Annotated in this window: 91 protein-coding genes and 1 riboswitch; of the genes, 42 read left to right on the top strand and 49 right to left on the bottom strand. The window is 55.1% G+C overall.

The genetic code is table 11. The annotated features are described in order from the left end of the window. Positions 1–99 precede the first annotated feature (99 nt). Both murI and btuB read right to left on the bottom strand, forming a co-directional pair. A complete protein-coding gene (gene murI / locus ROR01S_RS22490) occupies positions 100–951 on the bottom strand; it encodes a glutamate racemase (RefSeq protein ID WP_004869471.1) in 852 nt (283 codons plus the stop codon). Beyond that, positions 896–2,764 carry a TonB-dependent vitamin B12 receptor BtuB gene (gene btuB, locus ROR01S_RS22485; RefSeq protein ID WP_004869468.1) on the bottom strand — a complete coding sequence of 623 codons (1,869 nt, stop codon included), beginning with the start codon at positions 2,762–2,764 and terminating at the stop codon, positions 896–898. The genes murI and btuB overlap by 56 nt, the downstream gene beginning before the upstream one ends. Before the next feature lie 67 nt (positions 2,765–2,831). Then, positions 2,832–3,011: riboswitch (cobalamin riboswitch) on the bottom strand. Between the two features lie 115 nt (positions 3,012–3,126). On the opposite strand from btuB, the gene trmA reads away from it, so the two are divergent. Then, positions 3,127–4,227: a tRNA (uridine(54)-C5)-methyltransferase TrmA gene (gene trmA, locus ROR01S_RS22480; protein WP_015585422.1), complete on the top strand. Its 1,101-nt coding sequence runs from the start codon at positions 3,127–3,129 to the stop codon at positions 4,225–4,227. Positions 4,228–4,282: 55 nt separating this feature from the next. Here trmA and ROR01S_RS22475 read toward each other — a convergent pair whose 3' ends face one another. Both ROR01S_RS22475 and fabR read right to left on the bottom strand, forming a co-directional pair. Continuing rightward, positions 4,283–4,642, bottom strand: a complete 360-nt coding sequence (locus ROR01S_RS22475; protein ID WP_004869462.1) for a YijD family membrane protein — start codon at positions 4,640–4,642, stop codon at positions 4,283–4,285. 15 nt (positions 4,643–4,657) lie between these two features. Then, positions 4,658–5,293, bottom strand: coding sequence for an HTH-type transcriptional repressor FabR (fabR, locus tag ROR01S_RS22470; protein WP_004869459.1), 636 nt, complete (start codon positions 5,291–5,293; stop codon positions 4,658–4,660). A 196-nt stretch (positions 5,294–5,489) separates the two neighbouring features. Between fabR and sthA the strand changes: the two genes are divergently transcribed. Beyond that, positions 5,490–6,890, top strand: a complete 1,401-nt coding sequence (sthA, locus tag ROR01S_RS22465; RefSeq protein WP_004869456.1) for a Si-specific NAD(P)(+) transhydrogenase — start codon at positions 5,490–5,492, stop codon at positions 6,888–6,890. Here the strand turns inward: sthA and oxyR are convergent. From oxyR to argC, 4 genes are all read right to left on the bottom strand, one after another. Next, positions 6,873–7,790 (bottom strand): DNA-binding transcriptional regulator OxyR, encoded by a 918-nt coding sequence (gene oxyR / locus ROR01S_RS22460; RefSeq protein ID WP_004869452.1) that lies wholly within the window; start codon positions 7,788–7,790, stop codon positions 6,873–6,875. The two genes, sthA and oxyR, sit on opposite strands and share 18 nt — an antisense overlap. A 276-nt stretch (positions 7,791–8,066) precedes the next feature. Further along, on the bottom strand, positions 8,067–9,440 hold the full coding sequence (gene argH, locus ROR01S_RS22455) for an argininosuccinate lyase (protein WP_015585423.1): 1,374 nt from the start codon (positions 9,438–9,440) through the stop codon (positions 8,067–8,069). A gap of 103 nt (positions 9,441–9,543) precedes the next feature. Then, positions 9,544–10,320, bottom strand: a complete 777-nt coding sequence (gene argB, locus ROR01S_RS22450) for an acetylglutamate kinase (protein WP_088402725.1) — start codon at positions 10,318–10,320, stop codon at positions 9,544–9,546. 6 nt (positions 10,321–10,326) lie between these two features. Continuing rightward, on the bottom strand, positions 10,327–11,331 hold the full coding sequence (argC, locus tag ROR01S_RS22445) for an N-acetyl-gamma-glutamyl-phosphate reductase (RefSeq protein ID WP_004869444.1): 1,005 nt from the start codon (positions 11,329–11,331) through the stop codon (positions 10,327–10,329). A 178-nt stretch (positions 11,332–11,509) separates the two neighbouring features. Between argC and argE the strand changes: the two genes are divergently transcribed. Continuing rightward, a complete protein-coding gene (argE, locus tag ROR01S_RS22440) occupies positions 11,510–12,661 on the top strand; it encodes an acetylornithine deacetylase (protein ID WP_004869442.1) in 1,152 nt (383 codons plus the stop codon). Between the two features lie 255 nt (positions 12,662–12,916). Beyond that, positions 12,917–15,568: a phosphoenolpyruvate carboxylase gene (gene ppc, locus ROR01S_RS22435; RefSeq protein ID WP_004869440.1), complete on the top strand. Its 2,652-nt coding sequence runs from the start codon at positions 12,917–12,919 to the stop codon at positions 15,566–15,568. A gap of 105 nt (positions 15,569–15,673) precedes the next feature. Here the strand turns inward: ppc and zinT are convergent, their stop codons facing one another. After that, a complete protein-coding gene (zinT, locus tag ROR01S_RS22430) occupies positions 15,674–16,324 on the bottom strand; it encodes a metal-binding protein ZinT (RefSeq protein ID WP_064359892.1) in 651 nt (216 codons plus the stop codon). Positions 16,325–16,475: 151 nt separating this feature from the next. Here zinT and ROR01S_RS22425 point away from each other — a divergent pair, with 151 nt between their 5' ends. The 3 genes from ROR01S_RS22425 to gldA all read left to right on the top strand — a co-directional run bounded on the left by ROR01S_RS22425 (position 16,476) and on the right by gldA (position 19,359). Beyond that, entirely contained in the window at positions 16,476–17,327 is an 852-nt protein-coding gene (locus tag ROR01S_RS22425; RefSeq protein ID WP_064359891.1) for a helix-turn-helix transcriptional regulator, read from the top strand. 211 nt (positions 17,328–17,538) lie between these two features. Next, positions 17,539–18,201, top strand: a complete 663-nt coding sequence (gene fsa / locus ROR01S_RS22420; protein ID WP_004869426.1) for a fructose-6-phosphate aldolase — start codon at positions 17,539–17,541, stop codon at positions 18,199–18,201. A 54-nt stretch (positions 18,202–18,255) separates the two neighbouring features. Beyond that, entirely contained in the window at positions 18,256–19,359 is a 1,104-nt protein-coding gene (gldA, locus tag ROR01S_RS22415; protein WP_032724973.1) for a bifunctional L-1,2-propanediol dehydrogenase/glycerol dehydrogenase, read from the top strand. Positions 19,360–19,389: 30 nt separating this feature from the next. Here the strand turns inward: gldA and metF are convergent, their stop codons facing one another. Further along, a complete protein-coding gene (metF, locus tag ROR01S_RS22410) occupies positions 19,390–20,280 on the bottom strand; it encodes a methylenetetrahydrofolate reductase (protein ID WP_004869418.1) in 891 nt (296 codons plus the stop codon). Between the two features lie 167 nt (positions 20,281–20,447). After that, a complete protein-coding gene (locus tag ROR01S_RS22405) occupies positions 20,448–21,347 on the bottom strand; it encodes a LysR family transcriptional regulator (protein WP_004869414.1) in 900 nt (299 codons plus the stop codon). 90 nt (positions 21,348–21,437) lie between these two features. Between ROR01S_RS22405 and ROR01S_RS22400 the strand changes: the two genes are divergently transcribed. Then, positions 21,438–21,809 carry a carboxymuconolactone decarboxylase family protein gene (locus ROR01S_RS22400; RefSeq protein WP_004869411.1) on the top strand — a complete coding sequence of 124 codons (372 nt, stop codon included), beginning with the start codon at positions 21,438–21,440 and terminating at the stop codon, positions 21,807–21,809. A gap of 44 nt (positions 21,810–21,853) precedes the next feature. On the opposite strand, the gene ROR01S_RS22395 is transcribed toward ROR01S_RS22400, so the two are convergent. Both ROR01S_RS22395 and metB read right to left on the bottom strand, forming a co-directional pair. After that, a complete protein-coding gene (locus ROR01S_RS22395; protein ID WP_004869409.1) occupies positions 21,854–24,286 on the bottom strand; it encodes a bifunctional aspartate kinase/homoserine dehydrogenase II in 2,433 nt (810 codons plus the stop codon). Between the two features lie 2 nt (positions 24,287–24,288). Next, complete coding sequence (gene metB / locus ROR01S_RS22390; RefSeq protein WP_004869407.1) at positions 24,289–25,449, bottom strand: cystathionine gamma-synthase; 1,161 nt, start codon at positions 25,447–25,449, stop codon at positions 24,289–24,291. 266 nt (positions 25,450–25,715) lie between these two features. Here metB and metJ point away from each other — a divergent pair, with 266 nt between their 5' ends. Then, positions 25,716–26,033, top strand: a complete 318-nt coding sequence (metJ, locus tag ROR01S_RS22385) for a met regulon transcriptional regulator MetJ (protein WP_004869405.1) — start codon at positions 25,716–25,718, stop codon at positions 26,031–26,033. Between the two features lie 127 nt (positions 26,034–26,160). On the opposite strand, the gene rpmE is transcribed toward metJ, so the two are convergent. Further along, positions 26,161–26,376 carry a 50S ribosomal protein L31 gene (gene rpmE / locus ROR01S_RS22380; RefSeq protein WP_004869403.1) on the bottom strand — a complete coding sequence of 72 codons (216 nt, stop codon included), beginning with the start codon at positions 26,374–26,376 and terminating at the stop codon, positions 26,161–26,163. Positions 26,377–26,617: 241 nt separating this feature from the next. Between rpmE and priA the strand changes: the two genes are divergently transcribed. The 7 genes from priA (at position 26,618) to rraA (ending at position 34,622) form a co-directional block, all read left to right on the top strand. After that, positions 26,618–28,813 (top strand): primosomal protein N', encoded by a 2,196-nt coding sequence (priA, locus tag ROR01S_RS22375; RefSeq protein WP_004869402.1) that lies wholly within the window; start codon positions 26,618–26,620, stop codon positions 28,811–28,813. A gap of 151 nt (positions 28,814–28,964) precedes the next feature. Next, the gene (gene cytR, locus ROR01S_RS22370) at positions 28,965–29,993 is read left to right on the top strand and encodes a DNA-binding transcriptional regulator CytR (protein ID WP_004869399.1); all 1,029 of its coding nucleotides are present in this window, start codon (positions 28,965–28,967) and stop codon (positions 29,991–29,993) included. Positions 29,994–30,084: 91 nt separating this feature from the next. After that, complete coding sequence (gene ftsN / locus ROR01S_RS22365) at positions 30,085–31,083, top strand: cell division protein FtsN (RefSeq protein WP_015585428.1); 999 nt, start codon at positions 30,085–30,087, stop codon at positions 31,081–31,083. A 91-nt stretch (positions 31,084–31,174) separates the two neighbouring features. Continuing rightward, a complete protein-coding gene (gene hslV / locus ROR01S_RS22360) occupies positions 31,175–31,705 on the top strand; it encodes an ATP-dependent protease subunit HslV (protein ID WP_004869393.1) in 531 nt (176 codons plus the stop codon). Positions 31,706–31,714: 9 nt separating this feature from the next. Further along, a complete protein-coding gene (gene hslU, locus ROR01S_RS22355; RefSeq protein ID WP_004869389.1) occupies positions 31,715–33,049 on the top strand; it encodes an ATP-dependent protease ATPase subunit HslU in 1,335 nt (444 codons plus the stop codon). Positions 33,050–33,117: 68 nt separating this feature from the next. Continuing rightward, positions 33,118–34,044: a 1,4-dihydroxy-2-naphthoate polyprenyltransferase gene (gene menA, locus ROR01S_RS22350; protein ID WP_064359890.1), complete on the top strand. Its 927-nt coding sequence runs from the start codon at positions 33,118–33,120 to the stop codon at positions 34,042–34,044. A 92-nt stretch (positions 34,045–34,136) separates the two neighbouring features. Continuing rightward, positions 34,137–34,622 (top strand): ribonuclease E activity regulator RraA, encoded by a 486-nt coding sequence (gene rraA / locus ROR01S_RS22345; RefSeq protein WP_004869382.1) that lies wholly within the window; start codon positions 34,137–34,139, stop codon positions 34,620–34,622. Between the two features lie 63 nt (positions 34,623–34,685). On the opposite strand, the gene pfkA is transcribed toward rraA, so the two are convergent. The 3 genes from pfkA to cpxP form a co-directional block, all read right to left on the bottom strand. Then, on the bottom strand, positions 34,686–35,648 hold the full coding sequence (gene pfkA, locus ROR01S_RS22340; protein WP_004869378.1) for a 6-phosphofructokinase: 963 nt from the start codon (positions 35,646–35,648) through the stop codon (positions 34,686–34,688). 203 nt (positions 35,649–35,851) lie between these two features. Continuing rightward, a complete protein-coding gene (gene fieF / locus ROR01S_RS22335) occupies positions 35,852–36,748 on the bottom strand; it encodes a CDF family cation-efflux transporter FieF (RefSeq protein WP_004869375.1) in 897 nt (298 codons plus the stop codon). Positions 36,749–36,906: 158 nt separating this feature from the next. Continuing rightward, positions 36,907–37,410, bottom strand: coding sequence for a cell-envelope stress modulator CpxP (gene cpxP, locus ROR01S_RS22330; RefSeq protein ID WP_004869373.1), 504 nt, complete (start codon positions 37,408–37,410; stop codon positions 36,907–36,909). A 155-nt stretch (positions 37,411–37,565) separates the two neighbouring features. Here cpxP and cpxR point away from each other — a divergent pair, with 155 nt between their 5' ends. Together cpxR and cpxA are read left to right on the top strand one after the other, a co-directional pair. Beyond that, positions 37,566–38,264 carry an envelope stress response regulator transcription factor CpxR gene (cpxR, locus tag ROR01S_RS22325; RefSeq protein WP_004869370.1) on the top strand — a complete coding sequence of 233 codons (699 nt, stop codon included), beginning with the start codon at positions 37,566–37,568 and terminating at the stop codon, positions 38,262–38,264. Beyond that, on the top strand, positions 38,261–39,634 hold the full coding sequence (cpxA, locus tag ROR01S_RS22320; protein WP_004869367.1) for an envelope stress sensor histidine kinase CpxA: 1,374 nt from the start codon (positions 38,261–38,263) through the stop codon (positions 39,632–39,634). Before cpxR ends, cpxA begins: the two co-directional genes overlap by 4 nt. Before the next feature lie 129 nt (positions 39,635–39,763). Here the strand turns inward: cpxA and yiiM are convergent, their stop codons facing one another. Continuing rightward, entirely contained in the window at positions 39,764–40,438 is a 675-nt protein-coding gene (gene yiiM / locus ROR01S_RS22315) for a 6-hydroxyaminopurine reductase (protein ID WP_064359889.1), read from the bottom strand. Between the two features lie 71 nt (positions 40,439–40,509). Beyond that, on the bottom strand, positions 40,510–41,130 hold the full coding sequence (gene sodA, locus ROR01S_RS22310) for a superoxide dismutase [Mn] (protein ID WP_004869361.1): 621 nt from the start codon (positions 41,128–41,130) through the stop codon (positions 40,510–40,512). A gap of 292 nt (positions 41,131–41,422) precedes the next feature. Between sodA and rhaT the strand changes: the two genes are divergently transcribed. Next, entirely contained in the window at positions 41,423–42,457 is a 1,035-nt protein-coding gene (rhaT, locus tag ROR01S_RS22305; RefSeq protein ID WP_004869358.1) for an L-rhamnose/proton symporter RhaT, read from the top strand. A 4-nt stretch (positions 42,458–42,461) separates the two neighbouring features. Here the strand turns inward: rhaT and rhaR are convergent, their stop codons facing one another. Beyond that, positions 42,462–43,310, bottom strand: coding sequence for an HTH-type transcriptional activator RhaR (rhaR, locus tag ROR01S_RS22300; RefSeq protein ID WP_004869355.1), 849 nt, complete (start codon positions 43,308–43,310; stop codon positions 42,462–42,464). 72 nt (positions 43,311–43,382) lie between these two features. Then, positions 43,383–44,219, bottom strand: a complete 837-nt coding sequence (rhaS, locus tag ROR01S_RS22295) for an HTH-type transcriptional activator RhaS (protein WP_004869353.1) — start codon at positions 44,217–44,219, stop codon at positions 43,383–43,385. A 312-nt stretch (positions 44,220–44,531) separates the two neighbouring features. Here rhaS (ROR01S_RS22295) and rhaB point away from each other — a divergent pair, with 312 nt between their 5' ends. The 9 genes from rhaB (at position 44,532) to rhaM (ending at position 54,450) form a co-directional block, all read left to right on the top strand. Further along, entirely contained in the window at positions 44,532–45,998 is a 1,467-nt protein-coding gene (gene rhaB / locus ROR01S_RS22290; protein ID WP_064359888.1) for a rhamnulokinase, read from the top strand. Beyond that, complete coding sequence (gene rhaA, locus ROR01S_RS22285; protein WP_004869351.1) at positions 45,995–47,254, top strand: L-rhamnose isomerase; 1,260 nt, start codon at positions 45,995–45,997, stop codon at positions 47,252–47,254. The genes rhaB and rhaA overlap by 4 nt, the downstream gene beginning before the upstream one ends. A gap of 105 nt (positions 47,255–47,359) precedes the next feature. Next, positions 47,360–48,190 (top strand): rhamnulose-1-phosphate aldolase, encoded by an 831-nt coding sequence (gene rhaD / locus ROR01S_RS22280; RefSeq protein ID WP_064359887.1) that lies wholly within the window; start codon positions 47,360–47,362, stop codon positions 48,188–48,190. 176 nt (positions 48,191–48,366) lie between these two features. Beyond that, positions 48,367–49,353 carry a rhamnose ABC transporter substrate-binding protein gene (rhaS, locus tag ROR01S_RS22275; RefSeq protein ID WP_004869349.1) on the top strand — a complete coding sequence of 329 codons (987 nt, stop codon included), beginning with the start codon at positions 48,367–48,369 and terminating at the stop codon, positions 49,351–49,353. A 48-nt stretch (positions 49,354–49,401) separates the two neighbouring features. After that, the gene (locus ROR01S_RS22270) at positions 49,402–50,913 is read left to right on the top strand and encodes a sugar ABC transporter ATP-binding protein (protein ID WP_004869347.1); all 1,512 of its coding nucleotides are present in this window, start codon (positions 49,402–49,404) and stop codon (positions 50,911–50,913) included. Beyond that, positions 50,910–51,917 (top strand): ABC transporter permease, encoded by a 1,008-nt coding sequence (locus ROR01S_RS22265; protein WP_160873597.1) that lies wholly within the window; start codon positions 50,910–50,912, stop codon positions 51,915–51,917. Before ROR01S_RS22270 ends, ROR01S_RS22265 begins: the two co-directional genes overlap by 4 nt. After that, positions 51,914–52,918 (top strand): ABC transporter permease, encoded by a 1,005-nt coding sequence (locus ROR01S_RS22260; protein ID WP_032718499.1) that lies wholly within the window; start codon positions 51,914–51,916, stop codon positions 52,916–52,918. The genes ROR01S_RS22265 and ROR01S_RS22260 overlap by 4 nt, the downstream gene beginning before the upstream one ends. A gap of 72 nt (positions 52,919–52,990) precedes the next feature. Beyond that, positions 52,991–54,139 (top strand): lactaldehyde reductase, encoded by a 1,149-nt coding sequence (gene fucO, locus ROR01S_RS22255; RefSeq protein WP_004869342.1) that lies wholly within the window; start codon positions 52,991–52,993, stop codon positions 54,137–54,139. Continuing rightward, positions 54,136–54,450, top strand: a complete 315-nt coding sequence (gene rhaM / locus ROR01S_RS22250) for an L-rhamnose mutarotase (protein ID WP_004869340.1) — start codon at positions 54,136–54,138, stop codon at positions 54,448–54,450. Before fucO ends, rhaM begins: the two co-directional genes overlap by 4 nt. 93 nt (positions 54,451–54,543) lie before the next feature. On the opposite strand, the gene ROR01S_RS22245 is transcribed toward rhaM, so the two are convergent. The 4 genes from ROR01S_RS22245 to ROR01S_RS22230 all read right to left on the bottom strand — a co-directional run bounded on the left by ROR01S_RS22245 (position 54,544) and on the right by ROR01S_RS22230 (position 59,727). Next, positions 54,544–55,809 carry an MFS transporter gene (locus tag ROR01S_RS22245; protein ID WP_032718515.1) on the bottom strand — a complete coding sequence of 422 codons (1,266 nt, stop codon included), beginning with the start codon at positions 55,807–55,809 and terminating at the stop codon, positions 54,544–54,546. Between the two features lie 41 nt (positions 55,810–55,850). Next, positions 55,851–57,974: an alpha-galactosidase gene (locus tag ROR01S_RS22240; protein WP_004869338.1), complete on the bottom strand. Its 2,124-nt coding sequence runs from the start codon at positions 57,972–57,974 to the stop codon at positions 55,851–55,853. Between the two features lie 113 nt (positions 57,975–58,087). Further along, entirely contained in the window at positions 58,088–59,083 is a 996-nt protein-coding gene (locus ROR01S_RS22235; RefSeq protein WP_064359886.1) for a substrate-binding domain-containing protein, read from the bottom strand. 95 nt (positions 59,084–59,178) lie between these two features. Next, a complete protein-coding gene (locus tag ROR01S_RS22230; protein WP_004869333.1) occupies positions 59,179–59,727 on the bottom strand; it encodes a helix-turn-helix domain-containing protein in 549 nt (182 codons plus the stop codon). A 100-nt stretch (positions 59,728–59,827) separates the two neighbouring features. Here ROR01S_RS22230 and ROR01S_RS22225 point away from each other — a divergent pair, with 100 nt between their 5' ends. Together ROR01S_RS22225 and ROR01S_RS22220 are read left to right on the top strand one after the other, a co-directional pair. After that, entirely contained in the window at positions 59,828–60,487 is a 660-nt protein-coding gene (locus tag ROR01S_RS22225) for an AzlC family ABC transporter permease (protein WP_015585440.1), read from the top strand. Then, positions 60,487–60,810, top strand: a complete 324-nt coding sequence (locus ROR01S_RS22220; protein ID WP_015585441.1) for an AzlD domain-containing protein — start codon at positions 60,487–60,489, stop codon at positions 60,808–60,810. Before ROR01S_RS22225 ends, ROR01S_RS22220 begins: the two co-directional genes overlap by 1 nt. 41 nt (positions 60,811–60,851) lie before the next feature. Here ROR01S_RS22220 and ROR01S_RS22215 read toward each other — a convergent pair whose 3' ends face one another. The 9 genes from ROR01S_RS22215 to fdhD all read right to left on the bottom strand — a co-directional run bounded on the left by ROR01S_RS22215 (position 60,852) and on the right by fdhD (position 67,259). Further along, positions 60,852–61,406, bottom strand: a complete 555-nt coding sequence (locus ROR01S_RS22215; protein ID WP_004869327.1) for a P-loop nucleotide/nucleoside kinase family protein — start codon at positions 61,404–61,406, stop codon at positions 60,852–60,854. Continuing rightward, positions 61,403–61,840: a PTS sugar transporter subunit IIA gene (locus ROR01S_RS22210; protein WP_015585442.1), complete on the bottom strand. Its 438-nt coding sequence runs from the start codon at positions 61,838–61,840 to the stop codon at positions 61,403–61,405. The genes ROR01S_RS22215 and ROR01S_RS22210 overlap by 4 nt, the downstream gene beginning before the upstream one ends. A gap of 9 nt (positions 61,841–61,849) precedes the next feature. Continuing rightward, a complete protein-coding gene (locus ROR01S_RS22205; protein ID WP_004869323.1) occupies positions 61,850–62,119 on the bottom strand; it encodes a hypothetical protein in 270 nt (89 codons plus the stop codon). A 66-nt stretch (positions 62,120–62,185) separates the two neighbouring features. After that, positions 62,186–63,028, bottom strand: a complete 843-nt coding sequence (locus ROR01S_RS22200) for a class II fructose-bisphosphate aldolase (RefSeq protein ID WP_015585444.1) — start codon at positions 63,026–63,028, stop codon at positions 62,186–62,188. Beyond that, positions 63,015–64,382 (bottom strand): PTS sugar transporter subunit IIC, encoded by a 1,368-nt coding sequence (locus ROR01S_RS22195; RefSeq protein WP_004869317.1) that lies wholly within the window; start codon positions 64,380–64,382, stop codon positions 63,015–63,017. The genes ROR01S_RS22200 and ROR01S_RS22195 overlap by 14 nt, the downstream gene beginning before the upstream one ends. After that, a complete protein-coding gene (locus ROR01S_RS22190) occupies positions 64,375–64,689 on the bottom strand; it encodes a PTS sugar transporter subunit IIB (protein WP_004869315.1) in 315 nt (104 codons plus the stop codon). Before ROR01S_RS22190 ends, ROR01S_RS22195 begins: the two co-directional genes overlap by 8 nt. Positions 64,690–64,700: 11 nt before the next feature. Next, entirely contained in the window at positions 64,701–65,681 is a 981-nt protein-coding gene (locus ROR01S_RS22185; RefSeq protein ID WP_015585445.1) for a 6-phosphofructokinase, read from the bottom strand. Positions 65,682–66,082: 401 nt separating this feature from the next. Then, positions 66,083–66,295, bottom strand: a complete 213-nt coding sequence (locus tag ROR01S_RS22180; protein WP_004869311.1) for a YdgH/BhsA/McbA-like domain containing protein — start codon at positions 66,293–66,295, stop codon at positions 66,083–66,085. A gap of 127 nt (positions 66,296–66,422) precedes the next feature. Then, a complete protein-coding gene (gene fdhD / locus ROR01S_RS22175; RefSeq protein WP_004869309.1) occupies positions 66,423–67,259 on the bottom strand; it encodes a formate dehydrogenase accessory sulfurtransferase FdhD in 837 nt (278 codons plus the stop codon). A 156-nt stretch (positions 67,260–67,415) separates the two neighbouring features. On the opposite strand from fdhD, the gene fdnG reads away from it, so the two are divergent. The 5 genes from fdnG to ROR01S_RS22145 all read left to right on the top strand — a co-directional run bounded on the left by fdnG (position 67,416) and on the right by ROR01S_RS22145 (position 74,067). Continuing rightward, positions 67,416–70,466 carry a formate dehydrogenase-N subunit alpha gene (gene fdnG / locus ROR01S_RS22165; protein WP_088402721.1) on the top strand — a complete coding sequence of 1,017 codons (3,051 nt, stop codon included), beginning with the start codon at positions 67,416–67,418 and terminating at the stop codon, positions 70,464–70,466. Between the two features lie 12 nt (positions 70,467–70,478). After that, complete coding sequence (gene fdxH, locus ROR01S_RS22160; RefSeq protein WP_004869304.1) at positions 70,479–71,381, top strand: formate dehydrogenase subunit beta; 903 nt, start codon at positions 70,479–70,481, stop codon at positions 71,379–71,381. Then, complete coding sequence (gene fdoI / locus ROR01S_RS22155) at positions 71,378–72,013, top strand: formate dehydrogenase cytochrome b556 subunit (RefSeq protein ID WP_004869301.1); 636 nt, start codon at positions 71,378–71,380, stop codon at positions 72,011–72,013. Before fdxH ends, fdoI begins: the two co-directional genes overlap by 4 nt. Next, positions 72,010–72,939 carry a formate dehydrogenase accessory protein FdhE gene (gene fdhE / locus ROR01S_RS22150; protein ID WP_004869299.1) on the top strand — a complete coding sequence of 310 codons (930 nt, stop codon included), beginning with the start codon at positions 72,010–72,012 and terminating at the stop codon, positions 72,937–72,939. The genes fdoI and fdhE overlap by 4 nt, the downstream gene beginning before the upstream one ends. A 198-nt stretch (positions 72,940–73,137) precedes the next feature. Next, positions 73,138–74,067, top strand: a complete 930-nt coding sequence (locus ROR01S_RS22145; protein ID WP_064359885.1) for an alpha/beta hydrolase — start codon at positions 73,138–73,140, stop codon at positions 74,065–74,067. 15 nt (positions 74,068–74,082) lie between these two features. On the opposite strand, the gene fabY is transcribed toward ROR01S_RS22145, so the two are convergent. The 8 genes from fabY to typA all read right to left on the bottom strand — a co-directional run bounded on the left by fabY (position 74,083) and on the right by typA (position 82,227). After that, positions 74,083–75,024: a fatty acid biosynthesis protein FabY gene (gene fabY, locus ROR01S_RS22140; protein ID WP_004869293.1), complete on the bottom strand. Its 942-nt coding sequence runs from the start codon at positions 75,022–75,024 to the stop codon at positions 74,083–74,085. Positions 75,025–75,068: 44 nt separating this feature from the next. Beyond that, a complete protein-coding gene (gene dtd / locus ROR01S_RS22135; RefSeq protein ID WP_004869291.1) occupies positions 75,069–75,506 on the bottom strand; it encodes a D-aminoacyl-tRNA deacylase in 438 nt (145 codons plus the stop codon). Between the two features lie 2 nt (positions 75,507–75,508). Beyond that, positions 75,509–76,363 carry a virulence factor BrkB family protein gene (locus ROR01S_RS22130; RefSeq protein ID WP_004869289.1) on the bottom strand — a complete coding sequence of 285 codons (855 nt, stop codon included), beginning with the start codon at positions 76,361–76,363 and terminating at the stop codon, positions 75,509–75,511. 2 nt (positions 76,364–76,365) lie between these two features. After that, positions 76,366–76,956 carry a glucose-1-phosphatase gene (yihX, locus tag ROR01S_RS22125; protein ID WP_004869287.1) on the bottom strand — a complete coding sequence of 197 codons (591 nt, stop codon included), beginning with the start codon at positions 76,954–76,956 and terminating at the stop codon, positions 76,366–76,368. A gap of 166 nt (positions 76,957–77,122) precedes the next feature. Then, complete coding sequence (locus ROR01S_RS22120) at positions 77,123–78,391, bottom strand: MFS transporter (RefSeq protein WP_004869285.1); 1,269 nt, start codon at positions 78,389–78,391, stop codon at positions 77,123–77,125. Positions 78,392–78,494: 103 nt separating this feature from the next. Then, on the bottom strand, positions 78,495–79,475 hold the full coding sequence (locus tag ROR01S_RS22115; protein ID WP_064359884.1) for a sugar phosphate isomerase/epimerase family protein: 981 nt from the start codon (positions 79,473–79,475) through the stop codon (positions 78,495–78,497). A 7-nt stretch (positions 79,476–79,482) separates the two neighbouring features. Then, positions 79,483–80,193 carry a GntR family transcriptional regulator gene (locus ROR01S_RS22110; RefSeq protein ID WP_004869280.1) on the bottom strand — a complete coding sequence of 237 codons (711 nt, stop codon included), beginning with the start codon at positions 80,191–80,193 and terminating at the stop codon, positions 79,483–79,485. Between the two features lie 210 nt (positions 80,194–80,403). Then, positions 80,404–82,227 (bottom strand): ribosome-dependent GTPase TypA, encoded by a 1,824-nt coding sequence (gene typA, locus ROR01S_RS22105; RefSeq protein ID WP_004869279.1) that lies wholly within the window; start codon positions 82,225–82,227, stop codon positions 80,404–80,406. Between the two features lie 378 nt (positions 82,228–82,605). Between typA and glnA the strand changes: the two genes are divergently transcribed. From glnA to glnG, 3 genes are all read left to right on the top strand, one after another. Beyond that, the gene (glnA, locus tag ROR01S_RS22100) at positions 82,606–84,015 is read left to right on the top strand and encodes a glutamate--ammonia ligase (protein ID WP_004127100.1); all 1,410 of its coding nucleotides are present in this window, start codon (positions 82,606–82,608) and stop codon (positions 84,013–84,015) included. Between the two features lie 187 nt (positions 84,016–84,202). After that, the gene (gene glnL / locus ROR01S_RS22095; protein WP_004869278.1) at positions 84,203–85,252 is read left to right on the top strand and encodes a nitrogen regulation protein NR(II); all 1,050 of its coding nucleotides are present in this window, start codon (positions 84,203–84,205) and stop codon (positions 85,250–85,252) included. Positions 85,253–85,260: 8 nt separating this feature from the next. Continuing rightward, a complete protein-coding gene (gene glnG / locus ROR01S_RS22090; RefSeq protein WP_004869277.1) occupies positions 85,261–86,670 on the top strand; it encodes a nitrogen regulation protein NR(I) in 1,410 nt (469 codons plus the stop codon). A gap of 83 nt (positions 86,671–86,753) precedes the next feature. On the opposite strand, the gene hemN is transcribed toward glnG, so the two are convergent. Together hemN and yihI are read right to left on the bottom strand one after the other, a co-directional pair. After that, positions 86,754–88,127, bottom strand: coding sequence for an oxygen-independent coproporphyrinogen III oxidase (hemN, locus tag ROR01S_RS22085; protein WP_064359883.1), 1,374 nt, complete (start codon positions 88,125–88,127; stop codon positions 86,754–86,756). A 188-nt stretch (positions 88,128–88,315) separates the two neighbouring features. Then, positions 88,316–88,822 (bottom strand): Der GTPase-activating protein YihI, encoded by a 507-nt coding sequence (gene yihI, locus ROR01S_RS22080; protein ID WP_004869274.1) that lies wholly within the window; start codon positions 88,820–88,822, stop codon positions 88,316–88,318. Between the two features lie 587 nt (positions 88,823–89,409). Here yihI and yihA point away from each other — a divergent pair. Continuing rightward, positions 89,410–90,042, top strand: coding sequence for a ribosome biogenesis GTP-binding protein YihA/YsxC (gene yihA / locus ROR01S_RS22075; protein WP_004869272.1), 633 nt, complete (start codon positions 89,410–89,412; stop codon positions 90,040–90,042). Between the two features lie 135 nt (positions 90,043–90,177). On the opposite strand, the gene spfP is transcribed toward yihA, so the two are convergent. Together spfP and polA are read right to left on the bottom strand one after the other, a co-directional pair. Beyond that, a complete protein-coding gene (spfP, locus tag ROR01S_RS27785; protein WP_071892919.1) occupies positions 90,178–90,225 on the bottom strand; it encodes a small protein SpfP in 48 nt (15 codons plus the stop codon). 165 nt (positions 90,226–90,390) lie between these two features. Continuing rightward, positions 90,391–93,177: a DNA polymerase I gene (gene polA / locus ROR01S_RS22070; protein ID WP_004869269.1), complete on the bottom strand. Its 2,787-nt coding sequence runs from the start codon at positions 93,175–93,177 to the stop codon at positions 90,391–90,393. Between the two features lie 396 nt (positions 93,178–93,573). On the opposite strand from polA, the gene yihG reads away from it, so the two are divergent. After that, positions 93,574–94,482, top strand: a complete 909-nt coding sequence (yihG, locus tag ROR01S_RS22065) for a 1-acylglycerol-3-phosphate O-acyltransferase, YihG family (RefSeq protein WP_044351428.1) — start codon at positions 93,574–93,576, stop codon at positions 94,480–94,482. A 75-nt stretch (positions 94,483–94,557) separates the two neighbouring features. On the opposite strand, the gene dsbA is transcribed toward yihG, so the two are convergent. From dsbA to ROR01S_RS22050, 3 genes are all read right to left on the bottom strand, one after another. Continuing rightward, positions 94,558–95,181 carry a thiol:disulfide interchange protein DsbA gene (gene dsbA, locus ROR01S_RS22060; RefSeq protein ID WP_004869264.1) on the bottom strand — a complete coding sequence of 208 codons (624 nt, stop codon included), beginning with the start codon at positions 95,179–95,181 and terminating at the stop codon, positions 94,558–94,560. A 27-nt stretch (positions 95,182–95,208) separates the two neighbouring features. After that, a complete protein-coding gene (locus tag ROR01S_RS22055; protein ID WP_064359882.1) occupies positions 95,209–96,195 on the bottom strand; it encodes a serine/threonine protein kinase in 987 nt (328 codons plus the stop codon). Positions 96,196–96,270: 75 nt separating this feature from the next. Further along, positions 96,271–96,540: a YihD family protein gene (locus ROR01S_RS22050; protein WP_004869260.1), complete on the bottom strand. Its 270-nt coding sequence runs from the start codon at positions 96,538–96,540 to the stop codon at positions 96,271–96,273. Between the two features lie 71 nt (positions 96,541–96,611). On the opposite strand from ROR01S_RS22050, the gene mobA reads away from it, so the two are divergent. Both mobA and mobB read left to right on the top strand, forming a co-directional pair. Continuing rightward, a complete protein-coding gene (mobA, locus tag ROR01S_RS22045; RefSeq protein WP_015585454.1) occupies positions 96,612–97,193 on the top strand; it encodes a molybdenum cofactor guanylyltransferase MobA in 582 nt (193 codons plus the stop codon). Continuing rightward, complete coding sequence (gene mobB / locus ROR01S_RS22040; RefSeq protein ID WP_015585455.1) at positions 97,190–97,705, top strand: molybdopterin-guanine dinucleotide biosynthesis protein MobB; 516 nt, start codon at positions 97,190–97,192, stop codon at positions 97,703–97,705. Before mobA ends, mobB begins: the two co-directional genes overlap by 4 nt. The last annotated feature ends 121 nt before the right edge of the window (positions 97,706–97,826 follow it).

Raw genomic sequence — 97,826 nt, 5'->3', positions numbered from 1 at the left:
TTCCGTGTCAGTGGAGGCGCATTATAGGGAGTTCTGAGACGTTGACAAGCCCTGTTTTAAAAAAACTTTTCAACCGTCTCTTTTTTGTGCAAAACGCCATTAAAGTGGCAGTTTTTCGAGCTTCTCAAAGCCGTAACGCTGTAAAACGGGTAAAAGTTGTTCAGTTTCTGCCGTCAGCGCCATGCAATAAGCCATATTCGGGTCACTGGATTTCGCATCTGGCGCCTCATGTTCCAGCAGCCAGACGGTACGACGAGCAATCGCAGCACCGGAATCAATCATCCGGGTACCTTCCGGCAGCACCTGCTGCAGCTCTTCCTGTAAAAGAGGAAAATGCGTGCAGCCCAGCACCACCGTATCAGGCGGCTCCGCCATTCGCAGCCACGGGCGCAGAATACGCCGCAACTCCTCCAGCGGGACCGGTTCGCCGTGCAGCTTCGCTTCCGCCAGCTCGACCAGCTCCGCGGAGCCCAGCATCTCTATTTTGCATTCATTCGCAAAGCGGCTGATCAGCTCACGCGTATAGGGGCGTTTGACCGTACCGCGCGTCGCCAGCAGGCCGACGACGCCGTTCGCCGTCAAGCGGGCCGCAGGCTTAATCGCCGGGACGACGCCCACAACAGGAAAGGCGAATTTTTCACGAAGGGCGGGAAGAGAGACCGTGCTGGCGGTGTTACAGGCAATGACGGCCAGCGCCAGCGGATAACGTTGTTGAACGGCAGTGACGATTTCGAGCACGCGTTCAACGATGAATTCTTCACTCTTCTCCCCGTAAGGAAAAGCCACGTTATCGAAAGCGTAGATGTAATGCAGATTCGGCAGCAGTTGCCGAATCTCATGATAAACCGACAACCCACCGACGCCGGAGTCAAACACCAGCACGGTGGGACGTGGATCAGAAGGTGTAGCTGCCAGACAAGTAGTATTCTCGTCCTGCAGTTTGGTAGCCATAAGCTGTCTCGTAATCTTTATCGAACAGGTTAGCTATTTTACCACGAACTGTCAGGCGATCGGTGATCGGATACGCGGCAGATACATCAAGCGTGCTGTAGCTTGGCAAAATGCGCTGCGTATTATTGTACTGAGACGTGTTGTTATCGTAGCGTTTACCGTAATACTGCCACGATACATCCATATCGACGTTGAACATCGTCCAGTCCACCTGGTACTTCGCCTGTCGCTTAGAGCGTCTGGCCAGGACTTCACCATTGTCATCATTACGCGGGTCGACGTACTGCAACGTGACGCGGTGGCTGAAAATGCCGGTGTCGATATTACCGGTCCACTCAACACCTTTAATGGTTGCGGCATTGATATTGTCATACTCGCCTTCATAGGTGACAGGATCCGAGTAATAGGTAATCAGATTGGTGATCTTGTAGTGATACGCAGACAGGCGCCAGTCCAGCGGGCCGGTGAGACCGTCAAGTCCGGCTTCCCATTGTTGGGACTCTTCAGGTTTCAGGTTCGGATTTGAACTGATACCAAAACGGGTCGAACCAAACTGCTGTCCCAGTGAAGGCGCGAGGAAGCCGGTACCATAGCCGAGGGTCACGCGATAGTTTTCCACAAACTCCCAACCGGCGGTGGTCTGCCAGGTCCCGTGCCAGCCAAACTGCTCGTCATGGTCTTCGCGACCGGACGCTTCAAGCGTCACATCGCCAAACTGCTGCTGACCGGTCAGATACAGGCCGGTGTTATCACGCTTGTAGGTATCCGATATGACCGTATCCGACGAGGTCAGCCGCTGCTGTTGCCAGTCGACGCCGGCGCTCACCGAACCGTGGCCAACAATAACGTTATTGCCCCACTGCAGGTTACGCTGAGTCATCCGATCGAGCGTCGTACCATCATTGTACCGGCCGTATATGCTGCTGTAGTTGTAGTCTTTGACCTTCTGGTAGCTGGCAATCAGTTGTGAAGAGTAGATCCCGGAGCTGAATGCCAGGCCCGCGTCCCAGCTCTGGTTATAGAGCTGCTCTTCATCTGCACTGTAGGCAGGGCTGTATGGCGGGCTCCCCAGATCGTAATCGCTATTATTGGTATAGCTACGCCCGCGGAAGAAGCCATTCAGATTATCGTTAAATTTATGTTCAAGACCGCCCCAGAACGCTTTGCTGCGGAAACCATCGCGATCCTGATCGTGAGACCAGCTCGAGTCAGGCTGAACGTTAAAGCCCTTGTTGCCCTCATAGGAACCGGCGACCGTCGCCACCGTATCACCGAAACGATGGCGAAGCGTGCCGTCGTATTGCTGATAGCCTTCAGAACCGACGCCTGCGGTGACCTTAGATTCTTCTTTATCAGAATGGGTGATGACGTTAATTACGCCACCCATCGCGCCGGAACCATAAATAGCCGAACGCGGGCCGCGGATGTATTCCACGCGTTGTACCAGAGAAAGCGGTATTTGATTGAGGTCAGGGTTGTTTGTAATACCGGGGCGCGGCATGGGAACGCCATCGATCAGCACCAGAACCTGTTTGGCCTCGGTCCCGCGGACAAATAAAGAAGAACTCTGTCCCATCCCCCCATTCTGGGCAATATCCACCCCAGGCAGTCGACGCATAACGTCATTCAAATCCTTCGCCTGCCAGCGATCGATATCTTCCCGGGTAACTACGTCGGTCGGTGCAAGAACCGTGTTGACCGGCTGTTGAAAACGATTTGCTGTCACCACTAACGTATCTGAATTGCTGTCTTGCGCCCAGCCGGAAAATGCCGTGACGGAGAGAGCCGTCATCAGCGAAGCTTTTTTAATCATTGTAAAAGCATCCGTAACATATAAAGGATGCCGCTGGTTTCATCAGTAGCACGCGATGATAGAAACCAAATGCGACGTATTCCGGCAGGTCTTCGGGCTTGGGGCGTGTTATGGATGAGGACTTCCCACCTGACATCGGCAGTGTCTGCATAATGCGTTCATCCCACCTTCCTTACCGCTGCGCGTCAGCCCCAGATTTGCACTGGGTTCCCTTTTAACTCACAGGACCGGTTACACAATGCTATAATTAGAAACATATAGATGTCCAGACTTCTATAATTATATTTGATCCCTTCTCCGGGCTGGACATCCCCTACGCTTTCCCTACAATCCCCGCGTACTTATTTTATTCAGGATGCATCATGACCCCAGAACACCTTCCGACCGAACAATATGAAGCGCAGCTGGCAGAAAAAGTCGTCCGTCTGCAAAAAATGATGGTGCCTTTTGCCGCGCCGGTTCCGGAGGTGTTTCGTTCGCCGGTAAGTCATTATCGTATGCGTGCTGAATTCCGCCTGTGGCATGACGGTGACGACCTGTACCACATCATGTTCGATCAGCAGACGAAATCCCGGATTCGCGTCGATAGCTTCCCGGCGGCAAGTGAGCTCATCAATCAACTGATGGTCGAGATTCTTGACGGCGTGCGCGATAACCCGGTTCTGCGCCATAAACTGTTCCAGGTCGATTATCTGACGACCCTGAGCAACCAGGCCGTGGTATCGCTGCTGTACCACAAAAAACTCGACGATGAGTGGCGCCAGCAGGCCGAGATCCTGCGCGATGCGCTGCGCGCGAAAAACCTCAACGTGCATCTGATTGGCCGGGCCACCAAAACCAAAATCGAGCTCGATCAAGATTACATCGATGAGCGTCTGCCGGTTGCCGGTCGCGAAATGATCTACCGCCAGGTAGAAAACAGCTTCACTCAGCCGAATGCCGCCATGAATATCCAGATGCTGGAGTGGGCGCTGGACGCCACCAAAGAGGCGACGGGAGATTTACTGGAACTGTACTGCGGCAATGGTAACTTCTCGCTGGCCCTGGCGCGCAACTTCGATCGCGTACTGGCAACGGAAATCGCCAAACCGTCGGTCGCGGCAGCGCAGTACAACATTGCGGCTAACCATATTGATAACGTGCAGATTATCCGTATGTCGGCGGAAGAGTTTACGCAGGCCATGAACGGTGTCCGGGAGTTTAATCGTCTGCAGGGTATTGACCTGAAAAGCTATCAGTGTGAGACGATTTTTGTCGATCCGCCGCGCAGCGGGCTGGATAGTGAAACCGAGAAGATGGTGCAGGCGTACCCGCGTATTCTGTACATCTCCTGTAATCCGGAGACCCTGTGCCAGAATCTGGAAACCTTAAGCCAGACCCATGACGTCACGCGTCTGGCGCTGTTCGATCAGTTCCCGTACACCCATCATATGGAGTGCGGCGTCTTATTAACCCGCAAGTAGGCGATTTTTACAGAACCCGGCACCACGATACTTGCCGGGTTCTGGCGTTAAGCGGTTACTCTGCCGCCGCATCCTTCCGGTTACGAATCCGGTAGCCGATCCAGAACACGGTAATCACCGACAGTACGGCCGGGAAGAAATTGGAGCCGATGTCCGGATATTCCGCGCGTACCACGGTGCTATACAGCAGAACGCCGAGAATAAAGCAGGCCGCCGCCAGGCCAGGCAGCCCCACGGGCATACTGCGGTTCTGGTAGCGCTGATGCAGACAGTAAACTGTCAGCAGCAAAGACAGAACCGGGAAGATGGAAAAGGGAACAATCGAGCTGAACAGCGCGGCGAAGGTTCCATTAATGGATAAACCAGCGATCAGCGCCAGCAACAGCGTACCTTTATCTTGAACTGAGTGTTTCATTGCTCGTCCTTCACGTTATTCGGAATGATTTGACATTTTTTCTTGTTCGCGGCGATACCAGTAATACGCGCCTTTCGAGATCATTCTGAGCTGCAGTACCAGTCGCTCTTCCAGCTGCCGACGCTGTTCAGGACTGACGTCCAGCGCCTCAGCGCCCGCGCTGAAAACGATAGTGACCATAGCTTCAGCCTGCGCTTCGGTAAAGGCGCGCGGCATATGGTTTTCGATTTCTAAATAATCGGCAAGTTCCGCGATGAAATGTTGAATTTCACGCGCCACGGCGGCACGAAACGCCGCGGATGTGCCAGAACGTTCCCGCAACAACAGACGGAAAGCGTTTGGGTTATTACCTATAAATTCCATGAATGTGGAGACAGAGGTGCGAATCACGCTGCCGCCTTTGGCGATACGCTGCCGCGCCTGACGCATCAGCTGACGTAGCATGAGCCCGCTCTCGTCGACCATCGTCAGACCGAGTTCGTCAACATCGCGAAAATGGCGATAAAAGGACGTTGGTGCAATCCCCGCCTCGCGCGCAACTTCGCGCAAACTCAAGCTGGCGAAACTCCGCTCAGCGCTCAGCTGGCTGAATGCGGCCTCGACCAGCGAACGTCGGGTTTTCTCTTTTTGTAGCGCTCTTACGCCCATCACGATGTCTGAATCCTTCCAATAGACCTGTTGGCACTATACCAGAGATTAAAACTAATCGGTTTAGCCAGGTTTGTGAATGATTGTTTACGAGCCGAATCTGCTTTTATGCCGCAAAAAAGCACAACGATAATTGGGTTAAAGCCCGGCGAATGTTATCATCGTGTTTATTTTATGTATAAAACAGGTGAGTAATGCCATGTCACACTCTTGGGATTATGATGCAATAGTGATTGGTTCCGGCCCTGGCGGTGAAGGTGCTGCGATGGGACTGGTTAAACAGGGAGCGCGCGTCGCCGTTATTGAGCGCTATCATAACGTCGGCGGCGGCTGTACCCACTGGGGTACCATCCCGTCGAAAGCCCTCCGCCATGCCGTCAGTCGTATTATCGAGTTTAACCAAAACCCTCTCTACAGCGACCATTCCCGTCTTCTTCGTTCTTCCTTCGCCGACATTCTTAACCATGCCGACAGCGTCATTAACCAGCAGACCCATATGCGTCAGGGTTTCTATGAGCGCAACCACTGCGAAATATTGCAGGGCAACGCGCACTTTGTTGATGAACACACGCTCGCCCTGGAATGTCACGACGGCACCGTCGAAACGATCACCGCGGAGAAATTCGTCATCGCCTGCGGCTCCCGTCCGTATCATCCGGCTGATGTCGACTTTTCCCACCCGCGCCTTTATGACAGCGATTCTATTCTCAGCCTGCAGCACGAGCCCCGCCACGTCATTATCTATGGTGCCGGGGTGATTGGCTGTGAGTATGCGTCCATTTTCCGCGGTATGGAAGTCAAAGTGGACCTGATAAATACCCGCGATCGTCTGCTGGCATTCCTCGATCAGGAGATGTCCGACTCCCTCTCCTACCACTTCTGGAACAGCGGTGTGGTTATTCGCCACAACGAAGAGTACGAGAAGATTGAAGGCGTTGATGACGGCGTGATCATGCATTTGAAATCGGGTAAAAAACTAAAAGCAGATTGCCTGCTGTACGCCAACGGGCGTACCGGTAACACCGATTCCCTGGCACTGGAAAATATTGGTCTGAAAACCGATAGCCGCGGTCAGCTCAAGGTCAACAGCATGTATCAGACCGCGCTGCCGCATATCTATGCCGTAGGCGACGTCATCGGTTATCCAAGTCTGGCATCAGCCGCTTACGATCAGGGTCGCATCGCCGCGCAGGCGCTGATTAAAGGTGAGGCTTCTGCCCATCTGATCGAGGATATCCCCACCGGTATCTATACCATCCCGGAAATCAGCTCCGTCGGTAAAACCGAGCAGCAGCTGACCGCCATGAAGGTACCGTACGAAGTGGGCCGCGCGCAGTTTAAACATCTGGCACGGGCGCAAATCGTCGGCATGAGCGTGGGCACGCTGAAGATCCTGTTCCATCGGGAAACGAAAGAGATCCTTGGGATTCATTGCTTTGGCGAGCGCGCGGCCGAGATTATTCATATCGGCCAGGCGATTATGGAGCAAAAAGGTGGTGGCAACACCATTGAGTACTTCGTCAACACCACCTTTAACTACCCGACCATGGCGGAAGCCTATCGGGTTGCCGCGCTAAACGGCTTAAACCGCCTGTTTTAACGCTTTGTCGAAATGGCCATCCATGGTGCTGCGGATGGCCTCCGCCAGATGTTCGTAGCGGCTGCGCAGCGGGGAACCGGGGCGGTAAACCAACCCGATCGTTCGTCTCGGTTCCGGCTTAATGCACGGAATATAGACCACGCCATCGCGTTTTCTCTCCTGCGGCACCGCTAACGCCGGCAGCAGCGTGATCCCGCTGCCTGCGGCCACCATGTTACGCAGCGTTTCGAGACTGGTCGCGCGGAAATGCGTATCTTCATCCGCACCGGCCTCAAAACAGAATCCCATCGCCTGATCGCGCAGGCAGTGGCCATCTTCCAGCATCAGCAGCTTCTCCCCGGCCAAATCGGACATCGGCACGCGATCGCGATTTGCCCACGGGTGATCTTCGTAGATTGCCAGCATCATCGGCTCGTCAAACAGCGGCACCTCGATAAAGGCCTCGCTCTCTTTCACCAGCGCGAGGATCGCGCAGTCCAGCTTGCCGCTGTCCAGCTGGGCCAGCAGCTGATGCGTTTGGGCTTCATGCAGGTACATTTCCAGCTTGGGAAACGTCTGGTGCAGCATCGGTATGATTTGTGGCAACAGGTAAGGGCCAATGGTCGGAATCAGGCCAATATGCAGCGGCCCGGACATGGTTTCACCCTGTTGACTTGCCATTTCCTTGAGCACTTTGACTTCGCGTAACACGGTACGCGCCTGATCCACCAGCAACAGTCCGGCCTGGGTAAACAGAACCTTACGGCTGGTGCGCTCCAGCAACATGACCCCAAGTTCATCCTCCAGCTTGCGAATTTGTCCGCTAAGCGTGGGTTGGCTGACGTGGCAGGAGTCCGCCGCGCGCCGGAAGTGGCGGTGCTCGGCTAGCGCAACCAGGTATTCAAGATCGCGAATATTCATTATTCATCCTCCGTCGCCATGATAGTTCATGGCGATAGATAGCATAGCAACGAACGATTATCCCTATCAAGTTTTCTGTTCAATAATAAACCCAGAAACGAGGCAAAAGTCAGAAAATCACGACATTGCCTCAGCATATTCCCTGACCAGATAACTAAAGCCAACGTGAACTTTTGCGGACCTTGTGTCCGCTTTTTTTTGCATAAAAAAGCCCGGACATAGCCCGAGCCTCTTTTCTCACTCATCCCACTAGAATCATTCAGGAGCGGCGAGGATTTACACCAGACGCTGTTTCGCGTCAGCAATCGCCTGGGCAACCTGCTTCGGCGAGACGCCGCCTTTTGCCGAGCGCTTATCCAGACAAGACTGCAGCGACAGAATCGGATAGACATCGTCGGCAATCACGCTGCTAAACTTCTGCAGGTCGGCCAGCGCCAGATCTTCCAGCGGTTTGCCCTGGGCGATCGCTTCAACAACCGCTTCCCCGACAATATGGTGCGCTTCACGGAACGGTACGCCTTTTGCAACCAGATAATCCGCCAGTTCGGTCGCATTTGCGTAGCCCTGCTGCGCCGCCTCTTCACAACGCGGACGCTTGACCTGAATACCATCCAGCACCAGCGTCGCCATATGCAGGCAGTCAAGCCAGGTATCGAGCGCGTCGAACAGCCCTTCTTTGTCTTCCTGCATATCTTTATTGTAGGCCAGCGGCAGACCTTTCAGAGTCATCATCATTCCGGTCAGGGCACCCTGAACACGGCCACATTTTCCGCGGATAAGTTCGAGCGCATCCGGATTCTTTTTCTGTGGCATCAGCGAGGAACCGGAGGTAACGCGATCGGATAATTCAATAAAACCGGCTTCGCCCGTATTAAAGAAAATCAGATCTTCGGCGAAACGTGACAGGTGAACCATGCCAATCGACGCATCGGAGAGCAGCTCCAGTACGTGGTCACGGTCAGAAACGCTGTCCAGGCTATTGCGGGTCGCCGAAGCAAAACCCAGCCAGTCAGCCAGCTGCTCGCGATCGATATCATAGGCGGTACCCGCCAGCGCACCGCAGCCCAGAGGGCTGACGTCCAGACGCTTAAGGGTATCCTGCAGGCGGCTTTCATCCCGCGCCAGCATCTCAACGTAGGCCAGGCACCAGTGGGCGAACGTCACCGGCTGCGCACGCTGCAGGTGGGTATAACCCGGCATAACGGCATCCTGGTTGTTCTGCGCCGTATCCACCAGCGCGCTTTGCAGCTGGCGGTTCGCAGAGAGTAGCTCCGCAACGGTATCTTTACACCACAGCTTCAGGTCGGTTGCGACCTGATCGTTACGGCTCCGCCCGGTATGCAATTTTTTACCCAGCTGGCCCACTTTGTCGATCAGTTTACCTTCCACCCAGCTGTGGATATCTTCCGCATCGCTTGCAAGAATTTGCTGCGGATTCGCCCGCACCTCTTCCAGCAGCACGCTGAGCGCCTCTTCCAGCTGCTGCTGCTCAGCGGCACTCAGAACGCCCACCGTCACCAGCGCTTTAGACCAGGCAACAGAGCCAACGATATCCTGCTCCGCCAGGCGATAGTCGAAGCGCAAAGAGTCGTTGAACTGCTTGAACCGCTGATCTGCTGCCTGAGTAAAACGCCCGCCCCAAAGTGCCATAACCATTTTCCTTAAATTCGTTTAGTTCTGCCGGGTGACGCTTCGCTAACCCGACCTACAGTCTTGTAGGCCCGGCCAGCAATACGCCGCCGGGCATGAAATATTAAGCCAGAATACGCGTGCCGATAGGCGTGCCATTAAATAATGCCGGCAGCTGTTCCGCGTGACGCCAGGAGGCGATATCCACCGGGCGTCCCAGCGCGCGCGCCGCATCCAGCGCGGCATTCACCTTGACGATCATGCCGTCAGTGATAATGCCTTGTTCGATCAGCTGCTCCGCCTTCGCCGCGGTCATCTCCGCGATGCGCTGGCCTTTACCATCGAGAATACCGCTGACATCGGAAAGCAGAATCAGATCCGCGCCGAGGGTCGCCGCCAGCGCAGTGGCCGCCTGGTCAGCATTCACGTTCATCAGCTCTCCTTCATCGGTCACGCCGATCGAACTGACTACCGGCAGGTAGCCGCCGGCCAACAGGGTGTTAATCAGCGCCGGCGATCCCGGCTGCGCCAGGCCAACGTGGCCCAGATCTTCATCAAGCTGAGTGACCTTCACGCTGTCACCATCGCCAAGGAACAGGCCAACGGACATAATATGGTGTTTCTTCGCCCATGCCAGCAGCGTCTTATTCGCGGTTCCCGCCAGCGCACCGGTAATAATGTCGATCTGATCCGCAGGCGTCACCCGCAGACCGTTTTTCTTGTTCACCGGCAGGTTGAGCTGCTTCATCAGCTCATCCACCACACAGCCGCCGCCGTGAACAATAACCAGCGGGCGATGATGCGTTTCACGATAATTGACCAGTGCGGTAAACAGACGCTCCAGCGCTTCTTCGCTGTCGAGTAAAACGCCGCCGAGTTTGATAATTAATGGGTTCATCATCACACCTTAAATAAGAGACTGCGTTTCAGCGAAGCCGAAACGAATATTCGCGCACTGTACTGCCTGTGCTGCCGCGCCTTTCAGCAGGTTATCTTCCGCCGCCACCACGATGATATGCTGGTCCTGAACCGCAAAACCGATATCACAGAATGGCAGACCTACGACGTTTTTCAATGCGGGCACGCCTTTATCGTATAAACGTACCAATGGCTTATCGGCATACGCCTGCTGGAACACACCGGCAACCTGCTCTTTGCTGACGCCCGGCTTCAGGCGGCAGGTAATGGTTTCCAGAATCCCACGTTTAAAGTTGCCGAGATGAGGCGTAAAAATCACCTCTGCGCCAAGATGGGTCGAGATTTCCGGGTGGTGACGATGGTTGAACACGCCATACGGCTGCAGACTGACTTCACAGAAGCTATTGCCGATGGCCGCTTTACGTCCCGCACCGCTGACGCCGCTGGTGGCGTTGATCACCGGCCACTGGGTAAGATCCAGCAGGTCCGCATCGATCAACGGCTTCAGCGACAGCTGAGCCGCCGTTGGATAGCAGCCCGGTACGGCGACCAGATTCGCCTCTTTCAGTTTGTCGACGCTCCACTCTGCCAGGCCATATACCGCCTGCTCAAGCAGGGCCGGATGCTGATGAGTAAAGCCGTAATATTTTTCGTAGAACGCACCGTCATTTACGCGGAAGGCGCCGGATAAGTCGAACACCACGCAGCCTGCGGCAAGGAACTGCGGCGCCAGGTCGTGGCTCACTTCATGGGCGGTAGCGAGGAAGACGACATCCACCCCGGCGCTAAATTCGCTGATATCTGACATCGGCTGCAGCGGTAAATCCACAATGCCTTTCAGCTGCGGATGCAAATCGGAAATTGATTTCCCTGCATCATTGCTTTGCGCGGAGACCGTCAAAGCGGTTATGGTCATATGAGGATGGCGATTTACATAGGTCACTAGCTCTGCGCCGGCATAACCGCTGGCACCCACAATCAGCGTCTTCAACATCGGGGCTCTTCACCTTCTTACGTCATATTTGTCCAGGAAGCATTTCTCTTCCTCACCCTGTTAAGCCGTAAGCACTTTCCCTACATTTTATGGGTTTTCTTACGCTCAACGATAATGTATTTTTATTCACTAATACTGCATGAATATTGATACTATCATGACCCGAGGTGTGTCAACAATGAAAAACAATTTACCACCCTTTATCGAGATTTACCGCGCATTGATCGCCACACCTTCCATCAGCGCAACCGAAGAGGCGCTGGATCAAAGTAATGAGACTTTAATCAATTTACTCGCCGGCTGGTTCCGCGAAATCGGCTTCAATGTCGAAGTGCAGCCGGTGCCAGATACGCGCAACAAATTCAATATGCTGGCCAGTACCGGCCACGGCGCTGGCGGCCTGCTTCTCGCCGGCCATACGGATACCGTTCCCTTTGATGACGGCCGCTGGACCCGCGATCCTTTCACCCTCACCGAGCACGAAAACAAGCTGTACGGCCTCGGCACCGCCGACATGAAAGGCTTTTTCGCCTTTATTCTTGATGCCCTGCGCGATGTCGATGTCAGTAAGCTGAAAAAACCGCTCTACATCCTGGCTACCGCCGATGAAGAGACCAGCATGGCCGGCGCCCGTTACTTTGCCGAAACGACCCTGCTACGCCCGGATTGCGCCATCATCGGCGAACCAACCTCTCTGCAGCCGGTACGCGCGCACAAAGGCCATATGTCCAACGCCATCCGTATCCAGGGGCAGTCCGGCCACTCCAGCGATCCGGCGCGCGGCGTCAACGCCATTGAGCTGATGCACGATGCCATTGGTCGCATCATGCAGCTGCGCGACTCGCTGAAAGAGCGCTATCACTACGATGCCTTCACCGTACCCTATCCGACGCTCAACCTCGGGGCTATCCATGGCGGCGACGCGTCAAACCGAATCTGCGCCTGCTGCGAGCTGCATATGGATATTCGCCCGCTTCCGGGCATGACGCTCAACGATCTCAACGGACTGCTGGATGAAGCGCTGGCACCGGTTAGCGAACGCTGGCCGGGTCGCCTGACCGTCTCCGAGCTGCATCCGCCGATTCCGGGTTACGAATGCCCGCCGGACCACCGGCTGGTCCAGGTCGTTGAAAAGCTACTCGGCGCACAAACTGAAGTCGTGAACTACTGCACCGAAGCGCCGTTTATTCAGACGCTCTGCCCGACGCTGGTTTTAGGTCCAGGCTCTATTAATCAGGCCCACCAGCCGGATGAATATCTGGAAACCCGCTTTATCAAGCCGACCCGTGAGCTGATTACGCAGGTTGTCCACCATTTCTGCTGGCACTAAAAGCCAGCGGATCCCGCCCCTTTTCCTGGGGCGGGACGGTGATTCTGGTCACATTTCCATAAGCAACGCTTATCAAGCGACGTCTGAGTTAAATTTCGCAAATTGCCGCCATTTATTCGTTTGCTGAAGCGATTTCGCAACAATTGACGTGGGGGTTTTTACGTGGCTTTATAAAAGACGGCTGCTTATCCGCCGCTCAACGTTGCAGAGTGCCGGGTATAACAAAATAAAATGAGATGGGGTGTCTGGGGTAACATGAACGAACAATATTCCGCTTTGCGTAGTAATGTCAGTATGCTCGGTAAGGTGCTAGGCGATACCATCAAGGATGCACTGGGAGAGAACATTCTTGATCGTGTCGAAACTATCCGTAAATTGTCCAAGTCTTCTCGCGCCGGCAATGAAGCCAATCGCCAGGAATTGCTCACCACGCTGCAAAACTTGTCCAACGACGAGCTGCTGCCGGTCGCTCGCGCCTTCAGCCAGTTCCTGAACCTGGCGAATACGGCGGAGCAGTACCACAGTATTTCGCCAAACGGCGAAGCGGCCAGCAATCCGGAAGTGATTGCCCGCACCCTGAGAAAACTCAAAGACCAACCTCATCTCAACGAAGACACCATTAAAAAAGCGGTGGAGTCCCTGTCTCTGGAGCTGGTGTTAACCGCTCACCCCACCGAGATCACCCGCCGTACGCTGATCCACAAAATGGTGGAAGTGAACAACTGCCTGAAGCAGCTTGATAATAAAGATATCGCGGATTACGAACACCATCAGCTGATGCGCCGTCTGCGCCAGCTGATCGCCCAGTCATGGCATACGGATGAAATCCGTAAGTACCGCCCGACCCCGGTTGATGAAGCGAAATGGGGTTTTGCCGTTGTTGAAAACAGCCTGTGGGAAGGGGTACCAAACTACCTGCGCGAGCTGAATGAACAGCTGGAAGAGAACCTCAACTATCAGCTGCCGGTTGACTTTGTACCGGTGCGCTTCACCTCCTGGATGGGTGGTGACCGCGACGGTAACCCTAATGTGACCGCCGATATCACCCGTCAGGTGCTGCTGCTGAGCCGCTGGAAAGCCACCGACCTGTTCCTGAAAGATATTCAGCTGCTGATTTCCGAACTGTCGATGGTCGAATGTACCGACGAACTGCGGGAGCTGGCCGGTGCGGAAGGCGCGCAGGAACCGTATCGTTATCTGATGAAAAAACTGCGTACCCAGCTGATGGAAACCCAGGCCTGGCTGGAAGCTCGCCTGAAAGGACAGAAGCTGCCGAAACCTGTCGGCCTGATTACCCAGAACGAACAGCTGTGGGAACCGCTTTATGCCTGCTATAAGTCGCTACAGTCCTGCGGCATGGGCATTATCGCCAACGGCGAACTGCTCGATACCCTGCGCCGCGTGAAATCGTTCGGCGTACCGCTCGTGCGTATCGATATTCGTCAGGAAAGCACCCGCCATACCGAAGCGCTGGGGGAGATGACCCGCTATCTCGGCATCGGTGATTACGAAAGCTGGTCAGAAGCCGACAAACAGGCCTTCCTGATCCGCGAACTGAACTCCAAACGCCCGCTGCTGCCACGTCAGTGGGAGCCAAGCAATGAAACCCGCGAAGTGCTCGATACCTGCCGGGTGATCGCCGAAGCGCCGCACGGATCCATCGCCGCTTACGTGATCTCCATGGCGAAGACGCCATCCGATGTGCTGGCGGTTCACCTGCTGCTGAAAGAGTCCGGTATCGGCTTTGCTCTGCCGGTTGCACCGCTGTTTGAAACCCTGGACGATCTGAACAACGCCAATGACGTCATGACCCAGCTGCTGAACATCGACTGGTATCGCGGCTTTATTCAGGGCAAACAGATGGTCATGATCGGCTACTCCGATTCGGCGAAAGATGCCGGCGTGATGGCCGCGTCCTGGGCGCAATACCAGGCGCAGGATGCGTTGATCAAAACCTGCGAAAAAGCCGGTATTGAACTGACGCTGTTCCACGGACGCGGCGGCTCTATCGGTCGCGGCGGCGCCCCGGCGCACGCGGCGCTGCTTTCTCAGCCTCCGGGAAGCCTGAAAGGCGGCCTGCGCGTGACGGAACAGGGCGAGATGATCCGCTTTAAATACGGTCTGCCGGAAGTCACCATCAGCAGTCTGTCGCTGTACACCAGCGCAGTCCTGGAGGCCAACCTGCTGCCGCCGCCGGAACCCAAACCGGAATGGCGTCACATCATGGCCGAGCTGTCGGACATCTCTTGTGACATGTATCGTGGCTACGTGCGTGAAAATAAAGACTTTGTCCCTTATTTCCGCTCCGCAACGCCGGAGCAGGAACTGGGCAAACTGCCGCTCGGCTCGCGTCCGGCAAAACGTCGCGCCACCGGTGGCGTCGAGTCCCTGCGCGCTATTCCATGGATTTTCGCCTGGACCCAGAACCGCCTGATGTTGCCGGCCTGGCTGGGCGCAGGTACCGCGCTGCAAAAAGTGGTAGAAGATGGCAAGCAGAGCGAGCTGGAAACCATGTGTCGCGACTGGCCGTTCTTCTCTACCCGTCTGGGCATGCTGGAAATGGTGTTCTCGAAGGCTGACCTGTGGCTGGCGGAATACTACGATCAGCGTCTGGTGAAACCGGAGCTATGGAAACTGGGCGCGGAGCTGCGTGAGCTGCTGTCCAACGGGATCAAAGTGGTGCTCGATATTGCAAACGACTCCCACCTGATGGCCGACCTGCCGTGGATCGCCGAATCTATCCAGCTGCGTAACATCTATACCGACCCGCTGAACGTCCTGCAGGCAGAACTGCTGCACCGTTCGCGTCTGGCGGAAGAAGAAGGTAAAGAGCCGGATCCGCGCGTCGAACAAGCGCTGATGGTCACCATCGCGGGCGTTGCCGCAGGTATGCGCAACACGGGCTAATTTATCAGCCGTTCCCGGTAAGACGATATTTACCGGGAAAAAACCGGATCGCGCCCGATCCGGTTACGCTTTCCCCGGTCCGCATCACGCGGCCGGGGATTTTTATTAATGGTGCAGCATTTCGTCGACAATCTGCTCTTTATGCAGAGCATAAGGATAATACGTCGGCCAGTTATCCATCTCTTTCAGTAGGGCCTCCTGCGAGTCATTGCCCATGAAGATATGGAAATGCTGTGATTTACGCGGTGCGATAATATGATCGCTGAACTGAACAAATTTCGGCGCTTTTGATTCCGCCTGCTGACATTCGAACAGGTAACGCACGCCTTTCTTGCCGGAAGCATAGGTCAGGATCTTATAGCCGGAATAGGTGTATTTACAGGCATTAACGGTTTTGCCAACGTGGAACTCCATCACGTTATCTTCGATCCCAATCTGGTCCACATCGGTGGCATACCCTTTCTTATAATATTCCCGATATTCCGCCACGCTCTTGCCGCCCGCTTTTTTGGCTTTTTGCTCCAGCACCGGATCCAAATCCCCCTTCAGCAGATACGGATTCACCGACTGCCAGATCCCATCCCAGTCGCTCAGCGCCCGATCTTTAACGTCGGCATCGGCAAAAATACCCTCGCTGGCCTTCACCTCCGCCTCCGTTAACGCGGGGCCATGGCTATGCTGGCCGTGAGCAAAGGTCTGAGCACTGGCTAACAGCATGCCAACCCCCAGCGCAAGGGCAGAAATCTTTTTGGTCATCACTCTCTCCTGAGTTAACATTTGCAATGATATGTTACGATATAACATATCATATATAATCTGCAATACGATTCCCCTTCATTACCCTCTGCTTTTACCCTTTCCACGCTGTCCGGTATGATAAAAATGTGGCGCCTTCTACGGAGCAAGAATGGATACCGATCTCAATCAACACATCGACGCGTTAATCAAAAACCCGGCGACGATCCGGCAGATCCGATTTGCCACCGACAGCCGTCCGGCTTCCGGTAACGTGCAGAAGGCGGATTTTCCACGCCTCGACATCATGCTTGATGGGCAGCTTCACGATGCCGGTATCAAAGCCGATCCGCCCGTGCTGTCCCGGCACGACGTGCTGTTTATTCACGCCGGCGGATGGCATTCTCCCCGTTGGCAGTCGCCCTGTACCGTTCTGAGCATTGTGTTTGGCAAGCAGCAGTTAGAGCTCACCCTGACGCGCTGGAACGGCAGTATGTTGAATGTTGAGGAGAGGCTTCAGGTGCCGCGCCGCGGCCCCCGGACCGGCTCCTTCCTGCTCCAGGCGCTCAATGAGATGCAGATGCAACCGCAGGAACAACACACCGCGAGATACATCGTTATCAGCCTGCTGAGCCACTGCGCCGACCTGCTTGGTAGCCAGGTGCAAACCGCCTCCCGAAGTCAGGCGCTCTTTGAAGCGATCCGCAAATATATCGACGCTCGCTTTGCCGAACCGTTAACCCGCGAATCGGTAGCACAGGAATTTTATCTCTCGCCAAACTATCTCTCCCATCTGTTCCAGAAATGCGGGCCCATGGGGTTTAACGAGTATCTGAATCACATCCGACTTGAGCAGGCCCGAATGCTGTTAAAAGGCCACGACATGAAAATCAAAGATGTCGCTCACGCCTGCGGTTTTGTCGACAGCAACTATTTCTGCCGTCTGTTTCGCAAGAATACCGAGCGTTCTCCCTCCGAGTATCGCCGCCAGTATCACAGCCAGCTGACGGAGAAGCCGCGCTAAGCAGAAACTAGATTTTTGTAAGTAAGCCATCGCGTTATTACGCTCGCCCTGCCCAGGTTCGCCAGATATAGCTGGAAAATGTGATCTAAATCATCCTTACCCGCAATGCGTACATTTATCCAGTTTTTGGCAAATTTGTCATCTGGCGACCCGCCGAGGAGAAGCCGTATCCTTACCTCAACATCACTGAATTGAGAATTGAGGAAAGGCTATGGAACTCTATCTGGACACCGCGAACGTAGCAGAAGTTGAACGTCTGGCACGAATCTATCCGCTGGCCGGAGTGACCACCAACCCGAGCATTATCGCCGCAGGCAAAACGCCGATCTGGGATGTTCTCCCGCGTCTGCAAAAGGCCATTGGAGCCGATGGAACGCTGTTTGCCCAGACGATGAGTCGCGATGCTGAGGGCATGGTGGCGGAAGCCAAACGGTTGAGTAATGCCGTTCCGGGCATCGTGGTTAAAATCCCGGTCACCGCTGAAGGCCTCGCCGCTATCAAATTACTGAAGAAAGAAGGCATCCCGACGCTGGGTACCGCGGTCTATAGCGCCGCGCAGGGGCTGCTGGCAGCGCTGGCGGGGGCAAAATATGTTGCCCCTTATGTCAACCGCGTCGATGCCCAGGGGGGGGACGGGATTCGCATGGTGCAGGAGCTGCAATCCCTGCTGGAACAGCACGCGCCGGGGAGCAAAGTGCTGGCCGCCAGCTTTAAAACTCCGCGTCAGGCGCTGGATTGCCTGCTGACCGGCTGTGAAGCTATCACCCTTCCCTTAGACGTAGCGCAACAAATGCTCGGCACCCCTGCGGTAGAGTCAGCCATAGAGAAGTTTGAGCAAGACTGGAATAACGCTTTTGGCAATCTGAACCTGTAACCCGATTGTCGCGTCGCCAGAGGGCGGCGCCACGATCAACCAGGAGGAATCGAAATGGATCGCATTATTCAATCCCCAGGCAAATATATTCAGGGTGCGAATGCTATCACCCGCCTTGGCAACTATCTCAAACCGCTGGCCGAACGCTGGCTCATTGTCGGCGACAAGTTTGTGCTGGGTTTTGCCGAAGAAAAGCTGCGTAAAAGCCTGACCGATGCGGGTCTGGCTGCTGAAATCGTGCCGTTTGGCGGTGAATGCTCGCATAATGAAATCAATCGCTTGCGTGAAATCGCCGGCGCTGCTCGCTGCAATGCCGTGCTGGGAATCGGCGGCGGAAAAACGCTGGATACCGCTAAAGCATTAGCCCACTTTATGAATCTTCCGGTAGTGATTGCCCCGACAATTGCCTCAACGGATGCCCCCTGCAGCGCCCTCTCCGTTATCTATACCGACGAAGGCGAGTTTGACAGCTATCTGATGCTGCCGCGCAACCCGAACATGGTGATTGTCGATACGCAAATTGTCGCCGGCGCTCCGCCGCGCCTGCTGGCAGCGGGCATCGGTGATGCGTTGGCCACCTGGTTTGAAGCCAGGGCCTGTTCACGCAGCGGCGCCACGACAATGGCCGGGGGCAAATGTACTCAGGCGGCGCTGGCGCTGGCTGAGCTGTGCTACAACACGCTGATTGAAGAAGGTGAAAAAGCGATGCTGGCGGCGGAGCAACATGTCGTCACGCCGGCGCTGGAGAAAGTTATCGAAGCCAACACCTATCTCAGCGGCGTTGGTTTCGAAAGCGGCGGGCTGGCGGCAGCGCATGCGATCCATAACGGCCTTACCGCCATTCCGGACGCGCATCACTACTATCACGGTGAAAAGGTCGCCTTCGGGACACTGACGCAGCTGGTTCTGGAAAATGCCCCGGTGGAAGAGATTGAAACCGTCGCCGCGCTGTGTCACAGCGTCGGGCTGCCTCTCACCCTGGCTCAGCTGGATATTAAGGGCGATATTCCCGGCAAAATGCGTACCGTCGCGGAAGCGGCCTGCGCAGAGGGAGAAACTATCCACAATATGCCCGGCGGCGCGACCGCTGATGAAGTCTACGCCGCGCTACTGGTCGCCGATCAGTACGGCCAGCGTTTTCTGGACGAGTGGGAATAAAACAACATGGCCCTCGATGAGGGCCATTTTTTATACCGCCGGACGCACGCCCAGCGTATGGCAGATGGCGTAGCTCATCTCAGCACGGTTCAGCGTGTAGAAGTGGAAATCCTTCACCCCTTCACGGCTTAAAATCTTCACCATGTCCATGGCGATATTCGCCCCCACCAGCTGACGAGTTTCCGCATCGTTATCCAGCCCTTCAAACATTTTAGACATCCATACGGGAATACGGACGTTAGTCATGTCGGCAAACTTTTTCGCCTGTTTGAAGTTAGAAACCGGCAGGATGCCTGGAATAATTTCGACATCGATACCGGCGGACACGCAGCGATCGCGAAAGCGCAGATAGCTTTCAACATCAAAGAAGAACTGGGTAATCGCGCGGTTAGCACCCGCATCGACTTTACGCTTCAGGTTCAGCAGATCTGCCTGCGCGCTTTTGGCTTCCGGGTGAACTTCAGGATAGGCCGCAACGGAGATATCAAAATCCCCGACCTCTTTCAGCAGCGTCACCAGATCTGCGGCATACATATCAGGCTTACCGCTACCCGGCGGCAGATCGCCGCGCAGGGCAACGATGTGGCGAATACCGTTGTTCCAGTAGTCTTCGGCGATCGTGCGCAGTTCATCGCGGCTGGCGTCAATACAGGTCAGATGCGGTGCCGCTTCCAGACCGGTACGCTCCTTAATCCCCTTTATGATGCTATGAGTACGGTCGCGCTCGCCGGAGTTGGCGCCATAGGTCACCGAGACAAACTTTGGCTTCAGGCTGCTTAAGCGATCGATGGATTTCCACAAGGTTTGCTCCATTTCACTGGTGCGCGGCGGAAAGAATTCAAAGGACACATTAATCTGGCCCTGCACTTCTGCCAGGCTCTGATTCAGGGCTTCCCGCTGATTGGCGTGAAAAAAGCTCATACCTTACCTCATCAATCGCATTTTATTGTTTGTTGTGTTGCGAACTTCTATACGTTTAGACGTCCAGATGTAAAAATGACGGAAAAGAGAGCAGGCGTCAATAGAAAAATCAGCGTAAAGAGTGAGGAATATTCAGTGAAGATGAGATTAATTCATGCAACTCAACGCTAAGATAATGATTCCTCAATAAACGGCAGCAACCACGCGCGCAAAGCTTCATCTTCCGGTCGCGTCACTAATCCCAGCGACAAACGCAAGCGAGTCCCCTCCAGCGGATGAAATACCACCCCCTGACGCTGTATCGCGGCAAATGATGCCGGCAGCAAAATCATCCCTTCTCCGCGTGCGATACGTGCCAGCAGTACGTCATGCTCAGCGGGCTCCTCCACATACGCCGGCACGTAGCCAATACGCTCAAAAATGCGCCGGGTTGCGTCAAAAAAGGCCGGATTACGTTCGCGCCTGAACCAAAACAGCGGCCGATGATTCAGCTGTTCTAAGACCAGCCGGGAGATTGCGGATTCCGGCCATGACGCGGGTAGCGCCGCAATCAGCGGTTCATGATAGGGCAAAGGAGAAAGCGTTAACCCAGCGGCATCCAGCGGCAGCGCAATCAGCGCGGCGTCCAGCTTGCCTTTGCGCACCTGCTGAGCCAGGGCAGGCGAGGAGTGGCGAAGGAGGGAGAGCGCCCTGACCTGGCGACCCAACGCCGATTCCAGAGACGCAAAAATACCCTGTTCGAAGGCAGTCGTCAGCCCCAGACGTAAGGGCTGCTGCCGGTCATCGGACAGCTGCCCCAGCGCACTCAGCGTCGCCTCCTGCAGCGCCAGAAGCGGACGAATAAGCTCCAGCACCCGCTCACCCTCTGCGGTAAGAATCAGCCCTTTGGTATGGCGGACAAAAAGCGTCACGCCCAGCAACGTTTCCAGATGACGGATATGACGGCTCAGCGGCGGCTGCGAGATGAACAACCGCTGCGCCGCCCGGCTGATATTATTCTCTTCCGCCACCACGGCAAAATAGCGCAGCAGGCGAATATCAAGAGTCTGTAAGCGTAAACTTGTCATACCTGAAAGGTATCACGAAAAGGGTATTACTCAAGTCCGATCAACGCCTCTAACCTTCTTCCCAACCCATCATCATTATGAGGAAAGATCATGACATCCGAGCGTTATACCACCGGCCTGGACATGTTGCAGCGCGTTGACGGTAAAGGCGGCGATGCCGTCGTCAAAAGCCTGCAGGCCATCGCCCCGGACTTTGCCCGCTACCTGATTGAATTCCCGTTTGGCGATATTTACGCCCGCCCGGGGCTCGATTTACGCAGCCGTGAAATCGCCACCATTGCCGCCTTAACCGCGCTGGGCAATGCCGCACCGCAGCTAAAAGTGCATATTGCCGCCGGGTTACACGTCGGTTTGTCGCAGGAGGAGATTATCGAAGTCATCATGCAGATGGCGGTGTATGCCGGATTCCCGGCGGCCTTAAATGGCCTGTTCGCCGCCAAAGAGGTCTTTGCGGCGCATTGATACTCCGAGACCAGACGCCGGTCTGGTCTCGGGCAGAGGCAGGATTAGAGCAGCTGTGCCAGACGGTTAATATCCGACTGAATAGCGCCAGCGGTCACGTCGCGGCCGGCACCCGGGCCGCGGATAACCAGCGGGTTATCGCGGTACCAGCGGCTCTCGATGGCAAAGACGTTATCGCACGGCAGCAGCGCCGCCAGCGGATGCTCCTCGCGGACGGCTTCAACGCCAACCCGCGCTTTTCCGTTGGCATCAAAACGCGCCACGTAGCGCAGAACCAGCCCCAGTTCACGGGCGGCCTCCAGACGTTGCAGCATCTGTTCGTTCAGCTCTTCGCCATTCTCAAAGAAGTGATCCACAGAGCCCTCTTCACAGTGCGCAGGCACCAGCGATTCGACGCGCACCTGATCGGGCTCGATGTCATAACCGGCTTCGCGCGCAAGGATAACCAGCTTACGCATCACGTCTTTCCCCGCCAGGTCAACGCGCGGGTCCGGCTCCGTCAGCCCCTGCTGCCAGGCCTGATCGACCAGATCGGTAAACGGCACGGTGCCGTCAAACTGCAGGAACAGCCAGGAGAGCGTGCCGGAGAAAATACCGCTCAGCGCCAGAATAGTATCGCCGCTGTCAATCAGGTCGCGCACGGTATGGTTCACCGGCAGACCCGCGCCGACCGTAGCGTTGTACAGCCAGTGGCGGCCCGTTTTCTCGAACGCATCGTGAATCTGACGATATTTGTCGCTGCTGCTGGCCCCGGCCAGCTTATTGGCGCTGATGACGTGGAAGCCGTGGCTGGCAAAATCAAGGTACTGATCGGCCAGCTGCTCGCTGGCGGTCACGTCCAGCACCACTAAATCATCATAGGGATGAGCGCGCATCCACAGGAACAGCGACTCTTCATCCTGCTCAACGGCTTCATCGTTAAAGAACGCTAACGCGCGGCTGGCATCCAGACCGTCGTAGTTAAGCAGGCTGCGGCGGCTGTCCACCACGCCGGCGAGGACAAACTCGAAGCCGGTGCGGGCTGAGAGCGTACTCTGTTCACGGGCAAACAGCTCCAGCCAGCGCGAACCGATGTTGCCTTTACCAAACAGGACCAGGCCAATGCGTTTTTCTGCCCGGAACAGGGACTGATGCAGGCCCTGAATCAGGCTTTCCGTCGGGCCTGCGCGCAGCACCGCCACCAGGCTAATCCCCTCTTCAGACTGCCAGGTAAACTCGACCGGCTGTCCTTTCAACTGCTGCCAGAAACGGTGGCAATGCAGCGGGTTACGGCTGACGCCCGCCCCGACCATCGCCACCAGCGCCAGCTTCTGACGCAGACGCAGCTCGCCCGGCAGACCCGCTTCATCGAGCAGACGCAGCGCGCTGTCGGCCACTTCCGAGGTATAGCAGAACTGCAGCAGCTTACGATCGGCATGCACCCCCACCGCCAGCGGGCGCAGCTGGGCGCGTTTAAAGATAAGATCCAGCTCCTTGTGCGCCAGCTTGAAATCCTGACCGGCGGGCACCTGGAACTCAATCAGGCAGACATCATCATGGCTGGTGACAATTCGCGCGCCGGTGCCGGACGCCAGCACGCGCTCAATGCGCGTGGAGCCTTGCTCAGGCGTGTAGCTACAGCGCAGCTGCAGATCGATATCGCTACCGGAGACCGGTTGAAGGGTACGGGCGTGCAGGACCGGAGCCGCCAGGCGCGCCAGCTCGCTGGCTTCATCCAGGCGCAGCAGCGGCAGCAGGCACGCATCCTTCACTTTACGCGGATCCGCGCTGTAGACCCCGGCCACATCGCTCCAGATAGTGACGCGAGACGCCCCGGCCAGGGCACCAATTTGGGTCGCGGAATAGTCAGAACCATTACGCCCCAGCAGGACGGTTTCCCCGGCGCTGTTGCGCGAGATGAAGCCGGTCACCACCAGACGTTTGTTGGGATGTTGTGCCATCAGCTGTTGCAGCAGCGGATAAGACAGACCTTCATCCACCTGCGGCTGCGCAGCGCGTTCGGCGCGCAGGAAGCTACGTGCGTCAAGCCATGCCGCTTCCAGTCCCAGCTGGTTGAGCACCGCGGCCATCAGACGTGCAGACCACACTTCGCCATGGCCGACCACTTCAGCATAGACCGCATCGGTCACGCCGCTATCCAGCAAGCCGGCGAGACGCTCGAGGTCGTGAATAAACGACGCGATCAGCGTATCTGCCGCTTCTGCCGACAGCAGGCTGGCGATCAGCTCCATATGGTAACGGCGCAGCGACTGCTGTACCTGATGCGCAGAAAGGCGATCGGTCTGGCTGAGCTTCAGCCAGCTAATCAGCTGGTTGGTGGTGCTGCCAGCGGCGGAGACAACCATCATGTCACCGGCCTGCGAGTATTCCGTCATGATCCCCGCGACGCGCAGGTAACATTTCGCATCCGCTAAACTACTCCCACCAAATTTGTGCAGCTGACGACCCTTCGCCCCTGCCTGCGCATTCACACTCATGTTTATTCCTCGTTTGCTGCCCGGAAGCCATTTTCCAGGTCGGCAATTAAATCTTCACCATCTTCAATACCGGTCGAAATACGCAGAAGCGTTTCTGAAATCCCCGCCGCCGCGCGCGCCTCAGGCGCCATACCTGCATGGGTCATCGTCGCAGCGTGCGAAATCAGACTTTCTACGCCCCCCAGCGATTCGGCCAGCGTAAACAGCGATAATCCGCTCAGAAAACGACGCAGCGTCTGCTCATCGCCCTTCAGCTCAAAGCTTAACATCGCGCCAAAACCTTTTTGCTGACGGGCAGCAATCTCATGCCCCTGATTTTCCGGCAGAGACGGATGATACAGTTTTTTCACCAGCGGCTGGGTTTTCAGATAGTCGACAATCGCCAGCGCATTGCGCTGTGCGACTTCCATACGCGGAGAGAGCGTACGTAAACCACGCAGCAGCAGGTAGCTGTCAAATGCGCCGCCGGTTACGCCGATATTATTCGCCCACCATGCCAGTTCGGTGACAACAGCCGGATCTTTCGCAATCACCACCCCGGCGACCACGTCAGAATGCCCGTTCAGGTATTTTGTGCACGAATGCAGCACCAGATCGGCTCCCAGCGCCAGCGGATTTTGCAGCGCCGGGCTCAGGAAGGTGTTATCCACCACGCTCACCGCACCCGCTTCACGAGCCAGCGTGCAGATTTTCGCAATATCCACCACGCGCAGCAATGGATTACTTGGGCTTTCGACCAACACCAGCTTCGGTTTTTCAGACAATGCCGCACTCAGCGCCTGTTCATCGTTCTGATCGACAAACAGAACCCGATAGCAGCCGCGCTTCGCCAGGCTATCAAACAGACGATAGCTGCCGCCGTAGCAGTCGTGAGGGGCCACCAGCAGATCGCCGGGCTTCAGGAACACGGTCGTCACCAGCAGAATCGCCGACATACCGGTATTGGTCAGAACGGCGCCCGCTCCCCCTTCCAGCTCCGCCAGCGCGCGCTGCACCACATCGCGGGTAGGGTTACCGCGGCGGGAGTAGTCGTGGGCACGGGGTTCATTAAAGCCGGTAAAGTTGTAGGTACTGGAAAGGTGAATCGGCGGGACAACGCAACCGTATTGTTCGTCGTCATTTAAACCGCTACGCACTGCGATGGTGGCCTGTTTACGCGTCATGTTGGGCAGTTCCTGGGCTGAATCGGTGAAAAGTCAGGCACCAGAGTAATCATTGTCACAATAGACGTCAATACATCTGGACATCTAAACTTCTTTGCGTATAGATTGAGCAAATAGAGAATAGCCGTTAAAATTATATGCATTAGCGCATCTCTGCAGGGGCTTATCGGGTGTCAGAACGCCCCCTCTACGGTAAACTACGCGCAATTATGGCCCGGACCGTGGTTCTGGCCCTTAACTAATGACTAGAGGATTAAAGGTATCTCATGGCTGAATGGAGCGGCGAATATATCAGCCCATACGCTGAGCACGGTAAGAAGAGTGAGCAAGTAAAAAAAATTACGGTATCCATTCCTCTGAAGGTGTTGAAGATCCTCACCGATGAACGCACGCGTCGTCAGGTCAACAACCTGCGCCACGCCACCAATAGCGAACTGCTGTGTGAAGCGTTCCTGCATGCATTTACCGGTCAACCGTTACCCAACGATGAAGACCTGCGTAAAGAGCGCAGCGATGAGATCCCGGAAGCGGCGAAACAGATTATGCGCGAGATGGGTATCGATCCGGATACGTGGGAATACTGAGTCAATAAAAAAGGGCGGAAGTGACCTTCCGCCCTTTTTTACGTCTCTGCCCACCCTGAATCTGCATGCCGGGCATAACGACAGAAACAAAAAAAGCCGCCCGTGGGCGGCTTTTTCTTCCGGCAACTTACTTGCTGGTGCCTGGAACGCTGAAGCGCTTGTTGAAGCGGTCAACGCGGCCACCGGTCGCAACATCACGCTGCTTGCCAGTGTAGAACGGGTGGCATTTACCGCACACGTCGAGGTTCAGGTCGTGACCTACGGTAGAACGGATTTTCATGACATTACCGCAAGAGCAAGAAGCAGTAATTTCTTCGTATTTCGGATGAATATCTTTTTTCATGGGAGAACCTCAGTTAAGGCCGCGTCGCTCTTCCAGCCCTAACGCCAGACACCACGCGATGTTAATAATTTCCCGGCGCAATTCCGCTAAGCGTAATCCCCGGGTAATAGATTCTGATGCTACACGAAGCGCACCAAAGGCGGCGAATCATACAGAATTTGACCAGCATATGCAAACTGATCCGCGAGCCCTTATCACAATGTGTATACTAACCGGCCAGATTTCAAGTCAGGAAGATGACATGCCCGTCGCCCACGTTGCCCTGCCCGTCCCGCTGCCCCGTACCTTTGACTACCTGCTACCTGAGGGAATGCCGGTCAAAGCAGGCTGCCGCGTGCGCGTGCCGTTCGGTAAGCAAGAGCGTATTGGGATTGTGACCGCCGTCAGCGAACGCAGCGAGCTGCCGCTGGATGAGCTCAAACCGGTCATCGCCACGCTGGATGCCGAACCGGTATTTTCTTCTGCCGTCTGGCGACTGCTGCTGTGGGCGGCCGACTACTATCATCATCCCATCGGCGATGTGCTGTTCCACGCCCTGCCGATCATGCTTCGCCAGGGGAAACCAGCCAGCGCAGCGCCGCAGTGGTACTGGTTCGCGACCGAGCAGGGCCAGGCTGTCGATATCAACAGCCTCAAACGCTCGCCGAAACAGCAGCAGGCTCTGGCCGCACTGCGTCAGGGAAGGATCTGGCGTCACCAGGTTGCGGAGCTGGAGTTCAACGATGCGGCGTTGCAGGCCCTGCGCGGGAAAGGGCTTTGCGAGCTGGCAAGCGAAGCGCCCGCCCTCACCGACTGGCGAACCCACTTTGCTGTACCCGGCGAGCGGCTGCGCCTCAACACCGAGCAGGCCACGGCCGTCGGGGCGATTCACAGCGCATCGGATCGGTTTTCAACCTGGCTGCTGGCGGGGATTACCGGCTCCGGGAAAACGGAAGTTTACCTCAGCGTGCTGGAAAACGTGCTGGCGCAAGGCCGACAGGCGCTGGTGATGGTGCCGGAAATTGGCCTGACGCCGCAAACCATCGCCCGTTTCCGTCAGCGATTTAACGCCCCGGTTGAAGTCCTGCACTCCGGCCTTAACGACAGCGAACGTCTTTCCGCGTGGCTGAAGGCCAAAAATGGCGAAGCAGCTATCGTCATCGGCACGCGTTCCTCGCTGTTCACGCCATTTAAAAACCTGGGCGTGATCGTTATCGATGAAGAGCACGACAGCTCCTATAAGCAGCAGGAAGGCTGGCGCTATCACGCGCGCGATCTGGCGGTGTGGCGCGCTCATAGCGAGCAAATCCCGATTATTCTTGGCTCGGCAACCCCGGCGCTGGAGACGCTATACAATGTCCGCCAGGGGAAATATCGCCAGCTGAAGCTGACAAAGCGTGCGGGTAACGCTCGTCCGGCGCAGCAGCACGTGCTGGATCTGAAAGGACAGCAATTGCAGGCGGGACTCTCCCCGGCGCTGATTGCCCGCATGCGTCAGCATTTGCAGGCCGATAATCAGGTGATTCTGTTTTTGAACCGCCGCGGTTTCGCCCCGGCGCTGCTGTGCCATGACTGCGGCTGGATCGCAGAGTGTCCGCGCTGCGACAGCTACTACACCTTGCATCAGGCACAGCATCATTTACGCTGCCACCACTGCGACAGCCAGCGTCCGATCCCGCGCCAGTGCCCCTCCTGCGGCTCTACGCATCTGGTGCCGGTCGGACTGGGCACCGAACAGCTGGAGCAGGCGCTGGCGCCGCTGTTTCCCGGCGTGCCGGTCTCTCGCGTCGACCGGGATACCACCAGCCGTAAAGGCGCGCTCGAACAGCACCTCTCCGATATTCATCGCGGCGGCGCACGCATCCTGATCGGCACTCAAATGCTGGCCAAAGGTCATCATTTCCCGGATGTTACCCTGGTGTCGCTGCTGGATGTCGATGGTGCGCTGTTTTCCGCCGATTTCCGCTCGGCAGAACGCTTCGCTCAGCTCTATACCCAGGTCTCTGGCCGCGCAGGACGCGCGGGTAAACAGGGAGAGGTGATTTTGCAAACCCACCATCCGGAACATCCGCTGCTGCAAACGCTGTTATATAAAGGCTACGACGCCTTTGCCGAACAGGCGCTGGCCGAAAGGCAGACCATGCAGCTGCCGCCGTGGACCAGCCATGTCCTGATTCGTGCCGAAGACCATAACAATCAGCAGGCGCCGTTGTTCCTGCAGCAGTTGCGTAATTTACTGCAGGCCAGTCCGCTGGCCGATGACAAACTGTGGGTGCTGGGTCCGGTTCCGGCGCTGGCGCCCAAACGCGGGGGCCGCTGGCGCTGGCAAATTCTGCTCCAGCACCCTTCACGCGTTCGCTTGCAGCATATCGTCAGCGGTACGCTGGCCTTGATCAATACGCTGCCGGAAGCGCGCAAGGTAAAATGGGTCCTGGACGTCGATCCTATTGAAGGTTAAGCCTTCTCTTGCGAGACGGATCGAAAAAATTCAACAACCATCACGTTTTTCATGAAAATTCTGTAACTCTCTGCGTCGACTATCTGCTAAAAATGTTGCTGATGTCAGAACACAAGGGAAGTGTCTGCGCCAGTCAGCGAGGAGAAAACAGGTGAAGCCCAAAAAACAGGTGGTTGCCGCCACAATGAAAGACGTCGCCCTGAAGGCAAACGTTTCAACGGCAACCGTGTCCCGAGCGTTAATGAATCCGGATAAGGTTTCTCAGACTACCCGTAACCGGGTGGAGCAGGCGGCGCTGGAAGTCGGCTATTTGCCGCAGTCGCTCGGACGCAATATGAAACGTAACGAGTCGCGTACGATTCTGGTCATCGTACCGGATATTTGCGATCCCTTTTTCAGCGAGATTATTCGCGGCATTGAGATTACCGCGGCAGAACAGGGCTATCTGGTGCTGATCGGCGACTGCGCCCACCAGAACCGGCAGGAAAAGACTTTTATCGACCTGATCATTACCAAGCAGATCGACGGTATGTTGTTGCTAGGCTCCCGTCTGCCGTTTGACGCAGGCGTTGAAGAACAGCGCAATCTACCGCCGATGGTGATGGCGAATGAATTTGCGCCGGAGCTGGAGCTGCCCACGGTGCACATCGATAACCTCACCGCCGCATTTAATGCCGTGAATTATCTGCACGAACTGGGTCACCAGCGTATTGGCTGTATCGCCGGCCCGGAAGAGATGCCGCTCTGCCACTATCGCCTCCAGGGCTATGTGCAGGCGTTGCGTCGTAGCGGGATCACCATCGATCCGCACTATATCGCTCGCGGAAACTTTACCTATGAAGCCGGGGCCAGCGCGCTGGAACAGCTTCTGGCGCTGCCGGTGCCGCCGACCGCGGTCTTCTGCCATAGCGATATCATGGCGCTGGGGGCGCTGTCGCTGGCAAAACGCCGGGGACTGAAGGTACCTGACGATCTGTCTATTGTCGGTTTCGATAATATCTCTTTATCCGAATTTTGCGATCCGCCATTGACGACCGTTGCGCAACCGCGCTTTGATATTGGCCGCGAAGCAATGCTCCTGTTACTGGATCAGCTACATGGTCACAATGTGAACAGCGGTTCACGATTGCTGGACTGCGAACTGATCGTTCGCGGCAGTACACGCAAAATCAGAGCATAACCATCAGGTTTTCGGGCCTGCTCTTCTGGTCAAAGGCCCGCCGCTTAAGTAACATGGCGGACTGACGAACGAATAAAACAGCGAAACGATAGTGGCACAACGAGATTATGTACGCCGCAGCCAACCGGCTCCTTCGCGGCGCAAAAAGGGTAATACCCGAAGCTCAAGGAATAAACAGAGCAGCCTTCCGGCGGTTTCACCGACTATGGTTGCGATCGCGGCGGCAGTGCTGGTGGCCTTTATCGGTGGGCTGTACTTCATCACGCACCATAAAAAAGAAGAAGCGGAAGCGCTGCAAAACCGTCAGGTGGCAGGTAATGGCCTCCCGCCGAAACCGGAAGAGCGCTGGCGCTATATCAAAGAGCTGGAAAGTCGCCAGCCTGGCGTACGTGCGCCTACTGAACCGACGGCCGGCGGGGAAGTCATGAAACCCGAGCAGTTGACCAATGAACAGCGCCAGCTGCTGGCACAAATGCAGGCGGATATGCGCCAGCAGCCGACCCAGCTGACCGAGGTGCCGTGGAACGAACAAACCCCGGCTCAGCGCCAGCAAACGCTGCAGCGTCAGCGTCTGGCGCAGCAGCAGGTACAACAACAGCAGCAGCAGGCTCAGCAACAATGGGCGCAAACCCAGCAGCAGGCTCCGGTGCAACAACAGCCGCGCGCGCAGCAGCGCGTTGCAGAGCAGCCGTACCAGCAGCCAAAGCCGGTACAACAGCCGAAACAAACCGCCTCGACGCAACAGCCGTATCAGGATCTGCTGCAGACGCCTGCGCATACCGCCGCACAGCCTAAAGCCCAGGCAGCTGCGCCGGTTGCTCGCGTTGAAGAGGCGCCGAAAGCAGCGGCGGAGAAGAAAGACGATCGTAGCTGGATGATTCAGTGCGGCTCCTTTAAAGGCGCAGAACAGGCGGAAACCGTTCGGGCGCAGCTGGCGTTTGAAGGGTTCTCCTCGCGCATTACCACCAACAATGGCTGGAATCGCGTGGTCATTGGGCCACTGAAGGGCAAGGAGAGCGCCAACGATATGATCACTCGCCTGAAGATGGCCGGACACGCAAACTGCATTCGTCTCGCCGCCAGGGGTTGAAACCCTAAAAATCCCCCCCATCTATAATTGCATTCTGCCCCGCGTGAAGCGCGGGGCCCCTATTCCGCTTTTGTAACCAAGGGGTCTGCTCGTGACAACAATAGTTAGTGTTCGCCGTAACGGCCATGTGGTTATTGCCGGTGATGGCCAGGCCACGCTTGGCAATACCGTCATGAAAGGTAACGTGAAAAAAGTGCGTCGTCTCTACAACGACAAAGTGATCGCGGGCTTCGCCGGCGGCACCGCCGACGCCTTCACGCTATTTGAACTGTTTGAACGTAAACTGGAAATGCATCAGGGGCACCTGGTCAAAGCCGCCGTGGAACTGGCGAAAGACTGGCGTACCGATCGTATGCTGCGCAAACTGGAAGCTCTGCTGGCCGTGGCGGATGAAAACGCTTCGCTGATCATCACCGGTAACGGTGACGTGGTGCAGCCAGAAAACGACCTGATTGCTATCGGCTCCGGTGGTCCCTACGCTCAGGCCGCTGCCCGCGCTCTGCTGGAAAATACCGATATGAGCGCACGCGATATCGCAGAGAAGGCGTTGAATATTGCAGGTGATATCTGCATTTATACCAACCATTTCCACACCATCGAAGAATTAGCCTCTAAAGCGTAAGGATCTCCCATGTCTGAAATGACCCCACGCGAAATTGTCAGCGAACTCGACAAACATATTATCGGCCAGGACGCGGCGAAGCGTTCTGTCGCTATCGCGCTGCGTAACCGCTGGCGCCGTATGCAGCTGAACGAAGAGCTGCGTCACGAAGTCACGCCGAAAAACATTCTGATGATCGGTCCGACCGGTGTGGGTAAAACGGAAATTGCCCGTCGTCTGGCGAAACTGGCCAACGCGCCGTTCATCAAAGTTGAAGCCACAAAATTCACCGAAGTGGGCTATGTCGGGAAAGAAGTGGATTCGATTATCCGCGACCTGACCGATGCGGCGATCAAAATGGTCCGCATGCAGTCGATCGATAAAAACCGCTATCGCGCGGAAGAGCTGGCGGAAGAGCGCATTCTTGATGTGCTGATCCCGCCGGCAAAAAACAACTGGGGCCAGGCGGAACAGCCTCAGGAACCGTCTGCCGCCCGTCAGGCATTCCGCAAAAAACTGCGCGAAGGTCAGCTCGACGATAAAGAAATCGAGATCGATCTTGCCGCTGCACCGATGGGTGTGGAAATCATGTCCCCTCCGGGCATGGAAGAGATGACCAGCCAGCTGCAGTCGATGTTCCAGAACCTGGGCGGCCAGAAGCAAAAACCGCGCAAGCTGAAAATCAAAGACGCAATGAAGCTGCTGATTGAAGAAGAAGCGGCGAAGCTGGTCAACCCGGAAGAGCTCAAACAGGATGCCATCGACGCCGTAGAACAACACGGTATCGTATTTATCGATGAGATCGACAAAATCTGTAAGCGCGGCGGCAACAGCTCCGGCCCGGATGTCTCTCGCGAAGGCGTGCAGCGCGACCTGCTGCCGTTGGTCGAAGGCTGCACGGTGTCGACCAAACACGGCATGGTGAAAACTGACCACATTCTGTTTATCGCCTCTGGCGCATTCCAGGTGGCCAGTCCGTCTGACCTGATCCCTGAACTACAGGGTCGTCTGCCGATTCGCGTCGAGCTGAAAGCGCTGACGACGGAAGATTTCGAGCGCATCCTGACCGAGCCGAACGCCTCCATCACCGTTCAGTATAAAGCGTTGATGGCGACCGAAGGCGTCAACATCGAGTTTACGGAAGACGGCATCAAGCGCATTGCGCAGGCGGCATGGCAGGTTAACGAAACCACCGAAAACATCGGCGCTCGTCGTCTGCACACCGTGCTGGAGCGTTTGATTGAAGACATCTCCTTTGACGCCAGCGAAATGGGTGGTCAGAGCATCATTATTGATGCCGAGTATGTTGGTAAGCATCTGGATGTGCTGGTGGCGGATGAAGATCTGAGCCGTTTTATCCTATAATCCGGTTCAATGTATTTTCATCACAATCGATGGGGCTATATATAGCCCCATTTTTTTGGCCAGGAATTATGACTGAACAACCGATAAACCGAACCCAGGCCTGGCTGGAAAGCCTGCGGCCAAAAACGCTACCGCTGGCCTTTTCCGCCATTGTTGTCGGTACGACGCTCGCGTGGCATCAGGGGTACTTCGATCCCTGGGTGGCGCTGCTGGCGCTGATCACCGCCGGCCTGCTGCAAATCTTATCCAACCTGGCGAACGATTATGGCGATGCCGTTAAGGGCAGCGATAAACCCGACCGTATCGGTCCGCTACGCGGCATGCAAAAAGGGGCCATTACCCAGCCGCAGATGAAACGCGCGCTGATCGTTACCGTGGTGCTGATTTGCCTCTCCGGGCTGGCGCTGTTGTTCTGCGCCTGGCAGACGATGGCCGATTTTATTGGTTTCATGGTGCTGGGGAGTTTAGCGATTATCGCCGCGATCACCTACACCGTCGGCACCCGGCCCTATGGCTACATCGGCCTTGGCGATATCTCGGTGCTGGTCTTCTTTGGCTGGCTTAGCGTCGCAGGAAGCTGGTATCTCCAGGCCCACACGATTGAAGCAACCATTTTCCTCCCCGCTACCGCCTGTGGTCTGTTAGCCGCCGCGGTGCTGAATATCAATAATCTGCGCGATATCGACAGCGACAGAGAGAACGGCAAAAACACGCTGGCAGTACGTCTGGGGCCGCTCAACGCTCGCCGCTATCACGCTTGCCTGCTCATCGGTGCGCCGCTGTGCCTGGCGCTGTTTACCCTGGTTTCTCTGCATAGCCCATGGGGTTGGCTGTTCCTGCTCGCCACGCCACTGCTGGTGAAGCAGGCGCGATTTGTGATGCGCGAGCGCGAGCCGGTGGCGATGCGCCCGATGCTGGAACGCACGGTGAAAGCAGCGCTGCTGACCAACCTGCTGTTTGTCATTGGGATTATTTGCAGCAAGCTGGTGGGTTAACTGACAAATATCAATTAACAATTGATGATTTTGCCAACAATACGATTCGCGAGATATACTAAAATCTCTCGCAGCAACTGAACGTTAAGCCTATGAAATACGATACTTCCGAGCTTTGTGACATCTACCAGGAGGATGTCAACGTAGTGGAACCTCTGTTCTCCAACTTTGGGGGGCGGTCGTCGTTTGGTGGACAAATCATCACGGTGAAATGTTTCGAGGATAACGGGTTGCTATACGATATGCTCGAACAGAACGGCCGTGGTCACATCTTGCTGATCGATGGCGGGGGTTCCGTCCGACGTGCGTTGATTGACGCTGACCTGGCGCGTCTTGCCGTACAAAATGAGTGGGAAGGGATTGTCGTCTATGGCGCGGTGCGTCAGGTTGACGACCTTGAAGATCTGGATATTGGCATCCAGGCGCTGGCCGCCATTCCCGTGGGGGCTGCTGGCGAAGGTATCGGCGAAAGCGACGTACGCGTCAATTTCGGCGGCGTGACCTTCTTCTCCGGTGACCATCTGTATGCCGATAATACCGGGATCATCCTGTCCGAGGATGCACTGGATATCGAATAGCCTGCCCACTAATTAAAAAGGCCTTCTCTCTGAGAAGGCCTTTTCGTTTGTTTCACGCCAGAATTAGTACAGTTTCTTCGCGCAATCCAGCCAGTCATTTTTGAACGGACGCTTCATGTTCTCGATAGCGTCGATGATGTCGTGGTGCACCAGCTTCTCGTTCTGAATACCGACGCAGCGGCCACCGAATCCCTGCTGCAGCAGTTCAATCGCGTAGGCGCCCATGCGGGATGCCAGAATACGGTCATAAGGAACCGGGGAACCGCCGCGCTGAATGTGGCCCAGAACGGTCGCCCGGGTTTCACGGCCGGTTTCTTTCTCAATGTAGTGCGCCAGCTCGTCCACGTCGCACATATGTTCGGTAATGGCCACGATGGCGTGTTTCTTACCTTTGGCGATGCCGGCTTTGATTTCAGCGACCAGATCGTCACGCGTGTATTCCACTTCCGGCACCATGATGAACTCACACCCGCCGGCAATCGCCGCAGCCAGAGTCAGATCGCCGCAGTAACGCCCCATCACTTCAACAACCGAAATACGCTGGTGGGAAGAAGAGGTATCGCGCAGGCGGTCAATGGCTTCCACTACGGTGCTCAGCGCGGTAAAGAAACCGATAGTGTAGTCAGTGCCTTTGATATCGTTATCGATGGTGCCTGGCAGGCCGATGCACGGGAAGCCCATTTCAGTCAGACGCATCGCCCCCATGTAAGAACCATCACCGCCGATAACGACCAGCGCATCCAGGCCACGCTTTTTCATATTCTCGAGCGCAACGGCACGAATATGTTCTTCGCGGAACTCGGGGAAGCGTGCTGACCCGAGGAAAGTGCCACCACGGTTGATCATGTCGGAAACACTGTAGCGGTCGAGCTGAACCATGCGATCTTCATACAGGCCGAGGTAACCGTCATAGATTCCAAAAACTTCCAGACCTTCCGTTAATGCTGCGCGCACAACGCCGCGAATTGCTGCGTTCATGCCCGGAGCATCACCGCCACTTGTCAATACACCGATTTTCTTAATCATGACTACCTCTGAACTTAGGAAGCAAAAAATAATCCTGTTGCCTGAAGCGCTCCTTCACCAGGAGTGCACGACGATAATTGCAATAGTATATCAAACGCTTCTGGCTGAATTGATTCAGGTCAGACCAAATGGCGGTAATTTATACAAAAAATGCCGATCTGCCCCACACTTTTACATCGAGTTTACAGACTATAACCCAAAGCTCAAAAAACGCCCTGCCGCGCCAGCGGCACCACAGAACAGGGATCCTGATGGATAATGACATCAGAACCCGGGAAACGGTGCAGAATTGCCTGCTCCACCTGATCGGCAATCACGTGTGCCTGAACCAGCGGGAGGTTATCTTCCATTTCCAAATGTATTTGAATAAAGCGAGTCGGCCCTGACTGCCGCGTCCGTAGATCGTGTGCCCCGCTGACGCCTGGCCATTCGGTCACGATATTGATAATTTCCTGACGTTCCTCGTCAGGAAGCGCGCGGTCTAACAACGACTGAATGGCGTCATAACCCATACGCAGAGCGCTATATAAAATATAGATGCCAATCCCGAGAGCAAACAGCGCGTCGGCACGATGCCAACCATACCAGGAGAGGCCCAGCGCCACCAGAATTGCGCCGTTCATCATAACATCAGACTGATAATGAAGCATATCTGCTCGCACCGCCTGACTTTGCGTTTTTCTGACCACCCAACGCTGGAACGTTACCAGCACCAGCGTGCTGACCAGCGCGATCAGCGTCACGGCAATACCGACACCCGCCGCCTGCATCGGTTCCGGACGCGCCAGGTGCTGAATACCGGTCAAAAACAGAAACAGAGCCGACCCGGAGATAAACATACTTTGTGCCAGCGCGGCCAGCGATTCTGCCTTACCGTGACCAAAAGTATGTTCCTCATCTGCCGGCTGGAGCGAATAGCGCACGACCAGCAGATTCGTTAACGAGGCGGCAATATCCACCAGCGAGTCCACAAGCGCAGCCAGAATACTCACAGACCCGGTGTACCACCACGCAAAAATCTTGATCAAAAGTAACGCGGACGCCATCACCGTCGCCGCAATAGCCGCACGGCTCACCAGCCGCCCATAAGATTGATTCATACATGCTCCTCTTCGGCGATGCGCTTAGTATAACCTGAACTGTTGTCGCAACGAGGAGCAAGGCGGGAGTCGTTTCGCCGAATGACAGGCAAAAAAAAACCCCCACATCATGTGGGGGAAGACAGGGATGGTGTCTATGGCAAGGAAAACAGGGTCTACTACTGGGGTTGCACGGTATTGCTACTACTCGACAGCATGGTTGCTGAACCTTTTTGCATCCTTGCTACCTCGCGCAACTGATCCATTCGTTGCTGGTGTTTCGCATTAAGAACCGCTTGCTGCTCCGGCGTTAACAGGTGGTACATCTGGTTGCGAACCTTCGCCATTTCAATCTGGCGAGTAACCTGTTCCTGCGCCATTTTATTAGCCTGAGCGCGCACAGCGTTTTCATCAAAATTTTCTGCGGTGACAAGACGATGCATTGTCTCCATTTCGCTAACATTAATGGGTTGCCTGTCATGGCGTGCCCGTTGCATAAGATCTCGTAACTGCTGGCGTTGCTGTTCGGTTAAACTTATGCCGTCAAACATATGACTCTGGCTGGTGCGCTGCGCCCCGTCATCTCCGGGGAGCCAGTTAACGCTGGTAACGACTTCAGCGGCTTGGCTATATGCACTTAGCGCCAGCGTTGAGGCCATGACGGCAGCAATAACATTGCGCATCACATACTCCCAATACGTTTGTGTCTGTGTAGCGATTCAACGAGATACAGTCTACGATTCGGGCTGCAAACATGCGTCAGGGGGTGTAAAACAACGTAAAGTCATGGATTAGCGAGCCTTGATGACGTAATTTCTGCCTCGGAGGTATTTAAACAATGAATAAAATCCTGTTAGTTGATGATGACCGGGAGCTCACCTCCCTGTTAAAAGAGCTGCTCGATATGGAAGGATTTAACGTGCTCGTGGCCCATGACGGGGAACAGGCGCTGGCCCTTCTGGACGACAGCATCGATTTACTTTTGCTTGATGTGATGATGCCGAAGAAAAACGGTATCGATACGCTTAAAGAGTTACGTCAGACACACCAGACCCCGGTTATCATGCTAACTGCCCGCGGCAGCGAGCTGGATCGCGTTCTCGGCCTCGAGCTGGGCGCGGATGATTACTTGCCTAAGCCCTTCAACGATCGTGAGCTGGTGGCGCGTATACGCGCGATTCTGCGCCGTTCTCACTGGAGTGAGCAGCAGCAAACTACCGAAGTCGGTTCCCCGACGCTGGAAGTTGACGCCTTGAGCCTCAACCCCGGCCGCCAGGAAGCCAATTTCGATGGTCAGACCCTGGAACTGACCGGCACGGAGTTCACCCTGCTCTACCTGCTGGCACAGCATCTTGGCCAGGTTGTTTCTCGTGAACATCTGAGCCAGGAAGTATTGGGAAAACGCCTGACGCCGTTCGATCGCGCCATCGACATGCATATTTCCAATCTGCGTCGTAAGCTGCCGGAACGCAAAGACGGCCATCCGTGGTTTAAAACCCTGCGCGGACGCGGCTACCTGATGGTTTCGGCTTCATGATAGGAAGTTTAACCGCACGCATCTTCGCTATTTTCTGGCTCACGCTGGCGCTGGTGTTGATGCTGGTTCTGATGTTGCCCAAGCTGGACTCGCGCCAGATGACCGAACTGCTGGAGAGCGAACAGCGTCAGGGCACCATGATTGAACAGCACGTCGAGGCCGAACTGGCGACCGATCCCCCCAATGACCTGATGTGGTGGCGTCGGCTGTTTCGCGCTATCGATAAGTGGGCTCCGCCGGGACAGCGTTTATTGCTGGTCACCAGCGAAGGCCGCGTGATCGGTGCAGAACGCAACGAAATGCAGATCATTCGTAACTTTATCGGCCAGGCCGATAATGCCGATCATCCGCAGAAAAAACGCTACGGCCGTCTGGAAATGGTCGGGCCGTTTTCCGTCAGGGATGGGGAAGATAATTACCAGCTCTATCTGATCCGCCCTGCCAGCACATCCCAGTCAGACTTTATCAACCTGCTGTTCGACCGCCCGCTGCTCCTGCTTATCGTCACGATGCTGGTCAGTTCGCCGCTGCTGCTGTGGCTGGCCTGGAGTCTGGCCAAACCGGCCCGCAAGTTGAAAAACGCCGCCGATGAGGTCGCCCAGGGCAACCTGCGTCAACATCCGGAACTGGAAGCCGGCCCGCAGGAGTTTTTAGCCGCCGGGGCCAGTTTTAACCAGATGGTCACGGCGCTGGAACGCATGATGACCGGTCAGCAGCGCCTGCTGTCCGATATTTCCCACGAGCTGCGTACGCCGCTCACGCGCCTGCAGCTGGGTACGGCCTTACTGCGCCGTCGCAGCGGCGAGAGCAAAGAGCTTGAACGTATTGAGACCGAAGCCCACCGGCTGGACAGCATGATTAACGACCTGCTGGTGATGTCGCGCAATCAGGCGAATAACGCGCTGGTCAGTGAAACGGTGAAGGCTAATCAGCTGTGGGGCGAAGTGCTGGATAACGCGGCGTTTGAAGCCGAGCAGGTTGGAAAATCCTTCACCGTCGAGTATCCGCCGGGTCCCTGGCCGCTGTACGGCAATCCTAATGCGCTGGAAAGCGCGCTGGAAAATATCGTCCGTAACGCGCTGCGCTACTCGCACACCAAAATTTCGGTCAGTTTTTCGGTGGATAAAGACGGCATCACGGTCAACGTCGATGATGATGGTCCGGGCGTCAGTCCGGAGGATCGCGAGCAGATTTTCCGTCCGTTCTACCGTACCGACGAGGCACGCGATCGCGAGTCCGGCGGCACCGGTCTGGGGCTGGCGATTGTCGAGGCGGCGATTCAGCAGCATCGCGGCTGGGTCAAAGCCGATGACAGCCCGTTAGGCGGTTTGCGGCTGACCATCTGGCTGCCGCTGTATAAGCGCACCTGATCGCTCTTCTCCGGCTTACGCTGCGCTTAGCCGGGCTACCACAACCGTCCGCAGACGGGTAGCCCGGACAGGCGCAGCGCGCCGCCTCAGGGATCGTTCGCAGCCAGCGCCTGCGGCGTTATCGGCGAATTATTTTCCCCACAATCTCCGCGAATTGTCTTCTATCTGCCCGCTCAGGCGCCGTTTCTGCATGGTACGGCTCCAGCTCACCGACAGCCCCGCCGCCGAGAGCAGACGACGGTATTGTTCGTCATCGAACGGCATATGCCAGGCAATGGCCCCCGCCTCATGGACGCTCACATCGCTTAGTCGGGAAACCAGCTCCAGCGGCGCATCGCCGGATACCTGCCCGCCCGCCACGACCCGATACAGCCAGCCGGTTTTACCGCTGTTCTGCATAAGCTGCGCCATATCGCTGACAGCAAAATGATAGTTAAGCTTGAAGCACGGTGAACGCGGCTGCGTCACCTGAATCAGCGCCTCTCCCCAGCGAAAGATGTCGCCGATACAGACCTCTTTTTCGGTCAGCCCTTCGGTCGAGAGATTCTCGCCAAACGCCGGGGCGCAGAAAAGATCCGCCTGCTGCGGAAGTTCAAGAGCCCAATGGGCGTAGTGTTCACGGGGATAGTGGCACAGCGCGCGGTCCGGCCCGCCATGTATTTTCGTCTCCGCCTGTTCATCGCCCTCCAGCCCCAGTTCGCCGAGGGTCAGTTCACCGTCGACCTGAATTTTACCGATGGCGCTTGGACGGCTGCCGTCGTAATCCCTTACCTTGCCCACAAAGACATTCACCGGATAGTGCATCGCTGCTCCTTTGCTGCGGATATAAAAAAAGCGAGTCATCAGACTCGCTTCTCGTTCAGCACAATGCAACCTTATTTTTTGGCGGCAAAACGCGCTGCTGCTTCGTCCCAGTTAACCACGTTCCAGAACTCTTTGATGTAGTCCGGACGACGGTTCTGGAATTTCAGGTAGTAAGCGTGTTCCCAAACGTCCAGGCCCAGAATCGGGAAGCCGGAAGCGCCGGAGATAGCTTCGCCCATCAGCGGGGAGTCCTGGTTAGCGGTAGAAACCACGGCCAGTTTGTCGCCCTTCAGCACCAGCCATGCCCAGCCAGAACCGAAACGAGTCGCAGCCGCTTTTTCAAACTCCGCTTTGAAGTTATCAACGGAACCGAAATCACGTTCGATAGCGGCTTTCAGGTCGCCCTGCAGGGTGGTACCGGTTTTCAGGCCTTTCCAGAACAGGCTGTGGTTAGCGTGGCCGCCCGCGTTGTTACGCAGTACGGTTTTTTTGTCAGCCGGCAGCTGATCCAGTTTGGCGATCAGTTCTTCAGCAGACAGGTCAGCAAATTCCGGCAGGCTCTCCAGCGCAGCGTTGGCGTTGTTAACGTAGGCCTGGTGATGTTTAGTGTGATGGATTTCCATCGTCTGCTTATCAAAGTGCGGTTCCAGGGCGTCATAAGCGTACGGCAGGGCTGGCAGTGTATAACTCATAATCATCTCCATTATTGTCAAGCGGCAGGAAGTGTTAATGCCGAGTAAGCAGTTGGTTCATTATAGTTAATTAAATGATATTGAAAACGCTTATCAATGCCGTATTTTTAATAAGGTTATAACCACAGGGTATACCTGCAATTTTGTGAGCTGGAACAAGTAATTAAGTTGTTGGTTGCCAGAGTTCAGCGTCACATGGCAACAGCCTGAAGGCGAGAAAACTGACCGATTTTTACACTCATCGTGTCGGAAGAAGATTTATCCGATAAAAAAATAGATGAGGATAAAATCAATGAATCACGCGATTACGATGGGTATTTTTTGGCATTTGATAGGTGCGGCCAGTGCAGCCTGTTTCTATGCCCCGTTCAAACAAGTTAAACAGTGGTCATGGGAAACCATGTGGTCAATCGGCGGGATTGTCTCCTGGCTGATTCTTCCCTGGGCTATCAGCGCGATGCTGCTGCCTGATTTCTGGGCCTATTACCGTTCCTTCAACGCCTCCACGCTCCTGCCGGTGTTTCTGTTTGGCGCCATGTGGGGGATCGGCAATATTAACTACGGCCTGACCATGCGCTACCTCGGTATGTCGATGGGGATCGGTATCGCCATCGGGATTACCCTGATTGTCGGCACGCTGATGACTCCAATTATCAACGGGCAGATCGATGTGCTCCTTCATACCCAGGGTGGCCAGATGACGCTGCTCGGCGTGCTGGTTGCGGTGATCGGCGTGGCGATAGTCACCCGGGCCGGCCAGTTGAAAGAGCGCAAGATGGGCATTAAAGCCGAAGACTTCAATCTGAAAAAAGGGCTCATGCTGGCGGTGATGTGCGGCATTTTCTCTGCCGGGATGTCCTTTGCGATGAACGCCGCCAGGCCAATGCATGATGCCGCGGCAGCGCTGGGAGTTGACCCGCTGTATACCGCGCTGCCCAGCTATGTGGTGATTATGGGCGGCGGCGCGCTGGTCAACCTTGGCTTCTGCTTTATTCGTCTGGCTAAAGTCAAAAACCTGTCGATCAAAGCCGACTTCTCGCTGGCAAAACCGCTGATTATCGCCAACGTGCTGCTGTCGGCGCTGGGCGGTCTGATGTGGTATCTCCAGTTTTTCTTCTATGCCTGGGGCCACGCCAGCATTCCCGCGCAGTATGACTACATGAGCTGGATGCTGCATATGAGCTTCTATGTGCTGTGCGGCGGGCTGGTCGGGCTGGTGCTGAAAGAGTGGAACAATGCCGGGCGTCGTCCGGTCAGCGTGTTAAGTCTGGGCTGCGTGGTGATTATCATCGCCGCCAATATCGTTGGCCTCGGCATGGCCAGCTAATACCCTATGCGGCAACGCGACTGCGTTGCCGCCACTGCCCTGGGGTCATGCCAATTTCGCGATTAAAGACGACGGAAAAGTAGTTACTGTCTTCAAATCCGCACTGCATCGCAATGTCACCAATCAACCGCTCGGTGTGCTGCAATAAATACTGCGCGTGGCAGATACGCAGCTGACGCAGGTAATGGTTGATCGTCATCCCGGTCTGCTGGCGAAACTGCTGACGCAGCGCACGCTCGCCGCACCCCTCCCGCTCACAAAACAGCTCAAGAATAAAAGGTCGGTTCAGGCTGCCGGCCAGTTCGGTCAGCAGCTTATCGAGGAGCGTTTCGCTTTGGGTCGCCGCCCGGTTATCGGTCGCATAGCGGTGGCGATGAAGAATCAACGCCAGCTGCGCAAACAGCAGCTCGGCCATGTTATTAGACTGCGCATCGCCGCGGGCGCTCTCCTGCTCCAGCTGAGTAATCACCTGGCGAACCTGAGCCATACCAGAACTGCCGATCCGCCAGTGCGGCATCCACGACGTCCCAAACAGACCGGGAATATGGGCCGCCCAGTCAAAGTTAAGCCGCAGACGATCCGGGCAATAGATGACGTTTTGCAGGACTAAATCATTCACCGAGGCGTAGGAGTGTTTGTCTTCGGCGCGAATATAAAACAGGTCGCCACGGGTAATGCGCCATGGGCGATCGTTAAGGACATGCAGGCCATTTCCCCGCCATACCAGTACCAGTTCGCAGAACTCGTGGGTATGCTCGGCGAAGACATTTTGCGGATAACGGTCGGCAACCGCTACCGCCTGAGAAGGAGAGGCAAAAAACTCATCTTTGCGCAGAATCAGCTGACCAGCCACTACCAGAACTCCACCGCCAATAACGGTTTATTATTCGCGTTTTTGCTCGCTAAAACGTTGACTGCTCTCGCGTTACTGAAGAATGGCGTCCCGTCCCTGACGGATATCGCGCGGCGACCAGGAAAACTCGCGGCGAAAAAGCGTCGAAAAGTGGTTACTGTCGCCGAAACCGCAACGATAGGCGATATCCGTGATGCTCTCATCGCTATGGCGTAGCAGGTGACGCGCCTTCATCAGTCGCACCCGATTGAGGTAGCGCTGCGGCGTCAGGCCGGTCTGTTGCTTCAGCTGGCGATGCAATGTCCTCAGCGACAGGGAAAACTTATCCGCCACCTCTTCCCAACAGACATCCTCGGCAAAGTGATCTTCCAGCCAGGCCATCAGATGATTCAGCCGCGCTTCGTTGTCGGCCGCCCCTTCCGCGAGGCTGCTTTTACGCAGCAGGACAAGCAGCTGCATAAAGAGAATCTCCCGTCCGGCGAGCGTATGCATATCCGGTTCGAGGCCGACGTCTTCCATCTGTCCGACGATCTGTCGTACCTGCTGTAGCACGGCCTGGTTCACCCGCCAGTGAGAGAGGTAATTCCCCTCTTGCTCCTGCGGTAACAGCTGATTGACGCCATTCAGAAAGCGAAAGGCATCCGGCGCGCGATAGAGCACGTTAGTCAGGCATAAATTGTCCGTATGTTCATAGAGATGACGATCGTGATCGCGAATAAAGCACACCGAACCGCCGCTGATGGTATAGGGCTGACCGTTGAACACATGAATCCCCGTGCCGTGCTCAACGATGACGATTTCATGGAAATCGTGATGATGTTCCGGGAACGCCGCCTGAGGGAGGCGTGGCTCAATGGCCACAGCAGAAGTCCCGGACTTAAAGAAATCCACGCTGTGCAAAATGGTCATAACGGCACCCTCGAAATGAGAAATGTTATCAATCAGTGTCACAAATAGTAATTAAGGGTCCGCAATCCAGCCTTCAATTTTTGACCGCAAAATTCGTAAAACCTGCCGCTTTTTCAAGAAACAGCCGGAAAGATCGGGAACTGCGGACAACATCACATCCTCTTCCCTGATGCTCATGAAGAGAATCTGTGACCTCCCTCACGGTCATCTTTGCTTTCTTGCCAGCCGCCTGTTTTCCCTGTCAGTGGCAAGAAGGTGCGCGATTCACGACTTTTTTAGACTGCTGACAATGATTTTTACAAGGATCTCCCCATGAGCTTTCGTCATTGTGTAGCCGTTGATTTAGGCGCCTCCAGCGGGCGGGTGATGCTTGCCAGCTATGAATGCGGCCCGCGTACGCTAACGCTGCGCGAAATACACCGCTTTACCAATAGCCTGCAAAAGGTGGATGGCTACGACTGCTGGGATGTCGACCGTCTGGAAGGCGAAATTCGCCGCGGGCTGGTGAAGGTCTGCGAGCAGGGTATCCTCATCGACAGTATCGGTATTGATACCTGGGGCGTGGATTATGTCCTGCTGGATAAGCACGGCGAACGCGTGGGTCTGCCGGTCTCCTATCGTGACCCACGAACCCATGGCCTGATGCACCATGCCGAAGAGCAAATAGGCCGCGCCGAGATCTACCGCCGTAGCGGCATTCAGTTTATGCCCTTCAATACCCTATATCAGCTCCGCGCGCTGGTTGAGCAGCAGCCGGAGCTGGTCAGCCAGGTTTCACATGCGCTGCTGATCCCTGACTACTTCAGCTTTCGCCTCACCGGCCATCTGAACTGGGAATACACCAACGCCACCACCACCCAGTTGATCAATATAAACAGCGATAGCTGGGATGAAGAGCTGTTGAACTGGAGCGGAGCGCCGCGCGAATGGTTCGGCACGCCAACGCATCCCGGTAACGTAATCGGTCACTGGTTATGCCCGCAGGGCAACGCCATTCCGGTGGTGGCCGTCGCCAGTCACGATACCGCCAGCGCGGTCATCGCCTCGCCGCTGGCCAGCAAAAACGCCGCGTATCTCTCTTCCGGCACCTGGTCGCTGATGGGCTTTGAAAGCAAAACCCCCTACACCGGTAGCGACGCGCTGCAGGCGAATATCACCAATGAAGGTGGCGCCGAAGGGCGCTACCGGGTGCTGAAAAATATCATGGGACTGTGGCTGCTGCAGCGGGTGCTGAAAGAACAAAACATCAGTGACCTGTCGGCGCTCATCGCCCGTACCGCTCGTCTTCCGGCCTGCCGTTTCGTCATTGACTGCAACGACGATCGTTTTATCAATCCGGCCAATATGAGCGCCGAAATTCAGTCCGCCTGTCGCGAGTCCGGGCAGCCGGTTCCCGGCGATGACGCCGAACTGGCGCGCTGTATTTTCGACAGTCTGGCCCTGCTCTATGCCCGCGTACTTCGTGAACTGGCCCAACTCCGCGGCCAGCCGTTCAGCCAGCTGCATATTGTCGGCGGCGGCTGCCAGAACGAGCTGCTCAATCAGCTGTGTGCCGACGCCTGCGGTATCACGGTGGTCGCTGGGCCCGTAGAGGCCTCCACGCTGGGCAATATCGGCATCCAGCTGATGACCCTGGACGAACTGAATAACGTCGACGATTTCCGTCAGGTGGTATGTCGCAACGCCGCGCTTACCACGTTTACCCCCAATCCTGAACATGAAATTGCCCGTTTCGTGGCGCAGTTTCAGCCACAACAGACTAAGGAGCTTTGCGCATGACCACTCAACTTGAACAAGCCTGGGATATTGCTAAACAGCGCTACGCTGCCGTTGGCGTGGATGTCGAGGAGGCCCTGCGTCAACTGGACCGACTACCCGTTTCGATGCACTGCTGGCAGGGCGATGACGTCGCCGGCTTCGAAAACCCGGAAGGGAACTTAACGGGCGGGATTCAGGCCACGGGGAACTATCCGGGCAAAGCTCGTAACGCCGGCGAGCTGCGCGCCGACCTTGAGCAGGCGCTGAGCCTGATTCCGGGGCCGAAACGCCTGAATCTGCACGCGCTCTATCTGGAATCAGATACGCCGGTGGCGCGCAATGAAATCAAGCCACAACACTTCCGCAACTGGGTTGAGTGGGCCAAAACCAATAAGCTGGGGCTGGATTTTAACCCCTCCTGTTTCTCCCACCCGCTGAGCGCCGATGGCTTTACCCTGTCGCACGCCAACGACGAAATCCGCCAGTTCTGGATCGATCACTGCAAAGCCAGCCGCCGTATCTCTGCCTGGTTCGGCGAGCAGCTGGGCACCCCGTCGGTGATGAATATCTGGATCCCGGACGGCATGAAAGATATTACCGTTGACCGTTTTGCCCCGCGCCAGCGTCTGCTCAATGCGCTGGATGAGGTCATCAGCGAAAAACTCGACCCGGCGCATCACATCGATGCCGTAGAGAGCAAACTGTTCGGTATCGGCGCAGAAAGCTATACCGTCGGCTCCAACGAGTTCTATATGGGATACGCCACCAGCCGCCAGACCGCGCTGTGCCTCGATGCCGGCCACTTCCACCCGACGGAAGTCATCTCTGACAAAATTTCCGCCGCCATGCTGTACATCCCGCGACTGCTGCTGCACGTCAGCCGCCCGGTGCGCTGGGACAGCGACCACGTCGTGCTGCTGGATGACGAAACCCAGGCTATCGCCAGCGAAATCATCCGCCACAACCTGTTCGACCGCGTGCACATCGGTCTCGATTTCTTCGACGCCTCGATTAACCGCATCGCGGCGTGGGTGATTGGTACCCGCAACATGAAGAAAGCGCTGCTGCGCGCCCTGCTGGAACCGACGGAACAGCTGCGCCAGCTGGAAGCTGACGGTGACTACACCGCCCGTCTGGCCCTGCTGGAAGAGCAGAAATGCCTGCCATGGCAGGCCGCCTGGGAGATGTATTGCCAGCGCCACGATACCCCGGCGGGCAGCCAGTGGCTGGATAGCGTACGCGCTTATGAAAAAGCGGTACTAAGCCAACGCGGCTAATCATCATTGCCGGACGGCGGCTGATGCCACAACCGCAGCCCGTAGGGTCAATCTTCTTTATGGTGCGGGGCTCCCCCCGCATCGCAGCAACAGGAATACAAGACTATGCAGAACATCATCAACGCCTGGTTCGTTCAGGGCATGATTAAAGCCACTTCCGATGCCTGGCTGAAGGGCTGGGACGAACGTAACGGCGGTAACCTGACGCTGCGCCTCGACGACGCGGATATCGAACCGTTCGCGGCCGATTTTCACGCTAAGCCGCGCTACATCGCCCTCAGTCAGCCGATGCCCACGCTGGCGAACCAGCCATTTATCGTCACCGGTTCCGGCAAATTTTTCCGCAACGTCCAGCTCGATCCTGCGGCCAATCTCGGCGTGGTGAAGGTAGACAGCGATGGGGCGGGATACCACGTGCTATGGGGACTGACGGACGATGCGGTGCCGACCTCTGAATTACCGGCGCATTTTCTCTCCCACAGCGAGCGCATCAGGCTAACCAACGGCAAAGACCGCGTGATCATGCACTGCCACGCCACCAACCTGATTGCCCTGACCTATGTACTGGAGAACAACAGCGATCTGTTCACCCGCAAACTGTGGGAAGGCAGCACCGAATGTCTGGTGGTCTTCCCGGACGGGGTCGGCATTCTGCCGTGGATGGTGCCGGGCACCGATGAAATTGGCCAGGCCACCGCGCTGGAAATGCGCAAACATTCGCTGGTGCTGTGGCCGTTCCACGGCGTCTTCGGCAGCGGCCCGACGCTGGACGAAACCTTCGGTCTCATCGATACCGCCGAGAAGTCGGCCGAAGTGCTGGTGAAAGTCTATTCGATGGGGGGCATGAAACAGACCATCACCCGCGAAGAGCTCATCGCCCTGGGCAAACGCTTTGCGGTGCAGCCCATGCAGTCCGCGTTAGACCTGTATCAATAACAACATCGCGCCCCGCTCACCGAGACGGGGCGAACTCTGTCACCTGCAAATCATTCCCCGAGTATGTCGCACTGCAGGAAGGGGGCGGAGTCCACGGATGGACGGGTCATACAAGCCAACGCATCTGTAATGTGAATGACAACGGGAATCTAACTCAATCATGTGGAGTAAAAGCAATGAAAACAAAGACAAGCTTGATCCTCACCGTTGCCATTATGGCGTTGTCCGGTTCTGCTTCAGCGGAAGTGAAAATCGCCCTCGTGGCAAAATCGTTGGGAAATGGGTTCTTCGAAGCTGCGAACGTCGGCGCCCAGCAAGCGGCCAAAGAGTTAGGCGATGTTAAAGTCATTTATACCGGCCCGACCACCACCACGGCAGAAGCGCAGATCGAAGTCCTTAACGGATTGATCGCCCAGGGCGTGGATGCGATCGCCATCTCCGCCAACGATCCTGATGCCGTCGTCCCGGTGCTGAAAAAAGCCATGCAGCGCGGTATCAAAGTGGTCTCCTGGGATTCCGGCGTGGCGCCAGCGGGTCGGCAAATCCATCTCAACCCCTCCAATAATGCCCTGATTGGCGAAACCAACGTCCGGCTCGCCGCCGAGGCATTAAAAGCGCTGAATGTCGATAAAGGCGATGTGGCCGTGTTAAGCGCCACCCCGACCTCGACCAACCAGAATATCTGGATCGAGGAGATGAAAAAGGTGCTGCCGAAGTACCCTTCCGTCAATCTGGTCACCGTGGCCTACGGCGACGATCTGTCGGATAAGAGCTACCGCGAAGCGGTGGGCCTGCTGAAGTCATATCCCGAGCTGAAAGTGATCGTCTCGCCTTCTTCGGTCGGGATCGTCGCCGCCGCGCAGGCGGTCAAGGATCAGGGCAAGATTGGCAAGGTCTACGTGACCGGGCTCGGGCTGCCGTCTGAAATGGCCGGGGCGATTAAATCCGGCGCCAGCAAAAGCTTCGCTATCTGGAACCCTATTGATCTGGGCTACGCCGCCACTTATCTGGCCGACGATCTGGTAAAAGGGACGGCGAGTAAAACCGAAGCCAGTATGGGCAAGCTGGGTAAAGTCCAGCTGGATGCCAACGGCAACGGCGCGATGGCGCAGCCGTTCGTTTACGATGCCAGCAACATCGATAAATTCTCAAAAATCTTTTGACCCCGTTCCCCTCACCGATACCGGGAGGGGAAAAACTGGAGAATTATCATGACGGCATCCACTCCTCTGCTGTCGCTTAAGGGCATCACCAAGGTTTTCCCCGGTGTGCATGCCCTTGAGAACGTACAGCTCGATCTCTGGCCCGGCAAAGTGACCGCCTTAATCGGCGAAAACGGCGCCGGCAAATCCACGCTGGTCAAAGTAATGACCGGTATTTATCAGCCCGAAGAGGGCGAGATCCTCTATAAAGCAATCCCTATCCAGCTGCCGAACCCCGAGTCGGCGCATAAGGTGGGGATAACCGCCATTCATCAGGAAACCGTGCTGTTCGACGAGCTGTCGGTCACCGAAAATATTTTCGTCGGCCAGTATCTGTATACCGGCCTGCTGAAGAAACTCGACTGGCCCGCCATGCACCGCAAAGCCAGCGAAATCCTCACCCGCCTTGAGGTGCAGATTGACCCACGCGCGACGCTGAAAACCCTCAGCATCGCCCAGCGGCATATGGTGGCGATTGCCAGAGCGCTCTCCTTCGACGCCCAGGTGGTGATTCTCGATGAGCCCACCGCCGCCCTCTCGCAGCATGAGATTCTGGAGTTCTATCAAATCGTTGAACGCCTGAAGCAAGACGGGAAAGCGATTTTGTTTATCTCGCATAAGTTTGACGAAATTTTCGAACTGGCCGATTACTACACCATTCTGCGCGACGGCGTCTTCGTCAGCGCCGGCGCCATTAATGACATCACCGAAGAACGGATGGTGGCGATGATGGTCGGTCGCGCCATCACCCAGACCTACCCGAAAGTCGAGTGCACGCCGGGCGCAACGGTCCTGGAGGTGAAAAACCTCTGCCATCCCACCGAGTTTGCCAATATCCATTTTTCGCTGCGTAAAGGTGAAATTCTGGGCTTCTACGGCCTGGTCGGCGCCGGGCGAACCGAGCTGATGCAGGCGCTCTCCGGGGTATCTCGTCCCGCGAGCGGGGAGATCGTGCTGAACGGTAAAACCATGCACTTCCGCCAGCCGGCGGACGCCATCCGGGCGGGAATTGTCTGCGTGCCGGAAGAGCGGCAGAAGCAGGGGGCGATTATTGCCCTGCCAATCGCCCAGAACATTAGCCTGCCGCAGCTCAGTCAACTCAATCCCAATGGCGTATTGAACGCCACCCGCGAATGGCAGCTGGCGAATGAATATGCCTCACGTCTGCAGGTCAAAGCGTTTAACTGGCAGCAGACGGTAGAAACCCTCTCCGGCGGCAATCAGCAGAAAGTGGTGATCGGCAAATGGCTGGCCACACACCCGGAGGTGATCATCCTCGATGAGCCAACCAAGGGGATCGACATCGGTTCAAAAGCGGCGGTGCATCAGTTTATGTCCGAACTGGTGGGACAGGGGCTGGCGGTGATCATGGTGTCATCCGAGCTGCCGGAAGTCATGGGGATGGCAGACCGCATCATCGTGATGCATGAAGGGCTGATGGTGGCCGAATATCGCGCGGGGGAGGCAACGGCAGAAACCATCGTCAGCGCCGCCAGCGGCCTCGGTCGGGAGGCAGCATAATGGGGCGACAACTGCTTAAACACCGTGAAACGCTGCTGGCTGTCATCATCATTATGATGATCGGCGCGATCGGCAGCCGGGCACCGTCATTTATCACGCCCGGTAATCTGGTGGAGATGTTTAACGACACCGCTATTCTGATCATCCTTGCCCTCGGTCAGATGATGGTGCTGCTGACCAAAGGTATCGATCTGTCGATGGCCGCCAATCTGGCGCTAACCGGGATGATTGTCGCGCTGCTCAACGCCCACTATCCCGAAGTACCGGTTTGGACGCTGTTGGTTCTGGCGACCCTGCTGGGCCTGCTGATGGGGATGATCAACGGCCTGCTGGTGTGGCGGCTCGGCATCCCGGCCATTGTGGTCACCCTCGGTACCATGAGCATCTACCGCGGCATTATTTTCCTGCTTTCCGACGGCGGCTGGGTCAACTCGCACCAGATGAGCGCCGATTTTCTCGGCCTGCCGCGCGCCTCGCTGCTTGGGCTACCGCTGCTGAGCTGGTGCGCCATCGCCGCGCTGTTGCTGGTGGGCTACTTTCTGCGTTACAGCCGTACCGGCCGGGCGCTGTACACCGCGGGCGGCAACGCTACCGCGGCGTATTACACCGGGATTAATGCGGGGAAAATGCAGTTCATCAGCTTCTGCCTCTCCGGCGCGCTGGCGGGCTTTTGCGGCTACCTGTGGATCTCGCGCTTTGCCGTCGCCTACGTTGATGTTGCCAACGGTTTTGAATTACAGGTCGTGGCCGCCTGCGTGATTGGCGGCATCAGTACGATGGGGGGAACCGGGCGCGTCATCGGCTGTCTTTGCGGCGCGCTGTTTCTCGGCATCATCAATAATGCGCTGCCGGTGATGGGTATCTCACCGTTCTGGCAAATGGCGATCTCCGGCGCGGTCATCGTTATCGCGGTGGTACTCAATGAGCGCGGCAACAAACGACACGGGCGGTTAATTCTGCGCAGTGCGGTGGTTGCCGCGCAAAAACAGACGGTGAAATCATGAGTAAAATAATGACCCCGGAAGAGACGATCAACATCGCACCTGCGCCGTCACCGCTGCACCGCCTGCTATGCTGGGAAGGATTTTTACTGGCGGTCACGCTGGTGGTCTTCGTGGTCTGCGCGCTGGCCTCGCCCTACTTCCTCAATATCTGGAATTTGTCGGACGCCACCTTCAACTTTACCGAGAAGGCGATTGTGGTCCTGCCGATGGCGATGTTGATTATCGCCCGGGAAATCGACCTCTCTGTCGCCTCCACCATGGCGCTGAGCTCAACGGTGATGGGCTTCTGCGCGGCGGCGGGGATGGATACGCCGCTGCTGGTGGCCGTCGGGCTGGGAGTGGGTCTGCTGTGTGGTCTGTTTAACGGCCTGCTGGTCACGCGTCTGAATCTGTCGTCGATCGTCATTACCATCGGCACCATGAGCCTGTATCGCGGTATGACCTACATTCTGCTGGGCGACAAAGCGCTGAACCACTATCCGGACAGCTTCGCCTGGTTCGGCCAGGGCTATGTGTGGGGTGCGCTCTCCTTCGAGTTCGCGCTGTTTATTCTTCTCGCAATCGCCTTCGCTTTCCTGCTGCACAAAACCAACTTTGGTCGCCGCACCTACGCCATTGGCAATAACCCGACCGGCGCCTGGTTTTCCGGTATCAACGTTAAGCGCCACAACCTGGTGCTGTTTGCGCTGGTCGGGCTGATGTCCGGGCTGGCCGCCGTGCTGTTGACCTCCCGGCTTGGCAGCACCCGCCCGACCCTGGCGATGGGCTGGGAGCTGGCGGTCGTGACGATGGCGGTACTCGGCGGCATCAATATTCTCGGGGGTTCCGGCAGCATGGTGGGGGTGATTATCGCCGCCTTTCTGATGGGGCTGGTGACGTTTGGCCTGAGCCTGCTCAACGTGCCGGGCATTGTTATGTCAATCATCATCGGCGCGATGCTGATTGTGGTGATCTCGCTGCCCATTATTACGCGGCGAGTGATGCAGCGAAGACGGATCTAATGTCGGACGGCGCTGTGGCTACGAGCGCAGCGCCGCCGGGCATAAAAATCACGGTAATTAAGGAGAATTATGATGAGTTTTATGTTGGCACTTCCCAAAATCAGCCTCCACGGCGCGGGCGCTATCGGTGATATGGTCAAGCTGGTAGCAGATAAACAGTGGGGCAAAGCGCTGATCGTCACCGACGGCCAGCTGGTAAAGCTCGGGCTGCTGGACAGCCTGTTCGCCGCCCTGGATGAGCAGCAGCTGCCTTATCATCTGTTTGACGAAGTCTTTCCCAATCCCACCGAGGCGCTGGTGCAACAAGGCTATGCGGCGTATCGGGAGGCCGGGTGCGATTACCTCATCGCCTTTGGCGGCGGCAGCCCAATCGATACCGCCAAAGCGGTAAAAATCCTCACCGCTAACCCGGCGCCCTCCACCGCTTACTCCGGCGTCGGCAAGGTGAAGAATGCCGGCGTACCGCTGGTGGCGATCAACACGACGGCCGGTACGGCGGCAGAGATGACCAGCAACGCGGTGATTATCGACGCCGGGCGTCAGGTCAAAGAGGTGATTATCGATCCGAATATCATCCCGGATATTGCGGTGGATGATGCCAGCGTAATGCTGGATATTCCGCCGTCCATCACCGCCGCAACCGGGATGGATGCCCTGACCCACGCCATCGAAGCGTTTGTTTCCGTCGGCGCCCATCCGCTTACCGATGCCAACGCGCTGGAGGCCATTCGCCTGATATCCCGGTGGCTACCGAAAGCCGTTGAGGACGGGCATAACCTCGAGGCGCGCGAGCAAATGGCATTTGGCCAGTATCTGGCGGGCATGGCATTTAACAGCGCCGGACTGGGATTGGTCCATGCGCTGGCGCATCAGCCTGGCGCCACCCACAATCTGCCGCATGGCGTATGCAACGCTATCCTGCTGCCGATCATCGAAAACTTTAACCGTCCGAACGCTATCGCTCGCTTTGCCCGCGTGGCGCAGGCCATGGGCGTGGACACCCACGGTCTGAGCGAGGAAGCCGCCAGTACAGAAGCCATCAACGCGATTCGCGCGCTGAGCAAACGGGTCGGTATCCCGCAAGGTTTCAGCCAGCTTGGCGTCACCAAAGCCGATATCGAAGGCTGGCTGGATAAGGCGCTGGCTGACCCCTGCGCACCATGCAACCCGCGCAGCGCCAGCCGCGATGAGGTCCGTGAGCTTTATCTGGAGGCCTTATGATCCGCAAAGCCTTTGTCATGCAGGTCAATCCCGACGCGCATGAGGAGTACCAGCGCCGCCATAATCCCATCTGGCCGGAGCTGGAAGCGGTACTCAAAGCGCACGGCGCGCATCGCTACGCGATTTATCTCGATAAGGATCGCCATCTGCTGTTCGCCACGGTGGAAATTGAATCTGAGGAGCGGTGGAATGCGGTCGCCAGTACCGATGTCTGCCAGCGCTGGTGGCAACATATGTGCGATGTGATGCCTGCCAATCCGGACAACAGCCCGGTGAGTGCGGAGCTCAAAGAGGTGTTTTATCTCGCCTGAATCGCCCGGGAAGCGGGTATAAAAAACGACGCCGCAGTTCACTGCGGCGTCGTGCCTGGCGCGCAGCCACGCCGAACGGTGCCAGGTGCACGATCAGGTCGTCATCGCCTTGCCCTCAACGCTGCCCAGGGCGGCTTTCCCTGACAGAGTGAACGCCGAGATAACCGTCACCACCAGCGCGATACCGCCGAGGATCATATAGGTGTCCTGGAAGCCAATCCGGTCATACATATTGCCGGCAAACGCGGAGAGGAAAATCGCCGCCACCTGTTTGGCAAACTGAAAACCGACCAGGTAGATCGTCGCCGACAGGCGAGTATCGAAGACGCCGGTGATGTATTTAAATGCCCCCACCAACAGGAACGGAACCTCGAGCGCATGGAGCATTTTTAGCGCCACGACTTCAGCGGCCGTCGTGGCGAACGATGAACCGATCATCCTTGCCGCCATCACCATCCCGGCAATCAACAAGGTATTTTTGGCGCCGATGCGGTTAATAATCCACGGCGAGCAGAACATGATAATAGCATTGCAGATCTCCCCGGCAGTGGTGGCAAAACCAAACGCCCGGGTCCCCGCTTCCGGGGTGGTAAAGAAGGATTTAAAGAAGGTAGCAAACTGCTGATCGAACACGTCATAGACGCAGGCCACGCCAACCACATACAAAATAAACATCCACATTTTGCGCTGGCGGAACATGCGCACCGCGGTTTTCAAATCTACGGCGGAACGATTGGCCCCCAGGGAGCCCAGCACCTGAGTCGCCTGGCTGGCCTGCGGCTTAGCTATCGCAACCAGTACCAGCAGCAGCAAGGCCGCGACCGATCCCATCCAGAAAACCCATTCCGGATTGACGCTAAACAACATGCCTGCGGTGGTCGCGCACAGCGCCCATCCCAGGCAACCAAAGGTACGCGCTTTGCCGTACTCAAATCCGCTATTCCGGCTGACGCGCTCGATGTACGCCTCCATCGCCCCGGCGCCCGCGGAAAATACAAAGCCGATGTAGGCACCGCCGCTTAACGCGCCGATCCAGATATTGGTTTTTAATAACGGAGCAAACACGTAGAGGAAGAATGGCGCAATCAGCACCAGCAGGACGGAGACGACCCACATCAGATGTTTCTTTAGCCCCAGCTTATCCGAAATAACGCCCAGCACCGGCTGAAAACAAATCGCAAACAGAGACAGGCTGGAAAACACAATACCGGTCTCGGTTTTGTTCAGCCCGATAACGTCCGATAGCCAGATCGGCAGAAACGGAAAACAGGTGGCCATGATGAAAAAGTAGAGAAAAAAGAACAGCCCGAAAATCCAGAAGTTAGGGTTGTTTTTATGGGTACAGGCGGTCGGGTTCATTTTATATTCCTCAATAAGGGCCGCCGGGCGGCCCATTGCCATCACACGCGTTGCAGACCAATCAAAATGGCGCTTTCCGGGTCGAGAATCGGCAGCGCCAGTCCCGCCTGTTGCAACCACTCGCCGCTTACCGTCTGCGGTGAGGTCATCCACGCCGGCAGCTTGCGCATGGTGTGGCCGCCCTCCCCCGTTACCTGAATATTGGGGTGATCAAGGAGCGTAATGTGATACCGCGCCCCCGCCTCCAGACCCGCAATGCGCAGCGGCGCCATCAGGCTGTAATCGGGCATTGCCAGCTGGCTCACCAGAAACAGCGCCTGCCCCTTATCTTCACTGACCACGCCGTGTGCAAGGGTGGTGGTATCCGGCATATCCAGCCGCCACTGCACGCCATGATGAATCACGTCGCGCCACTGCTTATGTAGCGCCGCATACTTGCGGTAGCCGGCACGCTCCTGTTCATCGGCGCTCACCGGATCCAGCTCCAGCCCCATATGACCAAACAGCGCGGTCAGGCCGCGAAAAGCGATACTGTGCTGACGGAAAGTAGCGTGACAGTGACGGTTGCCGATATGCGCCCCCATCACTTCCGGCGGGAAGAAATAACTCATGCCGCGCTGGATGGTATTACGCTCCAGCGCATCGTTATTGTCTGAAGCCCAGAAGCGGTGGCTGCGTTTAAGCACCTCGTAATCAATGCGTCCGCCGCCGGAAGAACAGGATTCAAACTCGATCTGCGGGAAGCGGGCCACTAAGGTATCCAGCAGGCGATAAAACTGACGGGTTTGCGCGTCGGCCGCCGCTTTGCCGTTATGCGCCGGCTGCACCAGCTCGCGGTTCATATCCCACTTCACATAATCAACCGCATGCTCGCCCAGCAGCCAGCTCATCCGCTCCAGCAGATAGTCGAACGCCTGAGGGATATTCAGGTTCAGAACATACTGATGACGTCCGGTCGGCGACTTATAGCCCGGCAGCGCCAGCACCCAGTCAGGATGCGCGCGGTATAAATCGGAGTTCGGGTTAATCATTTCCGGTTCAACCCAGATGCCAAACTCCATGCCCAGCGACTTCACATGGTCAATCACCGGCGTCAGGCCATTGGGGTATTTCTGCTCATCGAGATACCAGTCGCCGAGCGCCGCCCAGTCGTCGTTGCGCCCTTTAAACCAGCCGTCGTCTATGATAAATCGCTCGACGCCCAGCGCTGCCGCCTCATCCGCCATGCGCATGATGTATTGCGGGTCATGGTCGAAGTAAATCCCTTCCCAGGTATTGAGATGCACCGGTCGCGGTTTATTGCCCGGAAAGCGAATGATCTGCTCACGCAGATAGCGGTGGAACTGCTGACTCATGCCGTTCAGCCCCTGAGCGGAATAGCTGGCATAGAGGCTGGGTGTCCACAACGTTTCCCCTTCCGCGAGCGCCATTTCGCCCGGCAGATACAAGGCTTCCGCCTGTAGGTAGCGGCGGCCGTCGGTTTTCACCTCCGCGCGCAGACGGTGGTTGCCGCTCCAGCCCAGGTGCACGCCCCAGACCTCTCCCTCCATTTCGCAAAACGCCGGGCTACCGGTAATCAGCGCCGGGAAATGTTCATGGGAGGTGCGTCCACGGCGATTTTCCAGCACAAAACTATCGTGTTCGAGAGTCAGACGATGCGGCTGAAATTCGCGAATCCAACGGCCGTGGAACGCCATAACTTCGCGGGCACGCTCGGCAACCGGTAGCGTTACGGCCAGGCGATCGACCTGCCAGGGCTGCGGACGAAGATTGGTTACGCCGTGTCGGACGCGCAGAACGCCGCTGCTATCGAGCTCAATGTCGCTTTCCAGACGCAGACCGGCCTGCTTGTCTTCGCTGGTCAGCGTTAAGCGCTGCCCCTCCTGCAAAGCCCCGGTAGTGACAAAGACCGGCGAACCATCCAGGCCCTGACGATGCCCCTCAATCCCCGGCGCGCCGAACAACCCGTGGCCCAGTTCGGCCATCAAGGTGACCGGCGAGTCAACATCAAGGCGACCGTTGGCGATCGGGCGAGCAAGCGTGTCAGCATCCTGCGGCGAAAAGTGAGCTAAATGCGGCCCCCAGTAGATTATTTCGGCGAACGGCTGGGTTTTGATCACCACATCAACCGTGGCGCTTTGCAGACGTAAAATCGAATCAGACATCAGACATCTCCACAACAAGGAATGCCTTACTGTTGATCCGAAACGTTTCGGGTAACAACCAAAACGTTTCGGATCCGTGATCGAGTGCAGAAATTAACGTTGTGGAGAGATGATCAGGCGGTTTCGCCAGGGATGAATTCAGGTTGCCAGAGCACCTGTAAAGAGGAGAGGTCGTCACCGGCGATCAGCCGCCGGACCATCTCTGCAATCTGCCGGCCGACGCCCTGACGGGTGGACTGAATCACCGCCGCGACCTGAGTATCGATAATGCTGTCCTGCGGCAATCCGTCATAAACCACTAATGACACGTGGCTATCGCCGGTCAGGCGACCCAGCTGCGAAAGCGCCATCGCCGCGCCGTCGCCGTGGGTATTGCAGTCAGTGACGATCGCCGTCGGCGGCTCCGGCAGGCGCAAAAGCTCCAGCGTAGCCTGGTATCCGCCGCGGCGGGTGGGCGACACGCTACGCAGCCAGCTATCGGACAGACCGGCTTCGCGCAAGGCGTCCAGGTAGCCGTTACGCCGCTGAGTGATAAACGCCTGGCTGTTGTTTTCCCCCAGCAGGGCGATGCGCCGATGGCCCTGGCTGATTAAGTGGCGAGTCGCGCGATATGTCCCGGCATAATTATCGAAATCAAACCAGGCGTAGGGCTGCGGCAGGCGGCTGCGGCCAAGCGCGAGAAAGGGGAATCCCGAGGAGAGCAACTGCGTCAGACGCGGATCGTCATCCAGCGTATGCGCCACGATCAGCGCATCGACTCGCCGGCTTTGCACCATGCGCATATAGCCATGTTTATCCGCCTGTTCATCATCCGCGATCAGCAGCAAATCAATTTCATAACGCGCCAGCTCATGGCTAATCTCCCCGACCATCTCGAGAAACACCGTGTTATTCAGCGGAGCCGGACGGACGGGGAACACCAGACCCACGGCATCGATTTTGCCCATTTTAAGGCGCCTGGCAAAAGTATTGGGCCGATAGCCGCGGCGTTTTGCTTCCGCCTCGACGCGGGCTCGCGTCTCCTGCGACACGTCGTCATAGCCGTTTAATGCCCGGCTGACGGTGGTGACCGAGATCCCAAGTTCTTTAGCAATGGCTTTCAGCGACATATGTATCCCTGTCTTCGCGGAGAATGCGGCTAGTTTCCCGCAATACGGAGATGGCGTCCAGCAACAGCCGCAGCGCCGGTGTTCTCGCCATCCCGTTAGTTTTGTTCAGCAACCAGTATCGCCTGGGTATCCGGTTCCAGCGCCTGGAAAACATGTTCCTGATCCGCCGGATAGCAGATGTAATCCCCCTCACCGAGCTCTTCCGGCGCTTCGGTCAACCCGACCCGCGCGCGCCCCTGGGTGATAATAATATGCTCAACCGAACCCGGCGGATGGGGGTGAGAAATCCGATCGGCACCTGGCTGCGTCAGTAATAAATAGATATCGCGACGGGCGCCCGGCGGACAGGTCGCCAGTAAAATGGCCTGGTAATGAGCCTGTTCGGCCACCACTTTGGTTCCTTCTCCGCGACGCAAAACCTGTGTCTTTTGCGCCTGCGGCTCCAGCAGTTGCGCAAAAGGAATATCGAGCGCGACGCAGAGGGCCCACAAGGTCTCCAGGCTCGGATTACCGTTGCCCGATTCCAGCTGCGATAACGTTGATTTGGCAATGCCTGCCCGGCGCGCCACTTCCGCCAACGACAGTCCGGTACGTGCACGTTCACGTACCAGGCTTTTGGCAATCAGGCTAATTGGCTGTGTCATACACGGCTCCGCGTTTTTTATATCGAACGATTCGTTCGTCTTGAAAATCGATATTGATGCGTTCATTATAATGGAAATTCGTTCGATATGGCTAAATAGTATGAAGCAGCACTTCTCCTGTCTCAAAGCAGACACCATCAAAGCAATCGCGTTAGTGTGCCTGGCGGTCGGCATCGTCGGCATGTCCTACGGTTCGCTGGCGATGGCCTATGGCTTCCCGGTATGGGTTCCGTTTGCGCTCTCCCTTTCGGTACTGGCAGGCGCCTCCGAATTTATGTTTATCGGCATTATCGCCAGCGGCGGGAACCCGCTAGCCGCTGCGGCGGCAGGCTTGCTGGTCAACGCCCGCCATATTCCGTTCGGCGTCACGGTGCGCGACCTCGTCGGCAAACGCGGCGTCAGCTTGCTGGGTTGCCATATTATGAATGATGAGAGCGTGGTGTTCGGGCTCTCGCAAAAAACGCCGGAACAGCGTAAAGCCGCCTACTGGCTGTGCGGGCTCGGCGTGGCGATTATCTGGCCCGTAGGGGCGCTACTCGGCGCCATGGTCGGCAAGCTATTGCCCGACCCGGAAACCATTGGTCTGGATGCGGTATTCCCGGCTATTTTGCTGGCGCTGGTGATTCCGGCGTTTAAAAACCGCACCACCTTAATCCGCGCCTGCAGCGGCGCGGCGCTATCCCTGGCCACCGTTCCCTTTGCTCCGGTGGGTCTGCCGGTGCTGCTCTCATTGTTTGGCTTGATGACGAGGAAAAAATAATGGCTGATATCACGCTGTTCATCGTCGGCATGGCGATTTTATCGGCAGGAACCTATTTGATGCGTCTGGGCGGGGCGAAGCTCGGCAGTCGTTTAGCGCTTTCTGAACGTTCTCAGGCGCTGCTTTCCGATGCGGCAACGGTATTGCTGTTTTCTGTTGCCCTGGCGACCACCTTTTATGAAGGTGAACATTTTGCCGGCATGGCGCGAGTGCTGGGCGTCGGTTTCGCCGTCTTTCTTGCCTGGCGCAAAATGCCGCTGATCGTGGTGATTATTTCGGCGGCGGTGATCACGGCGCTGCTGCGTCTGGCCGGGCTTTCGTAGGCCGGACAGGCGCAAGCGCTATCCGGCAAGCAGACGCTCCGTCAACCCAGGGTCTGCTTAATCCACTCCGATAGCCTGATAATATCCAACGGTTGCTGTTGATCCACCGTGAAGACCGGGCCAAGTCGCATCGGCTCAGCCCGTTCAGCCAACAGGGCAAGCTCCGGCAGATATTCTTCTCCGGGGTGGCCCGCCCGACGATCCTGCAGACGCGTGGCATAGCGTGACACGGCAAGCTCAGGAGAGATTTGATTCCAGATCTCAACCACTTTCTCAACTCCCGCCTGATGCAGCCATCGTTGTAGCGTTTCCCGGGGCTGGAAACCGAACCAGGCGTCGACTAACCAGATAACGTTGGCTGGTGAATGGCCGATGATCGACCAGATAACCTCGTAGGCCGCGCATCCCAGCTGACGATTAAAAGGCCGATCGATGTCGGTAAAGCACGCCATAAACGGCTCTTTAATCTCATCGATGGTCAGGAGCGGCAGGCCAAAGGTTTGCGATAGCGCCTGGGTTATCGTGCTCTTTCCCGAAGCGGGGACGCCGTTAATTAAGATCACGGTTTTACAGCCGGCAGTGAGATGTCTGTTCATAACAACGCTATCACCTCTTCTCTGGTACTGGCGGCGCGAAGCCTGGCCATGGTTTCGTTATTGTCCAGCAGTGCAACAATCGCCCGAATTCCCTCTTCAATATGCGCATTGCTATCCTGGGCGCCGAACATAATGACGATATCCGCCCTGTCGCTTCCGGCAAATTGAATCGGTTTATCTAATACCACCAGACTGAAGCAGTTTCGCTTCACCCCGCACTCCGGTCTGGCGTGTGGAATGGCAATCCCCTCTTCAAATACGTAATAAGCACCGTGATTGAGAGTATTATCAATCACCGCTTTACTATAACTCTCAGAGATATACCCGTTCGCCACCAGGGGACTGGCGGCAAGCTCAATCACTTTGCGCCAGTCAGACTCCAGCACGCCGATCTGAATGGCATCGGCCTCAATCAGCAAATCTTTTATGGTCATTACGCCTCCCTAGATATTACGGCGAATAATATTGCGTAACTCATCAATACGAATAAATAGTGCGTCGATATCCTGACGATGTATTTTGCTTTTAGCATACACCGATAGCGCCCTGTTATACTTCAGCATCAATGCCTTCTGGATCTCACCATTGCCAGGCTCGCCCTGTAGTTCATTTTCCAGCGTCTTTATTTCCTCAGCCAGTTCGCGGGACAGCCGATCATAATCCTGCGGCGGATGATTCTCTTTTTTCCACAACGCTTTCAGTGATTGAAACATAATCTTCTCCCGCCCTGACGGGTGCAGGGCTAACCTGGTAATGACAATTTATTATTGCGGATTTAACTATTTAAATAATTCCATTTTTTCCATCAGCACCTGGGTGACCGCATTATTGGCGGGAATTAAAAACTTACGCACGCTGTCATTAACCTTACCTTTTTCAAAAGTGGTTTTACATTGGTCAACCCACTGCACGTTCATTTCTGTGCCCACATTGACCTTATTAATCCCTTCAGTCACCGCTTTACGCATATCCTCATCACTGACGCCGGTACCACCGTGCAGCACCAGCGGAACGCCCGTAGCCCGGCTAATCTCCTGAAGGCGCTGATGCTGGATCTGCGCCTTGCCGGTATAAAGGCCGTGCACGGTGCCGACGGAGACAGCCAGCATGTCAACCCGGGTCTCAGTTACGAAGCGCGTGGCGTCTTCGACGGTGGTAAAGCTGATATCCTCTGCGGCAACGGCTTTACCATCTTCTGAACCCCCGATGGCGCCCAGCTCCCCTTCAACGGTGATATTCCGCGGCCGCGCCATTTCCACCACAATCCGCGTATTGCCGATATTTTCCTCGAGCCCCAGGTGTGAACCGTCGTACATGACCGATGAAAATCCGGCATTCATGGCTGTTTCAATCGCACTGATATCAGAACAGTGATCCAGATGCAGACAGGTTGGCACATTTTCACTTTCCGCCAGTGAACGGACGGCATCCACCAGTAAACGATAGCCAAGATATTCCGCCGTACCGGTCGAGATTTGAATCATTAAAGGGCTATTGCTCTTTTGCGCGGCTTTAAAAAAAGCCGGTAGCATTTCAATACAATGCAAATTAAATGAGCCAATAGCTTTGTAATTTCTTTGCTGAGCGATTTTCAGAATATCGTTAAAATTATACAGACTCATGAATCTTTTCCCCTTTAGGCTTAGATGATGTACCGTTTACGAACCATGCCAGTGCGGCAACAAAAACAATAAACAAGGCGACAAATAACCAGTTGTTCTGTAAGGCATGGCCTAATACCAGGCCTGAACTAATAACATCTGAATCACTGAATGTGACGCCGGTAAAACCGTAGCTTTCAAGCATCGGTACCAGAATGGCAGGCAGGAAAGTAATAAACAGACCGTGAACCACACCGCCAATCATTGCCCCGCGACGCCCACCCAGCGCATTACCAAAGACGCCCGCCGTACCGCCGGCAAAGAAGTTGGTTAACAGTCCAGGGAGGATCATCGCCAGGCCAAACATCGGGAAGACCAACATGCCAATGATCGAACCCACCGTCGTTGCGAGGAATCCCACGATGACCGCGTTAGGGGCATAAGGGAACAGGACGGGGCAGTCCAGCGCCGGTTTCGCATCCGGCACAATACGCATGGCAATACCGCGAAAAGCCGGGACCAGTTCATTCAGTAACAAGCGCACGCCGCTGTAGAGGACAAAGACCCCTGCCACAAACTGAACAGACTGCATAAAGGCATACATCAGGTAGTTCACACCGCCGGAAAACTGGGCGATATACTCGGGTCCGGCAGCCAGCGCCGGGATCAGGTACATGGGGACCATCACCACCGCCATGGCGAGATAGGTATCCTGCAGAAACTTGAAGTTATCAGGCAGTTCAAGATCTTCTGTGGAGCGGGAACCTTTACCCACCACTTTGGCCACCGCCGCCTGGACTAAATATCCGATGGTGCAAAAATGCCCGAGAGCCACATCGTCAGAATCGGTAATACGTCTGACCACCGGCTGCGCTAACGCCGGCATCAGTACCGCCATGACGCCGCCAAAGATACCGCCGGTCAGGATCAGCGGCAGCCCGGTCAGCCCGGCTTTGTAGCCAATCACCGTGCCAATCGTTGCCATCCACAGCAGCGCCTGTCCGGTGAGGAAGATATATTTCAGCGGTGTCAGGCGGGCGATAATAATATTAACGGCAAAGATCACCATCAGCGTCAGCGCCACTTCAGAACCCAGTTCTCGATTCGCCAGACCGGCGATAGCAGCGACATCGGTGATGTATCCTTTCATCCCGAAACCGTGGGTGAAGATATCGTTAAGGAAGCTCAGGGTGGCGACAATAATATTAATGCCGGCCATCATAATTAAGAACCCGAGCAGCGTTTTAAACGTCCCCTCAACCGTTTTACCCACTGACTTCTTCTGTAAAATCAGACCCAGCATGGCAATAAACGCGATTAATATCGAAGCCTGGCCGAGCAAATCTTTTACAATAAACTCGATAAAGCTATTCATGATCGGTCACCTTCAGATTGCGCTCTTTCAGGAATGAGACAATTTTCCGCTCAATTTCATCTTTATCCGTCAGGCGGTTGAGGACCACTACACGTTTTATTTCCTCTTCATTAGCGTCGGCGGTTAATATGTCGGCGAATGTTTTTTGCGTCAAAATAATGTCGGATTTAAATGCTCCAGCTTCAGATACGGTGGTATGTTCAATATGTGCAGGAATTTCCAGCTTCTTTAATACTGCTTTCGCCGTCATTTCGATGGCAAAGCTTGAACCGAGGCCGCAGCCACATACGCAAAGAATTTTCAGCATGTAGGGTCTCCTCAAATAATATTGAGTTGTTTGGCAAGTTTATAATGATGTCCTTCGATATCTACCAGACGTTTTTTCATACTGACTAAGTCAATTGGAATAGGTTTATTGCTTGAATTTATAATAATGGCTTTATTTTTCATTCCTGACTGAATACAGCGAACGACTTCGTTCGCCATGATCGTGCCCTGGTAAATTTCTTCGCAGGTCGGGTCGCCGCTGCGCAGTCCATAGCCGATGATGGTTTTACGGATGCGGACACCGATGCGTGGCTCAAGCTGTTTGATCATCGTATCGATAGCCCCTTGAAACCCAGGGGAATACTCCCTGGTGTAACCTTCAGAGCAAAGTATCACCACGCTGTTTTGCTCGCGAAGCTTGCGTCTGACGCGCTCGGCCAGATCCTCTAATGGCATCTGTGCTTCCGGGATCAGCGCAATATCGGCATTACTTTTAATTGCTGACTGCAGCGTTAGCTCTCCACAATACCCTCCTAATATTTCAACCATAAACACCCGCCCAGGTAATGCTCTGCCGGTATTTCTTAAACGAGAAACCTCCTTGATAATTTGTTCGCAGGCTGTAGAAAAACCGATAGTATAATCACTACCGTATACATCATTATCGATAGTCATCCCGACACCGAAACAGTTAATATCAAATTCGCTAAGCGTATTAAGGAACTGTAGGCTGCCATCACCGCCGGCCATAATGAGTACATCAAGGCGCAGCGACTTAATTTTCCTGGCTATAGTTTCATACTCACTCCGCAGCAATTTACGCGTGGTTCGGCCGGACGTAATAACAGGCAGTGAACAAATAGAGAAATCGACAAGATCCCGCCAGGCGATTTCCTGATGATTTTTATCGAGCAGCCCAGGTATTCCACCATTAAAAATGGTGATCTCCGCGCTTGCGAGCTTCGCAACCTGAAAAATGAAATTATTAATTCCCGATACATCGCCACCGCTAATAACAATACCGATTTTCATGGTCACCACCGTCATATTTCCTTGCCCACATTTATCCCTAAGTTCAAGACCTGGATTTGCAACGAATATCACATAATTATGATTAATTGATCCGTGGTAACGATTGACAGACGTAAATATGGGGTGTTTTTTGTGATGTGCGTCTCACTTAAAAGATGAGATCGCCTTAACAGTTATTTTCAAATAACTTTATTATTCATTAGGTTAAATATTGAGAGGATAGCGTGTCATTTTGCTTGCCAGCGGGTTAATTTCGTCGCCAAAAGCAAAGAAGAGAAACGTGATAAACACCACATTTTTTTGAGGAGAAGTGGAGGTGTCGGGCGGAGAGTTTTCCTGATGGTAAAAGCACAAAAACAAAAAAAGCGCCCGCAGGCGCTCTTTCGACGGTGATGCCGGTTTTATTTGTTCAGTTCTGCCGTCATATGCACGCGATTACCGGTGAAGGCTTCGGTGATGGTGTAAGAAGAAGCACCGGCGGCCTGAGCCTGAGCGGCGATTTTCGCTTCCGCACCGTCCATTGTAGAGGCGGTTGCGCTCACTGACTGCGCGGCGAAAGAACCAAAGGAAGCGGTAAGAGCGATAACTGCAGCAAAAGTTTTGATGCTTTTCATGATGTAAATCCTTCATTAAGTTGTTTGGGTAAGGCGTTGTGCCTTGATGTGATAAATAATAGACCTCACAACCCACGACTAAAAGCGGAAGGATTTGCTCTCATCGTTCAAAAAAATTGACTTATTTTTAACCGGCGATCAGCCGCTGCGGATGGGTGTAAACCGTTGCCCTGCCCGGGCGGCAAAAGCCCACCAGCGTCAGGTTGCAACGTTCCGCGACCTCCACCGCCAGCGCGGTAGCGGCGGAAACCGCAAACAGAATTTCCACACCGCACATTGCCGCCTTCTGCACCATCTCGTAGCTGGCACGGCTGGAGACTAGCGCCGCCCCGCATTGCCAGTCATCGCCCTCTTCTACCCGTCGCCCCAGCAGTTTATCCAGCGCGACGTGACGCCCGACATCCTCATGTCCGCCCGCCAGCTCACCGGACGGACGCAGCCACGCCGCCGCATGGGTGCAGCCGGTGATATGGCCAATCGGCTGAACATCACGAAGCTGCTCCAGCGCGCGATCGAGATTCCCCAGGCTAAAGGTTTGGGTGAAAGGTAAGGGTTGCACCGGCTTGCCGATATCGTTGAGCTGCTCAACGCCGCAAACGCCGCAGCCGGTGCGCCCGGCCAGCGCGCGACGGCGCTCTTTCAGTCCCATAAAACGACGGCTGGAGAGTTCAATCTGCACTTCCAGACCGTTGCAGGCCGGCACCACTTCCATCCCGTAGATCTCGCGCCGGTTTTCAATAATCCCTTCGGATAATGAAAAACCGACGGCAAATCGTTGCAGGTCAGTGGGAGAGGCCATCATGACAACGTGTGAGATACCGTTATAGACCAGCGCCACAGGAACTTCTTCGGCTAATTCGTCAGACTGCGGATGTTGCAAATCATCGCGCTTCCAGAGCGCGACCTGACGACATCCTGTGATGTTTGTCACATTTTCAATTTGTTCGGGAGGGTTCTTGTTCACTTTGTCTTAACCGTATTGGAACAGGCATACACACAATGTGGTATTCTTTGCATACCCCTTCAAGTGAAAGGGTGATCACCCCCAATTCTGAACCTTTGCGGCGCTTACCGCAAAGTAAATAACTACATGTGACAATGTCGATACAAGGAGTGAACCATGCAGGTCAGCAGAAGGCAGTTCTTTAAGATCTGCGCTGGCGGTATGGCAGGCACAACGGCTGCAGCGCTGGGTTTTGCCCCAGGCGCCGCGCTCGCGGAAACCCGGCAATATAAACTGCTGCGTACCCGTGAAACCCGTAACACCTGTACGTACTGTTCTGTCGGTTGTGGGCTGTTAATGTATAGCCTCGGCGACGGTGCGAAAAACGCCAAAGCATCCATCTTTCATATCGAAGGTGACCCTGACCATCCGGTCAACCGTGGTGCGCTCTGCCCGAAAGGGGCGGGTCTCGTCGACTTTATCCATTCCGAAAGTCGTCTGAAGTTCCCGGAATATCGTGCGCCAGGCTCCGACAAATGGCAGCAAATCAGCTGGGACGACGCGTTCGATCGCATCGCGAAGCTGATGAAAGAAGACCGCGATGCCAACTTTATCGCCAAAAACGACGCCGGCACCACCGTCAATCGTTGGTTGACCACCGGCATGCTGTGCGCTTCAGCCTCCAGTAACGAAACCGGCTATTTAACGCAGAAATTCACCCGCGCGCTCGGTATGCTCGCGGTAGACAACCAGGCACGCGTCTGACACGGACCAACGGTAGCAAGTCTTGCTCCAACATTTGGTCGCGGTGCGATGACCAACCACTGGGTTGACATCAAAAACGCCAACCTGATCGTGGTGATGGGCGGTAATGCCGCTGAAGCGCACCCGGTAGGGTTCCGCTGGGCGATGGAAGCCAAAATCCATAACGGCGCGAAGCTGATTGTTATCGACCCACGCTTTACGCGTACTGCGTCGGTAGCCGACTTCTATACCCCGATTCGTTCCGGTACTGACATTACCTTCTTGTCAGGCGTCATCCTGTACCTGCTGAATAACGAAAAATTCAACCGCGAGTACACCGAAGCCTATACCAACGCCAGCCTGATCGTGCGTGAGGATTACAGCTTCGACGACGGGTTGTTCAGCGGCTATGACGCGGCAAACCGCAAATACGATAAGACCAGCTGGAACTATGAGCTGGACGAAAACGGCTTCGCGAAACGCGACACGACGCTGCAACATCCGCGCTGCGTATGGAATCTGCTGAAACAGCACGTTTCCCGTTACACCCCGGAGGTTGTGGAAAATATCTGCGGTACGCCGAAAGCGGACTTCCTGAAAGTCTGTGAGTACATCGCTGAAACCAGCGCCCATGATAAAACCGCGTCATTCCTCTACGCGCTCGGCTGGACGCAGCACTCTATCGGTGCGCAGAACATCCGTACCATGGCAATGATCCAGCTGCTGCTTGGCAATATGGGTATGGCCGGCGGCGGCGTGAACGCCTTGCGCGGTCACTCCAACATTCAGGGGCTGACCGACCTGGGGCTGCTGTCGCAGAGCCTGCCGGGTTATATGACGCTACCGAGTGAGAAACAGACCGACCTGCAAACCTACCTGGCCGCCAACACGCCGAAGCCGCTGTTGAAAGATCAGGTGAACTACTGGGGTAACTACCCGAAATTCTTCGTCTCAATGATGAAGGCCTTCTTTGGCGATAAAGCCACGGCGGAAAACAGCTGGGGCTTTGACTGGCTGCCGAAGTGGGATAAGGGCTACGACGTCCTGCAGTACTTCGAGATGATGCACCAGGGCAAGGTCAATGGCTATATTTGCCAGGGCTTTAACCCGGTGGCCTCGTTCCCGAACAAAAACAAAGTGGTCGCCTCGCTGTCGAAACTGAAGTTCCTGGTGACTATCGACCCGCTCAACACCGAAACGTCCACCTTCTGGCAAAACCACGGTGAGTCGAACGATGTCGATCCGTCGAAAATCCAGACCGAAGTGTTCCGTCTGCCCTCCACCTGCTTCGCCGAGGAGAACGGCTCTATCGTCAACTCCGGACGCTGGCTGCAGTGGCACTGGAAAGGCGCGGATGCCCCGGGGATTGCGACCACCGATGGCGAAATCCTCGCCGGCATCTTCTTACGTCTGCGGAAAATGTACGCTGAAAACGGTGGTCCGGCGCCTGAGCCGGTGCTGAATATGACCTGGAACTACTCCACGCCGCACGAGCCCGCTTCGGAAGAGGTGGCGATGGAGAGCAACGGCAAGGCGCTGGCGGATATTACCGATCCGGCCACCGGCGCAGTGCTTGTGAAGAAAGGCCAGCAGCTCAGCTCCTTCGCGCAACTGCGCGATGATGGCACCACCGCCAGCGGTTGCTGGATCTTCGCCGGTAGCTGGACGCCGGAAGGTAACCAGATGGCACGTCGCGATAACGCCGACCCGTCCGGGTTGGGTAATACGCTGGGCTGGGCCTGGGCATGGCCGCTCAACCGTCGCATTCTGTATAACCGCGCCTCTGCGGACCCACAGGGAAAACCATGGGATCCGAAACGCCAGTTGTTGAAATGGGACGGCGCAAAATGGGGCGGCGTGGACATTCCGGACTACAGTGCCGCCGCACCGGGCACCGACGTCGGGCCGTTCATCATGCAGCCCGAAGGCATGGGTCGTCTGTTTGCTCTCGATAAGATGGCGGAAGGTCCGTTCCCGGAACACTACGAGCCGTTTGAAACGCCGCTGGGCACCAACCCGCTGCACCCGAATGTGGTCTCTAACCCGGCCGCCCGCGTCTTTAGCGGTGACCTGCAACAGATGGGTAAAGCGGATAAGTTCCCGTACGTCGGTACCACCTATCGTCTCACCGAGCATTTCCACTACTGGACCAAACATGCGCTGCTTAACGCCATCGCCCAGCCGGAACAGTTCGTGGAAATCGGCGAGAAGCTGGCGAACAAGCTCGGCATCGCGCATGGCGATACCGTTCGCGTCTCCTCCAATCGCGGTTATATCAAAGCCAAGGCGGTGGTGACCAAGCGTATTCGCACGCTGAAAGTGGACGGTAAGGATATCGATACGATCGGTATTCCTATCCACTGGGGCTATGAAGGGGTGGCGAAGAAAGGCTTTATCGCCAACACGCTGACGCCGTTCGTCGGCGATGCGAACACGCAAACGCCGGAGTTTAAAGCCTTCCTCGTGAACGTGGAAAAGGTGTAACGGAGACGACTTATGGCTTATCAATCGCAAGACATCATTCGTCGTTCCGCGACTAACGGTTTCACTCCCGCGCCTCAGGCGCGGGACCACCAGCAGGAAGTCGCGAAGCTTATCGACGTCACCACCTGTATTGGCTGTAAAGCCTGTCAGGTCGCCTGTTCAGAATGGAATGACATCCGTGATGAAGTCGGCAGCAACGTCGGGGTGTACGATAACCCCGCGGATCTGACCGCCAAATCCTGGACGGTAATGCGCTTCTCGGAAGTGGAGCAGAACGACAAACTGGAGTGGCTGATCCGTAAGGATGGTTGTATGCACTGCGCCGATCCGGGCTGCCTGAAGGCCTGTCCGTCGGAAGGGGCCATCATTCAGTATGCCAACGGCATCGTCGACTTCCAGTCCGAACAGTGCATCGGCTGCGGCTACTGCATCGCCGGCTGTCCGTTTGACGTCCCCCGGCTCAACCCGGAAGACAACCGCGTCTACAAATGTACGCTGTGCGTAGACCGCGTCACCGTGGGCCAGGAACCGGCATGCGTGAAAACCTGTCCGACCGGAGCGATTCACTTTGGCTCCAAAGAGGACATGAAGGTGCTGGCCGGCGAACGTGTCGCCGAGCTGAAAACCCGTGGGTATGACAATGCGGGCCTGTACGATCCGGCTGGCGTTGGCGGAACGCACGTGATGTACGTGCTGCACCACGCCGACAAGCCAAATCTGTATCACGGCCTGCCGGAAAACCCGGAAATCAGCGCCACCGTGAAGTTCTGGAAAGGGATCTGGAAACCGCTCGCGGCGGTAGGGTTTGCCGCGACCTTTGCAGCCAGCGTCTTCCACTATGTCGGGGTCGGTCCGAACCGTGCGGAAGAGGAAGAAGACAACCTGCATGAAGAGAATGACGAGGTGCGCAAATGAAAAGACGTGACACCATCGTGCGCTACACGGCGCCGGAACGCATCAACCATTGGGTCACCGCCTTCTGCTTCATGCTGGCGGCGATAAGCGGACTGGGATTCTTTTTCCCGTCCTTCAACTGGCTGATGCAAATCATGGGCACTCCGCAGCTGGCGCGCATTCTGCACCCGTTTGTCGGGGTCATTATGTTTGCCTCATTCATCATCATGTTTTTCCGCTACTGGCACCATAACCTAATCAATCGGGATGATATCTTTTGGGCGAAGAATATTCGTAAGATCGTCGTCAACGAGGAAGTGGGTGACACCGGGCGCTATAACTTCGGCCAGAAATGCGTATTCTGGGCGGCGATTATTTTCCTGGTTCTGCTGCTGGTAAGCGGTGTGATCATCTGGCGTCCGTATTTTGCGCCTGCGTTCTCAATCCCGGTAATCCGGTTAGCGCTCATGCTGCATTCATTTGCCGCAGTAGCCCTAATTGTGGTTATCATGGTGCATATTTACGCCGCCCTGTGGGTGAAAGGCACCATTACCGCGATGGTGGAAGGCTGGGTTACCAAAACATGGGCGAAGAAACATCACCCCCGCTGGTACCGAGAAGTTCGCCAGAAACAGGAAAATAAGACTGAATGAGTATTCGCATAATCCCGCAAGATGAGCTGGGGTCGAGCGAGAAACGCACGGCGGATTATATTCCGCCGTTGTTATTCCCCAGACTCAAGAACCTCTACAATCGCCGCGCAGAGCGTCTGCGCGAGCTGGCAGAGAACAACCCGCTGGGCGATTTTCTGCGTTTTGCCGCGCTGGTCGCCCACGCGCAGGAAGTGGTGCTCTATGACCACCCGCTGCAAATGGATCTGACCGCGCGCATCAAAGAAGCCAATGCGCAGGGCAAACCGCCGCTGGATATTCACGTCCTGCCGCGCGACAAGCACTGGCACAAGCTGCTGCATTCGCTAATTGCCGAGCTGAAGCCGGAGATGAGCGGTACCGCGCTGGCAGTTATCGAGAATCTGGAAAAATCCTCCGATCTGGAGCTGGAAGAGATGGCAAGCGCGCTGTTCGCTTCCGACTTCGCGCTGGTGAGCAGTGATAAAGCGCCGTTTATCTGGGCTGCCCTGTCGCTCTACTGGGCGCAAATGGCCAGCCTGATCCCAGGCAAAGCCCGCGCAGAATACGGTGAAGCACGCCAGTTCTGCCCGGTATGCGGCTCAATGCCGGTTTCCAGCATGGTGCAAATTGGAACCACCCAGGGGCTGCGCTACCTGCACTGCAACCTGTGTGAAACCGAATGGCACGTGGTGCGCATCAAATGTAGCAACTGCGAACAGACCCGCGATCTCAACTACTGGTCGCTGGAAAATGAAGACGCGGCGGTGAAAGCCGAAAGCTGCGGTGACTGCGGGACTTACCTGAAGATTCTGTATCAGGAAAAAGATCCGAAAGTGGAGGCCGTGGCCGACGATCTCGCCTCGCTGGTGCTGGACGCTCGCATGGAGCAGGAAGGCTTTGCCAGAAGTTCGATTAACCCGTTTATGTTCCCGGGTGAAGGGGAGTAAAACCCCTCGTAGTGCCGGGTAATCCAGATTACCCGGCACTCTCCCCCCGATGCGTAAGCACCTCAGCACAGGAAGGCCTTCGCTTTAGTACGCCCTTCTCCCGTTCCCGACACGCATTTTTGACAAAAAACCCCTTTTCTATCGACTACAATCCAGGCTATAACACTGTATATCCATACAGACCAAAGGAATATAATGATGGCACTGGAACACGGTATCGCCCGGCTGGTTGAGGAGTTTATCGCCGCAGGGCGCCCCTCTTCACGACAGCAGAATATTGATGACCGGAGGGCGGGCTATGTAGCCAGTGCGGTGCTGGCCGGAGAAAGTGAAACGCGTGTGCAGGTGGACGACATCACGCTGGAAGGGATCAATTTTCGCGTGGTGTCGCCGCAGAATGCTGCCGGTCCGCTGCCAACCGTTATCTACTATCACGGCGGCTGTTTTTGTTTTGTCAGCGGCGGCTTCGCCACCCACGATAAACAATGGCGTCAGCTGGCGTATGACAGCGGCTGCCGGGTGATTGCCGTGCAATACCGGCTGGCACCCGAGCAGACGTTTCCTGCCGCGCACGATGACGCGGAACGGGGAGCGCAGATTATCCGCCGCCACGCAGAAGCGCTTGGGGTGGATACCTCGCAAATCACCCTTGCGGGCGATAGCGCGGGGGGAAATCTGGCTCTCGTCACCGCGCTACGGCTGAAAGCCGCGGGTGCCTGGCTGCCCGCGCAGCTGATTCTGATTTATCCCATGCTGGATGCTACCGCGGCGTCGGCAAGCTACGTCAGCAACGGAGAGGATTACATTATCACCCGGGATACGCTCCTGAGCGGTTATGAAATGTACCTGCCCTCGACGGAGTCTGCACACCCGGAGGCCAGCCCGCTCTGGCGTGATGACTTCAGCGGCCTGCCCCCCGTGCATATCCTCACCGCCGAATATGATCCGCTGCGTGATGAAGGCGAAGCGCTGTATCAGCGAATGGTTGAGCAAAACGTGGCCTGTACCTGTCAGCGCTATGCTGGGGTGATTCACGGTTTCTTTCAGCTGGGTGGCATCAGTCTGGCGGCGCGCCATGCCATGGGAGATGTCGCCTGGCGAATCCGTTCACCAGGTCGGTCGCGATAATCACTGCGACGGGAATTACTCTTCTTCGTTCCCGCCCTCTTCATACGAACCAAACGGCTTCGCGGGCAGAACGATGTAAATACCTTCAAAAATGGCGCCCAGACTCTCACCGCCAAACAACTCAACCTGCAGCTGCACGCGGGCTTTACGTCCGCGCGCCAGGCGGTCGAGATCGCCGCTGAGCGACCCCAGATCGGCCACTGCGCTCGGGCGGCCGCTGATCGGCTGGCTGTAACGGATATGGGCATCGGCGAGAATAATCGTGCCGCCCAAATGCCGCTCGCGCAGCATCAGCCAGATCAGCCCCCAGCCGGTCAACGTCGCCAGGGAAAACAGACTTCCGGCAAACAGCGTATGGTGCGGATTCTGGTTTCCGGCTTCGGGCATGGTGGTGATGAAATTTTTGCCGGTGTACTGCTGAATGCGCACGCCCATTTTTTCGCTGAGCGGAATGTGCTGATACCAGGCCTGCTGCAGCTGCCCGCACCAGTCGCCGCGATGCAGAATATCGTCCAGCGAGGCGATCGGTTTAATCATCAGGAAGTGGCGGATAGGTGTGGTGGTTGGCGTGGTAATCTCGCCCTGGTTAACAAAACCGAGCTTGGCAAAGAAATCCATCGCGTCTTCGCGAGCGCTACAGGTCACGCGCTTAACGCCTTCCTGACGAGCGACGGACTCCAGCGTCATCGCCATCAGCGTCCCCAACCCTTTATCCTGCACCGACGGGTGTACGGCCATAAAACGAATAGAGGCTTCGTTCTCCGCGTTTATATATAGCCGCCCAACGGCAACCAGGTTGCCTTCTTCATCCACTACCATCTGGTGATGCGCCATCGCATCCCAGGCGTCACGCTCCGATCCTTTGGGCTGATGAAGCGGCTTGCGCAACATCTCCCAACGGAACTGATAGTAGCTCTCGAGTTCGTCTTCTGTTTGCGGTACACGAAGGTGATACATAGCTGTACTCTCTTTTGTTACCCGCAGCCGGCCCGGAAGCTGGCTCATACCTGTAACCAAAAGGTCACAGGACCATCATTTACCAGTGATACCTGCATATCCGCAGCGAATCTCCCGGTTTGTGTGTTCATCTCCTGCTGGCGACAGCGCGCGACAAAATAGTCATACAGCGCTTCTGCTCTGTCAGGAGCGGCCCCTTTGGAAAAACCCGGGCGCATGCCCCGTTCGGTATCCGCTGCCAGCGTGAACTGTGAGACGACCAGCACGCTGCCGCCGGACTGCTGCACATTCAGGTTCATTTTTCCTTCGGCGTCGCTGAAGATACGATAGCCAAGCACGCGTTCGCACAGGCGATTCGCTTTTTGCTCATCATCGTCTTTCTCGACGCCCAACAACACCAGAAGCCCCGGGCCGATTTCACCCGTCACTTCGCCCTCCACGGTTACGCTTGCACGGGATACGCGCTGAATTAATGCAATCATAGTTATTCTGTTTCTTCTTTTTTAAGTTTGCGGTATTCCTCGAGAGTGACAGTAATTTCTGCCCCAAGCAAGACGATACACCACGTCCAGTACACCCAGACAAACAAAATAGGCACCACGGCTATAACGCCGTAAATCAGCTGATACGACGGAAACGCCGTGATATATAAGGCAAATGCTTTTTTACCCGCCTCAAATAACAGCGCCGCCACCAGCGCTCCAATAATCGCATCGCGATTGCGTACCTGGGTCGTCGGTACAATGCTATAAAGCAGCCAAAACGCCGTCCACGATAAAATCAGCGGGAAGAGACGCAGCACATCATCAATCACGCTGTTCAGTTCGCTTGCCCAGCGCAACGACAGCAGATAAGAGCTGATGGCCAGGCTCGCCCCCGCCAGCAGCGGCCCCAGCGTCAGAATCATCCAGTAAACGGCAAACGAGTAAATTTTGGACCGGGTGCGGGTGCTGCGCCAGATGGTGTTCAGCGCGCTATCAATAGAATACATCAGCAGCAGTGACGTCACGATCAGCCCGAAGGCGCCGACGGCCGTCATCCGGCTGGAGTTCGCAACAAACTGTTCGATGTATCCCTGGATGACATCCCCGGTCGCCGGGATGAAGTTAGCGAAGATAAAATGGCGAATCTGCCCGCTGACCTCAGAGAACATCGGAAATGCCGAGAACAGCGCAAAGACAACGGCGATCAGCGGCACCAGAGAGAGTAACGACACGTAGGCGAGATTCCCCGCCAGCGTCGTCATATGGTCTTCATCAATACGCCGCCACAGCAGTTTTATCCAGGCCATCAGGGGCCGGACGCGATGCTTTGCTTTTTGATGAACGGTTTTGAGCATAGTTATTTCGCAAAGTAGGCGGGAATGGTCTCCTTTCCGGTCACCAGAATACTGGTGATCCCCAACTGGTTAGCCCCCGCTATATTATCAGCGTTATCGTCAAAAAAGACCGTATCTTCAGCAGAAAAACCTTCAGACTGCAGAACACTTTGATAGATCCGCGCCTCGGGCTTACGCATTCCCATCTCCTGGGAAAGATAGATATGGTCGGCGGCGGCCCGCACCTGCGGATATTCATCCGGCCAGAAGGTGGTATGCAGGCGGTTGGTATTCGACAGGACAACCACGCGGTGTCCCTGCTCACGCAGTTTTTGCATAATCGCGGTCACTTCCGGGCGCAGAGAGACAAAAACGGCCTGCCAGCCGTGGGAAAACTGCTCATAGCTCAGCGGCATATTCATTTCATGGCACATCGCTTCGGCAAAGGCCTCATCGCTAATTTCGCCGCGTTCGTGCTGATGGAACGCCTCGCCCATGGTGAAATGCTGCTTGAGCGTCGCGAGTGGGATGCGGCTCAAATCGCTCCATGTCCCGAGCACCCGGTTGAAGTCGATGTCGACAATCACATTACCTAAATCAAAGATATAGAGCATTTTTGTCTCCTTGCGCGCCATGAAAGATTAACTGTAGCGGGAAAGGCGGTATTTGACTATGTATGGTTTTTAAACCGAGGTTCAGAACGATTTATGCCCGCCGGATAAAGCAAAGCCGCAGAAATCTGCGGCTTTGAGCGAACGAGGTGAGGGCAGATAACCGGCTCTAGGCCTCCGCGGTCTCTAAGACTCGTTTTCTTTGGTTAATACGCTTCACCAGCAATACTGAGGCGACGGCGCCGCAGAACGCAAAGCAGGCCATGATACCAAAGACAATTTTATACCCCAGAATGCCCGGGTTAAGATCCAGAATATAGCCGTAGAGGCTGAAACAGAACATGGCAGGGGCATAGCCGATAAAGCTACCGAGCGCCATGGCGGCACCGGTCTGGCTTTCCGCAATCTTTGCCTCGCCGATGGGGGCAAAGAAGACCGCACGCTGAGTAAAGACGATTGCCCCAAAGCCCAATGTGCAGGCCATTCCCAGATAAACCGGCATACTTTCATGCGGCAGCAGAATTAAGACCACCAGCGCAGCCGTACTGATACAAAAGGTGTAGAACAAATATTTACTCGGGGATTTCAGTATCTTATCCGAAATAATCCCGCCAACGGGGCCCCCGATCATCTTCAGGCAATACTGGTTAATAATGCCGTAAGCCCCCACCAGCGCGACAGGCAGCATATAAATATTTTTCAGGAACGGAATAAAGAATGTTAACCCGCAATAGACGGCATAGACAAAAAAGACGTTGAACGCAATCAGCCATATTGTCTTATCTTTCAGTACGGAGGACATACTGGTGTTTTTCTTTTCTTCCTGTGGGCTATCAACGGCTGCCGTTTTCACCTCATCATCATCCTGGTTCAGAACGAAGAAGATAATGACCCCAACGCTAATAACGATAATAGAATAAAACCAGATCCCTGCTTTAAACCCTAACAGGCCGCTGCCAAACCAGGCAAAGACCGCCAGCGCAGAAAAAGCGACAATGGTATCGACAATACCCCGTCCGGTTTCAAAGAAACCAAACAACCGCCCCTGCTGCTCGCTATTCCCCAGACGACTAACCGACTTTAATAATACCGGCCAGTTCATCATATCGCAGGTGACACCAAATAGTGCCCAGACAAAGAGAATCCCCCAGTATCCCGGCATGGTTGTCAGATAGATACCTAACAGCCCGGTGGCAATAAGCGAAAGGGACATGGTATATTTGCGCGGTAGTTTATCGGCAAAATAGATTGAAAGAAAGAAACCAATTGTCGTAACAAACGAGTTCACAGACATCGCATTGCCAATTTGACCATTGGTCAAATGAAAATACTCCTGCATCGGTATATAGAAAGCATCCTTTAGCGAGGGCAGTTTATAAATCGTACCGCCACACAGTGTCAATAAGCTAAAGAGTGCCCATTTCTTTTTTGTGAGCATATAATTCCTTAATGATTTTACAATCATTTAGTTTTTAAAGGAAAAAGAACCCTGACCACGCCTGCCGGGTGGCATATCAAAAAATAAAAATCAGAGATTAAAATTAAGAGTTAATAATGCGGCTGGCCTCACTTTTTATTTCCTGCAGCGTTGTTCTGACAAATGCCAACTGTTGAAGAGCATCCGCTTTTTCTTTCAATAACCGGGTTTCCAGCTGTGAGGCATCGGGTAACGGTGTTTCGCTCATTTCCCGCCACGGGATCCACGGGTTGTCGCCTTCATCGGCAAAGCGAAATGCCGGGGCATAGTAGTCCACCTCTTCTTCCAGGCCGTAGGCGACCACCTGGGGGTGCTCGTCGCCCAGGCAAATCAGTCTGGTGAGCAACGCCTTAAACGGCATATCTCCTTGGCCGGAGACGCAGGCCTGATGTCCGAGACCGTTATCCTGCGGCATAATTAACGCATCTTTTATATGAACCTGAGTAATAAACGGAGACATCGCCTCGAATGCATGCAGCGGGTGCTCGTTGGCATTAATCATGTTCGCAAAATCAAAAAGCAGAGAGAGCGAAGACATACCGCTTTGCTCTATTAATGCGGTCAGCTCGTGGCTTTTCAGATCTTCATGCTGCTCAAGAGTAAAAGTCAGCCCGCTATCCTGATAACGCGCCTTCAGATACTGGATATCAAGAGCGATTTTTGACAGAACCTCTTGTAAATGCCCCTCATAGCGAGGGTAAAATCTGACGGAGCTGGCGCCCGTTTTTAATGCGATATGCGTTGCATGGTCGATCGCGTGTTTATCTGAAGCGCTGGTTTCTATATGGACATCAAGCTGTAATCTCCGTGCCTTTTCTGAGAAAGCGGCCAGTTCAGCATCACTCATTTTACCTAAGGAGCGCGTTTCACCATCGAGAACATGAATTTTCACCCCGCGCAGATTATTTTCATGGGCGATATCTAATAAATTGCCGGGTAATATACGCTCAAGCCGCATATTAAAATGATATGCATAGGCATGAAGATAAAGAGGAATATTATCGACACGGGCGAGGATTTTTTCTGCATCATATTGAGTTAGCATAACGTACCTACAAGTTAATAAAGAGGTCAACCGCCTCAAACCGCCAATATTCAATATCTATCTGAATGATATTGCCATCACTGTCAGCCCGGTGTTTTTCAATAAGAATGGCCGGCATACCTGAAGATCCGCCAATGAATTTACTGATATCGCCAGACATTCTGACCGGTTTAAACACCAGTTTTTTAGTTACGACGTCCTTTTGATACTCATTTTTCCAGACCGAGGAGAAGGATTGGTTTTCAAGCTGTTCAATAAATCCCGGAGCGACATTCGGGTTAATAAAGGTTTCGTGATAAAACACTTTATGCCCTTCCAGCGCCCCCCAACCGGTGATGAGGTACAGCTCATCAGATGCCGCTGTCGCAAGAAGCGGTCGCGCGGCCTCGGGGTAATTTGCCGTGCGGCTTTTTTCAATAAATCCCCAGGAGGGTTCCCGACCTTGTTCAAGCGCGGCGCGCTGAAAGCTGGCGGAGAGCTCCGGGCTATAGTTAAAACGAGGCTGGGTGACGAACCAGCCCTTCCGATCTTTACGGAAGATTCTCGATTCAGCCTCCAGGCTCAGGAGCGCCTGCCGCAGGGTCATACGCTTTATACCCAGCAGTTCGCCTAATTCTCGTTCGGAGGGGAGTTTACCGCCGGGCGCGGTGAGCCCTTCCCTCAGCCAGTGATCTAATTTTTCTTTCGCATTTTCGACGGTAGACAGATTTGTTGTCATTGTTTAACCCAATTGGTTTAAACCAGTTCCTGAATCTTACTCCGACGTGCAAAAAAAAAACAATATCTCCGTTATTCTTTGGGGATAAATGTGACCGGCCTCTCTTCGGAAAGCGCGTAACTATCTGCTGACTGACGGGCGGCTATCGCGCCAGGGCAAAAAAAAACCCCGCCATCAAGGCGGGGTTCTGATATCGACAAGAAGCGGAAATTAATCTTCTTTCGCACCGCGCATTGCGCGTTTACGGTCGTTCTCGGTCAGATGACGTTTACGGATACGGACGGAAGTTGGAGTCACTTCTACCAGTTCGTCGTCATCGATGAACTCCAGAGCCTGCTCCAGGGTCATCTTAACTGGCGGAACCAGAACCGTTGCTTCGTCGGTACCGGAAGCACGCATGTTGGTCAGTTTCTTACCGGTCAGGCAGTTTACAGTCAGGTCGTTAGAACGACTGTGAATACCGATGATCTGGCCTTCGTAAACTTCAGCACCGTGACCCAGGAACAGCTTACCGCGGTCCTGCAGGCTGAACAGTGCAAACGCAACCGCTTTACCCTGACCGTTGGAGATCAGTACGCCGTTCTGACGCTGACCTACATCGCCCGCACGAACGTCGTCGTAGTGGCTGAAGGTGGAGTACAGCAGACCGGTACCGGAGGTCATGGTCATGAACTCAGAACGGAAGCCAATCAGGCCACGGCTTGGGATCACGTAGTCGAGACGTACGCGGCCTTTGCCATCTGGATTCATGTTTTTCAGGTCGCCTTTACGCTCACCCAGAGCCTGCATGACAGAACCCTGATGCTGCTCTTCAACGTCCAGCGTTACGTTCTCGAACGGCTCTTGTTTACGGCCGTCGATTTCGCGGAAGATAACTTTCGGACGGGAAACCGCCATTTCGAAACCTTCACGACGCATGTTTTCGATCAGAACTGACAGGTGCAGTTCACCACGACCGGAAACGCGGAATGCATCAGCATCCGGAGTTTCTTCAACGCGCAGCGCCACGTTATGCACCAGCTCTTTGTTCAGACGGTCAAGAATCTGACGAGAGGTAACGTACTTACCTTCTTTACCACAGAACGGAGAGGTGTTAACGCAGAAGAACATGGATACGGTTGGCTCATCGACTGACAGCGCCGGCAGCGCTTCAACATTCTGCGGATCGCAGATGGTGTCAGAGATGTTCAGTTCGCCCAGACCGGTGATCGCGATGATATCGCCCGCTTCAGCAATATCGCTGTCGATACGCTCCAGGCCCAGGTGGGTCAGAACTTTACCCACTTTACCGTTACGGGTTTTGCCTTCGCTATCAACGATAGTGACCTGCTGGTTTGGCTTCACTTTACCGCGTTTGATGCGGCCGATGCCAATGACGCCAACGTAGTTGTTGTAATCCAGCTGGGAGATTTGCATCTGCAGCGGACCGTCAAGGTCAACGTTCGGCGCCGGAACACGATCGACGATGGTCTGATACAGCGGAGTCATATCTTCAGCCATATCTTCGTGATCCAGACCCGCAATACCGTTCAGCGCAGAAGCGTAAACGATCGGGAAGTCCAGCTGTTCGTCGGTCGCGTCGAGGTTAACGAACAGGTCGAATACCTGATCGACAACCCAGTCAGGACGCGCGCCAGGACGGTCAACTTTGTTGATGACAACAATGGGCTTCAGGCCATGAGCAAATGCCTTCTTGGTTACGAAGCGCGTCTGCGGCATTGGGCCATCCATTGCGTCAACAACCAGCAGAACGGAATCAACCATGGACATTACACGCTCAACTTCACCACCGAAGTCGGCGTGCCCAGGGGTATCAACGATGTTGATACGGTAGTCATTCCATTTAATGGCGGTGTTTTTCGCGAGGATGGTAATCCCACGCTCTTTCTCCAAATCGTTGGAGTCCATCACTCGCTCTTGAGTTTCGGCACGCGCGTCGAACGTACCGGATTGCTGCAGCAGCTTATCAACCAGGGTAGTTTTACCATGGTCAACGTGCGCGATGATGGCGATATTACGCAAATTTTCGATCACAACTTTGCCTCAGGCATTAGAAATAGCGCGTTATTGTACACGGATTAATCGCAGTACAAAACAGGATCACAAACATCCTCCACAAACAAGTATTGCAGAGTTTCTTTGTGATCGCTTTCACGGAGCGTTAAAAGGGTTATTCAAGGTCAATTGCACCAAATTAGTGCCCAATGTTCACACAATTGCACTATATTGGTGCAATGCATTCATAATGGTGCAGCCCTTTTGCACGATGGAGTGCATGATAACGCCTTTTGGGGGCAATTTAAAAGTTGGCACAGATTTCGCTTTATCTTTTTTAAGGCAACAACGCCACATTAAGCAGTTAAAAAGTTTTCGTTACCACGACGACAATGACCAATCCGGGAGAGTTTAAGTATGTCCGCTGAACACGTTTTGACGATGCTGAACGAGCACGAAGTGAAGTTTGTCGATCTGCGCTTCACCGATACCAAAGGTAAAGAACAGCACGTCACAATTCCTTCTCATCAGGTAAATGCCGAATTCTTCGAAGAAGGCAAAATGTTTGATGGCTCCTCGATTGGTGGCTGGAAAGGTATTAACGAATCTGACATGGTTCTGATGCCGGATGCGACCACTGCGCTGATCGACCCGTTCTATGAAGAACCGACGCTGATCATCCGCTGTGATATCCTGGAACCAGGCACGCTGCAGGGCTACGACCGTGACCCGCGCTCCATCGCCAAACGCGCGGAAGAATACCTGCGCTCTACCGGTCTGGCGGACACCGTTCTGTTCGGGCCAGAACCAGAGTTCTTCCTGTTCGACGATATCCGTTTCGGTGCCTCTATTTCTGGCTCCCACGTTGCTATCGACGACATCGAAGGCGCATGGAACTCCTCCACCAAATACGAAGGTGGTAACAAAGGCCACCGCCCAGGCGTGAAAGGCGGTTACTTCCCGGTTCCGCCGGTTGACTCCTCTCAGGACATCCGTTCTACCATGTGTATGATCATGGAAGAGATGGGCCTGGTTGTTGAAGCTCACCACCACGAAGTGGCTACCGCGGGTCAGAACGAAATCGCGACCCGTTTCAACACCATGACCAAAAAAGCGGACGAAATTCAGATCTACAAATACGTTGTGCACAACGTTGCGCACCGTTTCGGTAAAACCGCGACCTTCATGCCGAAGCCAATGTTCGGTGACAACGGTTCCGGTATGCACTGCCACATGTCTCTGTCCAAGAACGGCGTTAACCTGTTCTCTGGCGACAAGTATGCAGGCCTGTCTGAACAAGCGCTGTACTACATCGGCGGCGTTATCAAGCACGCTAAAGCGATCAACGCCCTGGCAAACCCGACCACCAACTCGTACAAGCGTCTGGTCCCGGGTTACGAAGCACCGGTCATGCTGGCTTACTCTGCCCGTAACCGTTCCGCTTCCATCCGTATCCCGGTAGTCACCTCGCCGAAAGCACGCCGTATCGAAGTGCGCTTCCCGGACCCGGCGGCTAACCCGTACCTGTGCTTCGCAGCACTGCTGATGGCAGGCCTTGACGGTATCAAGAACAAAATCCATCCGGGCGAAGCGATGGACAAAAACCTGTACGACCTGCCGCCGGAAGAAGCGAAAGAGATCCCACAGGTTGCAGGCTCTCTGGAAGAAGCACTGAACGCGCTGGACGCTGACCGTGAGTTCCTGACCGCTGGCGGCGTGTTCACCAACGACGCTATCGATGCTTACATCGCCCTGCGTATTGAAGAAAACGACCGCGTACGTATGACTCCGCACCCGGTTGAATTCGAACTGTACTACAGCGTCTGATTTTGCTGTAAATCCCCGGTATTCCGTGTTGTGGCGTGGGGTACCGTGGATATTTTGTTGCCGTGGAAACTTTCAGCCCATCTCAGGATGGGCTTTTTTCTCCACCAACACTCTGATCTCATGCGCTTTTTACCTATAAAAAGCTATACTGCACTAAAATAGTGCACTCTTTTCAGGAGACTGTCAGATGGCAACAGGCACTCAGCCCGATGCTGGGCAGATCCTTAACTCTTTAATCAACAGTATCTTACTGGTCGATGACGACCTGGCGGTGCATTACGCGAACCCGGCCGCGCAGCAGCTGCTGGCGCAAAGTTCACGTAAGCTCTTTGGCACGCCGCTTCCGGAACTGTTGAGCTACTTTTCACTGAATATCGGCCTGATGCAGGAAAGCCTGCTGGCGGGCCAGGGCTTTACCGACAACGAAGTGACGCTGGTTATCGATGGCCGCTCGCATATCCTGTCTCTGACGGCACAGCGCCTGCCTGAAGGCTATATCCTGCTGGAGATGGCTCCGATGGATAACCAGCGACGCCTGAGCCAGGAGCAACTGCAGCACGCCCAGCAAATCGCGGCGCGGGATTTGGTTCGCGGGCTGGCCCATGAGATCAAGAACCCTTTAGGCGGCCTGAGAGGCGCTGCGCAATTGCTGAGTAAAGCGCTGCCTGACCCGGCATTGATGGAATACACCAACGTTATTATTGAACAGGCCGATCGCTTAAGAAATCTGGTCGACCGCCTGCTGGGGCCGCAGCATCCAGGGATGCACGTGACCGAAAGCATCCATAAGGTCGCCGAACGGGTTGTGAAGCTGGTCTCGATGGAACTGCCGGATAACGTCAAACTGGTCCGCGATTACGATCCGAGCCTGCCGGAACTTCCTCATGACCCGGACCAGATCGAACAGGTTCTGCTGAATGTCGTACGCAACGCGCTGCAGGCGCTGGGGCCAGAAGGTGGCGAGATCATCCTACGTACCCGAACCGCCTTTCAGCTGACGCTGCACGGCGTACGTTACCGCCTTACCGCGCGGATTGACGTTGAGGACAACGGCCCGGGAATTCCGTCCCACTTACAGGATACGCTGTTCTATCCCATGGTTAGCGGTCGCGAAGGCGGTACCGGTCTGGGGCTCTCCATTGCCCGCAGTCTTATCGATCAGCACTCCGGCAAAATTGAATTTACCAGTTGGCCAGGACATACCGAATTCTCGGTGTACCTGCCTATTCGGAAGTAGAGGTGTTTATGCAACGAGGGATAGCCTGGATCGTTGATGACGATAGCTCCATCCGTTGGGTGCTTGAACGCGCGCTCACCGGAGCAGGCTTAAGTTGTACAACGTTTGAAAGCGGCAACGAGGTGCTTGAGGCACTCACCACCAAAACCCCGGATGTACTGTTATCTGATATCCGGATGCCGGGAATGGATGGGTTGGCGTTACTGAAACAAATTAAACAGCGTCACCCAATGCTTCCGGTCATCATAATGACCGCGCATTCGGATCTGGACGCCGCGGTCAGCGCCTATCAGCAAGGTGCCTTTGACTATCTGCCCAAACCTTTTGATATTGATGAAGCGGTCGCTCTGGTCGATCGCGCTATCAGCCACTATCAGGAGCAGCAGCAGCCGCGCAATATCACGATAACCAGCCCGACGGCCGATATCATCGGCGAAGCGCCGGCGATGCAGGACGTCTTTCGCATCATCGGGCGCCTGTCGCGTTCATCAATCAGCGTATTGATCAACGGTGAATCCGGTACCGGTAAAGAGCTGGTTGCGCACGCCCTGCACCGTCATAGCCCGCGGGCAAAAGCGCCGTTTATCGCACTGAATATGGCTGCTATCCCAAAAGACCTGATCGAATCTGAGCTTTTCGGTCACGAAAAAGGGGCATTTACCGGCGCCAATACCGTGCGTCAGGGACGTTTTGAGCAGGCTGACGGCGGGACTTTGTTCCTCGATGAGATCGGCGATATGCCGCTCGATGTGCAGACGCGCCTGCTGCGCGTTCTGGCCGATGGCCAGTTCTATCGCGTTGGCGGCTATGCGCCGGTGAAGGTAGACGTGCGAATTATTGCGGCAACCCACCAGAACCTTGAGCAGCGTGTGCAGGAAGGAAAGTTCCGTGAGGATCTGTTCCACCGCCTGAACGTGATTCGCGTTCATCTCCCGCCGCTGCGCGAGCGCCGGGAAGATATTCCCCGCCTGGCGCGGCACTTCCTGCAAATTGCCGCCCGCGAACTGGGGGTCGAAGCCAAGCAGCTGCATCCGGAGACGGAAACCGCGCTCACCCGTTTAGCCTGGCCTGGTAACGTCCGCCAGCTGGAGAACACCTGCCGCTGGCTGACGGTGATGGCAGCAGGCCAGGAGGTTCTGACGCAGGATCTTCCCAGCGAACTGTTTGAAACCGCAATTCCCGATAGCCCGACGCATATGCAGCCGGACAGCTGGGCAACGTTACTGGGGCAGTGGGCCGACCGCGCTCTGCGTTCCGGTCATCAAAACCTGCTTTCTGAAGCGCAGCCGGAGATGGAGCGGACGCTGCTGACTACTGCCCTGCGTCATACGCAAGGGCATAAGCAGGAAGCCGCGCGACTGCTAGGATGGGGACGTAATACGCTAACGCGCAAGCTGAAAGAGTTAGGAATGGAGTAAATGTCATGCCCGGTGGCACTATGCTTACCGGGCCTACAGAATCCGTCGGCCGGGCAAACGAAGTGCCGCCCGGCATTGCAGAGTTAAATGACGCGGGAGAACTGCTGCATCCGCGCTTTCTGACGCAGATAGGCATCAAAGCACATGCAGATGTTGCGAATCAGCAGACGGCCTTTCGCCGTCACCTGAATGCTCTTGTCATCGACATCCACCAGCCCATCTTTTGCCAGCGGTGCCAGCAGCGCCAGATCGTCGGCAAAATAACGCTGGAAATCCAGTTCCCACCGCGTTTCTACCGCAGAGAAATCGAGATGGAACTGGCAAATCAGCGCCTTAATAACGTCACGACGAATACAGTCATCGCGGGTCAGCGCGATGCCGCGCCAGAGCGCATCTCCGGTTTCATCCACCTGTTGATAGTAAAGCTTCAGTTCTTTCTGGTTCTGCGCGTAGCAGTCGCCAATCATGCTGATCGCCGACACCCCCATCCCCAGCAGGTCGGTATCGCCCTGGGTGGTATAACCCTGGAAATTGCGGTGCAGGACGCCGTCGCGCTGAGCAATGGCCAGCTCGTCATCCGGACGGGCAAAGTGATCCATACCGATAAACTGATAGCCGGCGTCGGTGAGGGAGGCAATGGTCTCCTGCAGGATATCGAGCTTCTGTTCCGCCGAAGGCAGGTCGGCCTCTTTGATTTTACGCTGAGCGGCAAAGAGCGTCGGCAGATGCGCATAGTTGAATACGCTCAGACGATCGGGGTTGAGCTCGGCCACTTTTTGCAGCGTAAAGGCAAAACTCTCCGGCGTTTGTTTCGGCAGGCCGTAAATCAGATCGATATTCGTCGAGGTAAAACCAATCTCACGCGCGTGGTTGAGCAGGGCAAAGATAAACGCCTCATCCTGCTCGCGGTTAACCAGCCGCTGAACCTCTTTATTGAAGTCCTGCACGCCCATGCTCAGCCGGTTGAAGCCTTCCGATCGGAGATGATCCAGGACATCCAGTTCAATTTCGCGCGGATCGACTTCAATCGAGATCTCTGCATCGGCGTTAAAATTGAAATGGCTGCGCAGCAACTGCATTAAGCGGCTGATTTGCGCTTTATTCAGGTAGGTGGGGGTACCGCCGCCCCAGTGCAGCTGGTTCACCTGACGCCCGGCAAAGAGCGGCGCGCGATGAATAATTTCCTGCTCCAGCACATCCAGATACTGGTCGGCTTTATGCTGCTGGCGAGTCACAATCTTGTTGCAGCCGCAGAAATAGCAGAGCTTGTGACAAAACGGAATATGCACATACAGCGATAGCGGACGCTGCGGGTAGCGAGCTACCGCCTCGTCAAATTCTGCCGCACCAAACTCAGGTGAAAACTCCAGTGCGGTGGGGTATGAGGTATAACGCGGCCCCGAATAGTTATATTTCTGGATCAGGGCCAGATCCCAGTCGATTAACTGCACAGACATGCTCACTCCTTCCGATGGTGCCGTCGGCGGGTACGCCGCCCCGGCCCAACCGCACCTCGGGTGATGAGCCGGTTGCGCAGCCATTTCTGACGCCGCGACAACCGTCGTAGTTTAACGAATAACCACAGCAGATAACATACAACCAAAAGGGTTATAAGCAGGACCGGGAATCCGATTGAGTGCAAACGTTAGTTTCCACCCTTCAGCAGACGCATCATATCTTCCTGACGCTCTTCTTCTTCCTCATCCTCGTCATCATCGTAGGACAGGCCAAGCTGCTGCATCAGCTCATCAATACGATCGAGTTTGGCATCGACCCACGACTGCTCTTCAGCATTCAGGGTGCCCCCCTCTTCCAGACGTTCCAGCAGCGCGTCCAGGCGCTCATCGTTTTCCAGCAAATCCAGCTCAGCCTGTGGTGAAAGCATAGGTTTCTCGCTCTTCGGTTTGTGCTGCTTAGTAGCCGGGGTGCTTTCAGTCACGCCCAGCGGAATCGGTTTTTTACTCCCAATACGCGGATCTTGCTGCTGGCTCTGTTTTTTGCCGGATGACGCGGCATCACCGCCGGTTGCGCGACTTCCTGCCGCGTGACCACGATGTTTCTTCTGGCGTTTGCGATCGCGGGATTCCTGATTCATTTCTTCACGTGTCTTGCGATGCGTTTTGCCACGGGGTACGGATGTCGGTTTTTTCATATAGGTAATCTTCAGATTCGTTTTCTTCAGTATAGAATTGAGGCGGAATCTAGCAGAAAGCAAGCAAAGAAAAAAGGCGACAGATTACTCTGCCGCCTTTTTCCTCACTGATAACCCTTAGCGGGTTTCCACTTTCCCTGTTAGCTCACGACGCACCCTGTCTTTCCTTTAGCCAATAACAGTCCCTGTTATGTCCTTTTCCTTGTTAAAACGTCTCCAGACGTTGGTCATCCTGACATTAATCCCGGGTCTTCGCCCTCCTGGCGCTCCTGACAACTCATCCTGAGTCACTATCCTGTCGGCTTCCTTGCCTGTGCCCCTTACTTTACCGTTTTAATCCCATCCTACAACCAACCCTCAGAGTAAAAATAGCTATTTAAGATTGTTCTATAGTGTTAATTGTATGATTTTTAATGTTTTAACACGACCAACCCCCGTTGTTTCTCATCGATTGCCTCGACATTGAATGGACAATGTCTCACAAAGAGAGGGGTTTTTACTTACGACAGAGGATGCGGTAAAAACAGCCTTTTTCTGCTGTTCAGGTATAATCCCCGCCATAGCCTTATTTAACGGAGACGACAGTCTTGACTAACTGGAACTATCAACAGACGCATTTTGTCACCAGCGCACCCGATATCCGCCATCTTCCATCCGATACGGGTATCGAAGTTGCCTTTGCTGGTCGCTCAAATGCGGGGAAATCCAGCGCCCTGAATACGCTCACCAACCAGAAAAGCCTGGCGCGTACTTCTAAGACCCCTGGCCGCACCCAGCTAATCAACCTGTTTGAAGTCGCCGAAGGCAAACGCCTGGTCGACCTGCCGGGTTACGGCTACGCTCAGGTCCCGGAGGAGATGAAGATCAAATGGCAGCGCGCGCTGGGTGAATACCTGGAGAAACGTCTGTGCCTGAAAGGACTGGTGGTGCTGATGGATATCCGTCATCCGCTGAAAGACCTCGATCAGCAAATGATCGAATGGGCGGTAGAAAGCGATATCCAGGTTCTGGTTCTGCTCACCAAAGCCGATAAGCTGGCCAGCGGCGCACGTAAAGCGCAGGTGAATATGGTGCGTGAAGCGGTTCTTGCCTTTAACGGCGATGTGCAGGTTGAACCCTTCTCTTCGCTGAAAAAAACAGGCGTGGATAAGCTGCGTCAGAAGCTCGACAGCTGGTTTAATGAGATCCCTCCTCAGGAAGAGATCGCCGACGGAGAGTAATCGCCGTTGTTTTCCCGGATAGCGGCGCCTGACGCCTTATCCGGGCTGCATCATCAGCCCACCGCAGTCCGCCAAAATTTTCTTTCGCGCAATAAAAAACGCCCCGGTCATAAATGACCGGGGCGGCTAAAATATTCAGCCAAATCCGATTACGTGAAGTAAAAGGTCTGAAAGATAGAACATCTTACCTCTGTACCCTACGTCATTAACTCTACTCTTCTTTCGGTTACGGAGAAAGCACTTTTTGTAGTTTTTTTTCACTCTTTACATAGCAAATTCAAATGATCATCACAAAACGCTATAAGTTATGTTGCTTACTTACAGAAAATCACCTTATCCACTGAATACTTAGTGCGCTTGATCCCAGTTTTCTCCGCTTCCTACTTCCACCAGCAGCGGTACCGCCAGCGTGGTGCTGTTCTCCATCAGTTCGTGCACCTTTTTCGCCACGGCATCAAGGTCATCTTTGTGCACTTCAAAGACCAGTTCATCGTGCACCTGCATGATCATCCGCACCCGCGGCTTCTCGGTCAGCAGCCATTCATCAACGGCGATCATTGCGCGCTTGATAATGTCAGCCGCCGTCCCCTGCATCGGGGCGTTGATCGCCGCACGTTCGGCGCCGGCACGACGGGCGCCGTTGCTGGATTTGATGTCCGGAAGGTAAAGGCGACGGCCATCCAGCGTTTCGACATAGCCCTGCTCTTTTGCCTGTGCCCGGGTACGCTCCATGTAATCAAGGACGCCCGGATAGCGCTCAAAATAGAGGTCCATATATTTCTGCGCTTCTTTGCGCGGAATATTGAGCTGCCGTGCGAGGCCAAATGCGCTCATGCCATAAATCAGACCAAAGTTAATCGCCTTGGCACTGCGACGCTGCTCGCTGCTTACGCTCTCCAGCGGCAGGCCAAAGACCTCTGCCGCCGTTGCGCGGTGGATATCTTTACCTTCCGCAAACGCGGTCAGCAGCCCCTTGTCACGCGACAGATGCGCCATAATGCGCAACTCAATTTGCGAGTAGTCGGCAGAGACGATGAGGTAATCCGGCGGCGCGATAAATGCCTGACGAATACGACGCCCCTCTTCGTTACGCACCGGAATGTTCTGCAGGTTAGGATCGGTGGAGGAGAGACGCCCCGTCGCCGTTACCGCCTGGTGATAAGAGGTATGCACGCGGCCGGTTTTGGGGTTAATCATCAGCGGTAGCTTGTCGGTATATGTCGACTTCAGCTTCGCCAGTCCGCGATATTCGAGAATAACTTTCGGTAGCGGATAGTCCAGCGCCAGTTCTTCGAGCACTTCCTCGGAGGTTGAAGGCGCACCGCCCGGTGTTTTCTTCAGCGGTTTAATGCCTTGTTTTTCAAACAAAATAGTTTGAAGCTGTTTGGGTGAAGAGAGATTGAACTCTTCACCAGCGATCTCGTAGGCTTTCTGTTCCAGTTCGATCAGGCGCCTGGCGATCTCCTGCGAATGAGCGTGCAGTACAGCCGGATCAATGTTGACGCCGTTACGTTCCACGCGAGAGAGCACCGGTACCAGCGGCATCTCAATATGCTTAAAGATATTCAGCGGACCTTCATGCTGCTGCAGCTTCGGCCACATCTTCAGGTGCAGCTGCAGAGTGACGTCGGCATCTTCCGCCGCGTAGCGGCCAGCTTCTTCCAGCGCGATCTGGTTAAAGGTGAGCTGATTTTTACCTTTGCCTGCAATCTCTTCAAAGGTAATCGTTTTATGCTTCAGCCAGCGGTCGGCAAGGCTGTCCATATCATGGCGGCCCGCCACGCTATCAAGAATGTAGGATTCCAGCATGGTGTCAAAAGCGATGCCGCGTAGCTCAATATCATAGTTCGCCAGAATTCCACGGTCATATTTCAGGTTTTGCCCGACCTTCAGCAGATTCTCGTCTTCCAGCAGAGGTTTCAACAACGTCAGTACGCGTTCGCGGGAGATCTGATCCGGTGCATCGAGATAATCATGCGCAACCGGTACATAGGCTGCAACGCCGGGCTCAATGGCAAACGACAGGCCGACCATATTGGCGGAGATATTATCCAGGCTGTCCGTTTCGGTATCAAACGCAAACAGCGGCGCTTTTTTCAGCTTCTCGATCCATTCGATCAGCGTCTGCTCATCAAGAATAGTGACGTAGTTTTCCGCAGACAGTGTCGCTACCACCTCGGCTTCTTCTTCCGCTACTGCCGCCGCTTCAGCCGGTTTTGCAGCTGGCTTAACGCCTTTTGACTGCATCCATTTGCCGGATTCAACATCGGTGATCCAGCGCTTAAATTCATATTTTTTGAACAGAGCCAACAGATCATCCGCCGCCGGCGGCAGCACGTGCAGCTCTTCACAGCTCAGATCCAGCTCGACGTCGGTTTTAATCGTCGCCAGCTGATACGAGAGGTAGGCCACCTCTTTATTCTGCTCCAGTTTCGCCGCCATCGTTTTGGCGCCGCGGAAAGTCAAACCGGCAATTTTTTCTGGCTCAGCGTACAACGTATCCAGCCCACCCAGCCCCTGCAGCAGCGCCTGGGCCGTTTTCTCGCCCACGCCGGGTACGCCTGGAATGTTATCGGAGGAGTCGCCCATCAGCGCCAGGAAGTCAATAATCAGCTCTGGCGGAACGCCGTACTTCGTCACTACTTCTTCCGGGCCAAGAATGGTATTGGTCATGGTATTAATCAGGGTAATTCCCGGCGTGACCAGCTGCGCCATATCTTTATCACCGGTACTGATGAGCACCGGGCGGCCCGCTTTTTCTGCTTCGCGCGCCAGAGTTCCGATCACATCGTCCGCTTCGACGCCAGGCACAGCCATCAGCGGCAGCCCCATCGCTTTCACCATAGTATGCAGCGGTTCGATCTGCGCCCGCAGATCGTCCGGCATCGGCGGACGATGGGATTTGTAATGCTCAAACAGTTCGTCACGGAAAGTTTTCCCTTTGGCATCAAAAACCACAACGGCGTGCGTGGGTTGATACTGGAGGATCAGGCTTCGCAGCATATTCAGCACGCCATACATAGCGCCTGTCGGTTCTCCGGCGCTGTTAGTCAGCGGCGGGAAAGCGTGATACGCCCGGTAGAGGTAAGAGGAGCCGTCAACGAGGATAAGTGGGTTTTCTGGGATCTGAACCATAATTTCCGTGCCTGTTTATCAGATTATGGGTAAAGGATGCCACAGACAGGCCTGAAAACCTGAATTTTTCCCGCATTTCACCAAAAAGATTCGTTGATCCGGTCGATCGTGCGGCAGTAATATCTGTGGATAACTTTGTGCATAGTTTTATAAGGATAGCTGTCTGGTCTGAAATAAAATAACAAAAAACATAATTTAAGTTTATTTATCATAAAGTTAATGATTGATCCTTGCTTTTAATACCTTTCTAATGACTCAATGTTCCATGTGGATATAAGATCCGCCGTTTTTTCTGTTCTGGTAAGACCCGTCATTTGCTGCGTTTTCTGGTAAAATCAGCCTCTTGCACGGTTTAACTGCGCTCTTTATCAGCCTAACTTTCTGAATAAACTAACTATGTCGAGATTACTCGCTGCAATAACACTTCCGCTGAGTATCGCCCTTACCATCTTAGTCACCATTATCTGTTCCGTACCGATAATCATCGCCGGGCTGATTAAACTTCTTGTCCCCATCCCTGCGGTATGGCATGCGATTTCCCGTTTCTGCAATTTCATGATGTATTGCTGGTGCGAAGGGTTGGCACTGCTGCTCTATCTGAATCCCAGACTGACGTGGGACGTGCAAGGTCTTGAAGGGCTGAGCAAGAAAAACTGGTATCTGCTTATCAGCAATCATCACAGCTGGGCGGATATCGTGGTGCTCTGCGTGTTGTTTCGCAAGCATATCCCTATGAATAAGTACTTCCTTAAGCAACAGCTGGCGTGGGTACCTTTTATCGGGCTTGCCTGCTGGGCGCTGGATATGCCCTTTATGCGTCGCTACTCGCGAGGCTATTTAATTCGCCATCCTGAGCGTCGCGGTAAAGATGTTGAAACCACTCGCCGCTCCTGCGAGAAATTTCGCTCGCATCCGACGACCATCGTCAATTTTGTAGAAGGTTCGCGTTTTACCGAAGATAAGCAGCGGCAAACTCGTTCACCTTATCGCAATTTATTGCCACCGAAGGCCGCAGGTATCGCGATGGCGTTGAACGTGCTCGGTGCTCAGTTCGATAAGCTGTTGAACGTCACGCTTTGCTATCCGGAGAACAACCAGAGGCCATTTTACGATATGTTAAGCGGTCGACTGACGCGTATTGTTGTTCGCGTTAATCTCATTCCCGTGGCGGAAGATCTGCACGGCGACTACGTGAATGACAAAAACTTTAAGCGCCGTTTCCAGCGTTGGTTGAATGAACTGTGGGAAGAGAAAGACTGTCAGCTGACGGAAATCATGCGGACAAAAGGACGCGAAGAGCGTTGAACCTGATAACCATGCCACCTCCACAGGCGGTTTAAGAGAGATATGAAAAAAGCCGGTCAGTGACCGGCTTTTTTTTTACTTCTTCTCAACCAGCTGCTTAACGCTATCCGCATACTGGGCGACAAAGGCGTCCATATTGCTGGTATCCATTCCCTGCGGGTTCAGCTGATATTTGCCGTCGACGTACATTGCCGGTACGCCCTGCAGCTGGAAGTCAGCAGCCGCTTTTTCCTGCTGAGCAACCAGGGATTTCACGACAAAGCTATTCCATGCCGCATCGTAGTCTTCGCCTTTCACGCCAGCGTCAACGAAGACTTTACGAATATCCGCCACGGTCTGCACGGTCTGGGTCTTCTGTACCGCTTCAAACATCGGCACGGTGATCTTATCTTCAACGCCCAGCGCCATCGCGACGGCCCATGCCTGGGTTAAGTCTTTACCCAAAGGTCCGAGGAATTCAACGTGGTACTTGGTCATTTTGGCGCCTTCCGGCAGCTTTTTCTTCACGTTATCAGAAACGTGCAGCACTTCCTCAAACTGATAGCAGTGCGGGCAGTAGAACGAGAAGAACTCAAGAACCTGAGGCGCGCCGGCTACGGGCTTATCAAGGGTGATGTACTGCTTACCGTCGGTGATCTGGGCCGCAGAAGCACTAAAAGCCAGAATCATACCAGCCAGCGCCAGCCAAATTTTTTTCATGTTTACGTCTCTCCTGGAAATATCTGATTAATACATTGGCGTTAACTGAAGAGGGGGTTCTTGCAGAACCTTCACCTGCTCAAGAAAAGTTGCTGTCTGCCCCCGCCAGTAATCTTCCCCGGTAAGCCAGGGGAAATTAATAGGGAAAGCAGGATCGTCCCAGCGCCTGAGCAACCATGCCAGATAATAAACTAACCGCATGGCGCGTAAAGGTTCGATAAGGGCGATTTCGTCTGAATTGAACGGACTGAATTCTTCATAAGCTTCAACAATCATCTCCAGCTGCATTCGCTGCTCGGCTTTATCACCGTTCAGCAGCATCCACAGATCCTGGATGGCCGGACCGTTGCGGGCATCATCTAAATCAACAAAAAGCGGACCATCGCGCCAGAGAATATTACCGGCATGACAATCGCCGTGCAGACGCAGAATGTCCGCGTTGCCGTGCCATTGAGCGATAACGGCAGCAATCAGCTTATCTGCGGCGCGGAGGAAGTCCTTCTTCAGAGCTGAGGGGATCAGCGTTGAGTGTTCAAAAACGTCCCGCGGCGCGAACAAATACTCATTCACGCCTATCTCAGGGCGCGCGACAAAACGCGCTTTGCGCCCGGTCTGGTGCAAGCGCCCCAGATAACGGCCGACGGACTCCATTTGATCGAGGTTATCCGATTCAAACTGGCGCCCACCTAAGCTGGGGAACACGGCAAAATAGAAGCCCTGATGCTGATGAAGAGTACTGTCATTGAAAAATAATGGCGCAGCAACAGGAACATCCTCCTGCTTGAGCTGGAGGGTAAACTGGTGTTCCTCGAGGATCTGTTCGGCAGACCAACGTTCAGGACGATAGAACTTCACCACATAGCGATGGCGGTCTTCGTCCTGAAACTGGTAAACGCGGTTTTCATAGCTGTTAAGCGGAGTGAGCCCGGAGTCCACTCGCATCCCCAGATCGAATAGCCCATCGACGATGGTATCCGGGTTTAGCGTCTGAAAATTAAAAGCCTTATCGTGCATCCTGACATCCGATAATCTTAGGAATAGTTCAGGATATCATCTCATAACTCGTTCCGCGGCAGCACTTACAACCTTTTACTCTTTAATCACACCGCGAGCGCGCAATAAGGCCGTTTTGAAATCCTCTTCGTAATCTTTCTGAATACCAGGAATAACGGCTTCTTTTGCCGAATCACGCATTTTCAGATGATAAATCAGGATATCGTCGGAAAGATCGACCAGCTCGCCGTCGTAACCGGCCTCTTTTGCGAGTTTCTGCAAAAATTGCATCAGGTTCAGCTCCGGCTCTTTCTGCCAGGCTGGCTGGAGGAGTTCAATTACTTCATTCAGACGTTTACATTTCATGGTCATGCTCCTTACTCTTGATAGCGACAACTTAACAGGGTCAATCCCACAATGAAAGAGGCGATATTGATATGCAAGGCGAGGTCATAACCGGCGTTATATTAGCAGGCGGAAGGGCCACGCGGATGGGAGGTGCGGATAAGGGATTGCAGCTACTCGATGGTAAGCCATTATGGCGCCATGTTGCAGATGCGTTATCTCCTCAGGTGACCCACCTGGTTATCAGTGCCAACCGTAATCTGGAACGCTGGTATGAAAGCGGGTATCCGGTGTATTCCGACAGTCTCTCTGACTTCCCGGGGCCATTAGCCGGTATGCTATCCGTGATGCAGCAGACACAGAGCGAATGGTTCCTCTTCTGCCCCTGCGATACCCCCTTTATCCCCTCATTCCTGGCTGAGCGCTTTATACAGCAGAAACAGACCGCTCCCGTCGTCTGGGTTTACGACGGAGAACGCGATCATCCCGCTATTACCCTGATGCATCGATGTTTAATGCCCGATCTGGCGGCATATCTTGCCGCAGGCGAACGACGCGTGATGGCTTTTATGCGCAACAGCGGCGGACATCGCGTTGATTTCAGCGATGTCCGCCCGGCCTTTATTAACGTCAATACCCTTGATGACTTGCAGGGCATACAGGAGCAATCATGATCCCCGTTCTCGCCATTTCCGCCTGGAGTGGTACCGGTAAAACAACGCTGTTAAAAAAATTAATCCCCGCATTGTGTGCTGCTGGCCTGCGTCCGGGTTTGATCAAGCATACCCATCATAATATGGATGTCGATCTGCCGGGTAAGGACAGCTATGAATTGCGTAAAGCCGGGGCAGCTCAAACGATTGTCGCCAGTTCACAACGCTGGGCGCTAATGACTGAAACGCCGGATGAAGAAGAGGTGGATTTAGCCTGGCTGGTTAGCAGGATGGATGCATCAACGCTGGATTTGGTTCTGGTTGAAGGGTTTAAGCATGAGCCGGTAGCGAAGCTCCTGCTTTTTCGGCAACAGGGTGGGCATCGTGTCGAGGAGCTCGTCCTGGATGAGCATGTGATTGCGGTAGTCAGCGATACTCCATTAGAGACATCACTCCCGCAGTTAGATTTAAACGATATTCCGCAGATCGCGGCGTTTATTCTACGCTGGTTGGCAGAAGCGCAATGGCAGTGAGTATTTCAGCAATGGGCGTAATATAGCGCCCGTTCTGCGTTATTCCTGCGAGATTAGGCGTTGCGGATAAATAACGATAAAAACGCAAAAAGCCCATCCGTCAGGATGGGCTTTTTACTGA

Origin of the sequence: Klebsiella ornithinolytica NBRC 105727 = ATCC 31898 (genome assembly GCF_001598295.1) — a bacterium.
GTDB classification, from domain to species: domain Bacteria; phylum Pseudomonadota; class Gammaproteobacteria; order Enterobacterales; family Enterobacteriaceae; genus Klebsiella; species Klebsiella ornithinolytica.
Note: the sequence above shows the minus strand (reverse complement) of the source record. Positions and strands in the feature narration are given on the sequence as shown.

What these genes read in the sequence shown, in the direction of transcription:
- murI (WP_004869471.1), bottom strand. Translation starts at nt 951, where the DNA reads ATGGCTACCAAACTGCAGGACGAGAATACTACTTGTCTGGCAGCTACA.
- btuB (WP_004869468.1), bottom strand. Translation starts at nt 2,764, where the DNA reads ATGATTAAAAAAGCTTCGCTGATGACGGCTCTCTCCGTCACGGCATTT.
- trmA (WP_015585422.1), top strand. Translation starts at nt 3,127, where the DNA reads ATGACCCCAGAACACCTTCCGACCGAACAATATGAAGCGCAGCTGGCA.
- ROR01S_RS22475 (WP_004869462.1), bottom strand. Translation starts at nt 4,642, where the DNA reads ATGAAACACTCAGTTCAAGATAAAGGTACGCTGTTGCTGGCGCTGATC.
- sthA (WP_004869456.1), top strand. Translation starts at nt 5,490, where the DNA reads ATGTCACACTCTTGGGATTATGATGCAATAGTGATTGGTTCCGGCCCT.
- oxyR (WP_004869452.1), bottom strand. Translation starts at nt 7,790, where the DNA reads ATGAATATTCGCGATCTTGAATACCTGGTTGCGCTAGCCGAGCACCGC.
- argH (WP_015585423.1), bottom strand. Translation starts at nt 9,440, where the DNA reads ATGGCACTTTGGGGCGGGCGTTTTACTCAGGCAGCAGATCAGCGGTTC.
- argB (WP_088402725.1), bottom strand. Translation starts at nt 10,320, where the DNA reads ATGATGAACCCATTAATTATCAAACTCGGCGGCGTTTTACTCGACAGC.
- argC (WP_004869444.1), bottom strand. Translation starts at nt 11,331, where the DNA reads ATGTTGAAGACGCTGATTGTGGGTGCCAGCGGTTATGCCGGCGCAGAG.
- argE (WP_004869442.1), top strand. Translation starts at nt 11,510, where the DNA reads ATGAAAAACAATTTACCACCCTTTATCGAGATTTACCGCGCATTGATC.
- ppc (WP_004869440.1), top strand. Translation starts at nt 12,917, where the DNA reads ATGAACGAACAATATTCCGCTTTGCGTAGTAATGTCAGTATGCTCGGT.
- zinT (WP_064359892.1), bottom strand. Translation starts at nt 16,324, where the DNA reads ATGACCAAAAAGATTTCTGCCCTTGCGCTGGGGGTTGGCATGCTGTTA.
- ROR01S_RS22425 (WP_064359891.1), top strand. Translation starts at nt 16,476, where the DNA reads ATGGATACCGATCTCAATCAACACATCGACGCGTTAATCAAAAACCCG.
- fsa (WP_004869426.1), top strand. Translation starts at nt 17,539, where the DNA reads ATGGAACTCTATCTGGACACCGCGAACGTAGCAGAAGTTGAACGTCTG.
- gldA (WP_032724973.1), top strand. Translation starts at nt 18,256, where the DNA reads ATGGATCGCATTATTCAATCCCCAGGCAAATATATTCAGGGTGCGAAT.
- metF (WP_004869418.1), bottom strand. Translation starts at nt 20,280, where the DNA reads ATGAGCTTTTTTCACGCCAATCAGCGGGAAGCCCTGAATCAGAGCCTG.
- ROR01S_RS22405 (WP_004869414.1), bottom strand. Translation starts at nt 21,347, where the DNA reads ATGACAAGTTTACGCTTACAGACTCTTGATATTCGCCTGCTGCGCTAT.
- ROR01S_RS22400 (WP_004869411.1), top strand. Translation starts at nt 21,438, where the DNA reads ATGACATCCGAGCGTTATACCACCGGCCTGGACATGTTGCAGCGCGTT.
- ROR01S_RS22395 (WP_004869409.1), bottom strand. Translation starts at nt 24,286, where the DNA reads ATGAGTGTGAATGCGCAGGCAGGGGCGAAGGGTCGTCAGCTGCACAAA.
- metB (WP_004869407.1), bottom strand. Translation starts at nt 25,449, where the DNA reads ATGACGCGTAAACAGGCCACCATCGCAGTGCGTAGCGGTTTAAATGAC.
- metJ (WP_004869405.1), top strand. Translation starts at nt 25,716, where the DNA reads ATGGCTGAATGGAGCGGCGAATATATCAGCCCATACGCTGAGCACGGT.
- rpmE (WP_004869403.1), bottom strand. Translation starts at nt 26,376, where the DNA reads ATGAAAAAAGATATTCATCCGAAATACGAAGAAATTACTGCTTCTTGC.
- priA (WP_004869402.1), top strand. Translation starts at nt 26,618, where the DNA reads ATGCCCGTCGCCCACGTTGCCCTGCCCGTCCCGCTGCCCCGTACCTTT.
- hslU (WP_004869389.1), top strand. Translation starts at nt 31,715, where the DNA reads ATGTCTGAAATGACCCCACGCGAAATTGTCAGCGAACTCGACAAACAT.
- menA (WP_064359890.1), top strand. Translation starts at nt 33,118, where the DNA reads ATGACTGAACAACCGATAAACCGAACCCAGGCCTGGCTGGAAAGCCTG.
- rraA (WP_004869382.1), top strand. Translation starts at nt 34,137, where the DNA reads ATGAAATACGATACTTCCGAGCTTTGTGACATCTACCAGGAGGATGTC.
- pfkA (WP_004869378.1), bottom strand. Translation starts at nt 35,648, where the DNA reads ATGATTAAGAAAATCGGTGTATTGACAAGTGGCGGTGATGCTCCGGGC.
- fieF (WP_004869375.1), bottom strand. Translation starts at nt 36,748, where the DNA reads ATGAATCAATCTTATGGGCGGCTGGTGAGCCGTGCGGCTATTGCGGCG.
- cpxP (WP_004869373.1), bottom strand. Translation starts at nt 37,410, where the DNA reads ATGCGCAATGTTATTGCTGCCGTCATGGCCTCAACGCTGGCGCTAAGT.
- cpxR (WP_004869370.1), top strand. Translation starts at nt 37,566, where the DNA reads ATGAATAAAATCCTGTTAGTTGATGATGACCGGGAGCTCACCTCCCTG.
- cpxA (WP_004869367.1), top strand. Translation starts at nt 38,261, where the DNA reads ATGATAGGAAGTTTAACCGCACGCATCTTCGCTATTTTCTGGCTCACG.
- yiiM (WP_064359889.1), bottom strand. Translation starts at nt 40,438, where the DNA reads ATGCACTATCCGGTGAATGTCTTTGTGGGCAAGGTAAGGGATTACGAC.
- sodA (WP_004869361.1), bottom strand. Translation starts at nt 41,130, where the DNA reads ATGAGTTATACACTGCCAGCCCTGCCGTACGCTTATGACGCCCTGGAA.
- rhaT (WP_004869358.1), top strand. Translation starts at nt 41,423, where the DNA reads ATGAATCACGCGATTACGATGGGTATTTTTTGGCATTTGATAGGTGCG.
- rhaS (WP_004869353.1), bottom strand. Translation starts at nt 44,219, where the DNA reads ATGACCATTTTGCACAGCGTGGATTTCTTTAAGTCCGGGACTTCTGCT.
- rhaB (WP_064359888.1), top strand. Translation starts at nt 44,532, where the DNA reads ATGAGCTTTCGTCATTGTGTAGCCGTTGATTTAGGCGCCTCCAGCGGG.
- rhaA (WP_004869351.1), top strand. Translation starts at nt 45,995, where the DNA reads ATGACCACTCAACTTGAACAAGCCTGGGATATTGCTAAACAGCGCTAC.
- rhaD (WP_064359887.1), top strand. Translation starts at nt 47,360, where the DNA reads ATGCAGAACATCATCAACGCCTGGTTCGTTCAGGGCATGATTAAAGCC.
- rhaS (WP_004869349.1), top strand. Translation starts at nt 48,367, where the DNA reads ATGAAAACAAAGACAAGCTTGATCCTCACCGTTGCCATTATGGCGTTG.
- ROR01S_RS22270 (WP_004869347.1), top strand. Translation starts at nt 49,402, where the DNA reads ATGACGGCATCCACTCCTCTGCTGTCGCTTAAGGGCATCACCAAGGTT.
- ROR01S_RS22260 (WP_032718499.1), top strand. Translation starts at nt 51,914, where the DNA reads ATGAGTAAAATAATGACCCCGGAAGAGACGATCAACATCGCACCTGCG.
- fucO (WP_004869342.1), top strand. Translation starts at nt 52,991, where the DNA reads ATGAGTTTTATGTTGGCACTTCCCAAAATCAGCCTCCACGGCGCGGGC.
- rhaM (WP_004869340.1), top strand. Translation starts at nt 54,136, where the DNA reads ATGATCCGCAAAGCCTTTGTCATGCAGGTCAATCCCGACGCGCATGAG.
- ROR01S_RS22245 (WP_032718515.1), bottom strand. Translation starts at nt 55,809, where the DNA reads ATGAACCCGACCGCCTGTACCCATAAAAACAACCCTAACTTCTGGATT.
- ROR01S_RS22240 (WP_004869338.1), bottom strand. Translation starts at nt 57,974, where the DNA reads ATGTCTGATTCGATTTTACGTCTGCAAAGCGCCACGGTTGATGTGGTG.
- ROR01S_RS22235 (WP_064359886.1), bottom strand. Translation starts at nt 59,083, where the DNA reads ATGTCGCTGAAAGCCATTGCTAAAGAACTTGGGATCTCGGTCACCACC.
- ROR01S_RS22230 (WP_004869333.1), bottom strand. Translation starts at nt 59,727, where the DNA reads ATGACACAGCCAATTAGCCTGATTGCCAAAAGCCTGGTACGTGAACGT.
- ROR01S_RS22225 (WP_015585440.1), top strand. Translation starts at nt 59,828, where the DNA reads ATGAAGCAGCACTTCTCCTGTCTCAAAGCAGACACCATCAAAGCAATC.
- ROR01S_RS22220 (WP_015585441.1), top strand. Translation starts at nt 60,487, where the DNA reads ATGGCTGATATCACGCTGTTCATCGTCGGCATGGCGATTTTATCGGCA.
- ROR01S_RS22215 (WP_004869327.1), bottom strand. Translation starts at nt 61,406, where the DNA reads ATGAACAGACATCTCACTGCCGGCTGTAAAACCGTGATCTTAATTAAC.
- ROR01S_RS22210 (WP_015585442.1), bottom strand. Translation starts at nt 61,840, where the DNA reads ATGACCATAAAAGATTTGCTGATTGAGGCCGATGCCATTCAGATCGGC.
- ROR01S_RS22205 (WP_004869323.1), bottom strand. Translation starts at nt 62,119, where the DNA reads ATGTTTCAATCACTGAAAGCGTTGTGGAAAAAAGAGAATCATCCGCCG.
- ROR01S_RS22200 (WP_015585444.1), bottom strand. Translation starts at nt 63,028, where the DNA reads ATGAGTCTGTATAATTTTAACGATATTCTGAAAATCGCTCAGCAAAGA.
- ROR01S_RS22195 (WP_004869317.1), bottom strand. Translation starts at nt 64,382, where the DNA reads ATGAATAGCTTTATCGAGTTTATTGTAAAAGATTTGCTCGGCCAGGCT.
- ROR01S_RS22190 (WP_004869315.1), bottom strand. Translation starts at nt 64,689, where the DNA reads ATGCTGAAAATTCTTTGCGTATGTGGCTGCGGCCTCGGTTCAAGCTTT.
- ROR01S_RS22185 (WP_015585445.1), bottom strand. Translation starts at nt 65,681, where the DNA reads ATGAAAATCGGTATTGTTATTAGCGGTGGCGATGTATCGGGAATTAAT.
- ROR01S_RS22180 (WP_004869311.1), bottom strand. Translation starts at nt 66,295, where the DNA reads ATGAAAAGCATCAAAACTTTTGCTGCAGTTATCGCTCTTACCGCTTCC.
- fdxH (WP_004869304.1), top strand. Translation starts at nt 70,479, where the DNA reads ATGGCTTATCAATCGCAAGACATCATTCGTCGTTCCGCGACTAACGGT.
- fdoI (WP_004869301.1), top strand. Translation starts at nt 71,378, where the DNA reads ATGAAAAGACGTGACACCATCGTGCGCTACACGGCGCCGGAACGCATC.
- fdhE (WP_004869299.1), top strand. Translation starts at nt 72,010, where the DNA reads ATGAGTATTCGCATAATCCCGCAAGATGAGCTGGGGTCGAGCGAGAAA.
- ROR01S_RS22145 (WP_064359885.1), top strand. Translation starts at nt 73,138, where the DNA reads ATGGCACTGGAACACGGTATCGCCCGGCTGGTTGAGGAGTTTATCGCC.
- fabY (WP_004869293.1), bottom strand. Translation starts at nt 75,024, where the DNA reads ATGTATCACCTTCGTGTACCGCAAACAGAAGACGAACTCGAGAGCTAC.
- dtd (WP_004869291.1), bottom strand. Translation starts at nt 75,506, where the DNA reads ATGATTGCATTAATTCAGCGCGTATCCCGTGCAAGCGTAACCGTGGAG.
- ROR01S_RS22130 (WP_004869289.1), bottom strand. Translation starts at nt 76,363, where the DNA reads ATGCTCAAAACCGTTCATCAAAAAGCAAAGCATCGCGTCCGGCCCCTG.
- yihX (WP_004869287.1), bottom strand. Translation starts at nt 76,956, where the DNA reads ATGCTCTATATCTTTGATTTAGGTAATGTGATTGTCGACATCGACTTC.
- ROR01S_RS22120 (WP_004869285.1), bottom strand. Translation starts at nt 78,391, where the DNA reads ATGCTCACAAAAAAGAAATGGGCACTCTTTAGCTTATTGACACTGTGT.
- ROR01S_RS22115 (WP_064359884.1), bottom strand. Translation starts at nt 79,475, where the DNA reads ATGCTAACTCAATATGATGCAGAAAAAATCCTCGCCCGTGTCGATAAT.
- ROR01S_RS22110 (WP_004869280.1), bottom strand. Translation starts at nt 80,193, where the DNA reads ATGACAACAAATCTGTCTACCGTCGAAAATGCGAAAGAAAAATTAGAT.
- glnA (WP_004127100.1), top strand. Translation starts at nt 82,606, where the DNA reads ATGTCCGCTGAACACGTTTTGACGATGCTGAACGAGCACGAAGTGAAG.
- glnL (WP_004869278.1), top strand. Translation starts at nt 84,203, where the DNA reads ATGGCAACAGGCACTCAGCCCGATGCTGGGCAGATCCTTAACTCTTTA.
- glnG (WP_004869277.1), top strand. Translation starts at nt 85,261, where the DNA reads ATGCAACGAGGGATAGCCTGGATCGTTGATGACGATAGCTCCATCCGT.
- hemN (WP_064359883.1), bottom strand. Translation starts at nt 88,127, where the DNA reads ATGTCTGTGCAGTTAATCGACTGGGATCTGGCCCTGATCCAGAAATAT.
- yihI (WP_004869274.1), bottom strand. Translation starts at nt 88,822, where the DNA reads ATGAAAAAACCGACATCCGTACCCCGTGGCAAAACGCATCGCAAGACA.
- polA (WP_004869269.1), bottom strand. Translation starts at nt 93,177, where the DNA reads ATGGTTCAGATCCCAGAAAACCCACTTATCCTCGTTGACGGCTCCTCT.
- yihG (WP_044351428.1), top strand. Translation starts at nt 93,574, where the DNA reads ATGTCGAGATTACTCGCTGCAATAACACTTCCGCTGAGTATCGCCCTT.
- dsbA (WP_004869264.1), bottom strand. Translation starts at nt 95,181, where the DNA reads ATGAAAAAAATTTGGCTGGCGCTGGCTGGTATGATTCTGGCTTTTAGT.
- ROR01S_RS22055 (WP_064359882.1), bottom strand. Translation starts at nt 96,195, where the DNA reads ATGCACGATAAGGCTTTTAATTTTCAGACGCTAAACCCGGATACCATC.
- ROR01S_RS22050 (WP_004869260.1), bottom strand. Translation starts at nt 96,540, where the DNA reads ATGAAATGTAAACGTCTGAATGAAGTAATTGAACTCCTCCAGCCAGCC.
- mobA (WP_015585454.1), top strand. Translation starts at nt 96,612, where the DNA reads ATGCAAGGCGAGGTCATAACCGGCGTTATATTAGCAGGCGGAAGGGCC.
- mobB (WP_015585455.1), top strand. Translation starts at nt 97,190, where the DNA reads ATGATCCCCGTTCTCGCCATTTCCGCCTGGAGTGGTACCGGTAAAACA.